105 protein-coding genes (2 of these 105 running past the window's edge) are annotated in these 113,178 nt (G+C 61.9%); 48 read left to right on the top strand and 57 right to left on the bottom strand.

Annotated features, from left to right (window positions below; all coding sequences use genetic code 11):
* Window positions 1-748, top strand: partial view of an ABC transporter ATP-binding protein gene (locus AAGF34_RS23465; RefSeq protein WP_342618120.1) — the 3' portion only. It extends 326 nt beyond the left edge of the window; the window shows 748 of its 1,074 coding nt (coding positions 327-1,074); the start codon falls outside the window, past its left edge; it ends in the stop codon at window positions 746-748.
* Window positions 749-778: 30 nt separating this feature from the next.
* Here AAGF34_RS23465 and AAGF34_RS23460 read toward each other — a convergent pair whose 3' ends face one another.
* The gene (locus AAGF34_RS23460) at window positions 779-2,182 is read right to left on the bottom strand and encodes an N-acetylmuramoyl-L-alanine amidase (RefSeq protein WP_342618119.1); all 1,404 of its coding nucleotides are present in this window, start codon (window positions 2,180-2,182) and stop codon (window positions 779-781) included.
* Window positions 2,179-2,652 carry a tRNA (adenosine(37)-N6)-threonylcarbamoyltransferase complex ATPase subunit type 1 TsaE gene (tsaE, locus tag AAGF34_RS23455; RefSeq protein ID WP_342618118.1) on the bottom strand — a complete coding sequence of 158 codons (474 nt, stop codon included), beginning with the start codon at window positions 2,650-2,652 and terminating at the stop codon, window positions 2,179-2,181. Before tsaE ends, AAGF34_RS23460 begins: the two co-directional genes overlap by 4 nt.
* 69 nt (window positions 2,653-2,721) lie before the next feature.
* Here tsaE and queG point away from each other — a divergent pair, with 69 nt between their 5' ends.
* Both queG and AAGF34_RS23445 read left to right on the top strand, forming a co-directional pair.
* Window positions 2,722-3,825 carry a tRNA epoxyqueuosine(34) reductase QueG gene (gene queG, locus AAGF34_RS23450; RefSeq protein ID WP_342618117.1) on the top strand — a complete coding sequence of 368 codons (1,104 nt, stop codon included), beginning with the start codon at window positions 2,722-2,724 and terminating at the stop codon, window positions 3,823-3,825.
* A 10-nt stretch (window positions 3,826-3,835) separates the two neighbouring features.
* The gene (locus AAGF34_RS23445) at window positions 3,836-4,636 is read left to right on the top strand and encodes a cysteine hydrolase (RefSeq protein ID WP_342618116.1); all 801 of its coding nucleotides are present in this window, start codon (window positions 3,836-3,838) and stop codon (window positions 4,634-4,636) included.
* A 23-nt stretch (window positions 4,637-4,659) separates the two neighbouring features.
* On the opposite strand, the gene AAGF34_RS23440 is transcribed toward AAGF34_RS23445, so the two are convergent.
* A complete protein-coding gene (locus AAGF34_RS23440) occupies window positions 4,660-5,571 on the bottom strand; it encodes an AEC family transporter (RefSeq protein WP_342618115.1) in 912 nt (303 codons plus the stop codon).
* A 41-nt stretch (window positions 5,572-5,612) separates the two neighbouring features.
* On the opposite strand from AAGF34_RS23440, the gene xerD reads away from it, so the two are divergent.
* The gene (gene xerD / locus AAGF34_RS23435) at window positions 5,613-6,527 is read left to right on the top strand and encodes a site-specific tyrosine recombinase XerD (protein WP_342618114.1); all 915 of its coding nucleotides are present in this window, start codon (window positions 5,613-5,615) and stop codon (window positions 6,525-6,527) included.
* Between the two features lie 14 nt (window positions 6,528-6,541).
* Here the strand turns inward: xerD and AAGF34_RS23430 are convergent, their stop codons facing one another.
* On the bottom strand, window positions 6,542-7,798 hold the full coding sequence (locus tag AAGF34_RS23430) for an HDOD domain-containing protein (RefSeq protein ID WP_342618113.1): 1,257 nt from the start codon (window positions 7,796-7,798) through the stop codon (window positions 6,542-6,544).
* Between the two features lie 62 nt (window positions 7,799-7,860).
* Complete coding sequence (locus tag AAGF34_RS23425) at window positions 7,861-8,664, bottom strand: ferritin-like domain-containing protein (protein ID WP_342618112.1); 804 nt, start codon at window positions 8,662-8,664, stop codon at window positions 7,861-7,863.
* A gap of 38 nt (window positions 8,665-8,702) precedes the next feature.
* Here AAGF34_RS23425 and AAGF34_RS23420 point away from each other — a divergent pair, with 38 nt between their 5' ends.
* Both AAGF34_RS23420 and AAGF34_RS23415 read left to right on the top strand, forming a co-directional pair.
* Complete coding sequence (locus AAGF34_RS23420) at window positions 8,703-9,227, top strand: gamma carbonic anhydrase family protein (protein WP_342618111.1); 525 nt, start codon at window positions 8,703-8,705, stop codon at window positions 9,225-9,227.
* Window positions 9,228-9,268: 41 nt separating this feature from the next.
* Complete coding sequence (locus AAGF34_RS23415) at window positions 9,269-10,258, top strand: Hsp33 family molecular chaperone HslO (RefSeq protein WP_342618110.1); 990 nt, start codon at window positions 9,269-9,271, stop codon at window positions 10,256-10,258.
* A 43-nt stretch (window positions 10,259-10,301) separates the two neighbouring features.
* Here AAGF34_RS23415 and AAGF34_RS23410 read toward each other — a convergent pair whose 3' ends face one another.
* Genes AAGF34_RS23410 through AAGF34_RS23390 form a run of 5 tightly spaced genes read right to left on the bottom strand, consistent with a single transcriptional unit; the run spans window position 10,302 to window position 14,918 of the window.
* A complete protein-coding gene (locus AAGF34_RS23410; RefSeq protein WP_342618109.1) occupies window positions 10,302-10,745 on the bottom strand; it encodes a hypothetical protein in 444 nt (147 codons plus the stop codon).
* A 10-nt stretch (window positions 10,746-10,755) separates the two neighbouring features.
* Window positions 10,756-11,031: a septum formation initiator family protein gene (locus tag AAGF34_RS23405; RefSeq protein ID WP_342618108.1), complete on the bottom strand. Its 276-nt coding sequence runs from the start codon at window positions 11,029-11,031 to the stop codon at window positions 10,756-10,758.
* Window positions 11,032-11,057: 26 nt separating this feature from the next.
* Window positions 11,058-12,341, bottom strand: coding sequence for a phosphopyruvate hydratase (eno, locus tag AAGF34_RS23400; protein WP_342618107.1), 1,284 nt, complete (start codon window positions 12,339-12,341; stop codon window positions 11,058-11,060).
* A 58-nt stretch (window positions 12,342-12,399) separates the two neighbouring features.
* Window positions 12,400-13,254, bottom strand: coding sequence for a 3-deoxy-8-phosphooctulonate synthase (gene kdsA, locus AAGF34_RS23395; RefSeq protein WP_342618106.1), 855 nt, complete (start codon window positions 13,252-13,254; stop codon window positions 12,400-12,402).
* On the bottom strand, window positions 13,251-14,918 hold the full coding sequence (locus AAGF34_RS23390; RefSeq protein WP_342618105.1) for a CTP synthase: 1,668 nt from the start codon (window positions 14,916-14,918) through the stop codon (window positions 13,251-13,253). Before AAGF34_RS23390 ends, kdsA begins: the two co-directional genes overlap by 4 nt.
* A 122-nt stretch (window positions 14,919-15,040) precedes the next feature.
* Here AAGF34_RS23390 and coaBC point away from each other — a divergent pair, with 122 nt between their 5' ends.
* Both coaBC and dut read left to right on the top strand, forming a co-directional pair.
* A complete protein-coding gene (gene coaBC, locus AAGF34_RS23385) occupies window positions 15,041-16,261 on the top strand; it encodes a bifunctional phosphopantothenoylcysteine decarboxylase/phosphopantothenate--cysteine ligase CoaBC (RefSeq protein WP_342618104.1) in 1,221 nt (406 codons plus the stop codon).
* Window positions 16,262-16,319: 58 nt separating this feature from the next.
* Window positions 16,320-16,766, top strand: coding sequence for a dUTP diphosphatase (dut, locus tag AAGF34_RS23380; RefSeq protein ID WP_342618103.1), 447 nt, complete (start codon window positions 16,320-16,322; stop codon window positions 16,764-16,766).
* A gap of 98 nt (window positions 16,767-16,864) precedes the next feature.
* On the opposite strand, the gene AAGF34_RS23375 is transcribed toward dut, so the two are convergent.
* Entirely contained in the window at window positions 16,865-17,398 is a 534-nt protein-coding gene (locus AAGF34_RS23375) for an FKBP-type peptidyl-prolyl cis-trans isomerase (protein WP_342618102.1), read from the bottom strand.
* A 13-nt stretch (window positions 17,399-17,411) separates the two neighbouring features.
* On the opposite strand from AAGF34_RS23375, the gene AAGF34_RS23370 reads away from it, so the two are divergent.
* From AAGF34_RS23370 to AAGF34_RS23360, 3 genes are all read left to right on the top strand, one after another.
* Window positions 17,412-18,542 carry a cupin domain-containing protein gene (locus AAGF34_RS23370; protein WP_342618101.1) on the top strand — a complete coding sequence of 377 codons (1,131 nt, stop codon included), beginning with the start codon at window positions 17,412-17,414 and terminating at the stop codon, window positions 18,540-18,542.
* Window positions 18,529-19,047 carry a hypothetical protein gene (locus AAGF34_RS23365; protein WP_342618100.1) on the top strand — a complete coding sequence of 173 codons (519 nt, stop codon included), beginning with the start codon at window positions 18,529-18,531 and terminating at the stop codon, window positions 19,045-19,047. The genes AAGF34_RS23370 and AAGF34_RS23365 overlap by 14 nt, the downstream gene beginning before the upstream one ends.
* 156 nt (window positions 19,048-19,203) lie before the next feature.
* Window positions 19,204-19,380, top strand: coding sequence for a hypothetical protein (locus AAGF34_RS23360; protein WP_342618099.1), 177 nt, complete (start codon window positions 19,204-19,206; stop codon window positions 19,378-19,380).
* A 75-nt stretch (window positions 19,381-19,455) separates the two neighbouring features.
* Here the strand turns inward: AAGF34_RS23360 and bamC are convergent, their stop codons facing one another.
* From bamC to AAGF34_RS23335, 5 genes are read right to left on the bottom strand one after another with little or no spacing between them, the layout of a single operon-like run.
* A complete protein-coding gene (gene bamC, locus AAGF34_RS23355; protein WP_342618098.1) occupies window positions 19,456-20,541 on the bottom strand; it encodes an outer membrane protein assembly factor BamC in 1,086 nt (361 codons plus the stop codon).
* Window positions 20,542-20,563: 22 nt separating this feature from the next.
* Window positions 20,564-21,457, bottom strand: coding sequence for a 4-hydroxy-tetrahydrodipicolinate synthase (dapA, locus tag AAGF34_RS23350; protein WP_342618097.1), 894 nt, complete (start codon window positions 21,455-21,457; stop codon window positions 20,564-20,566).
* A gap of 34 nt (window positions 21,458-21,491) precedes the next feature.
* Window positions 21,492-22,073, bottom strand: coding sequence for a class I SAM-dependent methyltransferase (locus AAGF34_RS23345; protein ID WP_342618096.1), 582 nt, complete (start codon window positions 22,071-22,073; stop codon window positions 21,492-21,494).
* A 13-nt stretch (window positions 22,074-22,086) separates the two neighbouring features.
* A complete protein-coding gene (locus AAGF34_RS23340; RefSeq protein ID WP_342618095.1) occupies window positions 22,087-22,212 on the bottom strand; it encodes a hypothetical protein in 126 nt (41 codons plus the stop codon).
* A gap of 5 nt (window positions 22,213-22,217) precedes the next feature.
* Window positions 22,218-23,438: an MFS transporter gene (locus tag AAGF34_RS23335; protein WP_342618094.1), complete on the bottom strand. Its 1,221-nt coding sequence runs from the start codon at window positions 23,436-23,438 to the stop codon at window positions 22,218-22,220.
* A 142-nt stretch (window positions 23,439-23,580) separates the two neighbouring features.
* On the opposite strand from AAGF34_RS23335, the gene AAGF34_RS23330 reads away from it, so the two are divergent.
* From AAGF34_RS23330 to AAGF34_RS23285, 10 genes are all read left to right on the top strand, one after another.
* Window positions 23,581-25,560 (top strand): DNA topoisomerase IV subunit B, encoded by a 1,980-nt coding sequence (locus AAGF34_RS23330; RefSeq protein ID WP_342618093.1) that lies wholly within the window; start codon window positions 23,581-23,583, stop codon window positions 25,558-25,560.
* A gap of 71 nt (window positions 25,561-25,631) precedes the next feature.
* A complete protein-coding gene (gene parC / locus AAGF34_RS23325; RefSeq protein WP_342618092.1) occupies window positions 25,632-28,004 on the top strand; it encodes a DNA topoisomerase IV subunit A in 2,373 nt (790 codons plus the stop codon).
* Between the two features lie 94 nt (window positions 28,005-28,098).
* Window positions 28,099-29,274 (top strand): FAD-dependent monooxygenase, encoded by a 1,176-nt coding sequence (locus tag AAGF34_RS23320; RefSeq protein WP_342618091.1) that lies wholly within the window; start codon window positions 28,099-28,101, stop codon window positions 29,272-29,274.
* A 45-nt stretch (window positions 29,275-29,319) separates the two neighbouring features.
* A complete protein-coding gene (gene acpA / locus AAGF34_RS23315) occupies window positions 29,320-30,885 on the top strand; it encodes an acid phosphatase (protein ID WP_342618090.1) in 1,566 nt (521 codons plus the stop codon).
* A gap of 112 nt (window positions 30,886-30,997) precedes the next feature.
* Window positions 30,998-31,387, top strand: coding sequence for a PA2779 family protein (locus AAGF34_RS23310; RefSeq protein WP_342618089.1), 390 nt, complete (start codon window positions 30,998-31,000; stop codon window positions 31,385-31,387).
* The gene (locus AAGF34_RS23305; RefSeq protein ID WP_342618088.1) at window positions 31,384-32,337 is read left to right on the top strand and encodes a PA2778 family cysteine peptidase; all 954 of its coding nucleotides are present in this window, start codon (window positions 31,384-31,386) and stop codon (window positions 32,335-32,337) included. The genes AAGF34_RS23310 and AAGF34_RS23305 overlap by 4 nt, the downstream gene beginning before the upstream one ends.
* A 57-nt stretch (window positions 32,338-32,394) precedes the next feature.
* Window positions 32,395-32,757, top strand: a complete 363-nt coding sequence (locus AAGF34_RS23300) for a cupin domain-containing protein (RefSeq protein ID WP_342618087.1) — start codon at window positions 32,395-32,397, stop codon at window positions 32,755-32,757.
* The gene (locus AAGF34_RS23295; protein ID WP_342618086.1) at window positions 32,726-33,220 is read left to right on the top strand and encodes a BON domain-containing protein; all 495 of its coding nucleotides are present in this window, start codon (window positions 32,726-32,728) and stop codon (window positions 33,218-33,220) included. Before AAGF34_RS23300 ends, AAGF34_RS23295 begins: the two co-directional genes overlap by 32 nt.
* A gap of 33 nt (window positions 33,221-33,253) precedes the next feature.
* Window positions 33,254-33,769 carry a DUF1697 domain-containing protein gene (locus tag AAGF34_RS23290; protein ID WP_342618085.1) on the top strand — a complete coding sequence of 172 codons (516 nt, stop codon included), beginning with the start codon at window positions 33,254-33,256 and terminating at the stop codon, window positions 33,767-33,769.
* Between the two features lie 112 nt (window positions 33,770-33,881).
* Window positions 33,882-35,102 (top strand): hypothetical protein, encoded by a 1,221-nt coding sequence (locus tag AAGF34_RS23285; protein WP_342618084.1) that lies wholly within the window; start codon window positions 33,882-33,884, stop codon window positions 35,100-35,102.
* A gap of 52 nt (window positions 35,103-35,154) precedes the next feature.
* On the opposite strand, the gene AAGF34_RS23280 is transcribed toward AAGF34_RS23285, so the two are convergent.
* The 5 genes from AAGF34_RS23280 to hutC are packed head-to-tail and all read right to left on the bottom strand — an operon-like array spanning window position 35,155 to window position 40,003.
* Entirely contained in the window at window positions 35,155-36,543 is a 1,389-nt protein-coding gene (locus tag AAGF34_RS23280; protein ID WP_342618083.1) for a formimidoylglutamate deiminase, read from the bottom strand.
* Between the two features lie 10 nt (window positions 36,544-36,553).
* Window positions 36,554-37,363, bottom strand: coding sequence for an N-formylglutamate deformylase (gene hutG / locus AAGF34_RS23275; RefSeq protein ID WP_342618082.1), 810 nt, complete (start codon window positions 37,361-37,363; stop codon window positions 36,554-36,556).
* On the bottom strand, window positions 37,360-38,580 hold the full coding sequence (gene hutI / locus AAGF34_RS23270) for an imidazolonepropionase (RefSeq protein WP_342618081.1): 1,221 nt from the start codon (window positions 38,578-38,580) through the stop codon (window positions 37,360-37,362). Before hutI ends, hutG begins: the two co-directional genes overlap by 4 nt.
* Window positions 38,577-39,287, bottom strand: a complete 711-nt coding sequence (locus AAGF34_RS23265) for a HutD family protein (protein ID WP_342618080.1) — start codon at window positions 39,285-39,287, stop codon at window positions 38,577-38,579. Before AAGF34_RS23265 ends, hutI begins: the two co-directional genes overlap by 4 nt.
* Window positions 39,284-40,003: a histidine utilization repressor gene (gene hutC, locus AAGF34_RS23260; protein WP_342618079.1), complete on the bottom strand. Its 720-nt coding sequence runs from the start codon at window positions 40,001-40,003 to the stop codon at window positions 39,284-39,286. Before hutC ends, AAGF34_RS23265 begins: the two co-directional genes overlap by 4 nt.
* Window positions 40,004-40,085: 82 nt before the next feature.
* Here hutC and hutU point away from each other — a divergent pair, with 82 nt between their 5' ends.
* The 12 genes from hutU to AAGF34_RS23200 all read left to right on the top strand — a co-directional run bounded on the left by hutU (window position 40,086) and on the right by AAGF34_RS23200 (window position 51,843).
* Complete coding sequence (gene hutU, locus AAGF34_RS23255) at window positions 40,086-41,792, top strand: urocanate hydratase (protein WP_342618078.1); 1,707 nt, start codon at window positions 40,086-40,088, stop codon at window positions 41,790-41,792.
* Between the two features lie 100 nt (window positions 41,793-41,892).
* Window positions 41,893-43,440 (top strand): histidine ammonia-lyase, encoded by a 1,548-nt coding sequence (hutH, locus tag AAGF34_RS23250; protein WP_342618077.1) that lies wholly within the window; start codon window positions 41,893-41,895, stop codon window positions 43,438-43,440.
* 44 nt (window positions 43,441-43,484) lie between these two features.
* Window positions 43,485-44,690, top strand: a complete 1,206-nt coding sequence (locus AAGF34_RS23245; protein ID WP_342618076.1) for a LysR family transcriptional regulator — start codon at window positions 43,485-43,487, stop codon at window positions 44,688-44,690.
* A 111-nt stretch (window positions 44,691-44,801) separates the two neighbouring features.
* Complete coding sequence (locus AAGF34_RS23240; RefSeq protein WP_342618075.1) at window positions 44,802-45,974, top strand: ABC transporter substrate-binding protein; 1,173 nt, start codon at window positions 44,802-44,804, stop codon at window positions 45,972-45,974.
* Between the two features lie 3 nt (window positions 45,975-45,977).
* Entirely contained in the window at window positions 45,978-46,709 is a 732-nt protein-coding gene (locus AAGF34_RS23235; RefSeq protein WP_342618074.1) for an alpha/beta hydrolase, read from the top strand.
* The gene (locus AAGF34_RS23230) at window positions 46,706-47,146 is read left to right on the top strand and encodes a nuclear transport factor 2 family protein (RefSeq protein WP_342618073.1); all 441 of its coding nucleotides are present in this window, start codon (window positions 46,706-46,708) and stop codon (window positions 47,144-47,146) included. Before AAGF34_RS23235 ends, AAGF34_RS23230 begins: the two co-directional genes overlap by 4 nt.
* A 176-nt stretch (window positions 47,147-47,322) precedes the next feature.
* Window positions 47,323-48,129, top strand: coding sequence for a phytanoyl-CoA dioxygenase family protein (locus AAGF34_RS23225; protein ID WP_342618072.1), 807 nt, complete (start codon window positions 47,323-47,325; stop codon window positions 48,127-48,129).
* Window positions 48,130-48,186: 57 nt separating this feature from the next.
* Entirely contained in the window at window positions 48,187-48,963 is a 777-nt protein-coding gene (locus AAGF34_RS23220) for a GntR family transcriptional regulator (protein ID WP_342618071.1), read from the top strand.
* Window positions 48,960-49,760, top strand: a complete 801-nt coding sequence (locus AAGF34_RS23215) for a transporter substrate-binding domain-containing protein (RefSeq protein ID WP_342618070.1) — start codon at window positions 48,960-48,962, stop codon at window positions 49,758-49,760. The genes AAGF34_RS23220 and AAGF34_RS23215 overlap by 4 nt, the downstream gene beginning before the upstream one ends.
* Before the next feature lie 24 nt (window positions 49,761-49,784).
* Window positions 49,785-50,468 carry an amino acid ABC transporter permease gene (locus AAGF34_RS23210; RefSeq protein WP_342618069.1) on the top strand — a complete coding sequence of 228 codons (684 nt, stop codon included), beginning with the start codon at window positions 49,785-49,787 and terminating at the stop codon, window positions 50,466-50,468.
* A gap of 3 nt (window positions 50,469-50,471) precedes the next feature.
* Window positions 50,472-51,122, top strand: coding sequence for an amino acid ABC transporter permease (locus AAGF34_RS23205; RefSeq protein WP_342618068.1), 651 nt, complete (start codon window positions 50,472-50,474; stop codon window positions 51,120-51,122).
* On the top strand, window positions 51,109-51,843 hold the full coding sequence (locus AAGF34_RS23200) for an amino acid ABC transporter ATP-binding protein (RefSeq protein ID WP_342618067.1): 735 nt from the start codon (window positions 51,109-51,111) through the stop codon (window positions 51,841-51,843). Before AAGF34_RS23205 ends, AAGF34_RS23200 begins: the two co-directional genes overlap by 14 nt.
* Window positions 51,844-51,863: 20 nt before the next feature.
* Here AAGF34_RS23200 and kynA read toward each other — a convergent pair whose 3' ends face one another.
* From kynA to AAGF34_RS23170, 6 genes are all read right to left on the bottom strand, one after another.
* Complete coding sequence (gene kynA / locus AAGF34_RS23195) at window positions 51,864-52,730, bottom strand: tryptophan 2,3-dioxygenase (RefSeq protein ID WP_342621168.1); 867 nt, start codon at window positions 52,728-52,730, stop codon at window positions 51,864-51,866.
* 29 nt (window positions 52,731-52,759) lie between these two features.
* On the bottom strand, window positions 52,760-54,049 hold the full coding sequence (kynU, locus tag AAGF34_RS23190) for a kynureninase (RefSeq protein ID WP_342618066.1): 1,290 nt from the start codon (window positions 54,047-54,049) through the stop codon (window positions 52,760-52,762).
* Window positions 54,050-54,151: 102 nt separating this feature from the next.
* Window positions 54,152-54,466: a YkgJ family cysteine cluster protein gene (locus AAGF34_RS23185; protein ID WP_342618065.1), complete on the bottom strand. Its 315-nt coding sequence runs from the start codon at window positions 54,464-54,466 to the stop codon at window positions 54,152-54,154.
* Window positions 54,463-54,879: a VOC family protein gene (locus AAGF34_RS23180; protein WP_342618064.1), complete on the bottom strand. Its 417-nt coding sequence runs from the start codon at window positions 54,877-54,879 to the stop codon at window positions 54,463-54,465. The genes AAGF34_RS23185 and AAGF34_RS23180 overlap by 4 nt, the downstream gene beginning before the upstream one ends.
* A gap of 10 nt (window positions 54,880-54,889) precedes the next feature.
* On the bottom strand, window positions 54,890-55,861 hold the full coding sequence (argF, locus tag AAGF34_RS23175; protein WP_342618063.1) for an ornithine carbamoyltransferase: 972 nt from the start codon (window positions 55,859-55,861) through the stop codon (window positions 54,890-54,892).
* On the bottom strand, window positions 55,858-57,078 hold the full coding sequence (locus AAGF34_RS23170) for an aspartate aminotransferase family protein (protein WP_342618062.1): 1,221 nt from the start codon (window positions 57,076-57,078) through the stop codon (window positions 55,858-55,860). Before AAGF34_RS23170 ends, argF begins: the two co-directional genes overlap by 4 nt.
* 227 nt (window positions 57,079-57,305) lie before the next feature.
* On the opposite strand from AAGF34_RS23170, the gene AAGF34_RS23165 reads away from it, so the two are divergent.
* Window positions 57,306-57,620, top strand: a complete 315-nt coding sequence (locus tag AAGF34_RS23165) for a DUF3579 domain-containing protein (protein WP_342621167.1) — start codon at window positions 57,306-57,308, stop codon at window positions 57,618-57,620.
* Between the two features lie 208 nt (window positions 57,621-57,828).
* On the opposite strand, the gene rpsT is transcribed toward AAGF34_RS23165, so the two are convergent.
* Window positions 57,829-58,128 carry a 30S ribosomal protein S20 gene (gene rpsT / locus AAGF34_RS23160; RefSeq protein ID WP_105261031.1) on the bottom strand — a complete coding sequence of 100 codons (300 nt, stop codon included), beginning with the start codon at window positions 58,126-58,128 and terminating at the stop codon, window positions 57,829-57,831.
* A gap of 89 nt (window positions 58,129-58,217) precedes the next feature.
* Between rpsT and murJ the strand changes: the two genes are divergently transcribed.
* Window positions 58,218-59,804, top strand: coding sequence for a murein biosynthesis integral membrane protein MurJ (gene murJ / locus AAGF34_RS23155; protein WP_342618061.1), 1,587 nt, complete (start codon window positions 58,218-58,220; stop codon window positions 59,802-59,804).
* A gap of 31 nt (window positions 59,805-59,835) precedes the next feature.
* Complete coding sequence (locus tag AAGF34_RS23150; protein WP_342618060.1) at window positions 59,836-60,687, top strand: tetratricopeptide repeat protein; 852 nt, start codon at window positions 59,836-59,838, stop codon at window positions 60,685-60,687.
* On the opposite strand, the gene AAGF34_RS23145 is transcribed toward AAGF34_RS23150, so the two are convergent.
* The 4 genes from AAGF34_RS23145 to AAGF34_RS23130 form a co-directional block, all read right to left on the bottom strand.
* Entirely contained in the window at window positions 60,684-61,658 is a 975-nt protein-coding gene (locus AAGF34_RS23145; RefSeq protein WP_342618059.1) for a helix-turn-helix domain-containing protein, read from the bottom strand. The genes AAGF34_RS23150 and AAGF34_RS23145 overlap by 4 nt on opposite strands.
* Before the next feature lie 2 nt (window positions 61,659-61,660).
* Window positions 61,661-61,921, bottom strand: coding sequence for a DUF1272 domain-containing protein (locus tag AAGF34_RS23140; protein ID WP_342618058.1), 261 nt, complete (start codon window positions 61,919-61,921; stop codon window positions 61,661-61,663).
* A gap of 26 nt (window positions 61,922-61,947) precedes the next feature.
* Window positions 61,948-62,505, bottom strand: coding sequence for an isochorismatase family protein (locus tag AAGF34_RS23135; RefSeq protein WP_342618057.1), 558 nt, complete (start codon window positions 62,503-62,505; stop codon window positions 61,948-61,950).
* A 93-nt stretch (window positions 62,506-62,598) separates the two neighbouring features.
* The gene (locus AAGF34_RS23130; protein WP_342618056.1) at window positions 62,599-63,510 is read right to left on the bottom strand and encodes a LysR family transcriptional regulator; all 912 of its coding nucleotides are present in this window, start codon (window positions 63,508-63,510) and stop codon (window positions 62,599-62,601) included.
* A 138-nt stretch (window positions 63,511-63,648) separates the two neighbouring features.
* Between AAGF34_RS23130 and AAGF34_RS23125 the strand changes: the two genes are divergently transcribed.
* Window positions 63,649-65,094, top strand: a complete 1,446-nt coding sequence (locus AAGF34_RS23125; RefSeq protein ID WP_342618055.1) for an MFS transporter — start codon at window positions 63,649-63,651, stop codon at window positions 65,092-65,094.
* A 16-nt stretch (window positions 65,095-65,110) separates the two neighbouring features.
* On the opposite strand, the gene purM is transcribed toward AAGF34_RS23125, so the two are convergent.
* On the bottom strand, window positions 65,111-66,154 hold the full coding sequence (purM, locus tag AAGF34_RS23120; RefSeq protein WP_342618054.1) for a phosphoribosylformylglycinamidine cyclo-ligase: 1,044 nt from the start codon (window positions 66,152-66,154) through the stop codon (window positions 65,111-65,113).
* A gap of 81 nt (window positions 66,155-66,235) precedes the next feature.
* Between purM and AAGF34_RS23115 the strand changes: the two genes are divergently transcribed.
* The 6 genes from AAGF34_RS23115 to AAGF34_RS23090 are packed head-to-tail and all read left to right on the top strand — an operon-like array spanning window position 66,236 to window position 71,679.
* A complete protein-coding gene (locus AAGF34_RS23115; protein WP_342618053.1) occupies window positions 66,236-67,318 on the top strand; it encodes an AI-2E family transporter in 1,083 nt (360 codons plus the stop codon).
* A gap of 12 nt (window positions 67,319-67,330) precedes the next feature.
* Window positions 67,331-68,017 carry a DnaA regulatory inactivator Hda gene (gene hda, locus AAGF34_RS23110; protein WP_342618052.1) on the top strand — a complete coding sequence of 229 codons (687 nt, stop codon included), beginning with the start codon at window positions 67,331-67,333 and terminating at the stop codon, window positions 68,015-68,017.
* Window positions 68,014-68,691: an HAD family hydrolase gene (locus tag AAGF34_RS23105; RefSeq protein WP_342618051.1), complete on the top strand. Its 678-nt coding sequence runs from the start codon at window positions 68,014-68,016 to the stop codon at window positions 68,689-68,691. The genes hda and AAGF34_RS23105 overlap by 4 nt, the downstream gene beginning before the upstream one ends.
* A 32-nt stretch (window positions 68,692-68,723) precedes the next feature.
* Window positions 68,724-70,322 (top strand): polynucleotide adenylyltransferase PcnB, encoded by a 1,599-nt coding sequence (gene pcnB, locus AAGF34_RS23100; RefSeq protein ID WP_342618050.1) that lies wholly within the window; start codon window positions 68,724-68,726, stop codon window positions 70,320-70,322.
* Between the two features lie 8 nt (window positions 70,323-70,330).
* Window positions 70,331-70,795 (top strand): 2-amino-4-hydroxy-6-hydroxymethyldihydropteridine diphosphokinase, encoded by a 465-nt coding sequence (folK, locus tag AAGF34_RS23095; RefSeq protein ID WP_342618049.1) that lies wholly within the window; start codon window positions 70,331-70,333, stop codon window positions 70,793-70,795.
* Window positions 70,792-71,679, top strand: coding sequence for a LysR substrate-binding domain-containing protein (locus tag AAGF34_RS23090; RefSeq protein ID WP_342618048.1), 888 nt, complete (start codon window positions 70,792-70,794; stop codon window positions 71,677-71,679). Before folK ends, AAGF34_RS23090 begins: the two co-directional genes overlap by 4 nt.
* Here AAGF34_RS23090 and AAGF34_RS23085 read toward each other — a convergent pair.
* The 6 genes from AAGF34_RS23085 to AAGF34_RS23060 form a co-directional block, all read right to left on the bottom strand.
* Complete coding sequence (locus AAGF34_RS23085) at window positions 71,642-72,547, bottom strand: EamA family transporter (RefSeq protein ID WP_342618047.1); 906 nt, start codon at window positions 72,545-72,547, stop codon at window positions 71,642-71,644. The genes AAGF34_RS23090 and AAGF34_RS23085 overlap by 38 nt on opposite strands.
* A 60-nt stretch (window positions 72,548-72,607) precedes the next feature.
* Window positions 72,608-74,227: an ABC transporter ATP-binding protein gene (locus tag AAGF34_RS23080; protein WP_342618046.1), complete on the bottom strand. Its 1,620-nt coding sequence runs from the start codon at window positions 74,225-74,227 to the stop codon at window positions 72,608-72,610.
* A gap of 13 nt (window positions 74,228-74,240) precedes the next feature.
* Complete coding sequence (locus AAGF34_RS23075; RefSeq protein WP_342618045.1) at window positions 74,241-75,074, bottom strand: ABC transporter permease; 834 nt, start codon at window positions 75,072-75,074, stop codon at window positions 74,241-74,243.
* A gap of 17 nt (window positions 75,075-75,091) precedes the next feature.
* Complete coding sequence (locus tag AAGF34_RS23070; protein WP_342618044.1) at window positions 75,092-76,039, bottom strand: ABC transporter permease; 948 nt, start codon at window positions 76,037-76,039, stop codon at window positions 75,092-75,094.
* A gap of 169 nt (window positions 76,040-76,208) precedes the next feature.
* Entirely contained in the window at window positions 76,209-77,783 is a 1,575-nt protein-coding gene (locus AAGF34_RS23065; protein WP_342618043.1) for an ABC transporter substrate-binding protein, read from the bottom strand.
* Between the two features lie 297 nt (window positions 77,784-78,080).
* On the bottom strand, window positions 78,081-80,093 hold the full coding sequence (locus tag AAGF34_RS23060; protein ID WP_342618042.1) for a CocE/NonD family hydrolase: 2,013 nt from the start codon (window positions 80,091-80,093) through the stop codon (window positions 78,081-78,083).
* 121 nt (window positions 80,094-80,214) lie between these two features.
* Between AAGF34_RS23060 and AAGF34_RS23055 the strand changes: the two genes are divergently transcribed.
* A complete protein-coding gene (locus tag AAGF34_RS23055) occupies window positions 80,215-81,183 on the top strand; it encodes an alpha/beta hydrolase (protein WP_342618041.1) in 969 nt (322 codons plus the stop codon).
* 35 nt (window positions 81,184-81,218) lie between these two features.
* Here the strand turns inward: AAGF34_RS23055 and AAGF34_RS23050 are convergent, their stop codons facing one another.
* The 5 genes from AAGF34_RS23050 to AAGF34_RS23030 form a co-directional block, all read right to left on the bottom strand.
* Entirely contained in the window at window positions 81,219-82,787 is a 1,569-nt protein-coding gene (locus AAGF34_RS23050; RefSeq protein WP_342618040.1) for an ABC transporter substrate-binding protein, read from the bottom strand.
* 130 nt (window positions 82,788-82,917) lie between these two features.
* The gene (locus AAGF34_RS23045; protein WP_342618039.1) at window positions 82,918-84,108 is read right to left on the bottom strand and encodes a mandelate racemase/muconate lactonizing enzyme family protein; all 1,191 of its coding nucleotides are present in this window, start codon (window positions 84,106-84,108) and stop codon (window positions 82,918-82,920) included.
* Window positions 84,109-84,218: 110 nt separating this feature from the next.
* Window positions 84,219-85,640, bottom strand: a complete 1,422-nt coding sequence (locus AAGF34_RS23040; RefSeq protein ID WP_342618038.1) for an aldehyde dehydrogenase family protein — start codon at window positions 85,638-85,640, stop codon at window positions 84,219-84,221.
* Between the two features lie 61 nt (window positions 85,641-85,701).
* The gene (locus AAGF34_RS23035) at window positions 85,702-86,625 is read right to left on the bottom strand and encodes an NAD(P)-dependent oxidoreductase (protein WP_342618037.1); all 924 of its coding nucleotides are present in this window, start codon (window positions 86,623-86,625) and stop codon (window positions 85,702-85,704) included.
* A 364-nt stretch (window positions 86,626-86,989) separates the two neighbouring features.
* Complete coding sequence (locus AAGF34_RS23030; RefSeq protein WP_342618036.1) at window positions 86,990-88,612, bottom strand: GMC family oxidoreductase N-terminal domain-containing protein; 1,623 nt, start codon at window positions 88,610-88,612, stop codon at window positions 86,990-86,992.
* A 79-nt stretch (window positions 88,613-88,691) separates the two neighbouring features.
* Between AAGF34_RS23030 and AAGF34_RS23025 the strand changes: the two genes are divergently transcribed.
* Window positions 88,692-90,083: a PLP-dependent aminotransferase family protein gene (locus AAGF34_RS23025; RefSeq protein ID WP_342618035.1), complete on the top strand. Its 1,392-nt coding sequence runs from the start codon at window positions 88,692-88,694 to the stop codon at window positions 90,081-90,083.
* Window positions 90,084-90,595: 512 nt separating this feature from the next.
* Window positions 90,596-91,018: a hypothetical protein gene (locus AAGF34_RS23020; RefSeq protein ID WP_342618034.1), complete on the top strand. Its 423-nt coding sequence runs from the start codon at window positions 90,596-90,598 to the stop codon at window positions 91,016-91,018.
* 112 nt (window positions 91,019-91,130) lie between these two features.
* On the opposite strand, the gene AAGF34_RS23015 is transcribed toward AAGF34_RS23020, so the two are convergent.
* The 7 genes from AAGF34_RS23015 to AAGF34_RS22985 all read right to left on the bottom strand — a co-directional run bounded on the left by AAGF34_RS23015 (window position 91,131) and on the right by AAGF34_RS22985 (window position 101,745).
* Entirely contained in the window at window positions 91,131-91,862 is a 732-nt protein-coding gene (locus tag AAGF34_RS23015) for a transporter substrate-binding domain-containing protein (RefSeq protein ID WP_342618033.1), read from the bottom strand.
* A gap of 102 nt (window positions 91,863-91,964) precedes the next feature.
* Window positions 91,965-92,579, bottom strand: coding sequence for a sarcosine oxidase subunit gamma family protein (locus tag AAGF34_RS23010; RefSeq protein ID WP_342618032.1), 615 nt, complete (start codon window positions 92,577-92,579; stop codon window positions 91,965-91,967).
* Window positions 92,572-95,586 carry a sarcosine oxidase subunit alpha family protein gene (locus tag AAGF34_RS23005; protein ID WP_342618031.1) on the bottom strand — a complete coding sequence of 1,005 codons (3,015 nt, stop codon included), beginning with the start codon at window positions 95,584-95,586 and terminating at the stop codon, window positions 92,572-92,574. Before AAGF34_RS23005 ends, AAGF34_RS23010 begins: the two co-directional genes overlap by 8 nt.
* Window positions 95,583-95,906: a sarcosine oxidase subunit delta gene (locus tag AAGF34_RS23000; RefSeq protein WP_342618030.1), complete on the bottom strand. Its 324-nt coding sequence runs from the start codon at window positions 95,904-95,906 to the stop codon at window positions 95,583-95,585. The genes AAGF34_RS23005 and AAGF34_RS23000 overlap by 4 nt, the downstream gene beginning before the upstream one ends.
* A gap of 544 nt (window positions 95,907-96,450) precedes the next feature.
* On the bottom strand, window positions 96,451-97,728 hold the full coding sequence (locus tag AAGF34_RS22995; protein WP_342618029.1) for a sarcosine oxidase subunit beta family protein: 1,278 nt from the start codon (window positions 97,726-97,728) through the stop codon (window positions 96,451-96,453).
* Window positions 97,729-97,731: 3 nt separating this feature from the next.
* The gene (locus AAGF34_RS22990; protein WP_342618028.1) at window positions 97,732-100,161 is read right to left on the bottom strand and encodes an FAD-dependent oxidoreductase; all 2,430 of its coding nucleotides are present in this window, start codon (window positions 100,159-100,161) and stop codon (window positions 97,732-97,734) included.
* A 24-nt stretch (window positions 100,162-100,185) separates the two neighbouring features.
* On the bottom strand, window positions 100,186-101,745 hold the full coding sequence (locus tag AAGF34_RS22985) for a trimethylamine methyltransferase family protein (protein WP_342618027.1): 1,560 nt from the start codon (window positions 101,743-101,745) through the stop codon (window positions 100,186-100,188).
* A 161-nt stretch (window positions 101,746-101,906) separates the two neighbouring features.
* Here AAGF34_RS22985 and AAGF34_RS22980 point away from each other — a divergent pair, with 161 nt between their 5' ends.
* Window positions 101,907-104,891 carry a CHAT domain-containing protein gene (locus tag AAGF34_RS22980; protein WP_342618026.1) on the top strand — a complete coding sequence of 995 codons (2,985 nt, stop codon included), beginning with the start codon at window positions 101,907-101,909 and terminating at the stop codon, window positions 104,889-104,891.
* A gap of 5 nt (window positions 104,892-104,896) precedes the next feature.
* Here AAGF34_RS22980 and AAGF34_RS22975 read toward each other — a convergent pair whose 3' ends face one another.
* From AAGF34_RS22975 to AAGF34_RS22950, 6 genes are all read right to left on the bottom strand, one after another.
* A complete protein-coding gene (locus AAGF34_RS22975) occupies window positions 104,897-105,382 on the bottom strand; it encodes a cupin domain-containing protein (RefSeq protein ID WP_342618025.1) in 486 nt (161 codons plus the stop codon).
* Window positions 105,383-105,395: 13 nt separating this feature from the next.
* Window positions 105,396-107,603, bottom strand: coding sequence for an EAL domain-containing protein (locus tag AAGF34_RS22970; protein WP_342618024.1), 2,208 nt, complete (start codon window positions 107,601-107,603; stop codon window positions 105,396-105,398).
* A 199-nt stretch (window positions 107,604-107,802) separates the two neighbouring features.
* Window positions 107,803-108,267 carry a RidA family protein gene (locus AAGF34_RS22965; RefSeq protein WP_342618023.1) on the bottom strand — a complete coding sequence of 155 codons (465 nt, stop codon included), beginning with the start codon at window positions 108,265-108,267 and terminating at the stop codon, window positions 107,803-107,805.
* Between the two features lie 9 nt (window positions 108,268-108,276).
* A complete protein-coding gene (locus AAGF34_RS22960) occupies window positions 108,277-109,290 on the bottom strand; it encodes a transglutaminase family protein (protein ID WP_342618022.1) in 1,014 nt (337 codons plus the stop codon).
* Window positions 109,290-111,866 carry a circularly permuted type 2 ATP-grasp protein gene (locus AAGF34_RS22955; RefSeq protein WP_342621166.1) on the bottom strand — a complete coding sequence of 859 codons (2,577 nt, stop codon included), beginning with the start codon at window positions 111,864-111,866 and terminating at the stop codon, window positions 109,290-109,292. The genes AAGF34_RS22960 and AAGF34_RS22955 overlap by 1 nt, the downstream gene beginning before the upstream one ends.
* An 89-nt stretch (window positions 111,867-111,955) precedes the next feature.
* Entirely contained in the window at window positions 111,956-112,663 is a 708-nt protein-coding gene (locus AAGF34_RS22950; RefSeq protein ID WP_342618021.1) for a mobilization protein, read from the bottom strand.
* Between the two features lie 166 nt (window positions 112,664-112,829).
* On the opposite strand from AAGF34_RS22950, the gene AAGF34_RS22945 reads away from it, so the two are divergent.
* Window positions 112,830-113,178, top strand: the beginning of a protein-coding gene (locus AAGF34_RS22945; RefSeq protein WP_342618020.1) for a hypothetical protein. It continues 1,079 nt past the right edge of the window; only the first 349 of its 1,428 coding nucleotides appear in the window; it begins with the start codon at window positions 112,830-112,832; its stop codon lies off the right edge, out of view.

Here is a 113,178-nt window from a genome sequence, read left to right as displayed (position 1 = left end):
AGTGCCCAAGGACGTGCGTACCAAGCGCATTCATGAAGTGGCGGCCATGCTGCAGATCGAGAACCTGCTGGACCGCCGCCCCTCGCAGCTCTCGGGCGGCCAGCGCCAGCGCGTAGCCATGGGGCGGGCTCTGGCGCGCGACCCGCAACTGTTCCTGTTTGATGAACCGCTGTCCAATCTGGATGCCAAGCTGCGCGTGGAAATGCGTGCCGAAATCAAGCGACTGCACCTGGTCAGCGGGATCACCAGTGTCTATGTGACCCATGATCAGATCGAGGCCATGACGCTGGGCAGCCGCATCGCCGTGATGAAGGACGGCGTGCTGCAGCAGATCGGCACACCCGACGAGATCTACCGTACGCCCATCAACATCTACGTGGCGGGATTCATTGGCTCACCGATGATGAACTTCATCGACGGGCGTGCAGAAGGCGAGGGCGCGCAAACCCGTTTCGTCTTTACCGGTGGCTCGCTGGAACTGCCCGCGCCCACGGGGCGCGCCATTACCCTGGGCCAACGCCCTGAGCACATCCACCTGGATGAAAACGCTGCCTGGCGCGGCGAGGTACTGCTGGTGGAGCCCACAGGCGCAGACACCTACGTGGTGGTCAAGACGGCTGCCGGGCTGATCACGGTACGCGCTCCGGCCAATACCAAGCTCAATATCGGTGAGCACGTCGGCATGTCGGTCAGCGGCCGCCACAACAACTGGTTCGACAAGGCCACTGGCATCCGCATTGAGGCATAGACCCGCGCACGCCGCGGGCGTGCCGTCTGCTCAACTGGTCGTGCGCACCCGCGACAGCGGCGGGTTTCTGGCGAAGTAGGCTTCTATTCCGCGCATCAGCGCATCGGCCAATTTGATCTGGAACTCCTCGCTGTTGAGCTTGGCTTCTTCACTGGGGTTGCTGATGAAAGCCGCTTCCACCAGCACGCTGGGAATGTCGGGCGCCTTCAGCACGGCAAAGGCCGCCTGTTCCACCGTGCCCTTATGGAGCTTGCCCACCCGCTTGATTTCACCGAGCAGACCTTTGCCCAGCTTGAGGCTGTCGTTGATCTGGGCGGTGGTGCTCATGTCCAGCAGCGCGCGCTGCACGGTGGCGTCTTTGGCCTTGACGTTGAGGCCACCAATCAAGTCGGCCTTGTTTTCCTTGGCCGCCATCCAACGCGCTGCACTGCTGGAGGCGCCGCCTTCGCTGAGGGCAAACACGCTGGCACCCTGTGGGTCCGGGGTGAAGAATGCATCGGCATGCAGGCTGACGAACAGGTCGGCCTGCACCCTGCGTGCCTTTTGCACGCGCACGCCCAGCGGCACAAAGAAGTCCGCATCGCGCGTCAGGTAGGCACGCATGGCGTTGCCCTTGACAGAGCCCTCATTGATCCGGTCGCGCAGCAAATGGGCAATGCGTAGCACCACGTCCTTTTCGCGTGTGCCGCCCGGTCCGATGGCGCCGGGATCTTCGCCGCCGTGGCCAGGGTCCAGCGCAACGATGATGAGGCGTTCGGTACCGCTGCGCAGGTCTTCGTTGTTGCGCGTGTCGGGTGCGCCAGCCACTGCAGCCGGGGCAGTTGGTTTGGTGGCTGTTGTGGGTGCGCTCGCTTCCGTCTTGGGTTTGACAGGCTTTTGTGTTTGGCGCGCCATCAGATCACCCAGCGGATCGCTGGCCGCGGTTTCGGATGCAGCGTAAGCCGGTGCAGCCGGTGGGGTCGCCGCCGCGGTGTGATCCCCGAACTTTTCGCTGATCAACGCCTCCAGCGGGTCCACCTCCTGCTCGGGGTAGAGGTCAAACACCAGCCGATGCTGGTAGGCGCCTACCGGTGTCAGGCTGAACACCTGCGGGCGTATCGGTTTCTTCAGGTCCACCACCAGCCGCACGACGGTGGGGCTGAACTGGCCCACGCGGATGCCTGCAATATTGGGGTCATCGGACTTGACCTTGGCCACCAGCTCCTTGAGCGTGGGGCTGAGCACGAGCCCTTCAATGTCCACTGCCAACCGCGGCGGGCTGGCGACAAAGGTTTGCCGGGCGGTGAGCGCGGTGTCAGATTCAATGGTCACGCGCGAGTATTCCGGTGCTGGCCACACGCGCACGCTCACGATGGTGGCGCCGCGCACAATGTGAGGCAGGCCCAGCGCCAGCACCACGCTGCCTGCGCGTATCAGGGCGGCGCGACGCTTCATGGCTTGGCACCTTCGCCAGATGGGGTCAACCCCTGCAGCAGTTCCTCACCGACTGGCGTGTGGGCATTGAGTGTGACCCGGCGTACGCCGTCAGCATCGGTTTCCAGATGGATGTCCAGGTCGGCCACGGGCAGCAGTCCGGCGGCCTTTTGTGGCCACTCTGCCAGCTTCAGGCCGGGGCTGGCAAAGATGTCGCGAAAGCCGGCGTCTTCCCATTCCTGTGGGTCGTTGAAGCGGTAGAAGTCAAAGTGGGAGACGGCGCAGCGGTCCGTTTCATAGGTCTCCACAATGGTGTAGGTAGGGCTCTTGATGCGCCCGGTTACCCCCAGGGCCTGCAACAGGTAACGCGTCAGCGTGGTCTTGCCCGCGCCCAAGTCTCCACGCAAGGTAATGAAGGCATTGCCAAGTTGTGGCTGCTGAGCCAGCGCTTGCGCAAAGGTTTGCGTGGCCGATTCATTGGCCCAGTGCAAGGTGAGCGAGGGCGCGCTAGCACGGGTTCCAAGCCCTTGGGACGCTCCGGTTTCTACAATAGGCAGTTGATGATCCACAGCACTCCATTCGATACGGCACTGGTTGCACACATACGCGCAACGGCTCGCCAGCTTGGATTCTCCCAAATTGGCGTGAGCGGTGTGGATTTGCGTTCTGCCGAGCCTGGATTGCTCGCATGGTTGGAGCGTGGATTCCACGGCGACATGCATTACATGACCAGTCACGGCCTCAAGCGTGCGCGACCGGCCGAGCTGGTGCCCGGCACGGTGAGCGTCATCACCGCACGCATGGACTACCTGCCGGCCACAGCGCCTGACGACTGGTCGGCACAGGAACTGGGTAGGCTGCAGCAAAGCGGGGAAGGCATAGTGTCGCTCTACGCCCGGGGGCGGGACTACCACAAGGTTCTGCGCGGCCGCCTGCAGAAGTTGGCCGATGCGATCGTGCTGCAGGCAGGGCCTTTGGGCTACCGCGTGTTCACCGACTCCGCCCCCGTGCTGGAGGCCGAGCTGGCTGTGCGCAGCGGACAGGGCTGGCGTGGCAAGCACACGCTGGTGCTCAACCGGGAGGCCGGCTCCATGTTTTTCCTGGGCGAAATCTATGTAGACCGCGCTTTGCCTGAATCGGTGCCGGTGCAGGACCATTGCGGCAGTTGCAGCGCCTGCATGGACGTCTGCCCGACTCGCGCCATCGTGGCCCCGTATCGGCTGGATGCACGGCGTTGCATCTCTTACCTGACCATTGAGCATGCAGGCTCCATTCCGCTGGAGCTCAGGCCCTTGATGGGCAACCACATCTATGGCTGCGACGACTGCCAGCTGGTCTGCCCTTGGAACAAGTTTGCCAAGCGGGCTACGCTGCCGGACTTTGATGGGCGGGCGCATTTGAGCGGCCAGGGGCTGTGCCATTTGCTGGACTGGACCGAGGCGCAGTTCCTGCAGTACACCGAAGGCGGGCCGATCCGACGCATTGGACACGAGCGCTGGCTGCGCAATGTGGCAGTGGCGCTGGGCAATGCACTGCGCAACGAACCCGACTCCACGTTGCGACAAAGCATGCACGATGCCCTGCAACGCCGCGCTGCCCACGAGAGTGCCCTGGTGCGCGAACACGTGCAATGGGCGCTGGAACAGAACACAACCCTTGGCTGAAAGGACCGCTATGGCTGCCTACGACCTGCTGGTGATTGACCCGCAAAATGATTTTCTGGATATCCCCCAGGCCGCGCTGCCGGTGACGGGCGCCAACGCCGATATGCAGCGCTTGGCAGACTGGCTGCTGCAGCATGCGGACGAGGTCGGCAGCATCACGGTGACGCTGGACTCCCATGCCAGCGTGGGCGTGGAGCGCACCACTTTCTGGGAGGACGCACTGGGCCAGCCGGTGCCACCTTTTACCTTGATCACGGCGGCAGATCTCGCAGCCGGAACCTACCGGCCACGCCACAAGGAATTGCATGAGGAAGTGCTGCAGTATCTCCAGGCCTTGGAGGCGGGGGGGCAGCGCCAGTTGGTGGTCTGGCCGGTGCATTGTGTGCTGGGTACCTGGGGCCACAACATCCACACCGGCCTGTCCGAGGCGATAGCACGCTGGGAGGTGACAAGTGGCAAGACCTGCAACAAGGTGCTCAAGGGCATGCATCCGCTGACGGAACAGTACAGCGCCTTTCGTGCCGAAGTGCCGCGGCCGGACGACGCACGCACCCAGCTCAACCAAAGCCTGCTGAATACGCTGGCCGCAGGCTCACACTCTTTACTGGTGGCGGGTGAGGCATTGAGTCATTGTGTGGCCGCTTCCGTGGACGACATGATGGCCCACCTGAGCGCAGCACGGTTGTGGCAGACCGTGCTGTTGACCGACTGCATGAGTCCGGTGACTGGGTTTGAAGCGGCTGGTCAGGACTTCCTGCAACGGGCCCGTCAAAACGGCTTGCGTACAGCTGAGTTGCAGACCCTGGCGTAGGCCTGTGCCAGTTGCCAGCGTGGCTACAGCTGCCGCAAGACACCCAGCGCAAAAGGCAGGCTGAGCATGCCCAGCACGGTAGACAGGGTGACCAGCCCGGCCACGTAGGCACCGTCATAGCCCATGCGTGCGGCCAGCACGTAGCCGGTGGGGGCCGTGGGCAAGGCGGAAAAAGCCAGCAGGATGGTGGTCTGCAAGGCTGACAGCCCATACCACCGTGCCAGCGCAAAGGCCACCAGTGGCGAGATGAAGTGCCGCACCGTCAATACCGAAATGCCCAGCGCCCGGTCGCGTGTCAGCGCGCTGAACTGCATGCCTGCACCGGCGGCCATCAAGCCCATTGCCAGTGCGGCCGCGCCCACCCGTGTCACCGTGGGCTCCAGCCAAGGCGGAATATGAAAGCCCGCAATGTTTGCCAGCAGGCCCGAGGCGGTTCCAATGATCAGCGGGTTGCGCACCAGCTCGCGCAGGAATCCGCGCTCGGCGTGCCGTGCCATAGGCCACACCGCAGCCGTGTTGAAAACCGGTACGCACACACCAATCAACACGGCAATCAGCAGCAGGCCTTCAGGTCCCGCCAGCCGCTCGGCGATGGCCAGTCCAATGAAGGAGTTGAAGCGAAATCCCACCTGCGCGCAGGCCGCATGCTGGCGCTTGTCGATGTGGCGACCCAGTACTGGCAGGTAGGGCAGCACATAGGCCAGCGTGATGCCAATGGCACCCAGCGTCCAGCCCGCGCCAATCAGTCCGGAGGCGGCGCGCAGATCCAGGGTGCTCTTCACAATGGAGTGGAACAGCAGTACCGGGAACAGAAAGAAATACACCAGGGCATCCACCTGTTGCCAGACGGTGCGGTTCAGGGCCGTGTAGCGGCACACCAGAAAGCCGCACAGGATGAGGGAAAAGTCGGGAAAGAGGAGTTGGGCGTAATTCACTGCAGCGAGAATAGCAGCCTTGCCCTTACACTGCGGCACCTATGAATGCGCAACTGGTCTCCAGCCTCGAAGCAGTCGACGTCTTTATCGACGCACTCTGGCTGGAAGAGGGACTTTCCAAGAACACCCTGGCAGCCTACCGGCGAGACCTCACGCTGTATGCGCGCTGGCTGGCAGAACGTGCACGCGGCCTCAACGACAGCACCGAGACCGATCTGCAAGCCTACTTTGCTGCGCGCCATGCCGATACCAAGGCCACCAGTGCCAACCGACGCCTGACCGTGTTCAAGCGTTACTTCCGTTGGGCCTTGCGCGAGAGCCGCATTACCGTGGACCCCACGCTCAAGCTGCAATCGGCCAAGCAGGCGCTGCGCGTGCCCAAGACTTTGAGCGAGGCCCAGGTGGAAGCCTTGCTGGCGGCGCCGGATACCTCCAATGCGTTGGGCGTGCGCGATCGCACCATGCTGGAACTGATGTATGCCAGTGGCCTGCGCGTGAGCGAACTGGTAGACCTCAAGGTGTTCAACATCAGCCTCAACGACAACGTGCTGCGCGTGCTGGGCAAGGGTTCCAAGGAGCGGCTGGTGCCGTTCGGCGAGGTGGCGGCCATGTGGTTGCGCCAGTACCTGGGAGCGCCGCGTCAGGAGCTGCTGGCAGGCAAGCAGTCGCAGGACCTGTTCATCACAGTGCGTGGAACCACGGCAGGCGAAGCCATGTCGCGTGTGATGTTCTGGTACGTGGTGAAGAAATATGCGCTGGCAGCGGGCATCCGATCACCCTTGTCGCCGCACACCTTACGCCACGCCTTCGCCACACATCTGCTCAACCATGGGGCTGATTTGCGTGCGGTGCAGATGCTGCTGGGCCATGCCGACATATCCACCACCACCATCTACACCCATGTGGCCAGGGAACGATTGGCTCAGTTGCATGCGCAGCACCACCCGCGGGGCTAGGGTCTGTGCAGGCCCTAAATGGACAGCGTTTCGGCCCAGGCCAGGGCTTCCAGATGGGCCAGGTTGACCTCGCTGCTGGTCATACCCAGGGCCTTGGTTGCCGAAGCAAATGCGGTGTCATCCGAAGACTCGCAGGCCAGGGTAAGCGCCAGAAACGGCGCCAAGGGGCCGGTCTGGTGCAGCAGTGCATCAACCACCTGTTGCGGCAATGTCAGGCTGGCCAGTGCCTTGTCCATGGGCATTCCCAGCATGGTGTCCAGCAGGGAGAACACACCGGCCACAAAGGCGTTGTCGCTTTCTTCCGGAGGCAATTTCTGCAGCGCCAGCAATTCCATCAGGCGGCCACGCACCACGGCGGTGGTGCCCACCGCGGGCGGGGTATCGCCGCCTAAGGAGGTGGTCATCAACAATGCCGCCCATTTGAAGAGTCGGTTCAGGCCTAGCAACATCACAGCGTGCTTGAACGACGTGACTTCGGTGCGCATGCCAAAACCGGCTGAGTTGATGAAGCGCAGCAGGTTGAACGACAGCATGGGGTCGTGCTTGAGCACGGTTTCGATTTCGTCGGTGCTGGCTTGCTTGCGCACCAAGTCGATGAGGCGCAGGATGTTGGCCTGCGACGGACGCACACTTTGCCCTTCGACGATCACGGGCTTGGCAAACCAGAAGCCCTGGAACAGCTTGACGTCCAGCCCTTCGACCATGGCGTATTGCTTGTGGGTTTCCACCTTTTCCGCAATGAGGCGCGCCGTGGATTTGGCCTGAGCCAGTTTGACAAACCCGGCTATCGCCTCGGCCTTGAGCACGGACAGATCAAACTTGATGAATGAGGCCAGTGGCAACCATGATTCATAGGACTTGGTCAGCACCGAATAGTCAAAGGCCAGACGAAAGCCACGGCGTTGCATTTGTTGCAGATTGGGCAAGTGGTTTCCGATCTGGTCGATCTGCGACAGCGGCAGGGGCGGGATTTCCAGCACCACATGTTCGGGCTCTACCAGGTCCAGATGTCCGGCAGCCAGACTCTCGTGGGTGCAGTTCACGAAAATGGTCTTGCGGCTGGCCAGCGAGTCGTATTCGGCCAAGGACAAGGCATTGAACAGGAGTTGTGCATCGCTGGCGGCGGTGTGTTCGCTGGATTGCATGGAACGATCGAACAGTTCGTATCCGAATACGGTCCGTTTTTCGTCCAGGATCGCTTGCCGCGCAATCACCCGGTTTCCTCCGTGAGGCTGGGCGTTCAGCGGACTGGGACTCAGGTTATCTGGCATGTGTGACAGGGGTGGGCAGTTATCCGAACCATTCTAGACGTAGTGCGCTCAAATGGCATGGATTACAGAGGTGCTGTTGGCAGGGCATCGAGCTCCTGCTGGCTGAAGCCGGCTCTCTTGCGCGCTTCCAGATTGAAGGGCGGTTTGAGGCTGGGGCCACCATACTGACTGCTGGCCTGGGCATAAAAAAGGTGGCTGTCCAGCCCTTTTCGCTCGCACAACCAGTGGTACCAGTGATTACCAATGGCCACATGGCCTACTTCTTCCCGCAAGATGACATCCAGGATGGCGACCGCTTCCAAGGCCGCAGGGGAGCCGACCTTGCGCAGTTTGGTCTGGATGATCGGTGTTGCGTCCAGCCCACGCGCTTCCAGCGTTCGCGGCACCAATGCCATGCGGGCGGTCACGTCATGGCGCGTGTTCTCGGCCATAGTCCACAGCCCATCATGCGCAGGGAAATCTCCATAGGCATGGCCCAAACCAGCCAGATGGTCGCTCAACAGCTGGAAGTGTTTGGCCTCTTCCTGCGCCACGTGCAACCAGTCCAGGTAATAGGCGTCGGGCATGTCGGCAAAACGCCAGACCGCATCCAGGGCCAGGTTGATGGCATTGAATTCGATGTGCGCAATGGAGTGAATCAGCGCGGCATGGCCATCGGGCGTGTAGGGCGAACGGCGCGGCACATCCCGTGGTGACACCAGTTCGGGTTTGGTCGGGCGACCAGGGGATGTCGCGGAGTCAAAACGTATCTGGGGATCAATGGGCAGGTTCGCCTGCCGCTGCGCCAAGTCTTGCACGGCCAGTACCTTGGCACCGGGGTCGGCGCACAGGAAAGCGGCGCGTGCGCCAAAGCGGATGTCAGTCATCCCTACAATTCTAGGCAAACCAGAAAGCAGGAGAACCGATGGCCATCTACGAATTGAACAGCATTGCACCCCGTGTGGCGGAGGGAGCCTGGGTTGCCGACAGCGCGCAGGTCATGGGCAACGTGGAGCTGGGCCAGGACAGCAGCGTGTGGTTTGGCGCCGTCGTGCGTGGCGATACCGAAGGGATCCGCATAGGCCGTGCTACCAACATCCAGGACGGCAGCGTGCTGCATGCCGATGCAGGCGAGCCGCTGACCATCGGCGATGACGTTACCGTGGGCCACATGGTCATGCTGCATGGCTGTACCGTGGGTGATGGCTCTCTGATCGGCATAGGCGCGATCGTGCTCAATGGTGCGAAAATCGGTAAGGGCTGCATTGTTGGGGCTGGTGCTCTGGTAACCGAGGGCAAGGAGTTCCCGGACGGCAGCATGATCATTGGCAGTCCGGCCAAGGCGGTGCGTGAACTCACGCCTGAGCAGCAACGGGGTTTGCGTGCCACCGCGAAACACTATGTGGACAACGCCGCACAGTTCCGCAGCGGCCTCAAGAGAATCGGATAACCCGGGCAGCTGTCAGGCTGCCCTCACATTGGGAGTGGTGCATGTCTGAACTGCACAAGTTTTTATTTGACGGGCTGCCAGTGCGCGGCATGGTGGTACGCCTGACGGACGCATGGACCGAAATCCTGCGGCGGCGCGCCAGCAACAGCCAGACTGGCGCCTATGCGGAGCCTGTGCGCAATCTGCTGGGTGAGATGACTGCAGCAGCGGCACTGATGCAGGCCAATATCAAGTTCGACGGATCACTGGTTCTGCAGATCTTTGGCGATGGTCCGGTCAAGGTGGCGGTGGTGGAGGTGCAGCCTGATCTGTCGCTGCGGGCGACGGCTACCGTGACGCAAACGGTGGCTGACGACGCAAGCCTGAGCCAGATGGTCAATGCCACCAACAAGGCGCGCTGCGCCATTACCCTGGATCCCAAGACCAAATTCCCCGGTCAGCAGCCCTATCAAGGCGTGGTGCCCCTGTTTGACGACCACGGCAAACCGATTGAAGACCTGAACGCAGTGTTGGAGCACTACATGCTGCAAAGCGAGCAGTTGGACACCACGCTGGTGCTGGCAGCAGATGATAAAGTCGCTGCCGGTTTGCTGATCCAGCGCCTGCCCATGGCCGGAGCGGGCAACCTGGCGGGCAGCATGGTCTCCAAGGAAAACGAAGACCAGATCGGCATGAACGAGCACTACAACCGGATCGCCACACTGGCGTCCAGTCTCAAGCGCGAAGAGCTGTTGACCCTGGACGTGGACACCATTCTGCGTAGGCTGTTCTGGGAAGAGAGCATTACCCGCTTCGAGCCGCTTGTGGGCGAAAGTGCTCCACGTTTTGGCTGCAACTGCAGCCGCGAGCGTGTCGGCAAGATGATTGTGAGTTTGGGGCGCGAAGAGGTCGAGGAAATCCTGGCCGAGCGTGGTGACATCGAGGTGGGTTGCGAGTTCTGCGGATTGCAGTACCGCTTTGATCCGATCGATGCAGCGCAGCTTTTCGTGGATGCCATTCAGCTGGGCAGCGGCAGCGCCGACGCCCATTGACGGGCGTAGGCCGACCCCGGCTTGTCCTGTAGATGCGAGGACTTCAACGGTCTCGCAATAAGTTGCTGAAGAGCTGATGCTCGCAATCCGGATCGGAGCACTTTTCGCATGCCCAGCGCCAGCGGCTGACGGGTTGTTGCAAACCGTTGGTGATGCGCAGGTGAAATCGAATGGACATCAGCGCGTTGTCGCTGCGTGCCTTGCCTTGTCCATAGACCAGAGAGTAGGGTAGACCGTACCGGGACAGCGCGTCCCTGAAGGTCTGATCCAGGGCGCCCAAACGCGCATGGTCTGCGGTGGCTGGCAGCAGATCCAGTCCGGTCAGCAAGGTCAGATCAAAGAGTTGTCGATGCTGGCGGGCTTCATCGTCATCTGAAGGCGCGACCTGCAAGACGGTGGGGGATACAGCGTGCTGCAGCGCTGCAGCCAATGTGGATTTGCCAGTGCCGGGTACTCCCAGAATGGCGAGGCGAGGGGGCTCTGACACGGCCGCTGGCCTAGCGGGCGATCTGCACGAAGATTTCGTTGTTCTTGACCATGCCCAGTTCGCTGCGGGCTTTTTCCTCGACGATCTCCAGACCTTCTTTCAGGTCCCGGATCTCGGCACTCAGGCGGTCATTGGCCAAGGCTGCCTGTGCATTCTTGACCTTCTGGGCTTCCAGCTGGTACTGCAGCTTGCTCACATTGCGCACGCTGCCGCGGCCAAACCACAACTGCCCGTGCAGCACCAGCAGCAGGGCAATCAGAACAACGGGAACCAGGCGGTTACTCATGTCGTGTGGTTTGGCCTTTCCTCAAGTCACTTGAGGTTGTAGAACGCGGAGCGTCCAGGGTACACGGCCACATCGCCCAAGTCTTCCTCGATGCGCAGCAACTGGTTGTACTTGGCCATGCGGTCAGAGCGGCTCAAGCTACCGGTCTTGATCTGGCCGGCATTGGTGCCCACTGCGATGTCGGCAATGGTGGAGTCCTCTGTTTCACCGGAACGGTGGCTGATCACGGCGGTGTAGCCGGCGCGCTTGGCCATTTCGATAGCGGCGAAAGTTTCAGACAGTGTGCCGATTTGGTTGATCTTGATCAGGATGGAGTTGGCAATGCCCTTGTCGATGCCTTCCTTCAGGATCTTGGTGTTGGTCACGAACAGGTCGTCACCCACGATCTGAACCTTCTTGCCCAGACGGTCGGTCAGCAGCTTCCAGCCGTCCCAGTCACCTTCGGCCATGCCGTCTTCGATGCTGATGATGGGGTACTTGTCGACCCAGGTGGCCAGGATGTTGGTCCACTCCTGCGCGTCCAGCACCAGGCCTTCGCCTTCGAGGTGGTACTTGCCGTCCTTGTAGAACTCGGATGCGGCGCAGTCCAGGCCCAGGGCAATCTGTTCACCCGCCACGTAGCCGGCCTTGTCGATGGCTTCCAGAATCATCTGGATGGCTGCTTCGTGGTTGGCCACGTTGGGGGCAAAGCCGCCTTCGTCGCCCACGGCGGTGCTGATGCCCTTGTCGTTCAGGATCTTCTTGAGTGCGTGGAACACTTCTGCACCGTAGCGCAGGGCCTCACGGAAGCTGGGAGCACCCACGGGGATGATCATCAGCTCTTGCAGGTCCAGGTTGTTGTTGGCGTGCTCGCCGCCGTTCATGACGTTCATCATGGGCACAGGCATCTGCACTGCGGCCATGCCGCCAAAGTAGCGGTACAGGGGCAGACCGGCTTCTTCTGCCGCGGCGCGGGCCACGGCCATGGAAACGGCCAGCATGGCATTGGCGCCCAGGCGGGACTTGTTCTCGGTGCCGTCCAGGTCGATCAGGGTCTTGTCCAGAAAGGACTGCTCGGAAGCATCCAGGCCCAGCACCGCTTCGGAGATTTCGGTGTTGATGTGCTCCACCGCCTTGAGCACACCCTTGCCCAGGTAACGCTTCTTGTCGCCGTCACGCAGTTCAATGGCTTCACGTGAGCCGGTGGACGCGCCGCTAGGCACAGCCGCACGGCCCATGGTCCCGGATTCCAGCAAAACATCGCACTCCACCGTGGGGTTGCCACGGGAGTCCAGAATTTCGCGGCCTACGATATCAACAATTGCGCTCATGGATTTTTCTTTCTAGAACAAAACAAACAAACTATTGGCGACTCTGATCTTGCACCCATTACTGGAAATTGTTTTCCAGAAACGGTGTCTTTTTGGTTACGGAATCCAGTGCCACCAGGGTTTCCAGCAATGCCTTCATGTGCTTGAGCGGTACCGCATTGGGGCCGTCGCTCAACGCCTTGCTGGGGTCTGGATGGGTTTCCATGAACAACCCGGCCACACCCACGGCCACAGCCGCACGTGCCAGCACCGGCACCATCTCGCGCTGGCCGCCGCTACTGGTGCCTTGGCCGCCCGGCAGTTGTACCGAGTGGGTGGCGTCGAACACTACGGGTGCGCCGGTTTCCCGCATGATGGCCAGGGAGCGCATATCGCTCACCAAGTTGTTGTAGCCAAAGCTGGCGCCGCGTTCACAGGCCATGAAGTTGTCTTCATTCAGTCCGGCCGCCTTGGCGGCGGCACGGGCTTTGTCGATGACATTCTTCATGTCACCCGGTGCCAGGAATTGGCCCTTCTTGATGTTGACGGGCTTGCCGCTCTGCGCCACCGCATGTATGAAATCGGTCTGTCGGCACAGGAAGGCGGGCGTCTGCAACACGTCCACTACAGACGCGACCTGGGCAATCTGGTCCTCCGAGTGGATGTCCGTCAGTATCGGCACCCCCAGTTCGCGCTTGACCTTGGCCAAAATCTCCAGACCCTTGTCGATGCCGGGGCCGCGAAAGCTGGTGCCGCTGGAGCGGTTGGCCTTGTCAAAGCTGCTCTTGAAGATGAAGGGAATGCCCAGCGCCTGGGTGATTTCCTTGAGCGTACCGGCCGTGTCCATCTGCAATTGCTCGGACTCGATGACGCAGGGGCCCGCGATCAGAAAGATGCGGTGTTGCAGGCCGACGTCGAAACCACACAGTTTCATGCGGCAACTTTCAAGTTCTTGCCTTGGGTCTGGTGGTCCAGAGCGGCTTTCACGAAGGCATTGAACAGCGGATGGCCATTCCAGGGAGTGGACTTGAACTCGGGGTGGAATTGCACGCCGACAAACCAGGGGTGCACGCTTTGCGGCAGTTCGACCATCTCGGTGAGTTGCTCGCGCTGTGTCAGCGCAGAGATCACCAGGCCGGAGGCGCGCAGCTTGTCCAGGTAATTGACGTTGGCTTCGTAGCGGTGGCGATGGCGCTCGGTCACCACGTCGCCGTAGATGTCGTGCGCAATCGTGTGTTGGGCCACATCGGAACTTTGTGCACCCAGGCGCATGGTGCCGCCCAGGTTGGAGTTCTGGTCGCGCGTCTTGATGGTTCCGTCCGCGTCTTTCCACTCGGTGATGAGGGCGATGACGGGGTTGGGGCTTAGCGGATCGAACTCGGTGCTGTTGGCGTCCTTGAGGCCGGCCACATGGCGGGCAAATTCGATGGTAGCAACCTGCATACCCAGGCAAATGCCGAGGTAGGGCACCTTGCCTTCACGTGCAAAGCGGGCCGCTGCAATCTTGCCTTCGATGCCACGCTTGCCAAATCCCCCGGGGACCAGAATGGCGTCAAAGCGCGCCAGCTGGGACACGCTGTCGGGCGTGATGGTTTCGGAGTCTACGTATTCGATCTTGACCTTGACGTGGTTCTTCATGCCAGCGTGGCGCAGCGCTTCGTTGAGCGACTTGTAGCTGTCCGACAGGTCCACGTATTTGCCGACCATGGCGATAGAGACTTCACCTTGCGGATGCTCGGTCTCGTAGACCAGATCGTCCCAGCGCTTGAGGTTGGCCGGTGGTGTGTTCAGGCGCAGCTTGTCGCAGATCAGGCCATCCAGGCCCTGCTCGTGCAACATACGCGGCACCTTGTAGATGGTGTCCACATCCCACATGGAGATGACGCCCCATTCGGGCACGTTGGAGAACAGTGAAATCTTTTCGCGCTCTTCATCGGGCACCTTGCGGTCGGCGCGACAGATCAGGGCGTCGGCCTGGATACCAATCTCGCGCAATTGCTTGGCCGTGTGCTGGGTCGGTTTGGTCTTGAGCTCACCGGCTGCGGCGATCCAGGGCAGGTAGCTCAGGTGCACAAACGCACTGTTGTTGGGACCGAGCTTGAGGCTCATCTGGCGCACGGCTTCGAGGAAGGGCAGGGACTCGATGTCACCCACGGTGCCGCCGATTTCGACGATGGCCACATCGACCGCATCGGGTTCGCCGTAGCGCGCGCCGCGCTTGACGAACTCCTGGATCTCGTTGGTGACATGGGGGATGACCTGCACGGTCTTGCCCAGGTAGTCGCCACGGCGCTCCTTGTCGAGCACGCTCTGGTAGATCTGGCCGGTGGTGAAGTTGTTGGATTTACGCATGCGCGTTTCAATGAAACGCTCGTAATGGCCCAAGTCCAAATCAGTTTCTGCGCCGTCGTCGGTGACGAAGACCTCGCCATGTTGCAGGGGCGACATGGTTCCAGGGTCTACGTTGAGATAGGGGTCGAGCTTGATTAAAGTGACTTTGAGGCCTCGCGATTCCAAGATCGCAGCTAAGGAGGCTGAGGCGATTCCCTTGCCAAGGGAGGACACCACACCGCCGGTGACGAAGACAAATTTGGTCATGTCAGGGGCGAACCGAAAGGTTCGATGAGGTGGTAAAGCGAGATTATACGTGTGCCCGCACGACCCTTTGACGCTCTGCTACATTGCAGCCCATCTGTATACCGCGCCCAGGCGCACACACCATGGACTTGAACGGCAAACATATTGTTCTGGGGCTCACCGGCGGCATCGCGTGCTACAAGGCTGCCGAGTTGTGCCGTGCGCTGATCAAGCAAGGCGCCACGGTGCAGGTGGTCATGACCGAGGCGGCGGCCCAATTCATCACGCCGGTGACCATGCAGGCGCTGAGCAATCGGCCGGTATTCACCTCGCAATGGGATGCGCGTGAGCCCAACAACATGCCGCACATCAACATCAGCCGTGAGGCCGATGCCATTCTGATAGCCCCCTGCAGCGCCGACTTCATGGCCAAGCTCCTGCACGGACGTGCGGACGACCTGCTCAGCCTGATGTGTCTGGCACGTCCCATGGATCGCGTGCCTCTGCTGATTGCTCCGGCCATGAACCGCGAGATGTGGGCGCATCCTGCTACGCAACGCAATATGACGCAGCTCAAGGCCGATGGCGCCACGTTGCTCGGCGTGGGCAATGGCCTGCAGGCCTGCGGCGAGACTGGCGATGGCCGCATGCTGGAGCCGCAGGAATTGTTACAGGATGTGATTGCGTTCTTCCAGCCGAAGGTTTTGGCGGGGCACCACGTGCTGGTGACTGCTGGCCCCACGTTTGAAGCCATTGATCCCGTGCGCGGCATCACCAATCTGTCCAGCGGAAAAATGGGGTTTGCAGTGGCGCGTGCTGCACAGGAAGCCGGTGCCACGGTGACCCTGATCGCTGGGCCGGTTGCACTGGCTACGCCGCGTGGCGTGAGCCGTATCGATGTGGTGTCGGCACAGGAGATGCTGGACGCATGCCTGCGACAAGCACCACTTGCCAGCGTTTTTGTCGCTACTGCGGCCGTGGCCGATTGGCGTCCGGAAAACTCAGCCCAACAGAAGATCAAGAAGGACGGTTCGGGCCAGGTGCCGCAACTTGGATTTGTGGAGAACCCGGACATTCTGGCTACGCTTGCGAAATCTGCGCGCGCGACCAGCGGGGCTTTGTATTGCGTAGGCTTTGCCGCAGAGAGCCATGATCTTCTGGCCCATGCCACGGCGAAGCGCGCGCGCAAGAACGTGCCCCTGCTGGTGGGCAATATTGGTCCTGCCACGTTCGGCCAGGATGACAATGCCTTGCTGCTGGTGGATGTCAACGGTTCGCGCGAAATTCCGCGCAACAACAAACTTGCGTTGGCACGGCAGCTGGTGGCCGACATTGCCGCCCGCCTGGCCAGCGCGACCGCTTGAATATTCAAGGGGCGCAATTCGCCTCTTTTTCCGAATCATTTCACTGAAAAGAACAACCATGCAAATCGACGTCAAAATTCTCGACAGCCGCCTCAACGACAACATGCCGGCCTATGCCACACCCGGAAGTGCGGGGCTGGACTTGCGCGCCTGTCTGGATGAGCCGCTGACGCTGCGCCCCAACGCCTGGCAACTGGTTCCCACCGGAATGGCCATTTATCTGGCAGACCCCGGTTATGCAGCGCTCATCCTGCCGCGCTCCGGTCTGGGCCACAAGCACGGCATCGTGCTGGGCAATCTGGTGGGACTCATTGACAGCGATTACCAGGGCCAACTGATGGTGAGCGCCTGGAATCGCAGCTCCACCGCCTTCACCATCGAGCCCATGGAGCGAATCGCTCAACTGGTCATCGTGCCGGTGGCGCAGGCCCGCTTCAATATCGTTCAGGAGTTTCCTGCTTCCCAGCGCGGGGAGGGCGGGTACGGCTCTACTGGGAAGAATTGATACACCCCTGTTGCGGCTCACTGCGTGTAGCCGCCTCTCCCCTTGCAGGGGACAAACCCAGTGGCCCGGCGGAGCCGGTTCCACGGGTTTTCTGATGGCTAGTGGAGGGTGTCGTCGCCGGGGACTTCGGTGTGCAGGGGCTGGATGCGGAAGAAGCCGGTGCCGGCGGAGCCGCGGCCGATTTCTTCTTCGGTGGCTTCACGCACGGTGTGCACGTTGAGTGTGATGCGAATGGCAATGCCGGCCAGTGGGTGGTTGCCATCCAGCACGACGTGTTCCGGGTAGATATCGGTGATGGTGTAGAGCGCGTCCTTGGGCGCGTCGGGGTTGCATCCCGCAGGCAGAGCGGAGCCTTCCATGGTCAGGCCTTCTTCCAGGTCGGCGGGAAAGAGCGCACGCGGCTCCAAAAAGATGAGCTGGTCATTGAAATCACCAAACGCCTGCTCCGGCTCAATCTGCAGATTGAGTGTGGCACCGGCACTGTGGCCCTGCAGCGCTTCCTCAATCGTGGGGAACAGGTCATGGCCGCCGATCAAAAACTCCACCGGATCGTCCAGCACGTCCAGTTCTTCGCCCAAAGTATCTTTCAGCGTCCAGGTCAGGGCAACCACGCATTGTTGAGAAATTTCCATGCAGAATTGTCCCATGAACATAAAAAACCCTCTACAGCTGCTGGGCGGCTTGTCACCAGATACCTTCATGCGCCGTTATTGGGAGAAAAAGCCCCTGCTGATTCGCGCGGCCATTCCGGGCTTTGCGCCCTTGCTGGACCGCGCCGAGTTGGTCGATCTGGCCGCGCAGGACGATGTGGAGTCGCGCTTGGTGGTGCAGGCGCAGGCCGACAAGCAGGGCAAATGGCGTCTCAAGCACGGCCCTTTCGTACGCAAGTCGCTGCCGCCTTTCAAGCAGGCAGGTTGGACGGTGCTGGTGCAGGGCGTAGACCTGCATGACGAGCGCGTGCATCAGTTGATGCAGCAATTCCGCTTCATCCCCGATGCGCGACTGGATGATCTGATGATCAGCTATGCCACGGACGGCGGTGGCGTGGGGCCGCACTTTGACAGCTACGACGTGTTTCTGTTGCAGGCCCGTGGGCGTCGGAGATGGCGCATCGGACGCCAGAAGGACATGAGCCTGGTGCCGGACATGCCGGTCAAGATACTGGCCAACTTTGTACCGGAGCAGGAGTTCGTGCTCGAGCCGGGCGACATGTTGTACCTGCCGCCGCACTATGCACACGATGGCATTGCGGTGGGCGAGTGCATGACCTATTCGATTGGTTTTCGGTCGCCAGCCAAAGGCGAAATGGCGCGGGAGCTGCTGCAGTGCTTGGCCGAGCAGGCGGCTGATGAGGCGGGTACGGCAATCTATCGCGATCCGCAGCAGCAGGCCGTCAGCACCAGCGCGGAAATTCCGGCAGCCATGGTGCAGTTTGCCCAGGAAGCGCTGCAGGCAGCACTCAAGGACCCGTTGGCATTGCAGCGCTCGTTGGGTGAAATCCTGACCGAGCCCAAAGCCCATGTGTGGTTCCATGCAGGTGAACCCAGCCAGGGCGGTGGCGTGCGTCTGGACCGGCGTACACGCATGCTGTATGACAGCAAACATGTCTTCATCAATGGCGAAAGCTTCCGCGCTGCTGGCAGCGATGCTCGGCTAATGCGTTCGCTTGCGAATGCCCGGGAACTGTCGGCTCGGGATGTGGAAAAACTCAGCGAGCCTGCGCAGGATCTGCTGATGCAATGGTGCGAGGACGGATGGTTGCATGGTCTCGACTGAAGCCACTGGCGATGGCGCCCCGGCACCTTTGCTGCAGGGGCCCTTTGCAGGTCCGTCGGCATTTGCAGATGCTGTTCGCGGTGCCTTGCTGCATGCCGCTATAGCGCAGTGGTCTGAAATGATATGGAGCGACGCCAATTTTGAAGATTGGCCGTTGCACGAGAAAGCCACCATAGACGCCCTGAACGCCTGGTCGCGCAAGGGCCGCAAACTCACGCTGCTGGCCCATCGTTTCGACGCCATGCGCCGCGTCCACCATCGTTTTGTGGAGTGGCGTATCCGCTGGGATCATCTGGTGGAGTGCCGCGTATGCAAGGGTGTGGAGCCATCGGAATTCCCCAGTGCACTGTGGACGCCTACCTGGGCACTTCGGCGCCTTGATTTGGTGCGCAGTACGGGAGCGGGAAGCATGGAACCACGCATGCGGCTGTTATTGCGCGAGGAATTGGAGGAGCGTAAACGCCAAAGTTCACCAGGTTTTCCGGCCAGTACCTTGGGTTTATGAGGTGCCGGAAAGGGTTTTCCCTGTACGCCTGTTACGCTTATGTATAATTCGGGGCTCTGACAAAAAGAGATCGAATGCTTCTTGTCGGGGTCTTGGGGGCTTGCCACCAAGACAATTTCCGGAAATTGTTTCGTTAACTCACTTTAGTCTATAACCATGAACAAATCTCTCGTTTTGGCAGCTGTGATCGCTGCTGCTGCCCTGGCTGCTTGCGGTAAGAAAGAAGAAGCTCCTGCTCCTGCACCCGCACCTGCTGCTGCTCCTGCCGCTCCTGCTGCTGACGCATCTGCTGCTGCTGCCGCTCCTGCTGCTGACGCATCTGCAGCCAAGTAATTTATTTACTGGCAACAAAAAAGCCACCTTCGGGTGGCTTTTTTGTTGCTTGCGACGGGTGTCGCAAGGACTGGCTTACTTGATGTCGTCCACGATGACCTTGGCAATGCGTTGCGCGCTCGCGGAGGTATCGGGAGCGCCCTTGCTATCTAGTACGGACACGGTGGTGACGTCCCCCTGGCTCTTAAGTGCAACCTGGAATTTGGTCGCTTCAGCCTGCTTGGATGAGCCACCAAAAAGCTTCCTGAAAAAGCCAGGTTCCGAAGTATCGACATCTGCGGGGACATAACGCACGAAGTAAATGCCTTGTTTGCGGTCGCGGTCTTCCACAGTGAAGCCTGTGCGGTCCAAGGCCAGACCAACGCGGCGCCAGGCGCGATCAAATCCTTCACTGATCTGCACGACGGGATTTCCGTTCTGCATGGACAAAGACGCCACTGACTTGGCAGGAACAGCATTGGCCAATTGCGCCTTTGCTTGTTCTGCTGAGGAGCCCAATTTCACCATCAAACGACGTAGGAATTCTGTTTCCAATTCTGGGTCGCTTGGCCGAGGTTGCCAAACGGTGCTGTCATTGCGTTCACTCGTATACACCTCCATCATGCCGCGGTGACTGATATATATCTCGGTCTCGCCGGAAACATTGGTTTCCAGACGTGTCCGGAATTTGTCACGCTCTGCAGTGGAGTAAAGTGAGTCGAGCAATTTCCCTATGGCGCCTCGCACGAAGTCCTGCGGAATCTTGGCGCGGTTCTCGGCCCAATCCGTTTCCATGATGCCCAGATTGCTCTGGTCCATGGCCAGTAGAAAGCCGTTTTCCTGCCAGAAATCCTTGACAGGCTCCCACAGCTTGTCGGCAGGGCGCTTGACGACCAGCCAGCGTTGGTTACCCGCCCGCTCCACTCGGACATCACCGAGCTCGGGAACTGCCACGGGTGCCTTGCTGACCGTGGTATCTACGGTTTTCACGCTGGAGGCGGATACGGCACCGTCGACCATGGTGTAGCGGGTGTCTTTGGAGAGTTGTGTCAGATCCGGCGGAACAATGAGCGTTGGCGCTTTGGCTGCGCTGCGGTAGTCCACCTTGTCGGATTCCAGCGCTGAGCAGCCGGCCAATGCCAGGGCTGTGCCCAATGCGGTCACTTGAATAATCGATTTCACAAATTTCCTTGGTGTACGTGGCTTAAATCAAGCCGGTGGAACGCATCACACCTTCCAGCATCTGCTGGCTGGGTTGTGTCAATGTGGTCAGCGGCAGGCGCAGATAGCCCTCGCTGAGGCCCATGCGTGCTACTGCCCACTTCACGGGGATGGGGTTGGATTCAACAAACAGAGCCTTGTGCAGCGGAAGCAATTTGCGCTGGATAGCCATGGCGCCGGCCGCGTCCCCGGCAATGGCCGCCATGCACAACTCGTGCATGAGGCGCGGTGCCACGTTTGCGGTCACGCTCACATTGCCGTGTCCTCCGCAGAGCATGAGCGCCACGGCGGTGGGGTCGTCGCCGGAGTAGATGGAAAAGCCTTTAGGCGCTTCCTTGATCAACCACTGCGCGCGTTCAATGTTGCCGGTGGCTTCCTTAATGCCGACGATGCCGGGCACCTGAGCCAGACGCAGCACCGTGTCGTGCGCCATATCGGCGACCGAGCGGCCGGGCACGTTATAGAGAATGACCGGCAGGTCCACGGCTTCTGCAATGGCCTTGAAATGCTGGTACTGGCCTTCCTGCGTGGGCTTGTTGTAATAGGGGACAACCTGCAACTGGCTGTCTGCGCCAACCTTCTTGGCGAAGCGCGCCAGCTCGATGGCTTCCTTGGTGGAATTGGCGCCGCAACCCGCCATGATGGGTACCCGGCCTGCAGCCTGTTCCACTGACACGCGGATGATTTCGCAATGTTCTTCAACACTGACCGTGGGGGACTCGCCTGTGGTGCCGACGACACCGATGCAGTCAGTTCCTTCGGCAATGTGCCAGTCAATCAGCTTTTGCAGTGCCGCGTAATCCACCGCTCCGTCTTCGAGCATAGGGGTAACCAGGGCAACAATGCTGCCCCGCAAGGGACCGTGTGAAGAGTTCATGGAGTGCCAATAGTTCGGTAAACGCGCATTTTACCTAGAGAGTGTGCCGCGCCATTTCCAAATGTCCGGCATCTGGTAAAGCTGGGGCAAAAGCCACGATACGTTGGACAAACCGGTCAGGAGACGGCAAAAAACCATTCTCATAGGCCACGATCTGCATTCCGGCACATGCCTGCAACAGTTCGCCAGCCTGCAGAAGAAAGTCGGGACGGGACGGGCGGCCTACCGTTTCGTTGCCCGCGGCAAAGGTTTCGTACAGAAAATACCCACCCGGCGCAACGCTGCTTACCAGTGTGGGCAGCAATGGTCGCCAGAGGTAATTGGTGACGACCACGGCACCGAAGGTGCGCAGGCCGTTTGCATCGGCCAATGGCCAGAGCCCAGTTTCAATGTCGACCTGCAGCAGATGGGCTTGCGGCACGTTCTGCTGCGCGGCAGCGATGTCTTTGTCCACACCCCACACGGCGTGACCACGTTCCGCAAACCATTGCAGATGACGGCCGCTGCCACAGGCCACGTCCAGCACGGAGCAGCCTGCAGCGAGCAGATGCGTCCATCGGGTGATCCAGGGGGATGGTGCAGAAAGGTTGTGGGCAGTGGCAGAGGCAGTTGTCATTCGGACTCAGGGGCTAAAAGCAGGACCATAGCTGATTGCTGAGCTGCACCAGAAAGTCCGCCCTGCTATACAGGGCGAACACCGCAGTCAGCAAGGCCACAACCACCAGCATCACAGACCAGCGCGCGTTGCGTCGCATGGGATTCAGGCCGATTGCGGCAGTGCGGCGCGCGCAATGGCGCGCTCCTTGATGGGCAGATTGACCAGGGCGGCTGCCACACCCAGGGCAATGGCAATCAGCCAGACGCTGTCGTAGCTACCGGTCTTGTCATACAGATAGCCACCCAGCCATACGCCCAGAAAGGAACCGATCTGGTGACTGAAAAACACAAAGCCGCTCAGCATGGACAGGTGGGCCACCCCGAAAATTTGCGCCACAGTGGCATTGGTGACTGGTACCGTTGAAAGCCACAACAGCCCCATCACACTGGCAAACAGATAGACCGACGCAGGTGTCAGCGGCACCAGCAAAAACAGGGTGATGGCGACCGAGCGGGCAAGGTAGATGAACGCCAGGATCTTGCGTTTGGCGAGACGTTGGCCCAGCACGCCGGCGGCGTAGGTGCCGAATACGTTGAAGAGCCCCACCAGGGCCAAGGCGTAGCTCGCCACCTGAGGCGAAAGCCCCTTGTCCTTCAGATAGCTGGGCATGTGTACGCCAATGAATACGACCTGGAAGCCGCAGACAAAATAGCCCGCCATCAGCAACTGGAAGCTGGGGTACTTGAAGGCCTCGCGCATGGCTTGCAGGATGGATTGATCCCGGTGCATATGGGCATGGCCGCCAAAATCCGGCTCACGCAGCCCCCAGGCCAGCGGTGCTATCAGCAGGGTCGCAAATCCCAGCAATACCAAAGCCTGCTGCCAGCCGAAATGGCTGATCAGAAACCCCTCGGTGGGCACCATCAGAAATTGCCCGAAAGATCCTGCCGCCGCCGTGACTCCCATGGCCCAGGAACGTTTGTCTGCAGGCACATTGCGACCGATGACCCCATACACCACCGCATACGTAGTGCCCGACTGGGCCACACCGATCAGCACGCCGGCGCTCATTGCAAACAGCAGGCCACTGTCGGCGTAAGCCATGCCCAAAAGGCCCAGGCAGTAGGCGGCCGCACCTACCAGAATCACCCGGAAAGAGCCAAACCGGTCAGCCAGCATGCCGGCAAAGATGCCGGCCACACCCCAGGCCAGATTCTGGATGGCAATGGCAAAAGCAAAGGTTTCGCGACTCCAGCCACGGTCCTGCGTGATGGGCTGCAGCCACAGACCAAAGCCATGGCGAACGCCCATGGCCAGCGTGACGATCATGGCGCCGCAGACGAGCAACTGAAGTATGGATATACGTTTTTGTGTTTCAGGCATGCCACCTAATGTAGCCAATCTGTATAAGGTCAGGAACGTAGTCCCGTATCAGCCCTGTTGCCGACGTGACAATCAGCCGCGTGCCGCGGTTGGCTGTCTTTTTGTACAGTGAAAAATCAATCACCCACTACAATGCGCGCCTATGTCAGCCAAACCCCCCTCATCCAATTCCGACTATTCAGAAGGTTCCATCCGCGTCCTCAAGGGCTTGGAGCCGGTCAAGCAGCGCCCGGGCATGTACACCCGCACCGACAACCCGCTGCACGTCATCCAGGAAGTGCTGGACAACGCCGCCGACGAAGCGCTGGCCGGGCACGGCAAGAAGATCAAGGTCTGTCTGCATGTGGACGGATCCGTATCCATCGAAGACGACGGCCGCGGCATTCCCTTTGGCATGCACCCCGAAGAAAAGGCCCCGGTGATTGAGCTGGTGTTCACCCGCCTGCATGCCGGTGGCAAGTTCGACAAGGGCAAGGGCGGTGCCTACAGCTTCTCCGGCGGCCTGCACGGCGTGGGCGTGAGCGTCACCAACGCCCTGGGCAAGCGCCTGGAGGCCACCAGCTACCGCGAAGGCGCGGTGGCGCGCATCGTGTTTGAAGGTGGCGACGTGACCGAGCCGCTGCAGGTGCGCAAGGCCGGAGAGGGCGACCGCAAGTCCGGCACCACCGTGCGCGTCTGGCCTGATGCCAAGTATTTCGAGTCCGCCGCGCTGCCCATGAACGAGCTGACCCACTTGCTGCGCAGCAAGGCGGTGCTCATGCCCGGTGTCAGCGTTTCCCTGCTGAACGAAAAGACCAAGGAAACCCAGACCTGGCTCTACAAAGGCGGTCTGCGCGACTACCTGATGCAGTCGCTCAACGCCGAGCCGGTGATTCCGCTGTTTGATGGTGAAGGATTTGCCGACAGCCAGAGTGAGCAGTTTGCCGATGGCGAAGGCGCCACCTGGTGCGTGGCCTTCACCGAAGACGGTCAGCCCGTGCGCGAGAGCTATGTCAACCTGATTCCCACCAGCGCAGGCGGTACGCATGAAAGTGGTCTGCGCGACGGCCTGTTCACCGCCGTCAAGAGTTTCATCGACTTCCACAGCCTGTTGCCCAAGGGCGTGAAGCTCATGCCTGAGGATGTGTTTGCGCGCGCAAGCTATGTGCTCTCGGCCAAGGTGCTGGACCCGCAGTTCCAGGGGCAGATCAAGGAACGGCTGAATTCTCGCGATGCGGTGCGGCTGGTTTCCGGCTTTGTGCGTCCAGCCCTGGAGCTGTGGCTGAACCAGCATGTGGAATACGGCAAGAAGCTGGCCGAGTTGGCCATCAAGGCGGCACAAACCCGCCAGCGGGCTGGCCAGAAGGTGGAAAAGCGCAAGAGCTCCGGCGTGGCCGTGTTGCCCGGCAAGCTCACCGACTGCGAGAGCCGCGACATCCTCTACAACGAGGTGTTCCTGGTGGAGGGCGACTCTGCGGGCGGCAGCGCCAAGATGGGACGCGACAAGGAAAACCAGGCCGTGCTGCCCCTGCGCGGCAAGGTGCTCAATACCTGGGAAGTAGACCGCGACCGCCTGTTCGCCAATACCGAAATCCACGACATCTCGGTGGCCATCGGCGTGGACCCGCACGGCCCCAATGACGAGCCCGACATGAGCGGCCTGCGCTACGGAAAGGTCTGCATCTTGTCCGACGCGGACGTGGACGGTTCCCATATCCAGGTCTTGCTGCTTACGCTGTTCTTCCGCCACTTCCCCAAGCTGATCGAGACTGGGCACGTGTTTGTCGCGCGTCCGCCGCTGTTCCGCGTGGATGCACCGGCGCGCGGCAAGAAGCCTGCAAGCAAGGCTTACGCGCTGGATGAAGGCGAGCTCACCGTGATTCTGGACAAGCTGCGCAAGGAAGGCGTGCGCGAAGGCGCCTGGACCATCAGCCGCTTCAAGGGCCTGGGCGAGATGAATGCCGAGCAGTTGTGGGACACCACGCTGAACCCGGACACGCGTCGTCTGTTGCCGGTGGCCCTGGGGGCCATTGATTTTGGCCAGACCGAGGCGTTGATCACCAAGCTGATGGGCAAGGGTGAGGCGGCGGCGCGGCGCGAGTTGATGGAGTTGCACGGGGACTCGGTAGAGGTGGACGTCTGAAGCTCCCACACCCCGGACTTCACCGCTGTGGGTACACCTGCCGCGCAAACATTTAGTTGAACAAGACAAACATGACCGACCAACCAATCATTGATCTCACTTCACCCGACGGCGGCGGTGATGACCAACTCAACCTGGCCACATACGCCCAGCGCGCGTACCTGGAGTACGCGCTCAGCGTGGTCAAAGGCCGGGCCCTGCCCGATGCCTGTGATGGCCAGAAGCCGGTGCAGCGGCGCATTCTGTATTCGATGGACCGCATGGGGCTGGGCTTCAGCGGCAACACCGCGGCCAAGCCAGTCAAGAGCGCCCGCGTGGTGGGCGACGTACTGGGCCGCTTCCATCCGCATGGCGACCAGGCCGCATACGACGCACTGGTGCGCATGGCACAGGACTTTTCACAGCGCTATCCGCTGATTGACGGTCAAGGCAACTTTGGTTCACGCGATGGCGATGGCGCTGCGGCCATGCGGTACACCGAGGCACGGCTTGCCAAGATCACCACGCTGCTGCTGGACGAAATCGACCAAGGCACGGTGGACTTCCAGCCCAATTACGATGGCTCCACCGAAGAGCCCAAGCAACTGCCCGCGCGCCTGCCGTTCTCCCTGCTCAATGGTGCCAGCGGCATTGCGGTGGGACTGGCCACCGAAATCCCCAGCCACAACCTGCGCGAAGTGGCCGATGCCTGCGTGGCCCTTATCAAGTCGCCACAGCTCAGCGACGAAGAGCTTTTCACGCTGATACCTGGCCCGGATTTCCCTGGTGGCGGCCAGATCATCAGCCCGGCTGCCGACATTGCCGACGCCTACCGCACTGGACGCGGCTCGCTCAAGTGCCGTGCGCGCTGGAAGATCGAGGACCTGGCCCGCGGCCAATGGCAACTGGTGGTGACCGAGTTGCCACCGGGCGTAAGTACCCAGCGCGTGCTGGAAGAGATTGAGGAACTGACCAACCCCAAGGTCAAGGCCGGCAAGAAGGCGCTGTCGCAGGAGCAGACCCAGCTCAAGGCCAGCATCCTGGCGGTGCTGGATGCAGTGCGTGACGAGTCCGGCAAGGAAAATGCGGTGCGTCTGGTGTTCGAACCCAAGACCAGCCGCATCGAACAGCAGGAGCTGATCACGGCCCTATTGGCACACACCAGTCTGGAATCCTCCTCTCCGGTGAACCTGACCATGGTGGGGCTGGATGGCAAGCCCACGCTCAAGTCGTTGCGCCAGATGCTGCAGGAATGGATCAGCTTCCGCCAGACCACCATCGAGCGGCGCTCGCGCCACCGCCTGGGCAAGGTGCTGGACCGCATCCACATCTTGGAAGGGCGCCAGACGGTGCTGCTCAATATAGACGAGGTGATTGCCATCATCCGCCAGAGCGACGAGCCCAAGGCGGCGCTGATTGCGCGCTTCTCCTTAAGCGACCGGCAGGCCGAAGACATCCTGGAAATCCGCCTGCGCCAACTGGCGCGCCTGGAAGCCATCAAGATCGAACAGGAGCTGTCCGAACTGCGCACCGAGCAGGGCAAGCTGGAGGAAATCCTCAATAGCCCGGCGGCATTGCGGCGCCTGATGATCAAGGAGATCGAGGCCGACGCCAAGACCTTTGCCGACGCCCGCCGCACCCTGATCCAGACCGAGAAGAAGGCCGTGGCCGAAGTCAAGGTGGTGGACGAACCGGTGACCGTGGTGGTGAGCCAGAAGGGCTGGGTGCGCACACGCTCCGGCCATGGTCACGAGGCCAGCAGCTTTGCCTTCAAGGCCGGAGACGGTCTGTACGACACCTTTGAGTGCCGCAGTGTGGACACCCTGCTGGTGTTCGGCTCCAACGGACGCGTGTACTCGGTTGCGGTTTCGCTGCTGCCCGGCGGGCGCGGTGACGGCCAACCGGTGACGACTTTGCTGGAACTGGAAAGCGGCACCCAGCTGCTGCACTACTTTGCCGGACCGGCAAGCGCCACCCTGTTGCTCAGCAGCAGCGCGGCCTATGGCTTCCTTGCCAACGTGGAAAGCATGGTTTCGCGCCAGAAGGCCGGCAAGGCCTTTGTCACCTGCAACGCGGGCGAGACTTTGTGCAAGCCGTCTCTGGTGAGCGGCGCCCATGGGCGCGTGACCACGGCCGGTACGCCGGCCACCATGGTCCCGGCAGCCACGCATGTGGCCTGTGCCTCCACGGGCGGGCGCATTCTGACCTTTGAAATCGGCGAACTCAAAGCCATGGAGAAGGGCGGGCGCGGCCTGATGCTGATCGACCTGGAGCCCAAGGACACCTTGGCAGGCGCGGCAGCCTATACCCGCAGCATCCGCATCGAAGGCATTGGCCGCGGTGGCAAGGAGCGCGAGGAAACCCTGGAAATCCGCAGCTTGAACAATGCCCGTGCCGCACGTGCACGCAAAGGCAAGGCGGCCGATCTGGGCTTCAAACCCACTGGCATCACGCGGGTCGAGTAAGCCCGTATTCCCGTCGGAGCCGGGCTCGCCCGGTTGTTGATTTGGCGCAAATGCGCTGTCAGCAAACCTCAAGACGGTAATTACACAATGTGTCATGCATAAAAAATTGCTGATAGCGGGTGGGGGAATCGGTGGACTGGCGGCTGCCCTAGCCTGCGCGCGTGCGGGCTGGAGCATGGAGTTGCTGGAACAGTCCCCGGTCTTTGGAGAAGTCGGTGCCGGCATCCAGCTCGGGCCGAACGTGGTCAAGGTGCTGCGAGAGATGGGATTGGAGCCGGGCCTTCAGCGCGTGGCAGCCTACCCCAGTCAGCTGGAAGTGCGCAACGCGGTGTCCACCGAACGCTTGGCGGTGTTCCCCCTGGGCAAGGTGACGGAGCAGCGTTATGGCGCGCCTTACGTGTCGATCGCCCGTGCCGATATGCATACCTTGTTGCTGGATGCGGTGCGCCAACACGACAGCGTGGGGCTGCACCTGGATTCGCGCCTGGCAGGCATTTCCACGACAGACCACAGCGTGCGCGTTGAGACCGTGCAGGACCAGGCATTCGAGGCGCCCTTGCTGGTGGGGGCCGACGGCTTGTGGAGCCAGGTACGCAAGGAGGTCATCGACGATGGCGCTCCGCGCGTGACCGGCCACCTGGCGTTTAGGGCCATGCTGCCGCAAAGCACCTTGCCCGTGCCACTGCGCAGCCAGGTCGTCACCGCTTGGATGGGGCCGGACTTTCATGCGGTGCATTACCCGGTGCGCGCAGGCGAGTGGCTCAATGTCGTGTGCATTGTGCACGGCAAGGTGGTGGGTGATCCGCAGTCCTGGGACCACAGCGCCAATGCCCACGAGCTGCGCAGCCGCATGTCCCAGGCGCGCGGCGCCTTGCGGGATCTGATTTATGCCATTGACCAATGGCGCCTCTGGCCCCTGTGTGACCGCGAACCCATGGGCAGCGCAGCCGAGCACGCCAAGGGTCGTATTGCCCTGCTGGGGGACGCAGCCCACCCCATGCGGCCTTATCTGGCGCAGGGTGCCGGCATGGCGATCGAGGACGCGGCGGCCTTGGCTCGCTGCATCAGTGAAACGCCGCAGGAAATACCGCACGCCTTGCAGCGCTATGCCGAGATGCGCTGGCAGCGCAACGCCAGGGTGCAGGCACGCGCCATCCAGAACGGCAAGATCTACCACCTCAAGGGTCTGGCGCAGGTGGGACGCGACCTGTCGCTCAAGCTGCTGGGCGCAAGGCTGATCGACGTGCCCTGGCTCTACAACGGCCCCTGATACGCACGCAGAGCGGCGTAACATGGCGCCTCCACAGGAGACGCCATGAAGTCCTTTCGTACCTATTCTTTTGAAGCTTGCAACGCACTGGCGCAAAGCGCCCGCGTAGCCGCCGTGCTGACTCTGGCCGGGGCCATGGCGGCATGTGCCAGCAGCAGCACCAAGCCCGACGCGGCAAGTCTGGATCGCATCCAGAACGTGGTGGTGATCTATGCCGAGAACCACAGCTTTGACAACATCTATGGCCTGTTCCCCGGCGCCAACGGCATTGCCAACGCCACCGCAGAGCAGAAGCTGCAACTCGACCACGACGGCACGCCGCTCAAGGAACTGGTGACCTTCGGCGCCGATGGCAAGCCGGATGATCGCTATCCCCGCATGCCCAATGCGCCATTCCGTATCGATGCGTCTCCGGTCAACCGTGCCACCAACCAGATCGTGCCCAGCCCCACACATCTGTTCTACAACAACCAGGAGCAGATCAACGGCGGCAAGAACAACCGCTTTGCCGCCATGTCGGCTGTGGGCGGCTGGGTCATGGGGTACTACGACGGCAGCCAGTTCCGCATGTGGCAATGGGCGCGCGATTACACCCTGGCCGACAATTTCTACATGGGTGCGTTCGGCGGCTCCTTTCTGAACCATCAGTACCTGGTGTGCGCTTGTGCCCCGCGTTTTGAGAATGCACCAAGCTATATGCGGGCCCAACTTGACGCCAGCGGCAAACTGCAGAAGAAGCCCACGTCTCCTTCGGCCAATGCCGGCGCGGTGCAACTGGTCAGCGGCAACGGTGGTCAAGTCACGCCGGACGGATACGCGGTCAACACCACGCAGCCTCCTTACCAGCCCAGCGGCGTGGTACCGGCAGCCAGCGGGCCGCTGGAAATGGCCAATCCAAACGGCGTGGCGCGCAACGGCGGCAATCCGGAGCTGCCACTACCACCACAAGCCACCAAGACAATTGGCGACGCCCTGTCGGCCAAATCGATTGACTGGGCCTGGTATGCAGGCGGCTACCAGCGCGCGTTGGCTGACGGCACACAGGACCCCACCGTGCCGCGCAAGGTGATCTACACCAAGTCGGCAGACTCACCCAACTTCCAGCCGCACCACCAGCCTTTCAACTACTTCGCCAACTACGCGCCCGGCACCGAAGCGCGGGCGCGCCATCTGCGTGATGGCGAGGATTTCCTGAAGGCCATTGATGCCGGGCAATTGCCACCGGTGGCGTTCTACAAACCGGCGGGTGTAAATACCCAGCACCCCAGCTATACCGACATGATCACGGGCGACCGCCATATTGCCGATCTGCTGGACCGGCTCAAATCCAGTCCGCAGTGGAAGAGCATGCTGGTGATCGTCACCTACGACGAGAACGGCGGCTATTGGGACCATGCAGCGCCACCCGCCGCGCCCGGTCTTTCCGATCGTTGGGGTCCGGGTACTCGCATTCCCACCTTGCTGATCGGCCCCATGGTGAAGAAAGGCTATGTGGACTCCACCAGCTATGACACCGGCTCCATTCTCAAGCTGCTCACCCGCAGATTCGGCCTGGAGCCACTTCCGGGCGTGCGTGAAAAGGTGGGAGATCTGACGGGGGCCCTGCAATAGGAAGTTCGTGTTGCGCGTCCGACTGTGGACGTGGATTTTGTGAATGGATGTAAGGCTGTTTGACTTTGCGTGTGCAGGCCCTACGCTGTGCGCATTTACCTCACGCAATCCCATGAATCAGTTCAAACGTTTGACAGCCTCCCTCCTGATTTGTTCCACCACGCTGCTGGGCATGCCACTGGCGGCCCACGCTGGCATTGTGTCCAGTGCCGACGTGCTGGCAAGCCAAGGACAGACAGACGCCCGCGCCAAGGTCAACGCAGTGCTTGCGCGTGAGGACGTGCGTGCCGGCTTGGCTGAGCGGGGACTGAGCACCGAGCAGGCACAGGCGCGCGTGCAGGCCATGTCTGATGAAGAAGTCGCACAGTTGGCGGGCCGTATCGATCAGGCCCCTGCAGGTGGTGATATCTTGGGCGTCGCCTTCACCATCTTCATCATTCTGCTCATCACCGACATCCTGGGTCTGACCAAGGTGTTTCCGTTTACCCGCGCAGTGCGATGAATCCGGCGCGCCTGGCGCGCTGCCTTGCGGAGCTGGCTGGAGCCTTGCTCCTGGTGCTGCTCAGCGCCTGTGCCACGCCGCAGGTTAGCCGTCTGCAATCGGACGCGGGTGATCTGCCTGCTACAGGCAGCGTGTCCGGCGTTCCCTTTTTTGCACAAAAGGAGTACGAATGCGGGCCGGCGGCGCAGGCCATGGTCCTGTCTGCCGCAGGTGTGGCGGTTACCCCGGATGAGCTGGTGCAGCAGGTCTACTTGCCAGCCCGCAAGGGTTCGTTGCAGGTGGAAATGCTGGCCGCGACACGGCAGCGTGGTCTGCTGGCCTACAGGCTGCAACCCAACTTGAAGGACTTGCTAGCGGAGGTGGCAGCTGGACATCCGGTACTGGTCTTTCAGAACGTTTCACTGCCGATCTACCCGGTCTGGCACTACGCCGTGGTGATTGGCTATGACCTGAAGCGCAACACCATCACATTGCACTCGGGCGAAACCGCATCCATGGAGATGTCGCTGTTCGCTTTTGAGCGCACCTGGGAGCGCGGCAATTACTGGTCCATGCTGGCCTTGCCTGCGGGGCTGTTGCCGGCCACGGCCGATCTGCCGTCACTCGCCCGCAGTGCTGCGGATCTGGAGGCGCAACAACCCCAAGTCGCGCTGGCCACCTACAACGCCGCACTTGCGCGTTGGCCAGGTGATGCCAACCTGCTGCTGGGGCAGGGCAACAGCGAATATGCCCTGGGCCAGATTCCGGTGGCGATTCAGGCTTACCGGGCTGCGGTACAAGCGCGCCCCGACTTTGCCGACGCATGGAACAACCTGGCGCAAGCGCAGCTGGATGCGGGCAACCGTGTGGCGGCCGCGCAGGCCATCGCAGAAGCGGTCAAGCTGGGTGGCGCAAGGCTTGCGCAATACCAGGCATTGCAGACACAGATCCAATCCGCCACACCCCAATGAGGTGTGCACTGCGCCTTTACGCTTGTCGTTGGCACACCGGTGCGCTAGGCTTGTGGCATGCAAAAACTCAGTGATATCAACGGACCGGGCGAAGATTACTTTGTCGCGGAAGAAAAGCGCATTGCCGGCAACCCCAGGCAAACCGTGTGGATGCAATACACCGATGCCACCGGCCAATTCATGGTCGGCTTCTGGCGCAGCCAGGTGGGCAAATGGAAGATCGCCTATACCGAAGAGGAGTACTGCAGCATGCTCGCGGGGGTGAGCGTGATCACCCATGTGGACGGCACGGCCATGACGGTGCGTGCGGGTGACAGCTTTGTCATTCCGCGCGGCTTCGTGGGGACCTGGGAGGTGCTGGAAGAAACCACCAAACGCTTCGTGATGTATGACAGGGCTGTATCTGCAGACCACGCGTAGTGCGTGCGGATGGCTTCTGGCCGGGTTGCTGGGTTGCGCAGCGGCGCTGGCGCAAGATGAGGAGCGCGCCAATTTTCTGGAGATCCCATTCCTGCAAGTCACCGACGGCATCAAGACTTGTCCGCGCCAGCAAGAGCCGCGGATGACCCGTGCGCAGGCCGTTGCGCAATCCCATTCACGGGCCGAGCGCGGCACCAGTTGCTTCCAGGCTGGCCGTTGCCGGTTGCCCAATGCCTATCTGTACGACAAGGAAATCATTCCGAGGGTGAAGCAGGCCATACTGGTGGACGGGCGATTCACGCATACCAGCATCTGGGTCGAAGGCCAGCGCCGCTGGGTATGGCTCAAGGGCTGTGCAACGAGCAGGGCAGAGGCGCAGGCCGTGGAAGACTTGGTCCGTAGTATTGATGACGTGGAGGCGGTGGTAAATGAGCTTTCTATTCAGTTGCCTGCGGGCCAGTAAGGTACGGTGGCATGCCTTGCGAGGGGCATGGGCATGACGCGGTATGTGGCCCTGCTGCGAGGCGTCAGCCCGCAAAATGCCAAGAGCGCAGATCTGGTGCGCGCTTTTGAGAGTGCAGGCCTTACCAAGGTCCGTACCGTGCTCTCCAGTGGCAACGTGGTCTTTGACAGCCGCACCTCCAGCGAAGCGCGGCTCACGCGCCAGATTGAGGATGCATTGCAGCAAAGCTTGGGGCGTTCTTTTCGCACCATCTTGCGCACCCGCACTTTCCTGCAGGAACTGCTGGACGCAGACCCGTTTGCAGCACACGCCGTTCCCGAGGGGGCCAAGCGGGTGGTGAGTTTTCTGCCGGACGTGTCCGCGCCCAGGATTGCGTTGCCGCTCAGCGTAGACGGTGCCTTTGTGCTGCAGCAGGTCGGCCGCGAAGTTTTCACGGCCTATGTGCCAAGTGAGAAAGGTCCGGTGTTCATGCAACTGATCGAAAAGGCCTTTGGCTCCGAGGTGACGACACGGACCTGGGACACGGTGCGCAAATGCTCAGTTGCGTGACCGAAAGGGCGGGTGACCAGCCGCCACCGGCAAAGGCATCTTTACACCTGCTTTAAATTGCGCCTGGGGTGTCGAACCATAATGACCTGACACCACAAAAAGTGATCTGACAATGCCTCTGCGCGCCCTCCGTTTCCTGCTCTCCGCCTTGCTTTTTTCAGCCCTTCTCACTGCATGTGGAGGTTCCGGCAGCAGCGCACCGCCGCCTGTTGGTGGCATCACTGTCACACCGGGCAATGGACAGGTAACGATCACCTGGACGCAAGCCGCCGGTGTGGAGTACTGGCTCATGTATGCACCAACGGCAAACCCCATTGACATCAAGAACCCGCCAGGCGGGCATGTGTGGCTGACCGCCATTACTTCGCCGTATGTGCTTACCGGGCTCACCAACGGCGTGACCTATTCGTTTGCAATGAATGCCCGCACCGGAAGCGGACCGGGCGGGGCGCAAACACCTTCGGTGTCGGCCACGCCGCGTGCTGCCGGGACCACCGGACTCTGGACGGCAGGTACGGCACTCGCCGGTGACTTGCGCAGTCTCACCACCGATGGTACCAACCATGTGAGCGTGGGGACGCAAGGCGCGATCTACACATCCACCGACGGCCTCAACTGGAGCACCGTTACCGATGCCACCACCGGAACCAACGACCTGAACTCGGTGCTGTACTTCAATTCAACCGCTGGCTACGTGGTGTCTGATGCCGCCAAGCACATTTACTACGGCACCGATCTGACGGCCCTGACCCTGGCCCAGACCGGCACCAGCAATATCAACGCATTTGCCAGCGACGGCACCAATCTGGTTGCGGTGGGGAACAGCGGCACCATTCTTCGCAGCACCAACGGCTCCACCTGGACTGCGGCCAGCAGCGTACCTGCTGCGGCCAATCTGCATTCCGTGGTGTATTCCAGTGGAATCTGGGTGGCGGTGGGTGATTCGGGCGCCATCTACGTCAGCACCGACAGCGGCGCCAACTGGACCATTCCCGGCGGCAGCTACGCCACGGTGACCAGCAACCTCAGGGGCATTGCCGCCAATGGAACGGCTTTTGTCGCCGTGGGTGACAGCGGTACCGTGGTGACCAGTGCTGACGGATCCAGCTGGACGTCACAGACCCTCTCGGGCAGCGTCAACCTGTACGCGGTGAAAGCCTCGTCGGCACAACATGTGATTGTGGGGGCCGCAGGCAGTGCGTATGTCAGCACAGACGGTTCCACCTGGACGGCCCAGACCACCAACCTCAGTGGTGATCTGTTGGCATTGATTGGTTCACCCACGGAATACTTTGTGGTGGGTACCAGCGGTACCAACGCCATTTCCAAATAGCGCCGTAGAGCGTCAAGCAGCCCTTCGGGGCCCGGGCTGGTCCATGGACCGCTCAGGGATGCAAGCCGTTCATGGCTTCCAGGAAATCCCGAGCCAGCGGCTCGCCACGCAGATGGCGCCCCTGCGCCACCACTTGCTGCCCGGCCACATAGACCGCGTCTATCGCAGGCGTATCGCAGGCAAACACATAGGCATCCAGTGTGTGGCTGCTGGGTATGCCCAAGAGGCCACTGGCGCGCGGGTTGAGAACCAGCATGTCGGCGCGCGCTCCGTTCTGCAGTCCCCAGCGTTTCTGGCCGGCGGCCTGGCCACCGGCGGACAAGGCGGCTTCCAGCAGGCGCCCAGCGGTTGCGCTTTGGCCGGTGGCCGGGCTGGCCGCCACATTGCGCTGTTGCAGCCGCATGCGCTGGCCGTACTCCAGCCAGCGCAGCTCTTCGTTCCATTGACGGCACACATGGCTGTCCGAGCCGATGGCCATGGGCACACCATGTTGCAACCAGTGCGGCAGGTCGGCAAATCCATCACCCAGATTGCCCTCGGTACTGGGGCAGATCACGATGCCCGCACCGCTGGCGGCAACAGTTTCGATTTCAGCGGGTTCGGTATGCGTGGCATGCACCAGCTGCCAGCGTGCATCCAACGGCAGCGCGTCGCACAGCCAGGCGATGGGGTGTTTGCCGGTGTGCGCCAGGCAGTCGCGCACCTCCTGCATCTGCTCGGCAATATGGATGTGAATCGGCATGTCGCTGTCGCCTACTTGTTCCAGCAGTCGGGTGATGGAAGCGGGTGATGCAGCACGCAGCGAGTGGACGGACACGCCGGCATTTACCAATGGCCGGCCGGACTGCGCAACGGTTTTCTGCAGCCCGGCAATGAAGTCGGGGGTGCCGGCGAAGCGGCGCTGGTCATTGCGCAGGTTGGGTTGCGCAAAGCCGGCGCGCTCATAGAGCACCGGCAACAAGGTGAGCCCCATGCCCGCGTCGGCCGCGCCATCGGCGATGGCCCAGGCCATGGTGGCGGGGTCTGCGTACGCCAAGCCTCTGTCGTCATGGTGCAGGTAGTGGAATTCACACACTTGGGTGTAACCGCCCAGCAGCATTTCTGCATAGAGCTGTGCGGCCACGGCACGCATCTGCTGCGGCGTGATGCGCAGGGCCACGCCGTACATGCGGTCACGCCAGGACCAGAAGTCATCCTGCTCGGAGGCACGCCGCTCTGACAGGCCTGCAAATGCACGCTGGAAGGCGTGGCTGTGGGCGTTGACCAGGCCAGGCAAAACCGGGCCCTGCAGCACGGTTGCCTGCTCCGGCGCACTGGCGACGCCGGCAATGACGTCTGACCAATGCCCGTCCGGCCCGACCTGCAGACAGACCTGTTGTTTCCACTGGCCGTCCAGCCAGGCGTAGGGGGCCCAGAACAGGGCGGGTTGTGCAGCAGTCACGTTGCGTACCTCATGCGGGTTTCCAGGACAGCATGGTGTGTACCAACTGCTGCAGCAAAGGGCGCACACGCGCTGCGCGCGACTCATCCAGGCGATACGGCGGCGTCTCTGCCATGTAGCAGCTCCAGCACATCTCCAATTGCACCGCATGCCAACCCTCCTGCGGCCGGCCAAAGTGGCGCGTGATGTGGCCGCCCTTGAATCGGCCGTCCACCACCTGGCTGAATGCGCTCTGTTGTGCCAATACCTGGGCCAATGCCTCGCGCAAATCGGGCGCCACGCTGGCGCCATTGACCGTGCCCAGGTTCAAATCCGGCAGGCGACCGTCGAACAACCAGGGCACTTCGGACTTGATGCTGTGGGCGTCGAACAGCACGGCATGGCCATGGGCTGTGCGCAGGCGCGTGAGCTCAGCTTCCAGCGCATAGCGATAGGGGCACCAGTAGGTTTCTATGCGACGGGCTATTTCGGCATCGTCCGGTGCCATGCCCTCACGGTACAGCGGGTCTCCAGTGAAGAAGCGGGTAGGGCACAGCTCGGTGTTGTTGGCACCCGCGTACATGGGGGTGTTTTCGCTGGGGCGGTTGAGGTCAATCACATAGCGCGAGTAGTGCGGCACGATCATGCTGGCGCCGGTACTGCGCACAAAGTGGTAGAGCTTGTCCAGGTGCCAGTCGGTGTCTTCCACCTGCAGCGCGCGCTCCACAAAGCGAGGCTGCAATTCAGGCGGAATCACGGTGCCCACATGCGGCATGCTGACCAGCAATGGTTTGCTGCCGGGGTACAGTGTGAATACGTCGTTGTGAATGGTCTTTTTCATAGGTCTCGCTCCTGGGCGCCTACGATAACGCGCTTGCACGGGTTGGTGCCAAACCAATAGGCCAGCTCGTTGGGGTGTGCAACATCCCACACGCAGAAGTCGGCGCGCTGGCCTGCAACCAACTGGCCGCGGTCAGACAGACCCAAGGCCTTGGCCGCATGCACGGTGACGCCCCGAACGGCTTCTTCCGGTGTCAGTCGGAACAAGGTGCAAGCCATGTTGATCATCAGCAGCAGGGACAAGCCTGGCGACGTGCCCGGGTTATGGTCGGATGCCACTGCCATCGGCACGCCCGCCGCACGCAGCGCGGCAATGGGGGGCAGCTTGGTGTCGCGCAGAAAATAGTAGGCGCCGGGTAAGAGCACGGCCACCGTGCCGCTCCGGGCCATGGCGGCAATGCCGGCTTCACTCAGGTGTTCCAGGTGGTCGCACGACAGTGCACCGAACTCCGCAGCCAGCGCAGCGCCGCCCTGGTCGCTGAGCTGTTCGGCGTGCAGCTTGACGGGCAACCCCAGGCGGGCAGCGGCTTCAAATACGCGGCGCGTCTGCGCCGGGCTGAAGCCGATGTTTTCGCAGAACGCGTCCACGGCGTCGACCAAGCCTTGCGCATGCAGCGCGGGCATCCAGGCGCAGACGGCGTCCACATAGTCATCGCTGCGGCCTTCGAACTCGGGCGGCAAGGCATGCGCTCCCAGGTACGTGGTGCGAACGGCAACAGGCAAGGTACGCCCCAGTGCGCGGGCCACCGCCAGGCTGCGCGCCTCATGTTCCAGGCTGAGGCCGTAGCCGGACTTGATCTCCACGGTGGTCACGCCTTCGCGCATCAGGACTTGCAGCCGCTTGCCCGCATCCGCCAGCAACTGGGCATCGGACGCGGCGCGGGTGGCGGCCACGGTGGAGCGGATGCCGCCGCCCGCGCGGGCGATGTCCAGGTAGCTGGCTCCCTGCAGCCGCATCTCGAATTCATGCGCGCGGTGGCCACCATAGACCAGGTGCGTGTGGCAGTCGATCAGACCGGGAGTGACCAGTGCGCCGCCCAGATCGTGGGTGACGTTGATCTTCTGTGTGAACTGCGCAGGCAATTCCGACTCGGCACCGACCCAGTGCAGCGTCTCGCCCTGGGTGAGGATTGCGCCGTGTTCGATCAAACCCCAGCCAGCGGAGCCAGCCAGCGTGGCCAGCCGGGCATTGCGCCACAGAGTCAGTGAATAGGTCATGGGGTGGGCCCAGGTGTGTAGCCCAGCCACCAGGCGGCAGCGGACTGGTTGTGGAGGGGTGTGAAGTGCATGGGCGCTGCGTTGGCGGCTTCGGACCACAGCAGCGTGTGTGCTGCGAGTTCCATGGACTGCGTGCCTTGGGTCCAAGTGCCAGCGACTGCGGTGTACAGGCCACCTATGGCGAAGGTGCAGGTCCAGTCGGGGGACTGTTCCACCGCCAGCACGGCGGCATTGCCGCCGCGTGCCATGAGGTTCAGGTCTTGCGTTGGACCGCTTATCAAAGAGCAACCGGGTGCAAGGTCGCCATCAAAGTGCAGTGGGGCATGGCCCGGTAGCAACTGGTGATCCCGCGTATGGCCATCGGCCGTAGGCATGTGCAGCACCACCCCTTTGCCACTCAGCACCACAAACCAACGCTGCACGCCAGGGAACGCAGAGAACGGGCCACTGGCAGCGATGTCGGCACGGCTGATGCGCAATTGCCATTCTGTGTCAGCCTGGGTGGCGGTGGGAGTCTGGGCAGCAATGCGCTCTGCTCCGTGTCCCCCGCCTGCTGCGCAGGCTCCTCCTTTACCTGCGCAGAGCGCATTGCCGCCCAGACTCCCGGGGACAGGCGGCCACACCAAGAGTTCGCGGGTTTGGCCGCCGCCGTTGCGCCAGGGGTGGGGGGGCTGGTCGTCTGCGCGAATGATTTGGATGGTGCTCATGGCTTGAAAGCACCGCTGATCTGGTAGCGCGTACCCGGGTGTACCAACCGCGCCAGCGTGATGGGCACACCGCGGTTGATGGTGCGGCGTACCACGATGAGGCAGGGGTCTTGCACGCCAATGCCCAGCAGTTGCGCCTCTTGCGCGGTGGGGCTGGCGGCTTCGATGGAATACTGCGCCTCCCACAGCGGTGCCACCTGTAGCAGGTACTGCGTGGGCGTGATGGTCTGGAAGTCCACCTCCAGATAGTCGGGGGCGCAAGACGGGTTCACATAGCGGTCTTCGCACTGCAGGGGCACGCCGTTCTCGCTGTGCACGATAAGGCTGTGAAACACCGTGCTGCCGACCTCTACGCCCAATTGCGCCGCCAGGTCGGCCTTGGCCTTTTCCTGCTTGGCAAACACCACGCTGGCCTGGTGGGTATGGCCGCGCGAGACGATCTCGTCGTGCAGATCGCGGATGGTCAGGGTGGACGACACGCGCGACAGGTGTGCCGCAAAGGTGCCCACACCCTGCACGCGGGTGACCAGCCCTTCGGCCTGCAGCTCGCGGATGGCGCGGCCCACGGTCATGCGGCTCACTTCAAAGCGCTGCACCAGCTCGGCTTCGGACGGCATCTGGTCGCCGGGAACCCAGCGGCCGCTGGCCAGTCCTTCCTTCAGGTAGGCCTTGACCTTGGAATAGGGCGCGTGGGTGGATGGCTTGTTGGAAGGCATGTGCAAATTGTAGTTGCATAGACATGTCTAGACAAGTACACTCGTGCCGAAATTCGCCCCCCTTTTGCTTTCAGGAGACACCATGACCAACCTCGCCGACATTCAGCACGCCGCACAACCGCATCCCGTACGCGCCCCGCGCGGCACGGCCATCACCTGCAAGAACTGGCTGATCGAAGCCGCCTACCGCATGATCCAGAACAACCTGGACCCGGAAGTGGCCGAGAACCCCGATGCCCTGGTGGTGTACGGCGGCATCGGCAAGGCGGCGCGCAACTGGGATTGCTATGAGGCCATCCTCGAAGCGCTGAAAAACCTGAACGAGGACGAAACCCTGCTGGTGCAAAGCGGCAAGCCGGTGGGCGTTTTTCGCAGCCACGCCGATGCGCCGCGGGTGCTGATTGCCAACTCCAACCTGGTGCCCAAGTGGGCCACCTGGGAGCACTTCCACGAGCTCGACAAGAAGGGCCTGATGATGTACGGCCAGATGACCGCCGGCAGCTGGATCTACATCGGTAGCCAGGGCATTGTGCAGGGCACCTACGAGACCTTTGTCGAAGCCGGCAAGCAGCACTACAACGGCGATCTGGCCGGCCGCTGGATTCTCACGGCAGGGCTGGGCGGTATGGGTGGCGCGCAGCCTCTGGCCGCCAGTTTTGCAGGTGCGTCCTCCCTCAACATCGAATGCCAGCAAAGCCGCATCGACTTCCGCCTCAAGACGCGTTATGTGGACGAGCAGGCCGCTGATCTGGACGACGCATTGGCCCGTCTGGAAAAGTACAGCAAGGAGAAGAAGGCCGTGTCCATTGCCCTGTTGGGCAACGCGGCAGACATCCTGCCCGAGCTGGTCAAGCGCGCCAAAGCGGGCAGCATCCGCCCCGATATCGTGACCGACCAGACTTCGGCCCACGACCTGGTCAACGGATACCTGCCCAGCGGCTGGACGGTCGAGCAGTGGCGTGCCGCCCAGGCCAACGACACGCAACACGCAGCACTGCGCATCGCCGCTGCCAAGAGCTGCGCCGTGCATGTGCAGGCCATGCTGGACTTCCAATCCATGGGCGTGCCCACGGTGGACTACGGCAACAACATCCGCCAGGTGGCCTTCGACCAGGGTGTGAAAAATGCCTTTGACTTCCCCGGCTTTGTGCCGGCCTACGTGCGCCCCCTGTTCTGCCGTGGCAAGGGCCCGTTCCGCTGGGTGGCGCTCAGTGGCGACCCCGAAGACATCAAGAAGACCGACGCCAAGATGAAGGAGCTGTTCCCCGAAGACGCGCACCTGCACCGCTGGCTGGACATGGCGGGCGAACGTATTGCCTTCCAGGGTCTGCCCGCACGCATCTGCTGGATCGGCCTGGGTGAGCGCCACCGCGCCGGCCTGGCCTTCAACGAGATGGTGAAGAACGGTGAACTCAAGGCACCCATCGTGATCGGCCGCGACCACCTGGACAGCGGCTCGGTGGCCTCGCCCAACCGCGAGACCGAATCCATGCGCGACGGCTCCGACGCGGTCAGTGATTGGCCCTTGCTCAATGCCCTGCTCAATACCGCAGGCGGCGCGACCTGGGTCAGCCTGCACCACGGTGGTGGCGTGGGCATGGGCTACTCGCAGCACAGCGGTGTGGTCATCGTGGCCGATGGCACCGATGCAGCCGCCAAGCGCCTGGAGCGCGTGCTGTGGAATGACCCCGGCACCGGCGTGATGCGCCATGCCGATGCGGGCTATGACATTGCCGTTGCTTGCGCAAAAGAGCAGGGCATGAACTTGCCCATGTTGAAGCACCCCTGAGCGCCTTTGGCGCTTCCCCTCAAGGGGACGATACCGGCGGCCTGGCGGAGCCAGTTCCACGGTATCTCTGCTTGAACTACCCACATTTTTCGAGAATCACATGAGCAAAATAATTCTGAACCCCGGCCACGTCACGTTGGAGCAGTTGCAGGCTATTCACTCGGATGTCTGCCAGCTGGAATTGCCGGAAGCGGCACGCGGCGTGGTGCGCGCTGCGCATGCCTTGGTCAAGGCTGCAGCCGATGGAGACGCGCCGGTCTACGGCGTCAACACCGGCTTCGGCAAGCTGGCCAACAAGCGTATCGACAAGCACCAGCTCGACGCCCTGCAGCGCAACCTGATCCGCTCCCACAGCGTGGGCGTGGGCGAACCGCTGGCTGCGCCCATCATGCGCCTGATGATGGCCACCAAGGCGGCCAGCCTGGCGCGTGGCTACTCCGGTTGCCGCGAGGTGGTGATCGACACCCTGCTGGCGGTGCACAACGCAGGCCTGGTGCCCTATGTGCCTTCGCAGGGCTCGGTGGGTGCGTCGGGTGACCTGGCGCCCTTGTCGCATATGACGCTGGCACTGATGGGCGAGGGCGATATGCTGGTAGACGGCGTGCGCGTGCCGGCTCTGCAAGCCTTGCAGCAGGCGGGCATCACCCCGCTGACGCTGGAAGCCAAGGAAGGGCTGGCGCTCATCAACGGCACCCAGACTTCCACGGCGCTGGCACTGCATGCCTTCCTGAGTTTTGAGCCGGTGCTGGAAGCGGCACTGGTCATCGGCGCACTCACGCTGGATGCGGCGCGTGGCAGCGATGGTCCGTTCGATCCGCGCATCCACGCGGTGCGTGGCCAGCCCGGCCAGATCGATGTGGCGCAGTACTACCGTGCGCTGCTCCAGGGCAGCGCCATTCGCCAGTCGCATGCCGAAGGCGATGACCGCGTGCAGGACCCGTACTGCCTGCGTTGCCAGCCGCAGGTGGTGGGCGCCTGCCTGGACCAGATGCGCCATGCGGCGCGCATCCTGCTGATCGAGGCCAATGCGGTCACCGACAACCCGCTGGTCTTCGCAGACAACGGTGCGATGATCAGCGGCGGTAACTTCCACGCCGAGCCGGTGGCGCTGGCCGCCGATGGCATGGCGCTGGCCATTGCCGAAGTGGGCGCCATCGCCGAGCGGCGCATTGCCATGCTGATCGACAGCGGCGTATCGCGCCTGCCGCCTTTCCTCACACCCGACGCGGGCCTCAACAGCGGCTTCATGATTGCGCACGTGACGGCTGCTTCGCTGGCTTCCGAAAACAAGTCCATGGCCCATCCAGCCAGTGTGGACAGCCTGCCCACCAGCGCCAACCAGGAAGACCATGTGTCCATGGCCACGTTTGCAGCGCGCCGCCTGCAGGGCATGATCAGCAACACCGCCAACATCCTTGGCATCGAGCTGCTGGCGGCTGCACAGGGCATCGAATTCCTGCGCCCGCTGCGCAGTTCGGATGCGCTGGAAGCCGTGCACGCCTTGTTGCGCAAGGATATTCCTGCCCATAACGTGGACCGCTATCTGGCGCCGGACATCGCCCATGCGACGCAGCTGGTGCGCGATGGCTCGGTGGCCCATGTACTGCGGGGCCTGACGGGCTTGCCTACGCTGTGGGTTCCGGTCTGAGTCCCATCTGACCTGCCCAGGGCAGGGGGGCTATAGTGCGCGGCATGGAATTGCTGCCCCACCTCCGCCCCTTGCGCGCCCTGGTTGCCGTGGTGCAGGCTGGCAGCAGCCAGCGGGCTGCCACGCTGTTGCATGTGGCGCAGTCATCGGTGGCGCGCGCCGTGCAGCAACTGGAGTTGGCCATGGGCGGCGCACTGCTGCTGCGCAGCGGACGCGGCATGCAGCCCAATGCGCTGGGCCAGCGGCTGGCGCTGCGGGCGCAGCGTGCCCTGGAATTGTTGGCAGCAGCCGATTGCCACAAGCGTCGCCCTTCCACCATCTCTTGGACGGACAGCCCCCTGGCGCTGGGGCTTTCGCAGCGCCATGTGCAGACCCTGTTGGCGCTGCAGCAGTCTGGCAGCGAGGGCAAGGCGGCTCAGGCGCTGGGCTTGAGCCAGTCGGCGGTGCACCAATCCTTGAGCCAGTTGGAGCATCTGGCTGGCAGCACGCTGTTTGTGCGCACACGCGGCGGTCTGCGGCTGGACGAGGCCGGTGCAAACCTGCTGCGGGCCGTGCAGCTGGCACTGGCCGAATTGCGCCAAGCCGAAGATGAGTGGCCGCAAGTGCACGGGCGGTTGCAGGGCCGCCTGGTCATCGGCACGTTGCCGTTCTCCACCACCATGCTGCTGGCGCCTGCGGTCAGCCGCGTGCTCGATGTGCAGGCGGATGTGCAGGTCGCCATCGTGGACGGCACCTTCGACGCTTTGGTGCAGCAGCTGCGCAGTGCGCAGATCGATTGCATTGTGGGCGCCTTGCGTCCCACGTCCCCCGCCGCCGATGTGCAGCAGGAAGTGCTGTTTGAAGACCGTCTGTCCGTGGTGGCCCGACGGGACCATCCGTTGGCACAGCGTCGCACCTTGCAATGGCGTCATCTTGCCCAGGCGCAATGGGTCATGCCCATGCCCCAGACCCCGGCTGCAGCCGCGTTTGCGCAGATGCTCCAGTCGGCCGGCATGCCAGCACCGCCGGATGCATTGCACGTCAACAGTGCCTTGATGATGTTGGCCTTTCTGGCCGAGGGTGACCGGCTGGCCCTGATGTCGCCCCGCCAGGTTGCGCGCGAGCTGGAGCAAGGGCAGCTGGTGGAGCTGCCGCTGCTGGTGCGGCACACGCCGCGCCGCATCGGGGTGATGCTGCGCGCGGGCTACCTGCCCACACCGGCCGCTGCGCAGTTGCTGGACGCCCTGCGCGCTGCGGCCGCGACGTTGTAGCGTGTTGCTCCATAAGCGATTTGCATAGCAGAGCAGGGCTTTGCATTGGACGCTTCGGGGGCGTGTTCCCACAATCGGCGCATTCCATAACAACCATCTGAAGAGACAACCATGCGCAAACGTCTGCTGCTCCAATCCGTCGCTGCCGCTTCCCTGCTGTGCAGCCTGATCCTGTCCCACGCACAGGAAGCGGTGTTCAAGATCGGCCTGATACTGCCGCTCACCGGCCCCTTTGCTTCCACCGGCAAGCAGCTCGAAGCCGGCGCACGCCTGTACCTCAGCCAGCAGGGCGATACGGTGGCCGGCAAAAAGGTGCAGCTCATCGTCAAGGACGACACCGGGGTGCCGGATGTGACCAAGCGCATGGCGCAGGAGCTCATCGTCAATGACAAGGTGCAGGTGCTGGCAGGCTTTGGCCTCACACCGCTGGCCATGGCGACTGCGCCCATTGCCACCCAGGCCAAGACGCCCATGGTGGTGATGGCGGCAGCCACCTCCAGCGTGACCGAAGCATCACCCTACATCGTGCGCACCAGCTTCACCGTGCCCCAGGTGGTGACCATACTGGCCGACTGGGCCATCAAGAACGACATCAAGAAGGTGGTGAGCCTGGTGAGCGATTACGCGCCCGGCGTGGACTCTGAAACCTTCTTCAACCAGCGCTTCACCGCGCAGGGCGGCACGGTCATCGAGGCCTTGCGCGTGCCCTTGCGCAGCCCGGACTTCGCACCTTTCCTGCAGAAGGTGCGCGACGCCAAGCCCGATGCGCTGTTCACCTTTGTGCCGGCCGGAGTCGGTGCGGCCCTGATGAAGCAGTTTGTCGAGCGCGGCATGGACAAAACCGGCATACGCGTCATCGCCGAAGGCAGCGTCACCGACGACGACATTGTGGACGGCATGGGCGAAGTTGCGCTCGGCGTGGTGACGGCACACCATTACTCGGCCGCGCACAACTCGCCGCTGAACAAGCGCTTTGTGGAAGCCTTTGGCAAGGCCAACAACGGGTTGCGGCCCAATTTCATGGCGGTGGGCGCCTATGACGGCATGCACGTGATTGTGGAAGCCGCCAAGGCCAGCAAGGGCGCAGGCAACGACGCGCTGCTGCAGGCCATGAAGGGCCAGTCCTTCGAAAGCCCGCGCGGCCCGGTCAGCATCGACGCGCAGACCCGCGATGTGGTGCACAACATCTATGTGCGCAAGGTGGAAAGAATCGACGGCAAGCTCTGGAACAGCGAAGTGCAGACCTTCACCGCGGTGAAAGACCCGGGCAAGGCGGCGAAGTAAACCATGGCCAAAATGACTTTGGCCATGCTGCCTGGCCTGATGTGCGATGCAGCCGTGTGGTCGCCGCTCTATCCCCATCTGGGGCGGACCGTTTCCCCCTGGGTGCCCGACTATGGCGATCTGGATGACCTGGGCGCCATGGCAGACCGCGTACTGCAGCAGGTGCCCAGCGAACGCTTTGCGCTGGCGGGCCACTCCATGGGCGGCCGGGTGGCATTGGAAGTGGTGCGCAAGGCGCCGCACCGCGTCACCCACCTGGCGCTGATGGATACCGGCTACCTGGCACGGCCCGCTGGTGCTGCGGGCGAGCAGGAGGCACAAAAACGCCATGCCTTGTTGCAAATTGCCAAAACCGAAGGCGTGCGCGCCATGGCGCAGACCTGGGTGCAGGGCATGGTGCATCCGGCGCGGCTACAGGACTCTGCGCTGCTGGAGAGTGTGCTGGCCATGTTTGCGCGCAAGACGGCGGACATCTTTGCCAGCCAGATTGCGGCCCTGTTGGCGCGCCCCGATGCATCGCCTGTGCTGAGTGCCTGGAACAAGCCGACGTTGCTCCTGTGCGGCGCCCAGGATGAATGGTCACCCCCGACCCAGCATGCCGCCATGCAGGCGCTGCTGCCCGATGCATTGCTGGCGGTGGTGGAACATGCCGGGCATATGGCACCGATGGAGCGGCCCGTGGCGGTTGCACAGCGCTTGTCCGACTATCTGCAACGCGGGGAGGGCGGAGCATGACCTCGCCCGAAGAACTGGCAGCCCAAGCGCAATGCCGCGATGTGGTGCTGCGTGCCGCCGAAGCCGTGGACGACGGTGATGCGCAAGCCTTTGCTGCCCTGTTTGCGCCGGATGGCGTACTGGTGCGACCGGACGGCAGCCATCTGCAGGGCCGTATGGCCATCGCCCAGGTCTATGCGTCGCGCGACCCGGATCGGCTGACCCAGCACCTGATCTGCAACCACCGGGTCACCGTGGACCTGGCTGTAGGAACCGCGGAGTCGCATTGCAAGGTGCTGCTCTGGAGCGGGCGCCGGAGCGCAGAAGCCAGCGCCAAAGGACGTCCGGCAGACGCCATGCAGCAGGTGGGCGAGATGCATGACCAGTTGCAACGCGATACGCAGGGAAGCTGGTTCATACAAAAACGCATTGCACGCTTCGTCTTTTACAGCAGCTGATCTTTGGAGTATTCCGTAAGGACTCAGGACGGCAAGGCAGTCAGCGCCGTTCGTGTCCCCCGCCCTGCGGGCTCCTCCTTTACCTCACCGCGCTGACTGCCTTGCCGTCCTGAGTCAGCCAGCGTTGTTGGCATGCTGTCGGCCCTATCCACCGCGTTTTGCGGTGAAATAGCGGCATGACCCACCTCTACCAGCTTCCAGATTCCACAGTTGAGGATTACCAGCGCAATGGCGCCGTGGTGCTGCGCGGCGTTCTGTCGCCGCAGCAGGTCACGCTGCTGACGCAAGGCATTGAACACAACCTGCAACACCTCAGTCCGTTGGCGCAGGTGGCCAGCAAGGCCGACGACCCAGGCCGCTTCATCGAGGACTTCTGCACCTGGCAAAGCAATGCTGCCTACGAGCAGATCATGCGCCGTTCCGCCTTGCCGGAAGTGGCCAGGGCGCTGACGCAGAGCAGCAGCGTGCGCATCTACCACGACCACCTGCTGGTGAAGGAACCGGGCACACGCCAGCCCACGCCCTGGCACCAGGACCAGCCCTACTACAACGTCAGCGGGCGGCAGAACGTGAGCTTCTGGATTCCGGTGGACCCGGTGCCGCTGGAGAGCACGCTGCGCTTTGTCTCCGGTTCCCATGCTGGTACCTGGTACATGCCGCGCACCTTCCGTGACAACCAGGCCAAGTGGTTCCCGGATGGCACGCTGGCCGAGTTGCCCGCCATTGACGCCGAGCCGGACCGCTACCGCCAGCTTGCCTGGGATCTGGAGCCGGGTGATGCGGTGGCGTTTCACATGCTGACCCTGCATGCCAGCGGCGGTGTCAGCCCGACGCATAGGCGGCGGGTGTTTTCGGCGCGCTATCTGGGTGACGACGCCCGCCATGCGCTGCGGCCCTGGCGCACCTCGCCGCCGTTTCCGGGCCTGGATGAGCGCCTGCCCGATGGCGCGCCCATGGAGGATGCACTGTTTCCGATGCTATGACAGGCTGAATGCACCAACTTGTATACCAGTGGCATGCGAATTGCATGAATTGGTGCCATGACAAGTGCAACCGAAATCAGTGATCGCATCATCGAGGCCGTGATGGCCCAGAAACTCGCACCGGGCGCGCGCCTGGGCGAGCAGCAACTGGCCATGCTGTTTGATTGCAGCCGTACCATCGTGCGCGAGGCGCTGACGCGTCTGGCCGCACGCGGCATCGTCACCGTCAGCAGCCGACGTGGCTGGTACCTGATCGAGCCCTCGCTGGATGAGGCTCGCGAAGCTTTCGAGGCAAGGCGGGTGATCGAGATGGGCCTGATCCGATGCACCACTTCGGTGAGCAAGCCGGCCATCAAGCTGCTCAAGAGCCACCTTGCCAAGGAGAAGGCCGCCATCAAGGGGGATGACGTGGGCTTGCGCAGCTTTCTGCTGGGGGACTTCCATGTGTGCCTGGCCGAATGCCTGGGCAACACCCTGTTGGCGGACACGCTGCGTGACTTCACGGCGCGCACTACCCTGATTGCCATGCTCTACCAGTCTTCCCACGACGCCGCGCACTCCTGCGCCGAGCATGCGGAAATCGTGGCTGCACTGGAACGGGGCGAATGGGCCAAAGCGGAGCAGATCATGCAGCGCCATATTGGCAATGTGCAGGACGCGCTCAAGCTGCAGCCCCCGGGCGGGGATCCGCTGGCCGAGCTGCGCAAGGCGCTCAAGCCTTTGAAGGAGGGCGGTGGCGATGGTTCCATGGAATCTGTGGCACAACCCTTGCATACAAGATCGGCATCCAAACCCTCTGACGATTCTTCTACCTATTTAAGGTCACTCTTATGAAATTGGTTCAAAGCAACAAGCGCCACTTCCTGCTTGCCATGGTCGCGACCGGCCTTTTTGCAGCTTCTGCAGCACAGGCTCAAACCGCACTGGATGACATCCTGAAGTCCAAGGTGCTCAAGGTCGCCGTGCAGACCGACTCCGCGCCCTATGGCTTTGTGGGCACCGACCTCAAGCCCATGGGCTTGGACATCGACATGGCCAACTACATCGGCAAGAAGCTGGGTGTGTCCGTCGAATTGGTGACGGTGGTGAGCGCCAGCCGCATTCCGGCACTGCAGACCAAGAAGGCGGAGCTGGTGATTGCCACCCTGGGCAAGAACCCGGAACGTGAGAAAGTGATCGACTTCACTTCGGCCTACTCGCCGTTTTTTCAGGCCGTGTTCGGTCCCAAGAGCGCGAGCGTCAAGAGCTTTGCCGATCTGGCTGGCAAGACGGTGGGTGCAACCCGCGGCGCCATGGAAGACCAGGAACTCACCAAGCTCGCACCTTCCGGCACAGACATCAAGCGTTTTGAAGACATGAATGCCACCGTGGCTGCGTTTGCATCCGGTCAGGTGCAGTTTGTGGCGTTGGGTGCGTCGGTTGCGGCCAACATGATGACCAAGAACCCGCAACTGGGCGCCGAGTACAAGCTGCTGATCAAGGAGAGCCCCAACTTCATCGGTGTGGCCAAGGGCGAAGACAAGCTCAAGGCCAAGGTCAACGAGATCCTGGCCGAGGCCAAGAAGTCGGGTGAACTGGATGCGCTGTCCAAGAAGTGGCTGGGTCGTCCCGCTGGCGACTTGCCACTCTGATCCCGGCTACGGGACGCGGTGGCGATGAACATACAACTTGACTTCGCGGCAGTACTCTCGGAGTGGCCGCTGCTGCTGACCGGCGTGGCCTGGACGCTGGCGCTCACGATTGCCTCGGTGATCGTGGGCACGCTGCTGGGCATAGGTTGCGCGTGGGTGCGTGCGCGTGGCTTTGGTGCCGCGCTGGCACCGGCCTGGCTCAAGGCGCCGGTGGGGGCCTATGTGGAGTTGATTCGCAACACGCCGTTCATCGTGCAGCTGTTCTTCATCTTCTTCGGTTTGCCGGCTGCGGGATTCAAACTATCGGCCGAGACGGCCTCTTTTATTGCCATGGTAGTGAACCTGGGTGCGTATGCCACCGAGATCATCCGTGCCGGGCTGGAGGCCACACCCAAGGGACAGATCGAGGCTGCACAAAGCCTGGCGCTGTCCGGCAGGCAGACTTTTGTGTGGGTGGTGTTGCCACCTGCGCTCAAGAAGATCTGGCCCAGCCTGGTGAGCCAGATCATCATTGTGATGCTGGGCTCTTCGGTGTGCGGGCAAATCTCCACACAAGAGCTGAGCTACGCGGCCGACCTGATCCAGAGCCGCAACTTCCGCTCCTTTGAGGCCTTCATCGTGGTGGGCACCATCTACCTTGCGTTGTCTGTGTTGATGCGCCATGTGCTCAATTGGGCCGGGGCCAAGTTTCTGTTTGGCAGGAGGTAGGCCATGGTTGAGTTTTCACTGTGGGACATCCTGCGCAACCTGCTGCTGGCCGTGCGCTGGACTGTGGGCCTCTCGTTGATTGCCTTCATCGGCGGTGGCGTGGTGGGCATGTTGCTGGTGTTGTTGCGCCAGAGCCGCTGGTCTGTGGTGAACAACCTCGTGGCCACCTATGTGCAAATCTTTCAGGGTGTGCCCTTGTTGGTGCAATTGTTCCTGGCCTACTACGGTCTGGGTCTGTTTGGCATCAACACCTCACCCTGGGTGGCGGCTGGCATGGGGCTCACGCTCTACACCAGTGCCTTTCTGTGCGAGATATGGCGTGGCTGCATCGCTGCCATCCCCAAGGGGCAGTGGGAGGCGTCGGCCAGCCTGGCACTGAATTTTTACGAGCAGATGCGCTACATCGTCCTGCCGCAGGCGCTCAAGATTGCGGTGCCGCCCACGGTGGGTTTTCTGGTGCAGGTCATCAAGGGCACGGCCCTGGCATCTGTCATCGGTTTCATGGAGCTGACCAAGGTGGGCAAGACCATTGCCAATGCCACGTTCAGTCCGTTTCTTGTTTTTAGCTGTGTGGCGCTGATGTACTTCGTACTGTGCTATCCCGTCAGCCTGTACGCCAAGCACCTGGAGAGGAAGATTCATGTCCATCGTTGAAATTGCCGGCCTGCGCAAGTCCTACGGCGCCAACGAGGTGCTCAAGGGCATAGACCTGCAGGTCACCAAGGGCGAAGTCATTGCCATCATCGGCAAGAGCGGCTCGGGCAAGAGCACGCTGCTGCGCTGTATCAATGGCCTGGAAGATTTCCAGAGCGGCACCCTGAGCGTGGACGGCAAGCCCTTGCTGCACCACAACGCTGCAGCCATGCGCGAGCTGCGCCAGCACGTGGGCATGGTGTTCCAGAGCTTCAATTTGTTCCCGCATCTGACGGTGGGCAAGAACATCATGCTGGCGCCCGGCCTGGTCAAGCACAAGGACGCCGGAGCCAACGAGGCGCAAGCGCGCAAGCTGCTGCAGCGTGTGGGCCTGGCCGAAAAGTTTGACGCCTATGGCGATCAGCTCTCCGGCGGGCAACAGCAGCGTGTGGCCATTGCCCGCGCCCTGGCCATGGAGCCGGCCGTGCTGCTGTGTGACGAAATCACCAGCGCGCTGGACCCTGAGCTGGTGGGCGAGGTGCTGCGCGTGGTGGAGAGCCTGGCCGACGAAGGCATGACGTTGCTGATGGTGACCCATGAGATGAACTTCGCCCGCAAAGTAGCGGACCGCGTCATCTTCATGCACCAGGGGCTGGTGCATGAAATGGGCAAGCCTGAAGAACTGTTTGCCAATCCCCAGACGCCGGAACTCAAGCAGTTTCTGGGCGCCTTGCACGCCTGAAGGGTGCGGCCCCAGACGATCTACAGGGCCGTGCGCAAGGTCCAGATTTCCGGGAACAGCACCACGTCCAGCATCTTGCGCAGGTAGCTTACGCCCCCCGTGCCGCCGGAGCCGCGTTTGAAACCAATGACGCGTTCCACCGTGGTCACATGGCGGAAGCGCCAGAGGCGGAATGCGTCTTCCAAGTCGGTGAGTTCCTCGCCCAGCTGGTACAGATCCCAATACTTCTCGGGTTGGCGATAGACCTGCAGCCAGGCTTGTTCTACCTCGGGGCTGGCGCTGTAGGGCTGCGTCCAATCGCGTTCCAGGTGGCTCTGTGGCACGGCAATGCCACGGCGCGCCAGTAGCTTGAGGGCTTCGTCGTACAGCGATGGTGCTTCAAAGGCCGCCTGCACCGTGGCCAGGCGTTCTGCGCTGTGTGCATGGGGTTTGAGCATGGCGGCATTCTTGTTGCCCATGGCGAACTCGATGCAGCGGTACTGGTAGCTCTGAAAGCCGCTGCTCTGGCCCAGGTAGGGGCGAATGGCGGAATACTCGGGCGGCGTCATGGTGGCCAGCACATCCCAGGCGTGCACCAGTTGCTCCATGATCTTGGAGACGCGCGCCAGCATCTTGAACGCCGGCGCCATCTGGTCGCTGGCAATGTTGCGCACGGCGCCGTGCAGCTCGTGCAGCATGAGCTTCATCCACAGCTCGCTGGTCTGGTGCTGCACGATGAAGAGCATTTCGTCGTGCGCGGGCGAGAGCGGATGTTGCGCATTCAGGATGGTGTCGATGTGCAGGTAATCGCCATAGCTCATGTTGTTGCTGAAGTCGAGCTGGGCTTTTTCCTCGGCAACGATCTGTTCGGTACGGTGCGCGCCATCCTGACCAGACGCACCGTGCATGGGGCAACCGGAAGGTATGTTGGTCATGGTCAGGTCACCGCATGTTTCTGGTTGAACGCAGGCTTTTGCCATTCACCGGTTTCCAGCACTTGGCGCAGGTGTTCGACCGCATTCCATACATCTTCAAAGCCGATGTAGAGCGGGGTGAAGCCAAAGCGCAGGATGTCCTTGTAGGCCGCTCCGTCACCAGCGCGGAAGTCGCCAATCACGCCCCTGGCAATCAGGGCCTGCACGATGGCAAATGCGCCGGAGCCGCCCGGTGCATGCTCACGCGTGAGGCAGACTTGTGAGCCCCGTTGTGCGTGGGCGCGGGGAGTGGCCAACCCCAGGCCGAAACCCTGGCAGCGCTGCTCCACCAGTTCTATGAAGAGGTCGGTCAGTGCCAGTGATTTGGTGCGCAATGCTGCCATGCCGCCCAATGCTTCGGCCGCCTTGAAACTGTCCAGGCCGCATTCCAGCAGTGAGAGGCTGACCATGGGCTGCGTGCCGCACAGGTAGCGGGTGACGCCGGGTGCGGGCTGGTAGTCCGGTGTGAAGGCAAAGGGTGCGGCGTGGCCCCACCAGCCGGACAAGGGTTGCCAGAATCGGTCGGCGTGTTTCGGGTTGACCCAGAGAAAGGCCGGAGCGCCGGGGCCACCATTGAGGTATTTGTAGCCGCAACCCACGGCAAAATCCGCACCCGCACCCAGCAGGTCCACCGGCACTGCGCCTGCGCTGTGGGCCAGGTCCCAGATCACCAGCGCGCCCGCAGCATGGGCTGTGGCAGTGACGGCGGCCATGTCGTGCATGGCGCCGGTGCGGTAGTTCACATGGGTGAGCATGAGCACGGCCAGATCGCTGGTGAGCGATGCGGCAATTTCCTCCGGCTCCACCAGCTTGAGGGTAAAGCCTTGGGCCTTGCAAAGGCCTTCGGCAATGTAGAGGTCGGTGGGGAAGTTGCTGCGCTCGCTCACGATGACGCGGCGTTGCGGTGCATCCTGTTTGGCGATGGATACCGCGGCGGACAGCACCTTGTACAGGTTGATGGAGGTGGTGTCGGTGGCCACCACTTGGTCGGGGCCGGCGCCTATCAGCGGGGCAATCATGTTGCCCAGGCGCTGGGGCAGGGTGAACCAGCCGGCGGTGTTCCAGGAGCGGATCAGGTCGTGTCCCCATTCATGGGTCACCACCTGGGCGGCACGTGCCGCGGCGGTTTTGGGCATGGCTCCCAGCGAATTGCCGTCCAGGTAGATCACGCCGGGTGGGATGGAAAACAGGTCGCGCAGGGAGCGCAGTGGGTCCGCAGCATCGCGCTGCTGGCAGTCTTGCAGAGTCATCATGGTGCTTCTCTTCGGGTGGTTGGTTGACGCGTAGCGAAGGTAACACCAGCGAAATTGGTGTGGTGTCGGTAATTTCCAACACCTTACAAAAATAGTTTAGAACTAAAGTAAATCAGTCAAGGGAGGCAGGCCGCGCATGCGCCGTGCGCGCTGGCAGGCCTCACTGCCTTCCTCGAATTCGCGGCAGGGCGAGGGGCGCCATTCGTAGATGCCGCACAGGGCTTTTTCGCCCACCTTGCCACTGAGTGCGGCGCAGCGCGGGGGAGAATGATCGGTGCCGCGCATGCGCGCCAAGCTGGCGGTGACCTCCACCGCCAGGCCTTCGGGCACGCTGCCGCCCATGTCCTCACGTTCGTACACGGAAAAATCCACCCGGAAACTGGCGCAGCAGGCTCCGCAGGTGGTGCAGGCGCTCATGCAGGTGAGTGGCAGACGGCTTCGATGTTGTTGCCGTCCGGATCGATGACAAAGGCGCCGTAGTAATTGGGGTGATAGTCCAGCCGCAGTCCCGGTGCGCCGTTGTCACGCCCGCCGTTGGCCATGGCTGCCTGGTAGAAGGCATTGACCGCTGCGCGGTTGGGCGCAGACCAGCACAGATGGCAGCCGGTGGTGACGGGGTGACCGCCGTAAGGGGAGGGGCCGTCGGCAAACCAGGTATCGACCCGGTGCCCATGCGGTGTGTTGGCGTCGGGCGTGCCATAGCCCAGCATATTGCTGCCGCCGTAGTTGGCTTCCACCACCAGGGCGTAGCCCAGTGTGGCCAACGCGGGCGTGTAGAAGGCTTTGGTCCTGGCGATATCGCTCACGCGAAAGGTCATGTGGTCAATCATCGCCCGTCTCCTAGAGTTTGCCCAACAGCAGGTATTCCATCAGGGCCTTCTGCACATGCATGCGGTTTTCGGCCTCGTCCCAGACCACGCTTTGCGGGCCATCGATGACTTCGGCTTCCACCTCTTCGCCGCGGTGGGCGGGCAGGCAGTGCATGAAGAGCGCGTCGGGTGCAGCCACCGACATCATCTTGCGATCCACACACCAGGCTGCAAAGGCCTTGCGGCGCACTTCGTTCTCCGCCTCATAGCCCATGCTGGTCCAGACATCGGTGGTGACCAGGTTGGCTCCGGCACAGGCTTCCATCGGGTCGCTGTAGGTCTTGTAGCTGCCCGAGCCCATGGAGGCAGGGGCGGCGGCGGTGATTTCATTGACCTCGTAGCCGCTGGGCGTGCTTACGCGCAAATGGAAGCCCAGCAGGGCAGCGGCTTGGAGCCAGGTGTTGGCCATGTTGTTTCCGTCGCCCACCCAGGCCACCGTCTTGCCGGCAATCGGGCCACGGTGCTCGATGTAAGTGAAGATGTCCGCCAGGATCTGGCAGGGGTGGAACTCGTTGGTGAGACCGTTGATGACCGGCACGCGCGAGTGCGCTGCAAAGCGCTCGAGCTTGCTTTGTTCAAAGGTGCGGATCATCACGATGTCGGTCATGCGGCTGATGACCTTGGCGCTGTCTTCGATGGGCTCGGAGCGGCCCAGTTGGCTGTCGCCGGTGGTCAGGTGCACCACGCTGCCGCCGAGCTGGTACATGCCCGCCTCGAAGCTCACGCGGGTGCGGGTGGAGGCCTTCTCGAAAATCATGGCCAGGGTGCGGTCCACCAGGGGCTGGTGCCGCTGGAAGGTCTTGAACTTGGCCTTGATGAATGCGGCACGCTCCAGCAGGTACAAGGTTTCTTCGGTCGTGAAGTCGGTGAACTGCAGGTAGTGCCGTACGGGTGGTGCACCTTGCGGCAAGGTGCTGGGTACCACGGGCTTGTGTGTGCTCATGCTTCTTCTTTCAGAAAGGCTGCAATCAGCGGGCAAAGGATGGCGGCAATTTCATCCGCCTCGACCGTGCTCAGAATGAGTGAGGGCACCAGTCGCACCACGCTGTCGGCCGTGACGCTGATCAGCAGGCCGGCTTCCAGAGCGCGTTGGGTCAGAGGGCCGCAGGGCTTGGATAGGTCGACGCCCAGCATCAGGCCCTGGCCGCGCACTTCACGTACCGCACCGCTGGCCAGCTCGGCCGCCAGACCTTTTTGCAGCGCCGCCTTGAGGTGCGCGCCCACACGTTCGGCATTGGCCAGCAAACCTTCTTCTTCCATGATGCGAATGGTTTCCACCCCGGCGCGCATGGCCAATGGGTTGCCACCAAAGGTGCTGCCGTGGTTGCCTGGCTGGAAGATGGTGGCGGCCCTGGGGCCCACCACCACGGCGCCCACCGGAACGCCCGAACCCAGGCCCTTGGCCAGCGGCATGACATCGGGCTTGATGCCCGCCCATTGGTGCGCAAACCATTTGCCGGTGCGGCCCATGCCGCACTGCACTTCGTCAATCATCAGCAGCCAGTCGTTGGCGTCGCACAGTGCGCGCACATCACGCAGGTAGTCCATATGCATGGGATTGACGCCGCCTTCACCCTGAATGGCTTCCATGAACACGGCCACGACGTTGGGGTTGCCGGCGGTCGCAGCCTTGAGTGCTTCGATGCTGTTGACCGGCACGCGGATGAAACCTTCGACCAGCGGCCCAAAGCCCGCCTGCACCTTGGGGTTGCCGGTAGCGCTCAATGTGGCAATGGAGCGGCCATGGAAGGCTTTTTCGTAAACCACGATTTCGGGGCGTTCAATGCCTTTGTCGTGGCCGAACTTGCGCGCCAGCTTGAGCGCGGCTTCATTGGCTTCCAGGCCGGTGGAGCAGAAGAACACATTGGTCATGCCGGAGCGCTCTACCAGCAACTCGGCCAACTGCTCTTGCAAGGGGATGTGATAGTAGTTGGAAGTGTGGATCAGCTTGGTCACCTGATCCTGCAACGCAGCCACCAGCTTGGGGTGGTTGTGTCCCACGGTGTTGACCGCAATGCCGCCCAGGCCGTCCAGGTACTCTCGCCCTTGGGTGTCCCAGACGCGGCAGCCCTGGCCATGCGACAGGGCAACAGGCAGGCGGCCATAGGTGTTCATCACGTGCGGTGAACTGGGAACGGACGGGGACTTTTCGCTAGACATGCTTTCACTCCGGACTGGTAGAAAAAACTTCGGCCCAACGCAGGTTGGGCCGTTGAACGCTGATTTTAGGCGCATATGCACGTCACCTTCACGGCAACACAGGGCACCATCACGGTGCCTATTTTTTACCTGGCTGTTGTCAGAGGTGTGACAGATGAAAGGGTAGAATTCTTGTGCGCTGCAACACCTGTGTGCTCACGTACAAGCGCCAGCGCTTCATTACCGATATGGATTCCTCTTCCGCCAAAAAACTCTACATCCTGGGTGTGACCAACCAGGGCAAGACCTTCAGACCCAGCGACTGGGCTGAGCGTCTGGCCGGGGTGATGAGTCAGTTCCGACCCGGTGGAGCGCGGCCCGGTAGCCATATCGCTTATTCCCCCTGGTGCGTTCCCACCTCGATTGGCAACACCAAATGCGTCATCGTGCACAGCGAGCTGCGCGACCACAACGTGATGGCCTGGGACTTTTGCGTGCACTTCGCCCGTGACAATGATCTGCAGGTGAGCGAAACCCGTCCAGAGCCTCCCGAAAGGAAATAGCCCCCACGCTCGCCCACTGCGTGTGGCTTCCTGCCCCCCAAAGGGGGCCGCATTTGCCTTGGGGCGGCCCGGCGGCAAATTTCCGGCGTCAACCGGTCGCCCACAAAAAAGCCGCTCCGAGGAGCGGCTTTTTGCTTTTTTGCTTCGCTGACAGCGCACCCGTTACAAACGGCAGACCCCAGAAGGGTCCGTGCGAATGCCTAAGTGATTAGGCGGCGAGTGCCAAGGCTTTCACCTTGGTAGCCAGACGGCTCTTGTCGCGAGCTGCCTTGTTCTTGTGGAAGATGCCCTTGTCGGCCACGGTGTCCACCACGGCTTGCATCTTGGCAAACAGTTCACCGGCCTTGGTCTTGTCACCAGCCAGAACTGCCTTTTCCACATTCTTTACCGCGGTGCGGTATTTGGAACGCAGGGAGGTGTTCGCTGCGTTGATCTTGACGTCCTGACGGACGCGCTTACGGCCCGACGCCAGGCGCGGGTTCTTTTTCTTGGGTTTTCCAGATGCCATATAAGTAATTCCTTGTGTCTGAGGATGTTGTCAGCAAAGCCCGCGATTGTACCACCCAGTTACAACCCAGGCAAACCGGCTAAAGGGGCATGGGCGCTACACTCGGCCCGGTGAGCCTAATCAAATCTGCATCTACCGTATCCCTGCTGACGCTGGCATCCCGCATAACCGGCCTGGTTCGCGAACTGTTGGTGGCATCCACTTTCGGTGCCAGCGCCATGACCGACGCCTTCAACGTGGCGTTCCGCATCCCCAACCTGTTTCGCCGCCTGTTCGCCGAAGGCGCCTTCAGCCAGGCCTTTGTGCCGGTGCTGGCTGCCAGCAAGGCCCAGCACGGGGATGACGCAACAAGGCTGCTGATCAACCATGTGGCGACCTTGCTGGCCTGGACGCTGCTGCTGACTTGTGTGCTGGGCGTTCTGGCGGCTCCGGTGCTGGTGTGGCTGATGGCCAGCGGCTTGCAGCAAAACGCGCATGGATACGACACGGCGGTATTCATGACCCGCTTCATGTTCCCCTACATCGGGTTCATGTCGCTGGTGGCGCTGTCTTCCGGCGTGCTCAATACCTGGAAGCGCTTTGCCGTCTCAGCGGCAACGCCGGTGTTGCTCAATTTCTCCATGATTTCCGCCGCCTGGTGGCTGGCTCCTTGGTTCAAGACCAAGGGAATCGAACCGATTTACGCCATGGGCGTTGGCGTCATGATCGGGGGCGTGCTGCAATTGGCGGTACAGATCCCGGCGCTGCACAGGCTCAACCTGCTGCCGCGCATTGGCTTGACTTGGCAAAGCGTGAAGGTCTCCATAGCCGATCCCGGTACCCGGCGCATTGGCAAACTGATGATGCCTGCCTTGCTGGGTGTCAGCGTGGCGCAGATTTCCCTGCTCATCAACACCCAGATCGCTTCACACTTGCCTACTGGCAGCGTGAGCTGGCTGACCTATGCGGACCGGTTGATGGAGTTCCCCACGGCCATGTTGGGCGTGGCTCTGGGGGTAGTGCTGATGCCTCAATTGGCTGCAGCCAGGGCATCCGGTGACATGCAGCGCTATTCCGCCTTTCTGGATTGGGGGCTGCGCATCGTGGTGGTGTTGTCGGTTCCCTCGGCCATCGGGTTGCTGATTTTTGCCAAGCCGCTGGTGGCGGTCTTGTACCACTACGGCGCCTTTACCGCGGATGACGTGCAACAGACAACCCTGGCGCTGATGGGTTACGCCGCGGGCCTGCTGGGACTGGTGGCCATCAAGGTGCTGGCGCCAGGCTACTACGCCAGCCAGGACATCAAGACGCCGGTACGTATCGCCGTGGCCATTCTGGTGCTCACCCAGGTCATGAATGTGGTTTTGGTGCCTCTGTACCACGTTGCAGGCTTGTCCCTTTCCATTGGTCTTGCGGCTATGCTCAATGCGGGGCTGCTGTTGACGGGCTTGATCCGCCGCGGTACCTTTAAGCCGGAGCCCGGTTGGGGACGGTTTTTGTTGCAGGTGCTGGCTGGCAGTGCGCTGCTGGTGGTTTACCTGCTGTGGGCAGCCAACAGTGTGGACTGGATCGCGTTGCGAAGTGAAAGTTTCAAACGCATCGTATTGCTGGCAGCGACACTGGTGGGTGCGGTGCTGGTGTACCTGGGTGCGGTGTGGGCTGCAGGCTTGAATCCACGCCAGTTTTTGCGTCGGTAGCCAAGAAGGGGATGCAGAGGCAAACATGGTTATGAACCTTTCATACGATGTGCCATCGCCGTTGGATTACTTTGCCAATCTGGTGCAGAGCGACGCCAACTTTGCCCTTTTTGAGGCAGCTGTCAGTCTGGCGCAGGACGAATACCCGGAGCTGGACGTCCAGACCGTTCTGGGCGAGGTGGATCATCTGCTGGAGCGGCTGCGCAGGCGTTTGCCAGCGGACGCGGGCCAGCTGCACAAGTTGCGCATCCTCAACCATTTCTTCTTCCAGGACTTGCGCTTTGGCGGCAATGTCAACAACTACTACGATCCTGACAACAGCTTTGTCCATACGCTGCTGCGCACGCGCCGTGGCATTCCCATCTCCCTGGGGCTGCTGTGGATGGAGCTGGCGCAAGGGCTGGGCCTGTCCGTGCGGGGCGTGGGCTTTCCCGGCCATTTCATGGTGAAAATCAACCTGCCTTTGGGCCAAGCCGTGATTGACCCCATGACCGGGCAGTCGCTAAGCCGCGAACAGCTGGCTGAGCGGCTGGAACCGTTCCGCCAGCAGGATGAATCACTGGAGGACATGGACGTGCCGCTGGGTCTGTACCTGCAGAGCGCGCCGCCGCGCGACATCATTGCCCGCATGCTGCGTAACCTCAAGGAGATCTACCGCACCCAGGAGGACTGGCCGCGCATGCTGGCCGTGATGGAGCGGCTGATTGTGTTGCTGCCCGAGGCCTGGGCCGAGTACCGTGATCGCGGACTGGCTCACGCCGAAATGGGCAATACCGAGCAGGCGCTGGCTGACCTGGAGTGCTATCTGGTCAACACGGACGATCTGGTGGACGTCAACGCCATTGCCGACCGGGTCGACGAGCTACGGCGCGACGAAGGCTAAGCCTGGTGTTGTGACGGCGTGCCGTGCACGCCAAACTGGCGCCAGGCCCGGCGCAACTGGGTATCCGAGCCAAATCCGGCCATTTCTGCCGCCTGCGTGACATTGCGACCGCTGCGCAACGCACTCTGCGCCACTGCCAGACGTATCTGCCTGAGATAGGCCAGGGGGGCGACCTGCGCATGCTCCACAAACAAGCGGGTCAAATGCCGAGGTGAAGTGTGAGCAACTTGGGCCATGGCCTCCAGATTCCAATCGTTGGCCGGTGCACTGCCAATGGCGTCCTGCACCCGGTGCAGCGCGGGGTGCAGGTGGTTGCGATAGGACAGAAACGGCGACAGCTCAGGGTCTTGCGGCCCGCGCCGCATCGCCACCACCATGGTTTGCGCCACCTGCGCGGCAAGCGCCGGCCCGCACAGGGCGCCGATGCGATGCAGCACCAGGTCGATTCCGGTGGTGACACCTGCACTGCTGAAAACCGGTGCGTCCTCCACAAACACCCGGTTGCTCACCACTTGGCATGTGGGGGCAACGGACTGCAGCTCTTCCAGATGCTGGTGGTGTGTGGTGGCGCGTCGCCGGTTCAGCAGACCGGCATGCGCCGCCAGCACAGTGCCGGCACAGATGGCGAGAAGCTCCAGTGTGCCGTTTTGCAGCCTCAAGCCACTGAGCCATTCCAGAGCGCTGCGCATGGCTGGGCTTTCCACGTCAATGAAGGGGCCTGGCTGCCCCACCACGACCACCCAGGTCGGCAAGGGCAGGGTGGCAGGCAGTGGTTCCAGCCCGGCAATGGCAACGCCCACCGAGCTCATGGTCTGCGGCAACGGGCTGACATAGCGCAAACGAAATGGTTCCGCCTGGCCCTGGGCCAGCAGGATGTCGTTGGCAATGCGAAGCGCCTCTGCCGGACCGGCCCAATCCAGGATCAGGCTCTCGGGCAACAGCAGGAACACTACCTCGCGGGCCTGGGCCATGCTTACCTCGTTGCGCCCGCAAGACGCTCACGCAAGCCGGCCTGAAACACCCGCTGCGTTGACGCCGGGTTGTTGGCCAGTTTTGCCTCCGGTCGGCGTGGCCTTTGCAGCAGTTCGCCGCCGCAGTTGGGGCAGCCGCCATGCAGCAGCGTGTCCGCACATTCGGCGCAGAAAGTGCATTCGAAGGTACAGATGCGCGCCTGCTCGGAGCCTGGGCCCAGATCAGCGTCGCAGCATTCGCAGTTGGGTCGTAGTTCCAGCATGAGGGCTCCTTGGCTGTACGCAGCAATCAGGCCGAAGCTTCCAGCGCCTGCGCCACCGAGCACACGCGGGCGAAGCGGCCATCCAGAACGGTGGCGGTGCGAGCCTTGATGTCGGCGGCGCTCAGGGGCAGGCCATTGGGTTGGGTCATGTCAAAGGTCAGGGTGGCATCGAGCACGTAGTCGATCTCCCAACCCAGGTCGGAGGCATGGCGCGCCGTGGTTTCGCAGCACTGCTCGGTGCGGATTCCGCTGACGATGATTTTGCGGATATGGTTTTCGGTCAACCACACCTGCAGTCCGGTGCCCACCAGTGCGCTATGGCGACCCTTGGTAAATGTGGCGGCGGCAGAAAAGTCGGCCAGCCCCTGCACAGGACGGACAAAACCTGAGACCAGGGAAAACGGATTGGCTGCCTCTTCAGGTGGATCGCTGTGGAAGATGCGGATGACGGGAATGCCCTTTGCCACAGCACCGCTGATCAGCGCATTCTGTTCAGCAAGATAGGCGGCCGCCAGGGCTTCATTCCAGGACGGGCGCTGGCGAAAGGACTCTTGCGCATCGATCACTAAGAGACATGTATTCATGGTGTATTCCTTGGGGGTTGAGGTAGATAAGCCATAATTCTCCTAGGAGACATCAGGTGGCGCCACGCGCAGACCGACACGTATCGTACATTTTCAGACATCCGGTTGGAGAGAATCCCCGGCGCATACTTCACGCACGCAAGCGCGCAGCCACTGATGCGCGGGGTCGGCGTGCATGCGGGGATGCCAGAGCAGGGACACCGTTATTTCCGGAGTGGAAACCGGCAGCGCGAAACTGTGCATGCCGTCACGCAGATTGCCGGTATGCCGTTCGGGTACGCTGGCAATCAGGTCCGATGCGCGCGCCAGCGCCAGGGCGGTTGCAAAGCCGCCCACCACCGTGACGATATCTCTCTTCACCCCTTGGGCATTCAAGGCTTCGTCCAGTGCACCCTTGTCCAACCCCAGGCGCGACACCAGTACATGCTTGCCGGATGCATAGCGTTGGGGAGTCATCTCGCCTTCCCCCAAGGGATGACCACTGCGCACCACACCGACGAAGCGGTCGCGAAACAGTGCCTGGGTACGCAGCTCCGGGCTTGCAGCCTGGCCGACCACACCAGTCTCCAGGTCCACGCTGCCATCGCGCAACAAATGGCTTTCCTTGTTGAACTTGGGCAGAAAGTGCAGCCGCACCTGCGGCGCGTCAGTCGCCACGCGCTCGATGAGGGCGGGACCGAAGTTCTCCACAAAGCCTTCGCTGGTTCGGATGGTGAAGGTTCTGGCCAGCTGCCGGAGTTTGGGTTTCTGAGCCGGGCGCAATGCCGCTTGGGCCTGCTGTACCAGGGGACCGATGCTGTCGCGCAGCTCCAATGCCCGGGGTGTGGGTACCAGCCCGCGCCCGGCGCGAACCAACAAGGGATCGCCGGTGGACTCCCTCAGTCTGGCCAAAGCCCGGCTCATGGCGGACGGGCTCAAATGCAGGCGCTTGGCTGCCTGGGCCACATTGCACTCGGACAGCAAGACGTCCAGGGTCAGGAGTTGGTTGAGATCGGGGCGGACCATGGCCAGACCATAGCATGTTTGCGTACGAGGTGGCGTTTGATGCAGGTATACATTGCAAATGCTGCGTCTTCCGCCATGTCACTCAAAAACATAAGCTTCCTTCAACGCCTCTTCCCGGGGCAAACAAAGGAATCCATCATGTTGAAAATCGACCCGTTGAAGCAAGCCACGCCGTTGCGCGAAACGGCTGCGCTACAGACTTCACCTTGGGGCTGGGCAATCGGCAGCCTGTCACTTTCCATCCTGTTGTCGTCCATGGGGACCAGCATTGCCAATGTGGGGCTGCCGGCACTGGCGCAAGCCTTTGGCGCCCCGTTTCAGGCGGTTCAATGGGTGGTGATCGCCTATTTGCTGGCCATCACCACGTTGATTGTCAGTGTGGGCCGTCTGGGGGACCTTGTGGGTCGCAAGCGTCTGCTGCTGGCAGGCATCGCACTGTTCACGCTGGCGTCGGTGGTGTGCGGTATATCTCCCTGGCTCTGGTTGCTGATAGCCGCAAGGGCGTTGCAGGGTCTAGGTGCGGCGGTCATGATGGCGCTGACCATGGCCTTTGTGGGGCAGACGGTGCCCAAGGCCAAGACCGGCAGCGCCATGGGCTTGCTGGCCACCATGTCCGCCATCGGTACGGCGTTGGGTCCGTCGCTGGGTGGCGCATTGGTGTCCGAATTCGGTTGGCCAGCGCTGTTTCTGATCAATGTTCCAATGGGCATCCTGACCTTTGTGTTGGCCTGGCGCCATCTGCCCATGGACCGGCGCGCATTGGCCCATTTGCCACCGGGATTCGACCACCTGGGTGCGTTTCTACTGGCCCTGACCCTGGCCGCCTATGCGCTGGCCATGACGACCGGGCGCAGCCATTGGGAGGCGCTCAACTATGCCCTGCTGGGAGCCGCCACCCTGGGAGTCGGTGCGTTTGTGTGGGTGCAGGCGACGGCCGGATCTCCTCTGATCCATTTGGCCTTGTTTCGCAACAGGGCGTTGTGCGCCAGCCTGGCCATGAATGCGCTGGTGTCCACGGTGATGATGGCAACGCTGGTTGTCGGGCCGTTCTATCTGGCGCGCGGTCTGGGTCTGGCCACTTCGATGGTGGGTGCCGTCATGTCGGTGGGACCGCTGATTTCCGTATTTGGTGGAGTCGTGTCCGGGCGCATGGTGGACCGCTGGGGCACTTCGCGCATCACCCTGGCCGGTCTGGTGGCAATGACGCTAGGTGCCTTGGCGCTGTGCAACATCCCGGCCGCTCTGGGCATTGCGGGTTACGTCACGGGTATTGCCATCCTGACGCCCGGTTACCAGCTCTTCCAGTCGGCCAACAATACGGCGGTCATGGTGGATGTGCAGGCGGATCAGCGCGGGCTGATTTCGGGCTTGCTGACCCTGTCACGCAATCTGGGTTTGGTTACCGGCGCATCCGTCATGGGGGCGGTGTTTGCGTTTGCGGCACAGACCGCAGATATCTCCACAGCAGCTCCGCAATCCATTGCGCGCGGCATGCACTTCACGTTTGCCATGGCGGCGGTGTTGACAAGCATGGCCCTTGCACTGGCCATGGCGGCATACCGCACCGCCAGGATTGGCCGCTAACGAATCGGAATGTGCTTCAGGCAACCACGACGGCGGCGGTGTCACCGCGCGCAGCGATGCTGCCAATGGTGTAAACGGTCTCACCTGCGGCACGCAGAGTGGCAGCACAGGCCTCGGCCTGGGCGGCATCGATGACCACCACCATGCCGATACCGTTGTTGAAGGTGCGGTTCATCTCGATGTCGTCGATGCCGGCGGTCTTCTGCAGCCAGGCAAACAGCTCGGTCTGGGGCCAGCTGCCTTTTTTCAGATGGGCAGCGGTTCCTTCTGGCAGCACGCGGGGAATGTTTTCCAGCAGACCACCACCCGTGATATGGGCCAGGGCCTTGATCGGGTGGGCGGCCAATGCCGTGAGCACATTCTTCACATACAGGCGGGTAGGCTCCATCAGCGCTTGCTTGAAGGGTTTGCCATCCAGCGTGGCTGGGGCGTTGCTGCCGGCGCGCTCAATGCACTTGCGCACCAGGCTAAAGCCGTTGGAGTGCACGCCGCTGCTGGCCAGGCCCAACACCACGTCACCCGGCTTGACGTCGGCTCCGGTCAGGATCTTGGACTTTTCGACGGCGCCCACAGCAAAACCGGCCAGATCGTATTCACCGGCGGGGTACATGCCCGGCATTTCGGCCGTTTCACCACCAATCAGCGCGCAACCGGAGAGTTCGCAACCCTTGGCAATGCCGCCGACCACGGCAGCCGCCGTGTCCACGTCCAGCTTGCCGCAGGCAAAGTAGTCCAGAAAAAACAGCGGCTCGGCACCTTGCACCAGCACGTCGTTCACGCTCATGGCCACCAGATCGATGCCCACGGTGTCGTGCATATTCCATTCAAACGCCAGCTTGAGCTTGGTGCCCACGCCGTCGGTGCCGCTCACCAGCACGGGTTCCTTGTAGCGCTTGGGCACTTCAAACAGGGCGCCAAAACCTCCAATACCAGCCAGCACGCCCTCGCGCATGGTTTTCTTGGCCAGGGGTTTGATACGCTCAACCAGGGCGTCACCTGCGTCAATGTCGACACCGGCGTCTTTATAGGAGAGGGGAGTGGAGGAGTTGGATTGGGTCATGAAAAGGTACTTGGGGCTTAGGCTTCATCAAGCCCGATAGAATTTGCCTTGATTTTAAGGGTTCCCACCTCCCCCTCCTGTATGCAATTCACCCCCACCCAAAAAAGTATCGCCGCATGGGGCGCAATTGCAGCCGTGTTTGTCCTCGCTTTGTGGCTGCTGGCGCCGGTGCTGGCGCCCTTTGTGGTGGCCGCTGTGCTGGCCTACGCCCTCACGCCTTTGGTGGATGGGGTGGATCGCCTGGGGCGCGGCCGCATTCCGCGTGCGCTGCTGGTCATGCTGGTGGAGTTGCTGTTTGTAGTGGCCTTGACCGCCATCGTCTTACTGATTGTTCCCATCCTGGCCAAGGAATTGCCGCAGATGCGGGACCAATTGCCCTTGCTGCTGCAGAAGGTCAGCGCGCTGCTGCAGCCGCTGCTCACCCAATGGGGCTTTCAGGTCGCCCTGGACATGGAAAGTGTCAAGAGCTTCGTCAAGACCTATCTGGATACCAATTTCCAGGACGCCATGGGCTCGGTGTTGTCTTCGCTGAAGATCGGCGGGAGCGTGGCTTTTTCCCTGGTGGGCAACCTGGTGCTGATTCCGGTGGCCCTGTTTTACCTGTTGATGGAGTGGGAGAAGTTGGTCGGTCTGGTGCGCCAGCTCATTCCTCCCAAGTTGCGCCCGCCCACGGATGCATTTGTACGGGATGCGGATGCGGTACTGGGCCAATACCTGCGTGGGCAGCTGCTGGTCATGCTGCTACTGGCGGTGTATTACAGCCTGGGACTCAAGCTCTTTGGGCTGGATCTGGCGCTGCCCATCGGCGTGTTTACCGGGCTGGCGGTATTTGTGCCTTACCTCGGGTTTGGCCTTGGGCTGTTGCTGGCCAGTTTTGCCGGAGTGTTGCAGTTCTCTGCAGAGGCCGGCCTTATGCACACGGCCATCATGCTGGTTGTGGTGTTTGGCGCCGGGCAGGTGCTGGAAAGCTTTGTGCTCACGCCCCGGCTGGTGGGCCAACGCATTGGTTTGCACCCGCTGGCGGTGATTTTTTCCTTGCTGGCGTTTGGCCAGTTGTTTGGTTTTCTGGGTGTACTGGTTGCCTTGCCGGTCAGCGCCGTGCTGCTGGTTGCCATCCGCCGCATTCAAACCGGTTATCTGGCCAGCCATTTGTATCGGGGCTAGCGCACAGCGTTCATGAAACAGATTGCTCTCGACATCGGCCTGTCCACCGGCCCCACGGTGGCCAATTTTTTCGCCGGCCCCAATGCCGCCGCGCTGCAGCACTTGACGCTGTGGCTGGGAGATAAGGCTAACGCCGCCACGCGCTCGCCTGTTCCAACTTATTTTTGGGGCCCCAGCGGCAGCGGCAAGAGCCATTTGCTCAAGGCCGCACGCGAAGGCTTGCGTGAGCAGGGCGCACGTGTGGGCTGGCTGGATGCCAGCGTTCACGAAGCGCCGGAATACTCCGAAGGCTGGGCAGCCATCCTGATGGATGATGTGCACCTGTACACCGCTGCACAGCAGCAGATGGCCTTCAACTGGTTTGTGCATGCGCAAACCCTGCAGCGCCCGGTCATGGCTGCTGGTGATACCGTGCCGGCGGAACTCCAATTGCGCGACGATTTGCGGACCCGGCTGGGTTGGGGTCACATATTTGGTCTGCAGCTGCTGACCGAACCGGAGCGCCGTGCCGTGCTGCGTCAGGCAGCGGATGCGCGCGGTGTGTTTCTGGGCGACGAGGTGATGGATTTCATGCTCACCCGTTTTTCGCGCGACCTCGGCAGCCTGATGGAGTTGCTGGAGCTGCTGGACGGCTACAGCCTGCAGACCAAGCGTGCCATCACCATCCCCTTGATTAAATCCATGTTGGAGAACCAATGACCTTGAAGAAGCTGGCCCTGTTTGATCTGGACCACACCCTGATTCCCTTTGACTCGGACTACAGCTGGGGCGAATTCACGCTGGGGCTGGGCTGGAATGATGCGCAGGATTTCAAACGCATGAACGACGCGTTCTATGCGCAGTACAAGGCGGGCACTTTGGATATCCATGCCTATTGCCGTTTTGCCACGGCCGCGGTGTGTCGCCAGGGGCCGGAAAGGTCCAAGGCAGCCCATGCCCAGTACATGGAGAAAGTGGTGCTGCCCGGCATCCGCCCCTGCGCGCGCGAACTGGTGCGCCAGCATCAGGACGCCGGTGACACGGTGGTCATCATCACGGCCACCAATGAGTTCGTGACCCGCCCCATCGCACAGGCGTTTGGCGTGAAAGACCTGCTGGCCATCGAACTGGAAGTGGACAGCGCCACTGGCTGGTATACCGGAGAAATCCGGGGCGTACCCTCCTTCCGTGAGGGCAAGGTGACCCGCACCGAAGCCTGGATGAAGGAGCATGGACTGAGCTGGGACACGGTACACGTCACCTTTTACTCCGACTCCATCAACGACGTGCCCCTGCTGGAGAGGGCCAATGTGGCAATTGCCACCAATCCGGACGATCGCCTGCGGGTGCTGGCTACAGAGCGGCAATGGCGCATACTCGACCTGTTTGCCTGAAAGTTGGCAGACTTTAGTTAGGAATAAACGACTTGATCAAGAAATTCATCGACAAACTGCTGGGAAAGGCTGGCGTCACCTCGCGTGCAACCGGCCCCAAGTTTGGCAAGCGGGTGGAAGTGCCGGCAGCGACCCATGGCATCGATCCCACACTGGTAGACGAACGTGCCATCAATGTGGTGCGTACGCTCAAGGGTGCCGGCTTTGAGGCCTATATTGTGGGCGGGGCCGTGCGCGACCTGCTGCTGGGCCTGCGTCCCAAGGATTTTGACGTGGCCACCAATGCCACGCCAGAGCAGGTCAAGGGGCTGTTTCGCCGTGCCTTCATCATCGGGCGGCGCTTTCGCATCGTGCACGTGGTGTACGGTCGTGGCCGCGAGAATGAGGTGATTGAAGTCTCTACCTTCCGTGCCTACCTCGACAACGCCGCTGCCGAGCAGGTGGCCGGCAACGAGAAGACCAGCAAGAGCGAATTGGCCAGCATGAAGCATGCCGTGGACTCCAGCGGCCGGGTGTTGCGCGACAACGTCTGGGGTCCGCAGGAGGAAGACGCGGTGCGCCGTGACTTCACCATCAACGCAATGTATTACGACCCCGAGACGCAAATCGTGGTCGATTACCACCATGGCCTGAAGGACGCCAAGAACCGCACCCTGCGCATGATCGGTGACGCCACGGCCCGCTACCGCGAGGACCCGGTACGTATCATCCGCGCCGTTCGGTTTGCGGCCAAGCTCAATGGCCTGGGCTTCAAGCTGGAGCCCAAGACGGCCGCTCCGCTGATCAAGTCGCAAGCCTTGCTGGCCGACGTGCCGCAAAGCCGCCTGTTTGATGAAATGCTCAAGCTGCTGCAGACCGGCCACGCGCTGGCATCGGTCGAGCAGCTCAAGACACTGGGCATGGCCACGGGCATCTATCCGTTGCTGGACGTGGTGGTCGAGCGCTCGGCTCAACCCTTTGTCAATGCGGCCCTGAAAGATACCGACCGCCGCGTGGGTGAGGGCAAACCGGTGGCACCCAGCTTCTTGCTGGCCTGCGTGCTGTGGGCCGATGTGCGTGACGGCTGGGCCCGTCGTATCGCCGACAAGCAGCACAGCCACCCGGCATTGCAGGATGCCATTGAAGACGTGTTCAATGCCCGTATTGGTGACGTCTCCGGACGCGGCAAGCTGGCAGGTGACATGCGCGAGATCTGGCTGATGCAGCCGCGTTTTGACAAACGCGTGGGCAGTACCCCGTTTGGCATGGTGGAGCAGCCGCGCTTCCGTGCGGCATTTGACTTCATGCGGCTGCGTGCGGATGCGGGCGAGATTGATGAAGTGCTGGCCGACTGGTGGCAGGAATTCAGCATGGCTGACGACAACCTGCGTCAGGACATGATTGACCAAGTACGGGCCGAGCAACAGCAACGCCCCAAGGCACCCCGTGTGCACCGTGCGCCCGCACCGGCGCGCGATAAGCCCAGGCAAGATACCACGGGCCCGGCGGATGCTTCTTCTGCAGAACATTCTGATGCGCCAGGTGATTCCGCTGAAGGCGGCAGTGCGCCACGCAAGCGTCGCCGTCGTCGTCGCCCCAGCGGGGACCGCGGTGCAGGAGGTGCGCCGCAGACGGGCGGAGCCGACGTTTGAGCGTGGAAATGGCTGAGCCGGTTGTTGCCTACATCGGATTGGGCGCCAATCTGGGTGACCCGCGCGGTGCCGTGCTGTCAGCCATGCAAGCCATCGCCGATCTGGACGGTGTAGTCATCACACGCAAGTCTTCTCTGTACGGGAGCGCACCGGTGGATGCCGGTGGTGGTGACTACGTAAACGCCGTGGTGGAAGTGCAGACCTGGCTCACCCCTCATGACCTGCTGGCAAGGCTGCACGATATTGAGCAGGTGGCCGGACGCGCCAGGCCCTACCGCAACGCGCCGCGCACGCTGGATCTGGACATCTTGCTCTTTGGTGAACGAACCCTGGACGATGGGCAACTGACCGTTCCCCACCCCCGCATGTGGCAACGCGCCTTTGTGTTGCGCCCGCTGGCAGAAATTGCTCCTGCGCTGGTGACCCAGGACCAACTGCAGGCCGTGGCGGATCAGCCGATCTGGGCTCTATGAAGCGTCTGCCACCGCTCAACGCGCTCAAGGCCTTTGCGGTGGCCGCCCGCGAGGGAAGCTTCACCCAGGCGGGTGAAGTGCTGCACGTGACCCAGGGAGCGATCAGCCGACAGGTCAAACAACTGGAAACGGCATTGGGTACGCCCTTGTTCGTACGTGTGCATCAGGCCGTGGAACTCACCCCGGCAGGCAAGGAACTGGCGCACACCCTGCAGCGGCTTTTCAGCGAAATGGAAGCGGCTGTGTACAAGGCCTCTGGCAAACACCGGCCACAAATGCTGTCGGTCAATGTGCCCCCCACGTTTGCCACGCGCTGGCTGGCGCCTCGGCTTTCCGATTTCCGGGCGCGTTACCCCCATATTGACCTGTCCATCAAGACCGACCCCATTGCCACGGTGCGTGAGGCACGCTCGCTGGACTGCCTGATCGTCTACGCAGAGCAACCCTGGCCCAGAGTAGTGTGCGAGCCGGTGATGAAGGAGCGGCACATCATGGTCAGTGCACCATCGCTGTGGAACGAGGGGCACCCCCCCGCGATTCCTGGCGCCACGATGTTGCATGTGCTCGATGGCGGTAGCCGTCTGCCTGTGTGGGAGCGCTGGATTGCCGAACACGGGCCACGTGCACTGGATGTGCGCCCTGGCCTGACTTTCAGTACCCTGGACCAGGCCATCAACGCCGCCATTGCCGGTGCCGGTGTGGTCATCGTGGACGAGGCCATGGTGGTGCGGGAGTTGCAGTCCGGTGAGCTGGTGCGTCACAACCCGCTGTACGTGGAAGGTCCGTTCGCCTACTGGTTTGTATTGCCGCAAAACCAGGCGCCAACGCCCGCGCGCGTGAGCGACTTCAGGGATTGGCTGATGGGTCGCGTGGCACAGGATTGACGGCGGCAGCTGTGGCACCGCGTCCACTGCTGAGCACGTTGACCAGCACGGCCAGCACGATTACTGCTCCACCGATCAGGCTTTGCTGCGCGACCTTTTCGCCAAAGAGGGCGTAGACCCAGAGCGGTGCCAGCGGGATTTCTATCATGCAAACCAGTGATGCCAACACGGCCTTGGTACGCCGCACACCCAGCAGGTACAGGCCAAAACCCACGCCCACATTCAGTACGCCGTAGAGCCAGAGCCAAGCCAGATCCTGCGTGCTGGTATTGGCAAAGGTGGAGAAGGGCGCCATGGCTAGCGCCGCCAGAAAAGTGCCCATGTAGGTGACCTTGATCATCTGCGCCTGCGGATGGCGCTTGATGCCCACGGTGATCAGCGCAAACAGCAAGGTTGCCAACAAACTCAGTGCCGATCCCAGCAGGCTGTGCATGGAAGACTGGCCCCACACGATCAATCCCATACCAGCCACCACGGTCAACGTGCACAGCAGGTCCACGGTGCGCACCCGGGTGCGCAGAACGAGGGCGGAAAGCAGCAGTGTGATGACGGGAAAAGCGCTGTAGATGAACACCACGTCGGCAACAGGCGCGAAGAAGAACGCAGCGATGAAACACACCATGGCACCTGAACTCAGCAGCGACATCCACAGCTCTGCCCGGGTCAGTCGCCAGAGGGCGGACAGGCCATCCCTTTTGCCCAACAGCATCTGGATGGCCAGCACCGAACTGCCACCGAGCAGGGAGCGCCAGAACAGGGTGGTGAACACGTCCGTGCTGACCATCCGCGGAAACAGCCCGGCGGTGCTCCACGACAGCGCCGCCAGCGCAATCAGTGCAACCCCCGCCCAGCGGGTGACGAAGGTCATGGTTGGCGAAAGGCAGTGCGCCGCATCTGCGGCACTGGCCGCAGCACTGCGCACGGCATGTCAGGCCGCAGCCTGTGAGCGGTGGGCCAATACCTCGTCCAGCCAATCGACGCGCATCTCTGGCACGGCGGTGATGAGCTTCTGGGTATAGGGGTGCTCGGGGTTGTCGAAGATCTTGTCGGTGGCATCAAAGGCAACAAACTTGCCTTGCAGCATCACGGCCGTACGGTGGGCGATGCGGTGCACCACGTCCAGATCGTGGGTGATGAGGATGTAGGACAGTCCCAGTTCACGCTGCAGCTTGCGCAGCAAGGTGAGAATTTCTTCCGCCACCAGAGGGTCCAGTGCCGAGGTCGGCTCGTCCAGAATGATCATGTCGGGCCGCGCCGCCAAGGCACGTGCAATGCACACGCGCTGCTTCTGGCCACCGGAAAGCTGCCCCGGCCTGCGTGAGAGAAACTCCACCGGCAGCTCGACCAGATTGATCAGTTCCTTGGCGCGCTGTTCCACTTCCTTGCGGCCGGAGCCGAAATAGAACTGCACCGGCCGTCCAATGATTTCCATCAGGCTCTGGCGCGGATTGATGGCCACGTCGGGAATCTGATAGACCAGCTGGATGCGTCGCTTGAGCTCCTTGCTGCGCTCTTTCAGGCTGCGGGGTAGGGTTTTGCCCTGGAAAATGATCTCGCCGCTCTTGGGCGGTAGCAGTCCGGTGACAACGCGGGCCAATGTGGACTTGCCCGAGCCGGATTCGCCAACCACGGCCACCGTTTCACCGCGCTTCACGTCCAGCGTAACGCCTTTGACCACATGGAAGGCACCGTAGTAGGCGTGGCAATCGTTGATGGACAGAACGGTTTCCTCTGCCTTGACCGTGTCTGGGGCAGCGCGTTCGCTGGCCGCGGCACCGCGCACCTTCACCAGGCGTGCCGTGTAGTCCTGCTTGGCATCGTGCAGGATTTGTGCAGTCAGGCCTTCTTCGACTTCCTTGCCATGGCGCAGCACCTTGATGCGGTCCGCCACCTGGGCCACCACGGCCAGATCGTGGGTGATGTAGATCGCCGCCGTCTTGTACTGGTGAATCAGCGACTTGAGCAGAATCAGCACTTCGATCTGGGTGGTTACGTCCAGTGCAGTCGTGGGCTCGTCCAGGATCAGCACGTCGGGTCGGCAAGACATGGCCATTGCCGCCATGGCGCGCTGCAGTTGGCCGCCGGAAGCCTGGTGCGGATAGCGGGCACCGAAATTCTCGGGATCCGGCAGGTCCAGCGCCTTGAAGAGTTGGCGAGCCCAGGCTTCCGCTTCGCTGCGCGACATCAGCTTGTGGATGGTGGGCGCTTCACAGACCTGGTCCATCAGCGTGTGGGCCGGGTTGAAGGCGGCGGTAGCGCTCTGTGCGATGTAGGCAATGCGCTTGCCCCGCACACCACGCCGGCCGTCGGCATTGAGCGCGCGGATATTGGTGCCGCCCAGAATGATTTCGCCGCCAGCAATATGCACACCGGCACGGGCATAGCACATGCTGGACAGGCCAATGGTGGATTTGCCGGCGCCGCTCTCGCCGATCAGGCCCAAGACTTCGCCCTTGTTGACCTTGACGTCCACGTTGTCCACGATGACGCTGCCGGAGATGCTCTCCAGCCGCAGGCCCTTGATTTCAAGAATCAGTTGATCGCTCATGTCCAGGTGTTCCTTAGAGTTCGGCTTGCGCGCCTGAGGGGCGTGCATCGATGGACAGCATCCAGTCCACCACCAGGTTCACCGACACGGTGAGCAGGGCAATGGCCGTGGCGGGGTAGATGGGGGCCATCATTCCGAAGTTGATGGCCGCGGCGTTCTCGCGCACCATGCCGCCCAGGTCGGCGTAGGGCGGTTGAATGCCAAGGCCCAGAAAGGACAGGCCGGCAATGAACAGGAAGTTGAAGCAGAAGCGCAGGCCGAATTCGGAGATCAGCGGCGCCCAGGCGTTGGGCAGGATCTCGCGGCGGATGATCCACCACAGGCCTTCACCACGTAGGCGCGCAGCCTCCACGTACTCCATCACGGTCAGGTTCATGCCCAGCGCACGCGCCAGCCGGAACACCCGGGTGGAGTCCAGCACCGCGATGGTCATGATCAGCACCGGGATGCTGGAGCCGAACACGCCCAGAATGATCAGCGCAAAGATCAGGCCGGGAATGGACAACATCACATCGACCAGACGGCTGAAGAAGATGTCGACCCAGCCGCCCATGACGGCGCTGACAAAGCCCAGCACGATGCCGATCAGGAAGGACAGCAAGGTGATGGCCAGCGCCACACCAATGGTCATGCGGGCGCCGTACATGATGCGGGTGAGCATGTCGCGGCCGATCTGGTCTGCACCCAGCAGCATGGCGCGCGAGGGTTCATCCCAGGTACCGCCGACATTGGCGGACTGACCGTAGGGGGCCAGCCAGGGTGTGAAGATGGATACGAAAATGAAGATGGCCACCACGGTCAAGCCGAACCAGGCAGACAAGGTGGGTTTGTGTCCAAAGACTTTCATGTGTCGCTTCCTTGAATTCAGCGCTTGTGGCGCAAGCGGGGGTTGACCAGAATCACCAGAATGTCGGCCAGCGTATTGAGCGTGACGAACACCATGGCAAACACCAGGCCGCAGGCCTGGATCACCGGCACATCGCGCTTGGAAACCGCATCCACCATCAATTGGCCCAGACCGGGGTAGACAAATACGGCCTCGATCACCACGACGCCCACCACCAGGTAGGCAAGGTTCAGGGCTACCACGGTGATGATGGGGGCTGCCGCATTGGGAAGCGCATGACGCACGATCACGCGTCCGCGCTTGGCACCCTTGAGAAAGGCCATTTCAATGTAAGGTGTGGACATCACCGACAGCACCGAGCTGCGTGTCATGCGCAACATGTGCGCCGCCACCAGCAATGTCAGGGTGATGGCTGGCAGGGTGGTCTGGTACACCCGCTCGGAGAACGGCATGCCCTTGTAGACGGTGGATAGAGAAGGGAACCAGTCGACATCCACTGCCATAAAGATGATCAGCAGGTAGGCGATGAAGAATTCGGGCAACGAGATAGCCGTCAACGTAACGATGTTGGCCAGCTTGTCGGACAGCTTGCCTTCATTGATGGCGGAGAAGATACCAAGCCCCACGGCCACTGGAATCGCGATCAGCGCGGCATAGCCAGCCAGAAACAGGGTATTGCCCAGGCGGGGCAACACTTCATCCACGATTACGCGCTTGTTGGTGAGTGCCACTCCCAGATCGCCGTGCAGGGCACCAGTGAGCCAATGGATGTAGCGCAGATAGGCTGGCACATCCAGGCCCAGCTCCTTGCGGAAGATCACCAGTGCTTCTGGCGTTGCGCCCTGGCCCAAGACCGCCGAGGCCACGTCGCCGGGCAGGATCTGGGTGCACACAAAAATCAGAATGGACACTGCAAACAGCGTCAGAACGCCCAGTAGCAGCCGGTTGAGTATCAGTTTCGCCATGGCATGTTCTTTATTTATTCATATCAAATAAAAATAGCAGGTGGGACTTGTGTCCCGCCCCGCTATTCATGTTTCATATCCGTCGCGATGCACACAACGCAATTTTCGAGCCCGAATGGTGCTCACACCATTCGGTAACCGACATACGTTGTTCTAACTGGGAACCTGATCAGGCAAACCAGCCTTTTTCAGCAATGCGGTCATCAGCCAGATCGTAGCGACCGGAGATGGTCAGACCTTGCAGCTTGGTGGAGCAAGCGTCCAGGTAGTCCTGAACAGCGAAGCACACCATGCCGGAGTTCTGCGCAATCAGCTCTTGGCAGCGCGCATACATGGCGCCACGTTTCTTCTGATCCATTTCAACGCGGGCCGCAACCAGGGTCTTGCTGAACTCTTCGTTCTGGAAGTGGGTGTCGTTCCAGGGATTCTTCAGTCCACCGAAGAAGGTGCTGGTGAGCTGGTTGTCGATGGTGGGACGATTGCCCCAGTACACCGCGCAGAACGGTACCTTGAGCCAGACGTTGTCCCAGTAGCCGTCACCGGAGACGCGCTTAAGGTCGAGGTTGATGCCAGCCTTGGCCAGGGATTCCTGATAGACCTGACCTGCGTCGGTTGCGCCAGAGAAAGCACCCTCAGACACTTGCAGTTCGATGGGAGCCGTCACACCAGACTTCTTGTAATAGAACTTGGCCTTGTCGGGATCGTAGGGAGTCTGCTTCTGCTTGGTGTCGTAGTACTTCATCTTGGTGCCGACGGTGTGGTCGTTACCGATGGAGGCGTAACCGGAGAAGACGTTGTCCACGATCTTCTTGCGATCAATACCGTACTTGAGCGCCATCATCAGGTCCTTGTTGCTGTAAGGATCCTTGTCGGTGTGCGCAACAAACGCAAAGCGGTTGCCCATGCCAGGTGTGCGCGAGATGCGCAGCTTGGGGTTCTTTGCCAGCAGTGCAGCAGTCTTGGGGTCCACGCGGTTGATGACGTCGACCTGACCGGTCATCAGTGCCTGCGAGCGTGCAGCAGCGTCACCGATGTAACGCAGTTCTACGCGGTCAAAGTTGCCACGGTTGGGCTTCCAGTAGTTGCCGGGCTTGCGTTTGGCAACAAAGCGAACACCAGGTTGGAACTCTTCCATGGTGAATGCGCCGGTGCCATCGGGCTTGCTCCAGTCGGTGAAGCCGTTGGGGACCACGATCAGGTGGTAGTCGCTCAGATTGAACGGCAAGTCCAGGTTGCCATTGCTCATGGTGATCTGAACTTGATTCGCGTTAACTTTCTTGATGTCGGTGATGTCGTTGAGCAGCGCCTTGGCGGGAGACTTGGTTTCGCCGCGGTGCATGTTGAGCGAGTAGATGACGTCATCAGCGTCAAGTGTCTTGCCGGAAGTGAAGGTGACACCCTTGCGGATGTTGAACAGCCACTCGGTTGCGCCGGGCTTGACTTCCCAGCTTTCAAACAGTTCTCCGGTAGCGTCGCCGTTGTCGGCCACTTCCACCAGGCAGTTCCACAGCATCAGGCTGATGTTGATTGGAATGGAGTCAGCGTAGGTGCGGGGGTCCAGGCTGTCAGATGGAGATCCACCTTCCACACCCATGCGCAGTACACCACCTTTCTTGGGTGCGCCTGCAGCCATTGCTGGCATGGAGCTGAAAGCTGCCGATAGTCCAACGGCGGATGCTCCGAGGATGAGCTGACGGCGATCCAGGATAAGTCCAGAGTCCGTTTTATTTTCGATCATTGCCATGTTTGAAGATCTCCAATCAATTCAAGTAAGGGATTTCGGCGCACTCTTTTGGGTGATGAGCTTGCCGAAAATTTACGAGCGCAATTTGCATGCCGCCCCGCATCAATAGTATTGCAATTACCCATGCAATATTCATTCGCGTATTCCCTTAGCGCATTATTTTTAATTGGGAAAGAGCCAGTTTTCTAAATGGATTCACACCCACTCAGTCGCAAAAGAGTTGTCGCAAGTCGCGTGCATATAAGGGTTTTGGGCAGGCTCTGATAAGTCTGAAAAATGTTATCCCATCAACAAAATTCAAAGCAGATTTCGCTTTATTTTTTGATCCCAATTTCGGCTCCAAATCAGGGCGTCATTTTCATAGGCTTCAAGTCTTCCTGCCACATGCCAGTGCGTTTTGCTGGCCGTCAAACTCGAATAGGTTTCTGTACGCACTTTCCAGTCGCCACGGCTGCGCTCCTCCGTCCAGTGGCATTCCTGCCGCGCAGATAGGGGGTCGTTTGGCAATATGCGATAGGTCTCGCGACCGCAGGCCCAAATCTCCAGTCCGTGCTCGGCGATGGTGGTGCGGCCAAAGTCATCCACGATGGCCAAGCGGGTTTCACCTGTTGCTTGATCGCGTGTGAGTTCCCGCAGATTGCTGGGCTTGCTGTGCTCTATGAGTTTGACCGGCGTTGCGGCTTCCGGTGCGGCAAATACCGGTACTTTCTTGCTGCCGTTGCGGGAGCGAACAGGCACGTCGATGAAAGTCGCCGCCGTGTGCAACGTCAGGGTGACCGGTTCTGGTGCGGGCCAGATCATGGGCCAGTAGCTGGTCGACACAGAGACCCGCAATTTGTGTCCCTTGGGAACGCAAACGGCCACATCGTCGAGGGCAATGCGTACGGTGTAGGCCTTGCCGGGCTCGAGTGCCTGCGGATTTTCGTGGCCATCGCGGTGGCAAAGATTGAAAACCGCATAAGTCAGGCGCGAAACCGCACCGTCGGGCCAGACGGAGTTGAGTCGAACGGCCACGTTGGCAACGGGCTTGTCCACGCTGAATTTCAGCGTGAGTGCCGGCGCACCCACCACATCGAGGTCCTGCTTCAGCGCTTCACTGTCGAAGGTGAGTGAACCCGAGTCGTCATGGCGCTGGTCGCCGGCAAACTCTGGCCCCAGCCAGATGATGCAGTACTCGCCGCCGTCACCGCCTACGGATTGCGCCGTACTGTGGTTTTGCTTGGTGGCACGTCCCTTGGTCTGTGACAAGCCATCGCTGTTGAGATGCCAGCGTTGTACCTCGCCCTTGTCGAACGGCCACTGGCTATCAGTTACCCAACGTCCCGGAATTTGCGACACGGTTCCGCCCGGGCGGCCCAGGTCCATGATGTAGGTGCGAAACGCCGGGTCTTTTTGCACACCGGTGTCGTCACCCTTGAGCCACTGATCCCACCAGCGCAGTGCTTCCTGCAGAAAGCCGATGCGTGGTTCGGGCACGGCGAAATGCGGGTACTTGTGTGCCCAAGGGCCGATGATGCCCTTCGTTGGAGACGTCAGATTGCTGACTAGACGCGGCACTGCATTGGTATAGGCGTCATTCCATCCACCCACTGCCAGCACGGCAGCCTGAATGGCGCTGTAGTCTTCGTTGACGGAACCATGTTTCCAGTAGGCGTCGCGGTGCGGATGCTGCAGCCAGTCGATGGCCAGCAGCGGTTCGGCCTCCAGCCGTTGCAGCCACATGTCACGCCAGCGTTCGCCCACCAGTGCGGGATCGGGGGAGCGTGAAGAGTACGCAAACATGGTGGCAGACCAGCCCAGGTTTTCGTTGAGCAGACAACCACCTTTGTAGTGGATGTCATCGGTATAGCGGTCATCGGTGGAGCACAAGGTGATGATGGCTTTGAGGCCTTCGGGACGCATGGCTGCAACCTGCAGGCTGTTGAAGCCGCCCCAGGAAATTCCCATCATGCCCACGTTGCCGCTGCACCAGGGTTGCGCGCGCAACCAGGCGATGACTTCGCAGGCATCGTCAAGTTCCAGCTGCGTATATTCGTCGCGCATGACGCCATCGGACTCGCCATTGCCGCGCATGTCCACGCGCACGCAAGCGTAGCCGTGTCCTGCGATGTAGGGGTGAGTGAGCGCATCGCGCACGTGCGTGCCGTCGCGTTTGCGGTAGGGCAGATATTCCAGAATCGCGGGTACCGGTTTCTTGTCAGCATCGGCTGGCAACCAGATGCGCGCGGCGAGTCGCGTGCCATCGGCCAGCGTGATGAAGGTGTTGGATATTTCCTTGACTTTGCGGGGGAATGATTTGACGGTTTTCATGGAGTTGAGACAGCGCGTGTGAGTGAGTGACTTGTGCATTCTGCATGGTTTATGCCAGGTGCGCACACTCTCCGCAACGGTATTTGTCGGCTTGCATATGCTTGTGCAAGAATGCCTCTTCATGACAACCCCAAGCCCCTATCCCATGCCGCAGGACCCGGAGGTTCGCGCCTTCATCGAGCTCAGCAATTCCTTCTATCCGGCCGACGCTTTTCTGGGAACGGTGGAGCAGTCACGCAACTGGTACAACCGCTACGCCGCCGCCATGGCGCAACCCTTTCCTCCCAACGTTGCAGCCGAGGATTTCACCATCGCAGGGCCGCAACCGGGGCAGTCGATTGCCGCGCGCCGCTATCGCAACATCAAAGCGAACGCAGACGTTCCCAACGATGTGACCGTGCTGTACATCCACGGTGGCGGTTTCGTATTGGGCGGGCTCGAAAGCCATGCCGACGTGTGCGCAGGACTGTGCCAACTGAGTGGCCTGGATGTGGTGGCAACAACCTATCGCCTGGCGCCCGAACACCGACACCCAGCACAACTCGATGATGTGCAGGCGGCGTTCCAATATGTGCGCAACCGGGGTGAAAAAATCATTTTGTGCGGAGACAGTGCAGGTGGCAACCTGGCAGCCGCGCTGTCGATTCGGCTGCAAGCGCAAGGGCAGCAACCAGCGTTGGGCCAAGTGCTGATCTATCCCGGTCTGGGTGGTGATGTGACGCAGGGCTCCTATCTCAGCAATGCCCATGCACCCATGCTGACGACGGAGGAGTCTGCCTACTATTTCGCGGTGCGCTCTGAAGGTCTGAGTGCAGAACAAAGCAACCAACCGGAACTGCGTCCTTTGCTGGCCGAAGACTTTTCAGCTACACCGCAGACGCTGGTAGTTACAGCAGATATTGATCCCTTGCGTGATGATGGTGTGCACTACGTCAACCGTTTGCTGGACGCAGGTGTCAACGCCCAATACCGCAATGAGCCGGAACTGGTGCACGGCTATCTGCGCGCGCGTCACACATCACAATGGGTAAGAGAAAGTTTTAGTGCCATTGCTGATGCATTGAAAAAAATGGCCAGCGGAACCTTCTGAGTTCGGCTGGCCACACGGTTACACAGGGTTACGAATCAGGCGAACCAACCTTTTTCCGGAATACGGCAGTCGGCCAGATCGAAGCGACCGGACAGAGTCAGTCCACGCAACTTGGTGTTGCAGGCGTCCAGATAATCCTGAATCGCGAAGCACACCATGCCGGAGTTCTGGCTGATCAGTTCCTGGCAACGCGCATACATCGCCGCTCGTTTTTTCTCGTCCAGTTCCACGCGGGCGCTGACCATCAGTTTCTCGAATTCGGCGTTGTTGAAGTGGGTGTCATTCCAACTGGAGCCCGCCTTGAAGGTGGTGGTCAACTGGTTGTCCACGGTGGGGCGGTTGGCCCAGTACACCGCACAGAACGGTTGCTTGAGCCAGACGTTATCCCAATAGCCATCGCCGGAAACCCGCTTGAGGTCCAGCGTGATGCCAGCCTTGGCCAGTGACTCCTGATATACCTGACCCGAGTCAGTGGCACCGGAGAATGCGCCTTCGGAAACCTGCAGCTCGATGGGGCTGGTGACGCCGGATTTCTTGTAGTGGAACTTGGCCTTGTCGGGGTCATACGACATCAGCTTCTGCTTGGTGTCGTAGAACTTCATCTTGCCGCCCACGGTGTGGTCGTTGCCCGGAGTTGCATAACCAGCAAACACGTTGTCGACAATCTTCTTGCGGTCTATGCCGTACTTCAGCGCCAGCATCAGGTCCTTGTTGGAGAACGGGCTCTTGTCAGTCTGCGCCACAAAGGCGTAGCGGTTACCCATGCCCGGTGTGCGAGAAATACGCACGGCCTTGTTTTTGGCCAGCAGAGCGGCGGTCTTGGGATCGACACGGTTGATCACGTCCACCTGGCCCGTCACCAGCGCTTGGGTACGCGCTGCAGCGTCACCGATGTAGCGGATTTCCACGCGGTCAAAATTGCCGCGACCCGCTTTCCAATACGTGCCGGGTTTGCGCACAAAGGTTGCACGCACACCGGGCTGGAACTCCTCCAGGGCAAATGCGCCGGTGCCATCCGGTTTGCTGAAGTCGGTAGTGCCGTTGGGCACCACCATGATGTGGAAGTCGCTCAGTGTGAACGGCAGATCCACGTTGCCACTACCCAGCGTGATCTGGATCTGGTTGGCGCTGAGCTTCTTGATCTCGGTGATGTCCGCCAGTACCGACTTGGCGGGCGACTTGGTTTCGCCGCGGTGCAGGTTGAGCGAGTAGATGACGTCGTCGGCATCGACCGTCTTGCCGGAGTTGAAAGTCAGCCCCTTGCGCACGGTAAACACCCACTCGGTGGCACCGGGCTTGACCTCCCACTTTTCCAGTACTTCGCCGACCACGTCACCGTTGTCGGCGATCTCGACCAGACCATTCCACAGCATCATGCCCATCACCAGCGGGACCGAGTCGGCAATGAGGCGCGGATCCAGGCTGTCGGACGGAGAACCACCCTCCATGCCGATGCGCAGCGTGCCACCCTTCTTGGGGGTCTCGGCCGCCGCTGCGCCCAGGGGCAGCAGCGCAGCACCCAGACCTAGCGCCGCAGCGCCCGCAACCAGTTGTCGGCGTGCCAACAAGATACCGGAGGACTCGTCTTTTTCAATGTGCAGCATTTCTATCCTTGGTTTGGTTGAAACGGGCATGGCAGGTGCATGCAGCTGGCGCATCGTAGGGGCTACGCAATCGCACGTCTCGTGCGCTTACGACCCTTTGTTGACCTTATGCGCCATTGCACGGACTTCTTCAGACTTTCGGTGTGTCGTGCGTCATGTCCAGATGCAGGGCGTTGCCCACGTACGGATGGGCCAGCGCGACTTCCTCATTCAGTTCAATGCCCAGGCCCGGCTCGGTCGGTGGAATGATGTAGCCGTCCTGCCATTGCATGGGCTTCTTGAGGATGTCGGAGTGGAAACCCTTCCAGTCCAGAATGCTTTCCTGGATCAGGAAGTTGGGGCTGCAGGTAGCCAGTTGCACATTGGCGGCACCCACCACCGGTCCGCAGTACAGATGCGGCGCAATTTGTACATGGTAGGCCTCCGCCATGGAGGCAATCTTCTTGCCTTCCAGAATGCCGCCCACGCGCCCCAGGTTCATTTGCAGGATGGCGGCTGCGCCTTCTTCCATCACGCGCAGGAATTCCCACTTGGTGGTCAGGCGTTCGCCCGCTGCGACCGGGATGGAAGTGCCGTGTGCCACCTTGGCCATTTCCTTCTGGTTGTCCGGTGGAATGGGTTCTTCAAACCACAGCGGGTCATAGGGTTCCAGACGCTTGGCTAGGCGGATGGCGCCTGCCGCCGTCATCTGTCCGTGCGTGCCGAACAGCAGGTCAGCCTTGCTGCCCACCGCTTCGCGCAGCAGTTTGCAGAAACGTTCGCTGCGGTCCAGCTCGGTCAGCGACAGCTGGTGGCCGTCGTACACGGTGTAAGGGCCAGCCGGATCGAACTTGACCGCGGTGAAACCCATCTTCACGTATTCCTGCGCGCGCTCGGCCGCCAACACTGGGTCGGCGTACACATCGGTCTTGTCGCCCGGCTTGGGGTAGATGTAGGTGTAGCTGCGCAGCTTCTCGTGCACCTGGCCGCCCAGCAGCTTGTAGATGGGCTTGTTGACGTCCTTGCCGACGATGTCCCAGCAGGCCATCTCAATGGCACTCAGAATACCCATCATGCTCACGTCGGGCCGGTGGATGAAGCCGCCGCCATACACGCTGCGCCAGATCTTCTCAATGTCAAACGGCTCCTTGCCGACTACATAGCGTTCCACCACATCCTTGGCCATTTGCGCCACGATGTCGGGGTGGTAGGGCAGGTTGTAAATCTCGCCCAGGCCTTCGATGCCGTTGTCGGTGATGAGCTTGATGAAGACGAAGTAGCGGCCGCCAAAACCGGGCGGCGGGTTGCCTACGACAAAGGTCTTGATGTCTTTGATTTTCATAATGAGCTCCTAAGTTGTTGGGTTGTTTTTCCGCCGGGCCGCCCCAAGGAAAAACGCGCCCCCTTTGGGGGGTAGCGCAGTACACGCAGTGACAAGCGTGGGGGCCACATTCAGAGCCCGTTGACGATCTTGTATTCCATGAACTCGTGCAGGCCGAAGCGGCCCCACTCGCGGCCATTGCCCGACTGCTTGTAGCCACCGAAGGGGTTGCAGTATTCGTTGCCCGATGCGTTGACCGACACGTTGCCTGCGCGCAGGCGTTTGGCCACGCGGCGTGCGCGCGCCTTGTCGTTGGTGGACAGGTAAGCGGCCAGCCCGTAGGGCGTGTCGTTGGCGATGCGGATGGCGTCTTCCTCGTCTTCAAACGGGATCATGCACAGCACCGGGCCGAAGATCTCCTGGCGCGCAATCGGCATGTCGTTGGTCACGTCGGCAAAGATGGTGGGCTTGACGAAGTAGCCTTTGTCGAACCCCTCAGGCCGTCCTGGCCCGCCCAGTACCAGGCGAGCGCCGCAATGCATGCCGATGTCGATAAAACGGTTCACCGTCTCGAACTGGCGTTTCATGGCCAGCGGGCCCACGCCGCTGCCTTTTTCTGTGGGCTGTATGACTTGCACTTGCGCACCGGCCTTGACAGCGGCAGCCACGGCCTGCTGGTACACCGATTTCTCCACCAGCATGCGTGTGGGCGCATTGCAGCTCTGGCCGGTGTTGTTGAAGCAGCGCTTCACGCCTCGTGCAACGGATGCATCCACATCGCTGTCGGCAAAAATGATGTTGGGCGACTTGCCGCCCAGCTCCTGCACCACGCGCTTGACGGTGTCGGCTGCAGCCTTGGCCACTGCCACGCCGGCGCCGGTGGAGCCGGTAAAGCTCACCATGTCCACTTCCGGGTGGGCACTGAGCGCAGCGCCTACCACCGGGCCGTCGCCATAGACCATGTTGAACACACCTGCGGGGTAGCCCACCTCATGCACATACTCGGCCACTAGCTTGGCCGAGAGCGGCGCAAATTCGCTGGGCTTGAGCACCACGGTGCAGCCCGCCAGCAGGGCAGGCGCCAACTTGGCCACCACCTGGTTCATGGGCCAGTTCCAGGGCGTGATGAGCACGCACACGCCTATGGGCTCCAGGCTCAGATCGCCCTGGCCGCTCTTCACTTCAAAGGGGAAGTCCTTGGCGGCTTCCAGCGTTGCCTTGATGTGGCCGGGGCCGCATTCAGCCTGCGAGTCATAGGCCAGGCTCCAGGGTGCGCCCATCTCGGTGCTGATGGCCTGTGCCATCTCCGTGTAGCGGCGCTCGAACACGGCTTGCAGCTTTTGCAACATCTCGGTGCGGTACTGCAGCGTGGTCTGGCTGTAGGCATCGAAGGCGCGGCGTGCGGCCATGACGGCGCGGTCTGCATCGGCCTTTCCGCCCATGCTGACAGTGCCTACGGATTCCTCGGTAGCCGGGTTGATGATGGGGTGGGGTGTGCCGGGCTCTTGGGGCTCTACCCATTGGCCGTCAATGTAGAAGTTGCAGTGTGTCAAGGAAGTCTCCGTCAATAGTTGGGGCCGCGCTGCCAGTCGTTGGTGAGCGGCGTAATGCGGTTTACTCGGCCACCAGTTCGGTGGGGTAGCCTGGCGCACGCAGCTCCAGGTCGCAGGCCTTCTCGATCATGCGCACCACCTCGGGCGACTGGGCGTTGCCGCCCATCAGGCCACGGGCGCGGCGAAAGATCTGCTGGGCCATGCTGCCCAGTTCCAGCGGCACGCCCAGCTTTTCGGCAATGCCGTTGACCAGCCCTAAGTCCTTGCAGGCCAGGTCCATGGTGAACTTGACGTTGTAGCTGCCCGAGAGCACCAGCTTGGATTCGGTCTCGTGCACAAAGCTGTTGCCCGAGCTGGCGCGGATGGCGCGGTAAGTGGCATCCGGGTCCACGCCGTACTTGGCCGGCAGCATCATGGCTTCGCCAGCAGCAATCAGGTGGATGAAGGCCAGCATATTGGTCACCACTTTCACCACCGAGGCATTGCCCATCTTGCCCATGTAGATGATCTCGCCGCCCATGGTGCCCAGAATGTCTTCCACGCGCTTGAAAGTGGCTTCCTCGCCGCCGACCAGCACGGTGATTTCGCCCGAGTTGGCCAGGTGCACGCCACCGGTGACGGGGCACTCCAGCACGTTGATGCCTTTGCTCTTGCCCACCTCTGCCAGGCGCAGCAGGTCTTCCATGTCGGTGGTGCTCATCTCGATCCACACGCCGCCGGGTTTGAGGTTCTCGAACACGCCGCCCGGGCCTTCGACGACCTTTCGCGAGACGGCAGGTGAGGGCAGTACGGTGATGACTACGTCGGCGTCTTTGCAGACTTCTGCCGTGGTGCTGGCCCACTGTGCGCCGCCTTCCAGCAGGCGCTTGGCCAGGTCCTTGTTGAGGTCATTGACTTTGACGGGGTAGCCTGCTTTGACCAGGCTGTTGCAGAGGCCTTCGCCCAGGCTGCCTAGGCCGATGAATCCGATTTTTTGTTTGCTCATTTGTTGGGTCCTGCTTTTTGGGTGATTAGTTGTGGGGTTTGGCGGGCGTTGCGAGCCGGGTTTCGGCCCGGCGGCCGAGGTACTTTCTTTTGCTTCGCCAAAAGAAAGTACCCAAAGAAAAGGCGAGCCGTGTAACGTGCCCCTGCGGGGTGCCTTGCGCTGCTCGCGCTGAGCGGGGTCGGTCGCAAACTCGCTACGCTCAAACATGCGCCCGCCCTGATCCGCCCATCGCTGCGCTGCTCAGCACGTTCCAATGGCGCTGGGTGCAAAGAATCCGCGTGCTCGTTCGCTGCGCTCACCTTGCACGCGTGTTGGGTGGTGTCGCGCGTCGCTGCGCTTGCGCTTGGGGCAAGGGGGGAAAGCATTAAGCCCAATCCTGCAACACCATATCCGCCCCTTTTTCCGCCACCATGATCACCGGCGCATTCGTATTGCCCGAGGTGACAGAAGGAAACACCGAAGCATCAATCACCCGCAAACCGGTCATGCCATGCACGCGCAGCCGCGCGTCCACCACCGAGGTAGCCGGGTCCACGCCCATCGCGCAGGTGCACGATGCGTGGTAGACAGAGCCGCCCCGCGTGCGGAAATCCTTGAGGATGTCTTCATCACTCTGCACCGCAATGCCGGGCAGGTGTTCGCTTTGCATCACGTCGACCAGGGGCCGGCTGTTGGCAATGGCGCGCACCATGCGCGATCCTTCCACGATGTCGCGCAGGTCGTGCTCGGTGCTGAGGAAGTTGGTTTCGATCTTGGGCTTGTCCAGCGGGTTGGCGCTCTGGATGGTGACGCTGCCGCGGCTGGTGGGTACGCAGGTGTTGAAGGAAATCAGAAAGGCCGGGAACGGATCGGGGTTGGTGATCTTGAAGCGCCCGGGGACGATGGTGGCTGCGCTGTAGCTGATGGGGTTGAAGTACAGGTGCAGGTTGGGCCGTTCCAGCCCGGGGCGGCTGCGCACGAAGGCGCCGGCCTGGTTCACGCTCATGCCCAGGGGACCCTTGCGGGTGAACAGGTAGCGCACCCCGGCCCACAGCTTGCCGTACCAAGGGCGCAGGCTGTTGTTGAGTGTGGGGACCTTGGACTTGAAGAAGTAGGACACGCACAGGTGGTCCTGCAGGCCTTGGCCCACGCGTGGCAGGTGGTGCACCAGCGGCACGCCAACGCGTTGCAAATGGGCGCTGTCGCCTATGCCCGAGAGTTGCAGCAGTTGCGGCGAGTTGATGGCGCCGCCGCTGAGGATGACTTCCTTGCGCACCATGAAGGTCTTCGTCACACCGTCGATCAGGCACTCCACACCCACGGCCTTCTTGCCTTCGGTCAGCACCCGCGTGACGTGGGCATGGGTCTGCAGTATGAGATTGCTGCGCTTGAGCGCCGGGCGCAGGAAGGCGTTGGAGGTGGACTCGCGTACGCCGTTGCGTATCGTCATCTGCCACAGGCCGAAGCCTTCCTTCAGGCGGCCGTTGAAGTCGTCGGTGCGCTCAAAACCGAGCGCCTTGCCAGCCTGCAGAAAACGTTCGCACAGCGGGTGCACCTGGTCGGCAAAGTCGCTGACCCGCATTTCACCGGTTGCGCCGTGGTGTTCGGACGCGCCCCACACATGGTCTTCGGACTTCTTGAAGTAGGGCAGTACATCCTTCCAGCTCCAGCCGGTATTGCCCGCTGCAGCCCAGTCGTCGTAGTCGGTTTGCTGCCCGCGGATATAGACCATGGCATTGAGCGAACTGCTGCCGCCCAGCACCTTGCCGCGGGGCCAGTAGCAGGCGCGGCCATGGAGTGCGGGGTCGGGTTCGGTGGTGTAGCCCCAGTTGTACTTGGGGTCGGCAAAGGTCAGGCCGTAACCCAGGGGCACCTGGATCAGCGGGCTGCGGTCAGAGCCACCGGCCTCGAGTAACAGGACCTGGTCTTTGCCGCTGGCCGTTAGGCGGTTGGCCAGTACGCAGCCAGCCGAGCCCGCGCCCACGACGATGTAGTCGAATTGGTTCATTGCCGCATACTATGCGCTGGATTGCATGCTATCAATGCAGCCATCTTGAGTAATTGCACATTCCCGAAAAGAGCCACCGTTGTCCATCGAGAACCTGATTTCCAAGGCCTGCCTGCAAGACACCGGCAAGCCGCGCTACCTGGCCCTTGCCGACGAGTTGGCCCAATTCATACAGAACGGCCAATTGCCTACCGGTGAGCGCTTGCCGCCCCAGCGTCGGCTGGCGCAGCGCCTGGGCGTGACGGCGGGCACGGTCAGCCACGCCTACGAAATCCTGGAGCAGCGCGGCATGGCCACGGCCCGGGTGGGCGACGGAACCTATGTTCGCTCCCCGGAGCAGGCCGGTACGCCGCAGAACGCTGCCAATCGCGCCCCCGTGGATCTGGCCCACAACGTGGCCATTCCCACCGATGACGGGCGCGCGCTGGCCGCAACCCTGCAACGCGTTGCAGCCGATCCGCAGGTCCTGCGCCAGGTGTTGAGCTACCAGCCCGAAGCGGGTCATGCGCGCCACCGCCAGTCGGGCGCCGAGTGGTTGCGGCGCTTCGGCCTGGGCGGTGATGCCAGCCGGGTCATGGTCACCCATGGCGCGCAGCACGGGCTGTCCTGCGTGTTGCGTGCGCTGGCCCATCCAGGGGATGTTGTCTTTACCGAGACGCTGAGTTATCCCGGGCTGCAGGCACTGGCGCGGCTGATGCGCCTGCAACTGGTGGGTGTAGAAATGGACGAGGAGGGCATGCTGCCGCAGGCGCTGGAACACGCGGCACGCAACATCACCGGCAAGCTGGTGTATTGCTCACCCAGCCTGCACAACCCTACCAACAGCACCATGTCCTTGCAGCGCCGCCAAGCGATTGCCAAGGTGGTGCAAAAGCACAACCTGTTGCTGATCGAGGACTGTGTGCATGCCGCCTCCCAGGCTGCACCGCTACCGGCGGTCTCCACGCTGTTGCCGGACCAGTCCTTTGTGTTGAGCAGTTTTTCCAAGGTGGCGGGGCCGGGGTTGCGCGTGGGCTATGTCGAGGCGGCGCCCCAGTGGCTGAGCAAGCTGGCCGCCGCCATGCGTGCGGATTGCTGGATGACAGCCCCGCTGCTGCCGGAGATCGCGTCGCAATGGATAGACAGCGGTGTGATGGAGCAGCTCATCGTGGCCCAGCGTGCCAGCATGACTGAGCGCCGGGACGTGGCGATGGCTCTGCTCCAGGGCATGGACTGCCGTGCCGATGCCGAGTCACCCCTGATCTGGATGCCCTTGCCCGAGCCGTGGCGTGTGGGCCAGTTTGCTGCCGCGCTACGCCAGGCTGGGGTGCTGATACGCACAGCAGATCATTTCGCGGTGGGCAGGGCGGTGACCCCCCATGCCGTGCGCATCAGCCTGAATGCGGCTCGCTCGACTGCGGAAATCGAGGCGGGCATGCGCAGGATTTTGTCTATATTGCATAGCACGCCCACTACACAAATGGAGCCCTAGTCGCTGCCGGTGTTGTGTCTCCCGTGAGCTAGTTGCCCACGCGTTCGAGGAGCTCAAGCAATGTGGATCGCTCCTCAGGGCTCAAGCGACCGAATATCTTGTCTTGAACTTCTGCCATCACCGGGGCGAGTCGATTGGCGGTCCTACGCCCAGCCGCTGTCAATGAGACGAGGACTTTTCGGCCGTGGTTGGGATCCTTTTCCCGCGTCACAAGTCCCCGAGCTTCCAGTGCCCGCACGGTATGGGTAACGTCACGGGGATCCAGCACGGCTGCGTTTCCTAGCTCGGCTTGACTCAATTGCGCCGCGGTTGCCAGTGCCGATATGCAGCGATATTCGTAGCCATCGACTCCAGACACCGAGAGTTGCTTGTGCAGGATTTGATGCGATCGCATCGCGGCGGAACTCAGAATCCAGGTTGGGAGCGTAGAGAGATGTAGCGACATTGTTGTTGACCAATCTTGGTAATACCAATAATATATCTTGGTTACACCAAGATCATAGGAGAAAACGATGCCAGTCTCACGCCCCCTGCCCTCCGTAATCGGTCCAGCAGAGAACGCCTTGCGCGCGCTGCTTACCAAAACTCTGTCGACGACCGCGATCAAGACCTATCCGGGGTGGGTCTGCCTAAACGCCTTAAGCAAAGCGAGTGTCACGCCGTCGAACGGAAACTGGCGGCTTGCAGTCGCTGACGCTCTCAAGGTTGAATTGGGCGAAGTTGAGGGGGTACTTGATCAACTTCGCGCTACGGGTTTGGTCGGCAACGACGACATGCCGACGGCTCTTGGCGAAACCGAGCTGGCGAAGGGGCGATCCACTGTGTCGAGAGCAACATCTTGCCTGGTTGAGGGGATCGGTGAGGAAGAGCAGGAGACTGTTCGCCAGGTGCTCGACCAGATTCGTCGCAAGGCAGAAGAGTTGTTGCGCACGTGAGTCTTACGCGCGGATCGGTGATGTCTGTCGCCATTGCTCTCGGCTGCTGGTGCGCCCACGGGCGTGGCAAATCACAAGCTGGAACTTAGCCATTTGGAAACAGGGCACACACTTATTTGCAGCCCATTTTTTCAACAGAAACCGTGCACGGGATGTAGCGCTCAACGGTACTCTTGTAGCTGCCATCCTTGAGCATGGTTCCAAAGGCCTGATCGAAGCGCGCGACAAAGTCGGCATTGGTGGACTGCTTGCTGAAGGCGATATAAGAGGGCTTGTCGGATACGACAACCGCCGACTTGACGATGCGATTTTCCAGTCCTTGGCTGGCGATTTCGATCAGTGCCGTGGACTCATCAGCGATCATGCCGTCTATGCGGTTGCTGTCTATCATTTGCCAGCCCAGAGAGCGTTGGCCCAGTTCAGTGCGCTTGGGAAAGCGCGGATCGGCAATCAGCCGGTCATATTCCTCGCCATAGGACACCTTGATCTGGACGCCGAGCCGGAAATCCGTACCAAGGATGTCCGCCAGCTGTTTCAGACGGAAGGAGCGCGCCGCCGCCACGCCAACGAACAGTACGTTGGGTGATCGGTTCACCGGCCGGGAAAACAAGGCGAAGCGTTCGCGCTCTTCGGTCTTGAAGGCGCCGGGCAGAACGTCCAGCTTGCCGCCCTCCAGTTCAAAAAGCGCTCTGGCCCAGGGCATTTCCACAAAGACGGCCTTGCAGTTCATTCTGCGCAAGGTCTCGCGCATCAGATCCGCATAAATGCCCTGAACTTCGCCGTCCTTGCCCAGGTAGGAATAGGGGCTGTCGGCATTCCAGCGCACGGTTTTCGTGCACGTCAAGGACTCGGAAGCGCTTGCGGGCAGACAGCAAACAACGTGCAACAACAGCCCGCAGACCCAACTGCAGAAGTTCCAACGGACCATGTTCCAGCAATTCCCCTTTTATGAGAACTGCAAGGCTACTCCATATTCCAAGGCAGCGTCCAAAACCGTACCCAACTGGTCGTAGGCATAGGTGCTGAACACATAGATGTCGAAAACGTCAGAGGTCACTCGATGCAAGGTGCAGGGCACGTGGTGGGTGCCAGTCATTGCCACGTCGCCGACCGGGAACGCGGTCTCGCGCAGGTCCAGCGCAAAGAGTTTGTTCAAGGTGGTGCGGCACTGGGCACCTTCGATGCGGATGCGGCAGCGCGCCTGGCTCAGGTCGGTGACCGAGCCCACATCCGCCGCAATGGACGTGCGCAGCAGGGCGGTTCGATCGGTGTAATCGTCACCGATGAGCAGGAATTCTTCCGGGCCGGTGCGCATCAACAAGCCCAGTTCGGTTTGCGCGGTCTTGCCGGTCTGCTCGGGGATATGGCTGCCGAAGACTTGCGTCAATGCCTGCTGCAGGGCGTCCACACCAGTGATCCAGGTGCTGATCAGGGTCACGCTGGGCAAGGTGCTGGCGGTCAGCTGCACACCGGTCTGGCCTAAGGTATTGGGCCGCTTGCCAGCGGCATGGCCGGTAAACGGGCTGCGCAGGGTTGCTGGAGATGGGGATGACTCAACCACGGTAACGGTTCCCTTCGGGGTCAAGGAAGCAGGGTTCCACCACCTTGAGCTTGTATTGTCTGCCATGTACGGGCGATGCCGCCACCACGATCTGTCCGACGTGGCTGGTGCCACCTTGCAGCAGGCCCAGCGCAATGGGCTTGCCCACGTGCTTGCTGTAGGTGGTGCTGGTGATGTGGCCGCGTCCATGGCCCTTGATTTCGTCGTCGGCAAAGAAGAGGATGGCGCCGTTGTTGGGCGGCTCATTGGCGTCCAGGGCCTCCAAGCCGACCAGTGCCGCGCGGTCCTTGCGCGTCAGGTTCTCGCTGCGGCGCAGTGCATCGCCCCAGAAGGGTTTGAGCTGGCTGGCCATCTTGCCGGCGCCCATGTCGTCCAGGGTGGTGCGGCCATCCATCTCGGAGCCGACCACATGGCCTTTCTCGATGCGCAGGGAGCCCAGTGCTTCCAGGCCGTAGCTGCCCAGGTTCCAGGGTTTGCCGGCCTGCATCAGATGGTCCCAGATGGCGCGGCCATGGTGTGTGGGGGTGTAGACCTCGTAGGCCATTTCGCCCGAGAAGGTCAGGCGGATGATGCGCACCTTCACACCTGCCAGGGCGCCTTCGAGCGTGGCGTCCAGCACGCCCATGAAGGGGAATGCTTCGTTGCTGAAGTCCAGGCCGGGGAAAGCCGCGCGCATCACGTCACGCACCTTGGGACCGGCCACACTCATGGCGGCCCATTGGTCGGACACCGAAGCCACGGTGACCCGCAGATCCGGCCACACCACCTGCAGCAGGAATTCCAGATGGCTCATCACCCGAGCGGCCTGGGCGGTGGTGGTGGTCATGAAGAATTCGGTCTCGCTGATGCGGCTGGTGGTGCCGTCATCCATCACGATGCCATCCTCGCGCAGCATGAAGCCGTAGCGCGCCTTGCCCACGCCCAGCTTGGCAAAGCCGTTGACGTAGACGCGGTTGAGGAACTCGGCCGCGTCAGGGCCCTGCACGTCGATCTTGCCCAGGGTGGACACGTCGGCCATGCCGACTTGCTCGCGCACGATGTCCATCTCCGCCTTGTAGGCGGCAGAGAGATTTGCGCCGTGGGTGTTGTACCAGAGCGGGCGCATCCAGTAACCGGCCTCCATCATCTGGCCGCCGTTTTCCAGATGCCAGTCGTGCATGGCGGTGCGGCGCACCGGTGCCAGGTGCGAGCGCACGCCGCGCCCGGCCAGCGCACCGATGGTGGCGGGCGTGTAGGGCGGGCGGAAGGTGGTGGTGCCGACCTGTGCCACTTCCATGCCGCGCTTGGCGGCCATGATGGACAGCGCATTGAGGTTGGAGGTCTTGCCCTGGTCGGTGCCCATACCCTGCGTGGTGTAGCGCTTGAGATGTTCCACCGACTGGTAGCCTTCCTGGTGCGCCAGATCCACGTCACTGGTGGCCACGTCGCTCTGGAAGTCGACAAAGGTCTTGTCCACCGGCTTGGCCACCACGATGGGGCCTATGCCGGTAAAGGCCATGTAGGCGTCACGCGAATCGGGGGCTTGCGGTGCATCACCCAGGATGCTGGCGCCGCACACCTGCACCGCCTCTTTTGCGGCTTCCCAGCCGCTCTGGATGGCGGCGGTCAGGGTCTGGGTTCCCACCATGCTGCCCGCGCCAAACTGGGCACGCTCGAAGCCTCCGGGCAGGAACATGCTGAGCTCGGGCCTGTACACGGGCTTCACACCGCGGTGCGAACTGAGGTGCACGCTGGGTGTCCAGCCTCCAGACATGGCCAGCAGGTCCACGCTGCGTTGTCCCTGGTGTCCGCCTACGGTCCCGGACGCAATGTCGTACGAGGCCAATTCGCACTGGTTCACGCGGGCAGCACCCCTTGCGCCCACCACGGCAGTGCCCAGCAGCACTTCCACACCGGCCGCTTCGGCGGTCTTGAACAGGGCCTGGTTGGCCTGCTTGCGCAGATCGGCCAGGCAGACCTTGGCACCCGCCTTGGCCAGGGCAATGGCATCGGCGTAGGCTGCGTCGTTGTTGGTGCTGAAAAGCGCCTGCTTGCCAGCCAGCACGCCGTAGCGGTTGACGTAGGTACCGACGGCGCTGCTGAGCATCACGCCGGGGCGGTCATTGCCCGCAAACAGCAGGGGACGCTCCAGCGCGCCGCAGGCCATGATCACGCTCTTGCTGCGCAGAATGTGCAGCCGTTGGCGTGGCACACCATGGGCCGCATCGGCAACGCCCGGTGCGCTGCGCTCCAGCACACCTACCGTGTTGCCGTCAAAAACACCAAAGGCGCTGGCGCGGTTGAGCAGCGTCACACGGCCCGAGGATTGCAGCTCGGCCAGTGTCTTTTTCAGCCACTGGGCATCTGCGCTGTCCACGGCGTTGTTGAGCAGGGAGCCGCCAAAGGCAAAGTCCTGCTCCACCAGGGTGACGTCCAGACCTGCACGGGCTGCACCCAATGCAGCAGACAAGCCCGCCGGGCCGGAACCGATCACCAGCACATCGGGGAATCCGTGGTGCCAGTCGTAGCGGTCCGGGTCTGGCAGCTCGGTGGCCTTGCCCAGACCGGCGGCCTTGCGGATGAAGTGTTCGAAGAACATCCAGCCCTTGAGCGAGGGCATGAAGGTCTTGTAATAGAAACCCGCCACGAAGATGCTGGAGAGCGTGTTGTTGATGGCCATCAGGTCGAAGTCGACCGAGGGCCAGGCGTTTTGGGTGCGGGTCACCAGGCCGTTGTGCGACTCGATCACGGTGGCAGCGATGTTGGGCTCGGTCGTCGCACCATTGCCCACAGTCAGCAGGGCATTGGGTTCTTCCACGCCTGCGGCCAGGATGCCGCGCGGGCGATGGTACTTGAAGCTGCGCGCCACCAGGTGTTTGCCATGGGCCAGCAGGGTGGCGGCCACGGTGTCACCGGCCAGGCCGGTGAATGTCTGGCCGTCCAGGCTGAACTGCACCGGCTTGTTGCGGTCCACGCGACCGCCCTGTGCGGTGCGGAATGCGCCAGCGGATGTTGCCGGGTTGCTCATGCCTTGGCTCCTTGCGTTGCTGCCGGGCTGGTGCATGGCGCGGGCTGGGTAGCGCCCAAGGGGCGCTCGCGTGCGGGCATCACGGCGAGGATGTCGTGTGTGATGGTGTTGCGCTTCACCACCAGCCAGCGGCGGCAGGCCAGGGTGTGTTGCCAGAATTCATAGTGTTCGCCTTTGGGGTTGTTGCGGGTGTAGACCGCGTCGACCCAGCCGTCGTGGTTTTCGGCTTCCAGGCCGGGGTAGGTCTTGGTGGCATCGCCAAAGTAGCTGAACTCTTCGTGGTCGCGTACGCCGCAGTAGGGGCAGTGGATTCTTAGCATTGCTTGCTTCTTTCGATGGCTTTGTTGCTGGCGGGGCAGGCCGGGTTTCGGCCCGGCGGCCGACTCACTTTTCTTTGCTTCGCCAAAGAAAAGTAAGCAAAAGAAAGGCGAGCCGTGTAACGTGCCCCTGCGGGGTACCTTGCGCTGCTCGCGCTGGGCGGGGTCGGTCGCAAACTCGCTACGCTCAAACATGCACCCGCCCTGATCCGCCCATCGCTGCGCTGCTCAGCACGTTCCAATGGCGCTGGGTGCGGAACATCCGCGTGCTCGTTCGCTGCGCTCACCTTGCACGCGTGTTGGGTGGTGTCGCGCCTCGCTGCGCTCGCGCTTGGGGCGTTGGAGCGCGAACGGCCTAGCCATTGGCTACGACTGTTACGTTGACCAACGGTGGTGACAACAAACGTACCGCGGCCTCTCTGGCGTAATTCCGCATTCGGCGCGCAGAGGCCAAATCGGTTGTCCAGGCTCCCCTTCACCCCGGCGGGGGTGAAGGGGCGGGGGGGAAGGGGGGACAACAAAAGCATCGAATTCAAAACCAGAGCCATCACTGCAAATGGTTGTAAGGCCCATACCCAGCCTCATCGATATACCGCCCTTTGGCAAACCGATCCATCGTGAACCCCGCGTTGTACTCATGCGGCGAGTCATTGGCAATCGTGTGCGCAAAGCACCACCCAGAAGCAGGTGTAGCCTTGAACCCGCCATAGCACCACCCACCATTGAGGTACAGCCCCGGCACCGGAGTAGTCGTGATGATGGGGCTGCCGTCGGGCGTCATGTCCATGATGCCGCCCCAGCTGCGCAGCAGCCGCAGGCGCGCTGCAAACGGCACCAGACTGGCCAGGCCCTGCATGGTCTCGCCCCAGTTGGCGAGGTTGCCGCGCTGGGCGTAGGAGTTGTAGCGGTCGATGTGGCCGCCAAACACCAGGCCGCCCTTATCCGACTGCGAGACGTAGAAGTAGGTGGCGCTCCACACCACCACGTGGTTGACCACGGGTTTGATGGATTCGCTCACAAAGGCCTGCAGCACATGGCTCTCAATAGGCAGTTGCAATCCAGCCTTTTGCGCCAGCACCGAGGTGTGGCCCGCCACGGCAATGCCGACCTTGCCGGCCTTGATGTCGCCGCGGTTGGTCTTGACGCCTACGATGCGCTCTTTGTCCCAGATGTAGTCCTGCACTTCGCAGTTCTGGATGATGTCCACACCCAGCTGGTCGGCAGCGCGGGCATAGCCCCAGACCACGGCGTCGTGGCGGGCGGTGCCAGCGTCGGGCTGCAGCATGCCGCCGTAGATGGGAAAGCGGGCGTGGTCAGAGTAGTCCAGGTAGCCCGCTTCCTTGATCATCTCTTCACGGGTGAGGATTTCGGCGCGGATGCCGTTCAGGCGCATGGTGTTGGCGCGGCGCACCAGACTGTCCAGCGAGGCCTGGGAGCAGGCGGCAAACAGGTAGCCGCGCGGCGAGAACATCACGTTGTAGTTGAGATCCTCGGACATGCCACGCCACAGGCTCATGCTGTGTTCGTAGAACGGCGTGTTCTCCTGCATCATGTAGTTGGAGCGCACGATGGTTGTGTTGCGCCCCGCATTGCCGCTGCCGATGTAGCCCTTTTCCAGCACGGCGATGTTCTTGATGCCGTGGTTCTTGGCCAAATAGTAGGCGGTGGCCAGGCCGTGGCCGCCGCCGCCCACGATGATGACGTCGTAGCTCTTCTTGGGCTCGGGATCGCGCCAGGCGCGCTCCCAGCTCTTGTGCCCACCCATCGCATGCTTGAGCAGCGACCAGATGGAATACCGTTCGCCGGCGCGCTCTGTCACTGCCATGGCTTACATCCTCATGCGCTTGGCTTCAGGGTCAAAGGGCGGGTCCATTTGCAGGCGGGCCTTACGGCGCTCGCCCAGGATTTCAATTTCCAGTTGCATATCGGGTTTGACCAGTTCGGTAGGAATGTAACCTTGGGCCAGCGACTGGTCGACGTAATGTCCATAGCCGCCGGAGGTCACCCAGCCTACCACCTTGCCGTCGACCCAGATCGGCTCGTCGCCCATCACGTCGCAGTCGTCGGCGTCCACCACCATGTAGATGCGGGTGCGCTTGGGGCCGTCTTCCTTTTCCTTGATGGCTGCGGCCTTGCCAATGAAGTCGGGCTTGTCGAGCTTGATGAAGCGGTCCAGGCCGGCTTCGAAGGGGCCGTAGATGGGGCGGAATTCGCGGAACCAGGTGCCGAAGTTCTTTTCCAGGCGCAGGCACAGCAGGGCGCGCATGCCGAAGTTGCGGATGCCCAGGTCCTTGCCTGCTTCCATGATGCTCTCGTACAGGCGGCGCTGGTATTCCGGTGCCACCCAGATCTCGTAACCCAGGTCGCCGGTGTAGGTCACACGGTTGACCTTGGCCTGCACGGTGGCGACTTCCATCTCGCGGTAGTCCATGAACTTGAAGGCTTCGTTGGACATGTCGTCGTCGGTGAGGCGTTGCAGCAGTTCGCGCGATTTGGGGCCGGCAATGGACAGGCCGATCAGCTTCATGCCGTAGGGTTCGATCTTCACCGAGCCATCCTTGGGCAGGTGCTGCTCGAACCAGCGCATATGGTAGATCTGGGCCTGGCTGGAGCCCCACATCATGTAGCGGTTGTCCTCGGCCTTGGCGATGGTGAAGTCGCCAATGATCTTGCCGTTCTCGTTGAGCATGGGCGTGAGCATGAGGCGGCCGGTCTTGGGCATGGTATTGGTCATGACCTTGAGCAACCAGGCTTCGGCGCCGGGGCCGGTGATCTGGTACTTGGCGAAGTTGGCGATCTCGGTCACGCCCACGGCCTCGCGCACGGCCTTGCATTCGGCCTTGATGTGCGGGAAGTCGTTGGAGCGGTGGAAGCTCACCACGTCGTGGGCTTCAGCCTTGCTGGGTGCAAACCACAGCGGTGTTTCCATGCCCCAGGAGTCGCCCATCACCGCGCCTTGCTCAATGAACTTGTCGTACAGCGGCGTAGTTTGCAGCGGACGTGCTGCGGGCAGCTCCTCATTGGGGAAGCGGATACGGAAGCGGCGCGAGTAGTTCTCACGCACCTTGGCGTTGGTGTACGTGCGGGTGGCCCAGTCGCCGTAGCGCGCGACATCCATGCCCCAGATGTCGAAACCGGGGTCGCCGTCCACCATCCAGTTGGACAGCGCCAGACCGACACCGCCGCCCTGGCTGAAGCCGGCCATCACGCCGCAGGCGCTCCAGAAGTTGGTGCGGCCCTGTACTGGACCCACCAGCGGGTTGCCGTCGGGTGCGAAGGTGAAGGGTCCGTTGATGACGCGCTTGATGCCGGCGTTTTCGAGGGTGGGGAAATGCTTGAAGGCGATTTCCAGCGACGGCGCAATGCGGTCCAGATCGGGTTGCAGCAGCTCCTGGCCGAAGCTCCAGGGCGTGTTCTTGGGGCTCCAGGGCACACCAGCTTGCTCATACACGCCCAGCACCATGCCCTTGCCTTCCTGGCGCAGGTAGCTCTCGGCACCAAAGTCGATGACGTGGCCGATTTCCTTGCCAGCGCTCTTGTTGAAGGCTTCCACTTCCGGGATGTCGTCGGTGACCAGGTACATGTGCTCCATGGCCAGCACGGGCAACTCGATGCCCACCATGCGGCCCACTTCACGGGCCCACAGGCCGCCGCAGTTCACCACGTGTTCGCACTCCACCACACCCTTGTTGGTGATCACGCGCCAGGTGCCATCGGGCTTTTGCTCCAGGCTTTCGACCTTGGTCTGTACTTCGATGGTGGCGCCACCCAGACGGGCCGCCTTGGCATAAGCGTAGGTGGTACCGCTGGGGTCCAGGTGACCTTCGTTGGGATCGAGCAGGGCGCCCAGGAAGTATTTTTCTTCGATGAAAGGGAAGTACTCCTTGGCTTCTTTCACCGAAATGATTTCGGTAGCCATGCCCAGGTAGCGACCACGCGCCACCGTCATCTTCAGGAACTCCATGCGCTCGGGCGTGTCGGCCAGCATGATGCCGGGCGACTTGTGCATGCCGCAGGACTGGCCGGAGATGCGCTCAAGCTCTTCGTACAGGCTCACGGTGTAGCTCTGCAACATGGCCACGTTGGGGTCGCCGTTGAGGGTGTGGAAGCCGCCGGCTGCGTGCCAGGTGGAGCCGCTGGTGAGCTGGTCACGCTCGATCAGCATCACGTCGCTCCAACCCTTTTTGGTCAGGTGGTACAGAACCGAGCAGCCCACTACGCCGCCGCCAATGATGACTACCCTTGCTGTTGTCTTCACATCAAATCCTTGTTCAACTCAAAATTAAAAATCGGTGGGCGCGCCGCCCTCGGCCTTGCGCCTGGACACAAAGGCGTCCAGTTCTTCTTCAATGGCCGGGTCCATGGCCGGACGCTCGTATTCGGCCAGTTCCTTTTGCCAGATGGCATTGGCCTTTTGGTACGCGGTGGGGCTGCCGCCCTCTTGCCAGGTCTCGAAATTGCGCCAGTCGGAAATCAGGGGCGAATAGAACGCGTTCTCGAAGCGCTCCAGCGTGTGTGCGGTGCCGAAGTAGTGGCCACCGGGCTCCACATCGCGGATGGCGTCCAGCGCCAAGGCGGGTTCGCTCACATCCAGCGGGGTGAGGAATTCGGCCACCATCTGCAGCAGGTCGCAGTCGAGGATGAACTTCTCGAACGATGCGGTCAGGCCGCCCTCGAGCCAGCCGGCCGAGTGCATGATGAAGTTGCCGCCACCCTGCGTCAGCGCCCACAGCGAAAACACCGATTCGTACGCGGCCTGTGCGTCCACCGTGTTGGCGGCATTCACATTGGAGGTGCGGTAGGGCACGCCGTACTTGCGGCAGAGCTGGCCTCCGGCCAGCACGGCCTTCATGTACTCGGGCGTACCGAATGCGGGAGCGCCCGTCTTCATGTCCACATTGCTGGTAAAGCCGCCGTACACCACGGGTGCGCCGGGGCGCACCATCTGCGTGAAGGCAATGCCGGCCAGGGCCTCGGCATTCTGCTGCACCAGGGCTCCGGCAATGGTCACCGGTGCCATGGCACCGGCCAGGGTGAAGGGCGTGAGCATCACGATCTGGTTGCGCGAGGACATCTCCATGATGCCTTGCAGCATGGGCGTGTCGAGCTTGCGCGGCGAGTTGCTGTTGATGATGGTGAACAGCGAAGGCTCGGCCTCGAACTGCTCGTGGCTGATGCCGCGCGCAATGCGGGCGATCTCCATGCCATCCTGGTTGCGTTCCTTGCCCAGCGAGTAGACGTGGAAGGCCTTGTCGGTCAGCTTGGCAATGTCGGACAGGCAGTCCAGATGGCGTACCGAAGCGTGGATGTCGGTGGGCTCCACCGGGTAGCCGCCGGTGCAGTGGATGATGTCGTGGCACTGGGCCAGCTTGACCAGGTCGCGGAAGTCCTTCTGGTTGCCGGCGCGGCGGCCGCCTTGCATGTCGGAGCAGTTGGGCGGGCTGGCCACCTGGGCAAAGGCCAGGTTCTTGCCGCCAATGCGGATATTGCGCTCAGGGTTGCGTGCATGCAGCGTGAATTCGCTGGGGCAGGTCTTGATGGTTTCCAGGATCAGGTTGCGATCGAAGCGCACCCGCTCCGAACCTTCCTTGACATCGGCACCGGCCTTCTTGAGGATGGCGCGGGCGTCGGGGTGCATGAAGTCGATGCCCAGTTCCTCCAGCACGGTGAGGGAGGCGTTGTGGATGGATTCCAGTTCGTCTTCAGAGACCACCGGCGTGGGCGGCAAACGGTTTTTGAGGGAGCGGTATTTGACGGTGGACGTGGCCGCACGGACGGTGCCGCTACCACGCCCGGCACGCCGCCTGGGGGACGCGGTGCGAGCTGTTACTTCATCTGACATGACTTGAATCTCCAGTGACGTGCAAAACGGCAAAAAAGATTATCAAGTCAAAAAAACGGAGCATTTACATGATGTTTTTGCAGCGAGCGAATGAGTTTTTGTAATGTGTCATGCGCACCGGTTTGCGTGCTATCGTGAAGCTCCATGATGGAGATACAGCGATGATTCTGCGCAGGCTGATTCGCGCTACCGTGATCGTGCTGGCGCTGGCGGCACTGTCCTTGCACGCCCAGGAGGAAGACTACGCATCGTCCTTCAAGGTGGTGAACGCCCAGGAGCGGGAAGTCCTGCGTGGCGTTCTGGCCGAGCCGGTGCCCGTCGGTGTGCCCGATGAGGTGTTGGCTGAACATTTTCAGAAGAAGCGCAATGCGGCTGACCGTTTGGGCGAATTCGAGGCGCGGGAAAAGGTCTACCAGCAGTGGGCCCAGGCCCTGCCGGACAGTTTTCTGCCCAAGCATCTGTTGGCGGGACTGCTGGAGGCGCGCGGGGACTTCGGTGCAGCGTTGCCCTTGCGGCACGAGGTGCTGAAGCTGACCAAAACGGAGCAGGACAAGGCCTATTACCGGCAGGTGCTGGCAAGCACGCTGTTTGCCGCTTCGCGATTTGACGAGGCGCGCCAGGTCAACGAGCAGGTGCGCGCCAGTCTGCCCGCGCTCAAGGCCAAGTACACCAAGCCACTGTCGCTGCAATACCTGCTGCGCACGGAGAGTGCGGTGCTGGAGCTGGATGCCCAGTTGCAGCGCAAGTACGGTCACTGGCCGGAGGCCGTCGCCAGCGCTACCGAGGCGGTGGATGTTGCGCGTGAGGCGTTGCGCACCTTGCGCTCCGTACCCAGCAGCGGCGATGGCGCCGCGCTGAATCGTGCCCGTATCGTTGTGGCGTCCCTTGGTACCCGCATGGGCACACGCACAGCTACCCTGCTGGAGGCTCGGCGCTTTGGCGAGGCGGAAAATTCCCTGCGTGAATTTGCCCGGCTGTCCCGTGAGGAAGAGCTTCCGCCGATCTACCTGAGCAGCATCAACAGGTTTGCGGGCAGCCTGAGCTTGAACCAGCGGCAGTTCATACGCAGCGAAGAATTCTTCCGCAAGGCCGACAAGGTATTTGAAGACCTGGGCTATCCGCAGTTGCATCGCAACCGCATGTGGGTTGCGCAGTTCGATCTGGCGGCACTGATTGGGCAGCGCCGCTGGGACGCCGCACTCAAGGAGCTGGATCGTCTTGATGCTGCGGCAGGCAATGATCCGGTACAGCAAAGAAGGGTGCGCCTCCAGTTCGAGCGGGGCCTGGTGTACCTGGGTGCGGGCGTGCGTACCGAAGAGGCCGCCACCTTGTTCGCGGAGCTGCTGGGCTCGGTGGGCAGGCGGTTCCCGGAACACCACTTCTACATTGCCCAGGCCCAGGGGTTGCGCGGCGTGGCGCTCTGGCGCACGGGCACTCCGCAGAACAAGACCCAGGCCACGGCCTTGTTGCAGGGCGCGGTACGCGACTACATGCTGCCGGACAACCTGGAATACGAGAGCCTGGGTGTGCGCAAGGACGTGCGCGACCTGGTTTTTTCCACCTACCTGGATGCCATGTTTCAAGGCCCGTCCGCGGGCGCGATGGACGCGATGACCCCGGCGGACTGGGTGCGCGGCGGGCTGGTCCAGGAAGCCATCTCGGACGCCGCCGTGCGCTCGGCGGCCGTGGACCCCAATCTCAATGACCTGGTGCGCCAGGATCAGAACGCCAAGAACGAAATGGAGGCACTGCGCAACTACCTGGCCGGTGAAGACGAAAACAGCAGCTCCGCCTTGCCGGAGACGGCGGCCAGGATGCGCGAACGCATCACGGCACTGGAGTCCGTCAGGCTGGGCCTGCAGAAGGAAATCCGGCGTCGCTTCCCTGATTACGACCGGCTGGTGCACCCCAATCCTGCCACCACCGACGACATCACCAAGGCGCTGGCGCCCGATGAAGCATTGATCATGTTGCAGCCCACGGCTGCCGCAGTTTATGCCTGGGCCGTGGCGGCCGATGGCAGCCATACGGCGGTGCGGGTTCCGTGGGAGGGCGCTGCGCTGGCCGCCAAGGTCAGGTCCCTGCGCAAGACGCTGGATTTTTCCGAGATGGGCAGCCGCATGACGTCCTTTGACGCGAAGTCATCCGCCGAGATCTACCAGCAATTGCTCAAGCCACTGGAGCCCACGTTTGCCGGCAAGAAGCATCTGGTCATTGCGGCCGGCGGCGCCCTGGGGCAAATTCCGTTTGGTCTGTTGCTGACCCAGCCCACGGCTTCAGCCGGAGCTGATGCGCCCTGGCTGATACGGCGCTATGCGGTGACCCATGTGCCCAGCCTTGGCTCTTGGCTGTCGATCCAGAAACTGGCCCGCTCCAAGCCGGCGGCAGAGGCACTAATCGCCTGGGGCGACCCCCAGTTTTCCACCGCCAAAGGCCCAGCCGCCAAGCCCGCCACGACCCGCCATGTGACCTTGACCCGTGCGGCGGTCGCGTCGGATCTGGAACAGGCGCCCGCCGGTGCCCTGCGCTATGGCGACATACCCGAGCTGCCGGAAACCCGCGACGAACTGCTGTCGATTGCGCGCGCCCTGCGGGCGGATTCGCTTTCCGACTTGCACCTGGGCGCGCAGGCAACCAAGACCAGCGTATTGCAGAGCAATGCGTCCGGTGAATTGGTGCGCAAGCGTGTGGTGGCATTTGCCACGCATGGCTTGATGGCCGGAGACTTGCCTCACCTCACCCAACCTGCACTGGCCCTGGCTGCGGCAGGAGCCAGTGACGGCAATCCTTTGTCGGCGCTCCTGGGCCTGGATGAGGTTCTGAACCTCAAGCTCAATGCGGACTGGGTGGTGCTGTCGGCGTGCAACACGGCTGCGGCGGACGGCAAGGGTGATGAGGCGCTCAGTGGGCTTGCGCGCGGATTCTTCTATGCCGGCAGCCGCAGCCTGCTCGTCACGCACTGGGCGGTGGAAAGTGAAAGCGCCAAGGAACTGACCAGCAGGACCATGCAGCATTACGCAGCCAGTGCGCAGGAGCGCAAGGCCGAGAGCCTGCGCCAGGCGATGATCGAGGTCATGGCCATGCCCCAGTTCCAGCATCCGGCCTTCTGGGCACCTTACGCCCTGGTGGGTGACGGTGGACGCTGAGCGACTCAGGCGTAGGGCTTGCCGTCCTTGTGCAGAAACTTCCAGCTGCCGTTTTGCATCACGGCCTGCAGATCGTCGTCTGGATAAAAGCCCTGGTCCCCGGGTGTGCGGTCGCCAACCTCCAGGTACACCACGGGCTCGGACGTCTCGTTGACCAGCTGGTGCCCGTTGCCGGTTCCCGCCTTGAAGCCGGCGCACATGCCCGGCGCCAGCAGTGTGGCGCCCTCATCGGTCAGCAAGGTGGGGTGGCCCTGCAGGATGTAGATGAATTCATCCTGCTTGCTGTGCGCATGGCGCAGGGCCGAGATGGCATTGGGCGCCAAGCGCGTGAGGTTCACACCGAAGTTGGACAGGCCGAACAGGTCGCCCAGCGCGCGCTTTTCGCGACCTGTCATGCGCGATGCAAACGGTTCGGGGTAGTTGCTGGGTTTGCTCCGCGCGGGTGCATCGGTCGCGCGGATGGCAGTGGGGGCGTTCACGGTGTCGGACATGGCAGTTGGGAAGTCAAGTGCGGCTTTGCAGCCAGCTCAGCAGGTCGGCTACAGCCAGGGGGCGGGAAAAAAGATAGCCCTGCGCTTCCGCACATCCCATGGACAGCAATTCGTTTGCCTGCTGCTGTGTCTCCACGCCTTCGGCGATCAGTTCGAGCTTCAGGGAGCGGGCGATGTCGATGATGGACTTGGCGACCCCGGCCGATTCGCACAGGTCGTCGACGAACGATTTGTCGATCTTCAGGCGATCGAGCTGCAACTGGCCCAGAATGCTGAGCGACGAGTAGCCCGTGCCGAAGTCGTCAATGGCAATGGTCACGCCCAGTTGCTTGAGTTCGCTCAATACATTGAGCACAAAGTCCAGCTCTTCGGCCGCCATGGATTCCGTGATTTCCAGCTCCAGGTTGCGCGGCGAGATGCCCGCATCGGCCAGTGCACGGGTGACAGTGGCAACAAAGGCTGGGTCGCGGAACTGGACCTGCGACACGTTGACCGACATGCGGAAGTCGGGGTAGCCCAGGTCGTTGAGCGAACGCAGTTGGTGGCAGGCCGAGCGCAGAACAAATTCGCCAATGGAAATCATCAGCCCGGACTGCTCGGCCACCGGTATGAATTGGTCCGGCGGCACATACTTGCCGTCCTCGGTACGCCAGCGCAGCAGGGCCTCCGCGCCAATGGTGGAGCCATCCCGGAGCAGAACCTGGGGCTGGTACACCACGAAGAGGCGGTCCGACTCGAATGCTTCACGCAGGCGCCGTAGCAGGGTGCTGCGCTCGGTGGCGTCGGTCCCCATGGCTTCGCTGTAGTACATGCTGTCGCCGCGGTGCTGGGTCTTTGCCAGCTTGAGTGCGACATAGGCCTGCTTGAGCAGTTCGGCACCGCTCCTGCTGCCATTTTGGATGCGCACCAGTCCGCAGGTTGCGGAGACAGTCACGGTCTGGTTCAGCACCTGCAGCACAGCGCTGGAGCACAGCGCCAGCACTTCGGGCGTGATCTGCTGTTCGCTTCCGACCAGCGCAAAAGTGTCGGACGACAGGCGCGCCAGACCCACTTGGGGGCCGAAGGTGTCTGCCAGACGCTGGGCAAAGGTCTTGAGCAACGCATCGCCGAATTCGTGTCCGAACATGGCGTTGTCGCCAGCAAAGTCATCCAGATCAATGACTGCCACGGTTCCGTTGCCCACCTGGTCTATTTGGTCTTGCAGCAGCTCCAGAAAACGGTTGCGGTTGGCCACGCCCAGCAGTTGGTCTTGGTAGGCTAGGCTGTACATGCGTTCGTGCAACAGCACGTTTTCCAGGCCCACGGTCATGCTGGAGCAAAAGGCCTGTATCAGTTGCTGGTCGATGGCACCAGCCGGGCAGGCATCCACATGGACCACCACCGCCTGGTCACCCGGCGCCGGCAGATACAGGGTGGTCGTGGCGCCAACCAGGTTGGCCTCCAATTCCAGGCTTTTCTGGATGACCTTGCGCGGCTCGCCCGGGGGCAGCTGGCCGAGCGGAGTGTCCAGCAGTGTTGCGTAGACGCCGGTAGCCGCCACAACGCGGGTTTGTGTGTTTGCCGCATGGCTGAGCCTGGCACAGACCAGTCCATCCGCACGCGTGTTCATCAGGGCACAGAGCTGGGACAACAGACCCTGCGCAAAGCTCCGCAGGTTGCGCGACTTGCTGAGTTCCGCGCTGGAATGGACCACCACTTCCAGTCCGCGGCGCGTCTCTTCCATGGCCCTGAGGTGCTGGTAGGTTCGTATGGCTCCAGTCAGACTGGTGTAGAGGCGTACCAGCGACAGCTCGGTCTTGTTCTGGTAGTCATTGATCTCGTATTTCTGGATCGTCTCGATCTCGGGGGCGAAGCCGGGCTGGCCGGTACGCAGAATGATCTGCACCGACTCCAGCGCGAATTCGTTGCGTATGGCCTTGACCAGACGCAAGCCTGCGTCCTCCGACTCCATCACCACGTCGAGCAGGACGGCGGCAATGTTCGCGTTGTTAGCCAGGTATTCGCGCGCCTGTGCGGACGAAAACGCCTGCAGAAATTGCAGTGACCGCCCCTCGATCTCCATGCCCCGCATGCTCATCAGGGTGGTGTCGTGCACGTCCTGATCGTCGTCCACCATCAGGACCAGCCAGGGGGGGAGTGCGGAAGAGTCGTCGGTATCGGGTGATTCGGCCGCGAATTCGAGCAGGTCGTCGTCGGCGACCTGGGAATCGGAGAGGGGCATCGGGCTGTTCATCGCAACATGGATTTCAGGTTGACTCAAAGGATGTCCAAATTTTTGCGAAACATTGATTGAACCTCCAGCTCATGTCGCCTGCCCTTGCATTTTTGCCCGTGTTGCGCATTGAGGCGCAACAGGGCTCACTCCACTGTAATGCAGAAAGGGGAATCCGTTTGGGATTCCCCTGCCGCTCTGCAACAAATCAGTTGGAGACGTCGACTTCGGCGATGAGTTCGATTTCCACACAGCAGCCCATGGGAATCTGGGCCACGCCAAAGGCGCTGCGTGCGTGCGCGCCCTTGTCGCCAAAGACCTGACCGAACAGTTCGCTGGCACCATTGGTGACCAGGTGCTGCTCGGTGAAATCACTGGTGGAGTTGACCAGTGACATCAGCTTGACGATGCGTTTGACGCGGTTGAGATCACCCACTGCCGCGTGCAGGGTGCCCATCAGGTCGATGGCGATGGCGCGTGCTGCAGCCTTGCCTTCCTCGGTGCTGGTGTTCTTGCCGAGTTGGCCCACCCACGGTTTGCCGTCCTTCTTGGCCACATGGCCGCTCAGGAAGACCAGGTTGCCGGTCTGTACGAAGGGCACGTAGGCCGCAGCGGGAATCGCCACCGGGGGCAGGGTGATCTGCAGTTCGGCCAGTTTGTCGTAAATGCTCATGGTTTTGCCTTAGTTTTGGGACTGAGATTGGGTATATCCACCCGGCAGCGATTGGCTCTGGGACTGCGAAGTACCTCGTTCGAGGGTTTGCGTCTGCGCCTGCATCGCCGGCAGGTCGGGAGTTGCATTTTCACCTACCGGAGCCACCGTCACACCGACGGTGAGCACATGGCGCGCGCCGCCGTGGATGACGCCGCGCAAGGGCGATACGTCGCCAAAGTCGCGGCCGGTGGCAACGGTCACGTAATCCTCACCCGGCGCGTGCCAGGCCCAGCGGTTGTTGGTTGGGTCGAAGTTGCACCAGCGCTCTCCCTCTGGCAGGTCTGGCAGGTAGACGCTAACCCAGGCATGGGATGCATCGCTGCCAATGAGGCGGGGCTGGCCTTCGGGAGGGTTGGTGAGCATGTAGCCGCTGACATAGCGCGCTGGCAGCCCCAGGGTGCGCAGGCAGGCAATCATGATGTGCGAAAAATCCTGGCACACGCCCTTGCGCTGCGCCAGCGCCTGACGGGCTGGGGTGTTGATCTGCGTGCTCTGGCTCTCGTAGGTGAAGTCCTCGTGGATGCGCTGCATGAGTTCCATGCAGGCCGCCAGCAGGGGCGCGCCCGGCGTGAAGCTGGTCCTGGCATAGGCGGCGAACTCCATGTGCCGCGGAACAAAGGGTGAGGGGTAGACAAACTCGGAGGCCGCATCAAAGCGGTTGCCCGCCTGGTAGCGAAACATCTCCCTGACCTTTTCCCACGCCACAGCACTTTGGACCTCGTCGCTGGGGCGCGTGGCAATCAGGCTGTGGGCCACCACGTTGAGTACTTCATGCGGTGTCTGCAGCGAGAAGAAGCAGCGGGAGTTGCCGTAGACGTCATCTGAAAACCGCATTTGCGCGGGCGCCGGATTGACGTGAAGCGCGAAGTCCAGCACTGTTTGCGTGGCATGGGAGCGCGGCTCCATGTAGGCCATGTGCTGGGCCGTCTCCACCGCAGGCTGGTAGCGGTAGCTGGTGTCATGCGAGACTTGCAGCAGCATCAGGTGGCCACGCTCTGGTTGGATTCCGCGGCGTGGGTGAAGTAGGTGGCGCTGATTTCGTCGGAGACGTTGAACGCACTGGCGCGCAGCGTGTTCAGCAGATCCAGCAACGACACCGGCTCCAGCAGTTCGCTGGCGTGGTCGTGGTCGCTGGAAAAGTCCCAGTCCTGCGGTGCGGGCACCTTGAGCGACAGCGGGCTGAGCACCCCGGCCGGACTACCGGCCAGTTTGGCCAGGCGTCCGCGCAGCGTGTGCGCCACCCAGGCCAGGGAGCGCGGATTGTCCAGGTCCAGTACGACCAGGTCGGTCAAGGCGGCGATGTCGCGGCTCTGCTGGTACTGGGCGCGGAAGGTGATGGTGCTGTCAAACAGGTCCAGCATGGCCTCGAAGCCACCGTCGCCTTCCAGCGTGCCCAGCTCCAGTCCGCTCTCGAGCGCGCCAGAAAGGAAGGCTAGACGCTCCACATGGCGCCCGATGCTCAGCAGGCGCCAGCCGTCGTCACGCGTCATGCGGTCGGTCTGCGCACCGGTGATGGCCGCCAGATAGTCGCTGCTGGACTTGAGTACGCGCAGGGCTGCTGCGGCTGAGAAGTCGCCCTTGGCCGCATGGGCGGCGCAGCGGGCGAACAGCTCCTCCTCGCAGCGCACGATCATGCTCCAGTGTTCCTGCGAAAGGCGTTCGCGCACACAGGAGGCGGCCATCTTGAGCGCACGCAGGTTGTAGCCCACGCTGGTGGCACCATCGGTGGAGCCCAGGCTGGATATCAGCGAGCGCTCGAACACGCGCCGCGCCTGCACCGCAGAGGGCACGCGGGGCAACACCAGGGTGTTGCTCACGGCCATCTGCGACAGCCACTGCTGCAGCGGTACCGAAGTCTGGTATTCGCCACCCAGACACTCCAACGTGAGTCGCGCCAGGCGGACTGAGTTCTCGGCACGTTCGGTGTAGCGGCCCAGCCAGTACAGGTTCTCCGCGGCGCGACTGGTCACCAGGCGCTTGCGGCGCATGGGCAGGCTGGCCTGGCTACCGGTGGGCAGCAGGGTGCTGGTGTCCACCTCACCCTGGGTCAGTGCCCAGACATCGGCGCTGCTGCCGCCGCGCTGCATGGACGCGATGTCCATGCTGCTGCCAGCCACACGTGCCATGCCGCCGGGCAATACGCGCCAGCGCGGTGTGCCGTCTTCGGCCAGACCGTTCGAGACTGCAAATACGCGCAGCAAGACCGAGCGGGGGGCCACGCGGCCACTCTTCCCGGCGCCGTTGACCTGCCAGGTGGGCATTTGCGAAAACGGCAGGTAGGCCTGCACGGTATGTTCTTCGCCCTGGCGCAGGATGCGACCGGCAAGTGCATCCAGTTCCATGCGGCTGAGGTGCCGGGCAATGACCGGGTTGAACGACTCGTGGATGTCGGAGCCGGGGTAGGTGGGTTTGACCGTGTGTTCGGCTAGATACGGCAGCACCTCTTCCATGGCGCTGTGCTCGCCGCACCACCAGGTGGACAGGGCCGGAAGGCTCAGCTCTTCACCCAGCACATGCTGGGCCAGGGCTGGCAAGAATCCCAGCAGCGCCGGTGACTCCACAAAAGCCGATCCCGGCGCATTGGCCACCAGCACATTGCCCGCGCGTATGGCCTGCAACAGCCCGGGAACGCCCAGGGTGGAGTCGGCACGCAGTTCCAGCGGGTCCATGTACTGGTCGTCCACCCGTTTGAGCAGGCCGTGGATCGGGACCAGTCCTTGCAAGGTCTTGAGGAACAGGCGCTCATCGCGCACGATCAGGTCACTTCCTTCCACCAGCGTGATGCCCAGGTAGCGTGCCAGATAGGCATGCTCGAAATAGGTTTCGTTGTAAGGGCCAGGGGTCATCAGCGCAATGTGCGAGTCGGCACCGGCCGGGCTGAGTGCCTTGAGGCTCTCCATCAGCGCGCGGTAGGTGGCGGCCAGGCGCTGCACCCGCATGCTCTGGAAGGCCTGGGGAAACTGGCGCGACACGGCCAGGCGGTTTTCCAAAAGATAGCCCAGCCCGGAAGGGGCCTGGGTGCGCTGGCCCACCAGCCACCACATGCCGTCCGGTCCGCGTGCAATGTCAAAGGCGGCCACATGCAGATGCACGCCGCCGGCCGGAACCACGCCGTGCATATTGCGCAGGTAGCCGGGGTGGCCATGCACCAGTGCACCGGGCAACAGGCCCTGCTTGAGAAAGTCCTGGGGGCCATACACATCGCGCAGCACGGCCTCGAGCAGGCGCACGCGCTGCAGCACGCCGCGCTCGATGTGGGCCCAGCTCTGAGGGTCCACGATGAGGGGGAACAGATCCAGTGACCAGGGGCGCTGTGGCCCCTCTTGATCGGCATAGACGTTGTAGGTGACACCGTTGTCACGAATCTGCCGCTGCAGGCTGGTGTAGCGCTGGTCCATTTCAGCAGCCGTGGGCGTATCGGCCTGGGCAAAGAACTCCTGCCAGTTGGCATTCAGCCCCGGGTCGGCGACTGAGCCTTTGTCCGTAGGTGCCACCCGGCCGCGCAGTTCGTCAAAGTGCCCGGCTTCCGGCGTGCAGCCCAGCGCCAGGGCCGGCATGTCGGGGCCCGCCTGGTTTGGGTCAGCGGAAGAGGGGTCAGTGGTGGCGCTCAAGTGTCACAGTATGCCAGTGGCCGTTGCATGGTTGCTTATTGCAAAGGCAGGGTGTCGAATGCGGCGTACACGCCTTTTTGCCAGTTCTTGACGCGCTGGCGCTCCAGCAGACCCAGGGCATCGTCACCCGTTTTTGTGTTGGTGGCGGCCCAGAAGCTGGCGTTCTGGCGGTCGATCTTGCGCATGCTGGCTTCGTGCAATTGGCCCAGCGTGATGACCTTGGCACCCAAATCCAGCGCCTTTTGCATGGCAGAGGATGTGTCAAGCTGGGAGAAGTCGGTACCGCGTCCCTGGTTCTTCACCACGATGTAGTTGGGGCCTTCGCCGTAGGTGCTGAGCAGTCGCCCCAACAGGTCTATCGTGTCCTTGCCTGCGTCGGCCAGATGCCAGAAGTTGACCGTGATGCCCATCTCGGCCATAAGCGAGATCAGGTCGGAGTCGCGAATCCAGCGCGACAGCGGCGCTGCAGTCTGGGCGGCCAGGTCGACGATGACGCTTTTGGTCTGGCCGTCTGCAGTGGGGTTCTCGAATTCGCTGGCAATCTGGTCCAGACCTTCAAAGCTGTCCACCACCACGGGAGAGGCATAGTCCGCATAGAAGCGGGTGAACGAGGTGTGAGAACGGTCGGTGTCGAAGCCGGTGAATGGCAAGCCCTTGTCAATGTAATACTGGGCCAGCAGACGCGCTGCGACGGACTTGCCGACGCCGCCTTTTTCGCCGCCTATGAAATTGAGTGAGGGCATGTAATGTTCCGTATGTTGTGGTTGGATGGGTGCTCCATGCAATTACCGTGCAAGGTCACACGCCTCGGGAGCTGTATTTCATACAGGACAGGCAGGCTATTGTGCACAATCCGTAGCGGCGGCCGTTGACCCAGGATTTCACTTACCCACTGCGAACGATCTGAACATGACGCAAATTGACTACACCACCCGGACTGAATTGGGCGGCACATTGCCCCAGGGCAAAGGCCAGCATCTGCTGAGCCTGTTGCACATGAGCGATGTGCATGTAATGGACACCGTATCTCCGGCGCGCTGCGAGTGGATCGAACTGCTGGCCGAAGATCCCTACTGGAAGCCGCTACTGCATATGCATCGCCCCTATGAGGCGCTGACCCACTGGGCGTTGGCCGCACACGTGGACAGCGTGCATCGCAACCCGGTGGCGCCCTGGAGTCAGACTCCGTACAACCTGGCGCTGAGCACCGGCGACAACATCGACAACGCCCAGGCCAACGAGCTGCAGACCTTTCTCA

The organism is Rhodoferax sp. GW822-FHT02A01, from assembly GCF_038784515.1.
Classification (GTDB): domain Bacteria; phylum Pseudomonadota; class Gammaproteobacteria; order Burkholderiales; family Burkholderiaceae_C; genus Allorhodoferax.
Note: the sequence above shows the minus strand (reverse complement) of the source record. Positions and strands in the feature narration are given on the sequence as shown.

What these genes read in the sequence shown, in the direction of transcription:
- AAGF34_RS23460 (WP_342618119.1), bottom strand. Translation starts at nt 2,182, where the DNA reads ATGAAGCGTCGCGCCGCCCTGATACGCGCAGGCAGCGTGGTGCTGGCG.
- queG (WP_342618117.1), top strand. Translation starts at nt 2,722, where the DNA reads ATGATCCACAGCACTCCATTCGATACGGCACTGGTTGCACACATACGC.
- AAGF34_RS23445 (WP_342618116.1), top strand. Translation starts at nt 3,836, where the DNA reads ATGGCTGCCTACGACCTGCTGGTGATTGACCCGCAAAATGATTTTCTG.
- xerD (WP_342618114.1), top strand. Translation starts at nt 5,613, where the DNA reads ATGAATGCGCAACTGGTCTCCAGCCTCGAAGCAGTCGACGTCTTTATC.
- AAGF34_RS23430 (WP_342618113.1), bottom strand. Translation starts at nt 7,798, where the DNA reads ATGCCAGATAACCTGAGTCCCAGTCCGCTGAACGCCCAGCCTCACGGA.
- AAGF34_RS23425 (WP_342618112.1), bottom strand. Translation starts at nt 8,664, where the DNA reads ATGACTGACATCCGCTTTGGCGCACGCGCCGCTTTCCTGTGCGCCGAC.
- AAGF34_RS23420 (WP_342618111.1), top strand. Translation starts at nt 8,703, where the DNA reads ATGGCCATCTACGAATTGAACAGCATTGCACCCCGTGTGGCGGAGGGA.
- AAGF34_RS23415 (WP_342618110.1), top strand. Translation starts at nt 9,269, where the DNA reads ATGTCTGAACTGCACAAGTTTTTATTTGACGGGCTGCCAGTGCGCGGC.
- AAGF34_RS23405 (WP_342618108.1), bottom strand. Translation starts at nt 11,031, where the DNA reads ATGAGTAACCGCCTGGTTCCCGTTGTTCTGATTGCCCTGCTGCTGGTG.
- eno (WP_342618107.1), bottom strand. Translation starts at nt 12,341, where the DNA reads ATGAGCGCAATTGTTGATATCGTAGGCCGCGAAATTCTGGACTCCCGT.
- kdsA (WP_342618106.1), bottom strand. Translation starts at nt 13,254, where the DNA reads ATGAAACTGTGTGGTTTCGACGTCGGCCTGCAACACCGCATCTTTCTG.
- AAGF34_RS23390 (WP_342618105.1), bottom strand. Translation starts at nt 14,918, where the DNA reads ATGACCAAATTTGTCTTCGTCACCGGCGGTGTGGTGTCCTCCCTTGGC.
- coaBC (WP_342618104.1), top strand. Translation starts at nt 15,041, where the DNA reads ATGGACTTGAACGGCAAACATATTGTTCTGGGGCTCACCGGCGGCATC.
- dut (WP_342618103.1), top strand. Translation starts at nt 16,320, where the DNA reads ATGCAAATCGACGTCAAAATTCTCGACAGCCGCCTCAACGACAACATG.
- AAGF34_RS23375 (WP_342618102.1), bottom strand. Translation starts at nt 17,398, where the DNA reads ATGGAAATTTCTCAACAATGCGTGGTTGCCCTGACCTGGACGCTGAAA.
- AAGF34_RS23370 (WP_342618101.1), top strand. Translation starts at nt 17,412, where the DNA reads ATGAACATAAAAAACCCTCTACAGCTGCTGGGCGGCTTGTCACCAGAT.
- AAGF34_RS23365 (WP_342618100.1), top strand. Translation starts at nt 18,529, where the DNA reads ATGGTCTCGACTGAAGCCACTGGCGATGGCGCCCCGGCACCTTTGCTG.
- AAGF34_RS23360 (WP_342618099.1), top strand. Translation starts at nt 19,204, where the DNA reads ATGAACAAATCTCTCGTTTTGGCAGCTGTGATCGCTGCTGCTGCCCTG.
- dapA (WP_342618097.1), bottom strand. Translation starts at nt 21,457, where the DNA reads ATGAACTCTTCACACGGTCCCTTGCGGGGCAGCATTGTTGCCCTGGTT.
- AAGF34_RS23345 (WP_342618096.1), bottom strand. Translation starts at nt 22,073, where the DNA reads ATGACAACTGCCTCTGCCACTGCCCACAACCTTTCTGCACCATCCCCC.
- AAGF34_RS23340 (WP_342618095.1), bottom strand. Translation starts at nt 22,212, where the DNA reads ATGCGACGCAACGCGCGCTGGTCTGTGATGCTGGTGGTTGTGGCCTTG.
- AAGF34_RS23335 (WP_342618094.1), bottom strand. Translation starts at nt 23,438, where the DNA reads ATGCCTGAAACACAAAAACGTATATCCATACTTCAGTTGCTCGTCTGC.
- AAGF34_RS23330 (WP_342618093.1), top strand. Translation starts at nt 23,581, where the DNA reads ATGTCAGCCAAACCCCCCTCATCCAATTCCGACTATTCAGAAGGTTCC.
- parC (WP_342618092.1), top strand. Translation starts at nt 25,632, where the DNA reads ATGACCGACCAACCAATCATTGATCTCACTTCACCCGACGGCGGCGGT.
- AAGF34_RS23320 (WP_342618091.1), top strand. Translation starts at nt 28,099, where the DNA reads ATGCATAAAAAATTGCTGATAGCGGGTGGGGGAATCGGTGGACTGGCG.
- acpA (WP_342618090.1), top strand. Translation starts at nt 29,320, where the DNA reads ATGAAGTCCTTTCGTACCTATTCTTTTGAAGCTTGCAACGCACTGGCG.
- AAGF34_RS23310 (WP_342618089.1), top strand. Translation starts at nt 30,998, where the DNA reads ATGAATCAGTTCAAACGTTTGACAGCCTCCCTCCTGATTTGTTCCACC.
- AAGF34_RS23305 (WP_342618088.1), top strand. Translation starts at nt 31,384, where the DNA reads ATGAATCCGGCGCGCCTGGCGCGCTGCCTTGCGGAGCTGGCTGGAGCC.
- AAGF34_RS23300 (WP_342618087.1), top strand. Translation starts at nt 32,395, where the DNA reads ATGCAAAAACTCAGTGATATCAACGGACCGGGCGAAGATTACTTTGTC.
- AAGF34_RS23295 (WP_342618086.1), top strand. Translation starts at nt 32,726, where the DNA reads ATGACAGGGCTGTATCTGCAGACCACGCGTAGTGCGTGCGGATGGCTT.
- AAGF34_RS23290 (WP_342618085.1), top strand. Translation starts at nt 33,254, where the DNA reads ATGACGCGGTATGTGGCCCTGCTGCGAGGCGTCAGCCCGCAAAATGCC.
- AAGF34_RS23285 (WP_342618084.1), top strand. Translation starts at nt 33,882, where the DNA reads ATGCCTCTGCGCGCCCTCCGTTTCCTGCTCTCCGCCTTGCTTTTTTCA.
- hutG (WP_342618082.1), bottom strand. Translation starts at nt 37,363, where the DNA reads ATGAAAAAGACCATTCACAACGACGTATTCACACTGTACCCCGGCAGC.
- hutI (WP_342618081.1), bottom strand. Translation starts at nt 38,580, where the DNA reads ATGACCTATTCACTGACTCTGTGGCGCAATGCCCGGCTGGCCACGCTG.
- AAGF34_RS23265 (WP_342618080.1), bottom strand. Translation starts at nt 39,287, where the DNA reads ATGAGCACCATCCAAATCATTCGCGCAGACGACCAGCCCCCCCACCCC.
- hutC (WP_342618079.1), bottom strand. Translation starts at nt 40,003, where the DNA reads ATGCCTTCCAACAAGCCATCCACCCACGCGCCCTATTCCAAGGTCAAG.
- hutU (WP_342618078.1), top strand. Translation starts at nt 40,086, where the DNA reads ATGACCAACCTCGCCGACATTCAGCACGCCGCACAACCGCATCCCGTA.
- hutH (WP_342618077.1), top strand. Translation starts at nt 41,893, where the DNA reads ATGAGCAAAATAATTCTGAACCCCGGCCACGTCACGTTGGAGCAGTTG.
- AAGF34_RS23245 (WP_342618076.1), top strand. Translation starts at nt 43,485, where the DNA reads ATGGAATTGCTGCCCCACCTCCGCCCCTTGCGCGCCCTGGTTGCCGTG.
- AAGF34_RS23240 (WP_342618075.1), top strand. Translation starts at nt 44,802, where the DNA reads ATGCGCAAACGTCTGCTGCTCCAATCCGTCGCTGCCGCTTCCCTGCTG.
- AAGF34_RS23235 (WP_342618074.1), top strand. Translation starts at nt 45,978, where the DNA reads ATGGCCAAAATGACTTTGGCCATGCTGCCTGGCCTGATGTGCGATGCA.
- AAGF34_RS23230 (WP_342618073.1), top strand. Translation starts at nt 46,706, where the DNA reads ATGACCTCGCCCGAAGAACTGGCAGCCCAAGCGCAATGCCGCGATGTG.
- AAGF34_RS23225 (WP_342618072.1), top strand. Translation starts at nt 47,323, where the DNA reads ATGACCCACCTCTACCAGCTTCCAGATTCCACAGTTGAGGATTACCAG.
- AAGF34_RS23220 (WP_342618071.1), top strand. Translation starts at nt 48,187, where the DNA reads ATGACAAGTGCAACCGAAATCAGTGATCGCATCATCGAGGCCGTGATG.
- AAGF34_RS23215 (WP_342618070.1), top strand. Translation starts at nt 48,960, where the DNA reads ATGAAATTGGTTCAAAGCAACAAGCGCCACTTCCTGCTTGCCATGGTC.
- AAGF34_RS23210 (WP_342618069.1), top strand. Translation starts at nt 49,785, where the DNA reads ATGAACATACAACTTGACTTCGCGGCAGTACTCTCGGAGTGGCCGCTG.
- AAGF34_RS23205 (WP_342618068.1), top strand. Translation starts at nt 50,472, where the DNA reads ATGGTTGAGTTTTCACTGTGGGACATCCTGCGCAACCTGCTGCTGGCC.
- AAGF34_RS23200 (WP_342618067.1), top strand. Translation starts at nt 51,109, where the DNA reads ATGTCCATCGTTGAAATTGCCGGCCTGCGCAAGTCCTACGGCGCCAAC.
- kynA (WP_342621168.1), bottom strand. Translation starts at nt 52,730, where the DNA reads ATGCACGGTGCGTCTGGTCAGGATGGCGCGCACCGTACCGAACAGATC.
- kynU (WP_342618066.1), bottom strand. Translation starts at nt 54,049, where the DNA reads ATGATGACTCTGCAAGACTGCCAGCAGCGCGATGCTGCGGACCCACTG.
- AAGF34_RS23185 (WP_342618065.1), bottom strand. Translation starts at nt 54,466, where the DNA reads ATGAGCGCCTGCACCACCTGCGGAGCCTGCTGCGCCAGTTTCCGGGTG.
- AAGF34_RS23180 (WP_342618064.1), bottom strand. Translation starts at nt 54,879, where the DNA reads ATGATTGACCACATGACCTTTCGCGTGAGCGATATCGCCAGGACCAAA.
- argF (WP_342618063.1), bottom strand. Translation starts at nt 55,861, where the DNA reads ATGAGCACACACAAGCCCGTGGTACCCAGCACCTTGCCGCAAGGTGCA.
- AAGF34_RS23170 (WP_342618062.1), bottom strand. Translation starts at nt 57,078, where the DNA reads ATGTCTAGCGAAAAGTCCCCGTCCGTTCCCAGTTCACCGCACGTGATG.
- AAGF34_RS23165 (WP_342621167.1), top strand. Translation starts at nt 57,306, where the DNA reads ATGGATTCCTCTTCCGCCAAAAAACTCTACATCCTGGGTGTGACCAAC.
- rpsT (WP_105261031.1), bottom strand. Translation starts at nt 58,128, where the DNA reads ATGGCATCTGGAAAACCCAAGAAAAAGAACCCGCGCCTGGCGTCGGGC.
- murJ (WP_342618061.1), top strand. Translation starts at nt 58,218, where the DNA reads ATGGGCGCTACACTCGGCCCGGTGAGCCTAATCAAATCTGCATCTACC.
- AAGF34_RS23150 (WP_342618060.1), top strand. Translation starts at nt 59,836, where the DNA reads ATGAACCTTTCATACGATGTGCCATCGCCGTTGGATTACTTTGCCAAT.
- AAGF34_RS23145 (WP_342618059.1), bottom strand. Translation starts at nt 61,658, where the DNA reads ATGGCCCAGGCCCGCGAGGTAGTGTTCCTGCTGTTGCCCGAGAGCCTG.
- AAGF34_RS23140 (WP_342618058.1), bottom strand. Translation starts at nt 61,921, where the DNA reads ATGCTGGAACTACGACCCAACTGCGAATGCTGCGACGCTGATCTGGGC.
- AAGF34_RS23135 (WP_342618057.1), bottom strand. Translation starts at nt 62,505, where the DNA reads ATGAATACATGTCTCTTAGTGATCGATGCGCAAGAGTCCTTTCGCCAG.
- AAGF34_RS23130 (WP_342618056.1), bottom strand. Translation starts at nt 63,510, where the DNA reads ATGGTCCGCCCCGATCTCAACCAACTCCTGACCCTGGACGTCTTGCTG.
- AAGF34_RS23125 (WP_342618055.1), top strand. Translation starts at nt 63,649, where the DNA reads ATGTTGAAAATCGACCCGTTGAAGCAAGCCACGCCGTTGCGCGAAACG.
- purM (WP_342618054.1), bottom strand. Translation starts at nt 66,154, where the DNA reads ATGACCCAATCCAACTCCTCCACTCCCCTCTCCTATAAAGACGCCGGT.
- AAGF34_RS23115 (WP_342618053.1), top strand. Translation starts at nt 66,236, where the DNA reads ATGCAATTCACCCCCACCCAAAAAAGTATCGCCGCATGGGGCGCAATT.
- hda (WP_342618052.1), top strand. Translation starts at nt 67,331, where the DNA reads ATGAAACAGATTGCTCTCGACATCGGCCTGTCCACCGGCCCCACGGTG.
- AAGF34_RS23105 (WP_342618051.1), top strand. Translation starts at nt 68,014, where the DNA reads ATGACCTTGAAGAAGCTGGCCCTGTTTGATCTGGACCACACCCTGATT.
- folK (WP_342618049.1), top strand. Translation starts at nt 70,331, where the DNA reads ATGGCTGAGCCGGTTGTTGCCTACATCGGATTGGGCGCCAATCTGGGT.
- AAGF34_RS23090 (WP_342618048.1), top strand. Translation starts at nt 70,792, where the DNA reads ATGAAGCGTCTGCCACCGCTCAACGCGCTCAAGGCCTTTGCGGTGGCC.
- AAGF34_RS23085 (WP_342618047.1), bottom strand. Translation starts at nt 72,547, where the DNA reads ATGACCTTCGTCACCCGCTGGGCGGGGGTTGCACTGATTGCGCTGGCG.
- AAGF34_RS23080 (WP_342618046.1), bottom strand. Translation starts at nt 74,227, where the DNA reads ATGAGCGATCAACTGATTCTTGAAATCAAGGGCCTGCGGCTGGAGAGC.
- AAGF34_RS23075 (WP_342618045.1), bottom strand. Translation starts at nt 75,074, where the DNA reads ATGAAAGTCTTTGGACACAAACCCACCTTGTCTGCCTGGTTCGGCTTG.
- AAGF34_RS23070 (WP_342618044.1), bottom strand. Translation starts at nt 76,039, where the DNA reads ATGGCGAAACTGATACTCAACCGGCTGCTACTGGGCGTTCTGACGCTG.
- AAGF34_RS23065 (WP_342618043.1), bottom strand. Translation starts at nt 77,783, where the DNA reads ATGGCAATGATCGAAAATAAAACGGACTCTGGACTTATCCTGGATCGC.
- AAGF34_RS23060 (WP_342618042.1), bottom strand. Translation starts at nt 80,093, where the DNA reads ATGAAAACCGTCAAATCATTCCCCCGCAAAGTCAAGGAAATATCCAAC.
- AAGF34_RS23055 (WP_342618041.1), top strand. Translation starts at nt 80,215, where the DNA reads ATGACAACCCCAAGCCCCTATCCCATGCCGCAGGACCCGGAGGTTCGC.
- AAGF34_RS23050 (WP_342618040.1), bottom strand. Translation starts at nt 82,787, where the DNA reads ATGCTGCACATTGAAAAAGACGAGTCCTCCGGTATCTTGTTGGCACGC.
- AAGF34_RS23045 (WP_342618039.1), bottom strand. Translation starts at nt 84,108, where the DNA reads ATGAAAATCAAAGACATCAAGACCTTTGTCGTAGGCAACCCGCCGCCC.
- AAGF34_RS23035 (WP_342618037.1), bottom strand. Translation starts at nt 86,625, where the DNA reads ATGAGCAAACAAAAAATCGGATTCATCGGCCTAGGCAGCCTGGGCGAA.
- AAGF34_RS23030 (WP_342618036.1), bottom strand. Translation starts at nt 88,612, where the DNA reads ATGAACCAATTCGACTACATCGTCGTGGGCGCGGGCTCGGCTGGCTGC.
- AAGF34_RS23020 (WP_342618034.1), top strand. Translation starts at nt 90,596, where the DNA reads ATGCCAGTCTCACGCCCCCTGCCCTCCGTAATCGGTCCAGCAGAGAAC.
- AAGF34_RS23005 (WP_342618031.1), bottom strand. Translation starts at nt 95,586, where the DNA reads ATGAGCAACCCGGCAACATCCGCTGGCGCATTCCGCACCGCACAGGGC.
- AAGF34_RS23000 (WP_342618030.1), bottom strand. Translation starts at nt 95,906, where the DNA reads ATGCTAAGAATCCACTGCCCCTACTGCGGCGTACGCGACCACGAAGAG.
- AAGF34_RS22995 (WP_342618029.1), bottom strand. Translation starts at nt 97,728, where the DNA reads ATGGCAGTGACAGAGCGCGCCGGCGAACGGTATTCCATCTGGTCGCTG.
- AAGF34_RS22985 (WP_342618027.1), bottom strand. Translation starts at nt 101,745, where the DNA reads ATGTCAGATGAAGTAACAGCTCGCACCGCGTCCCCCAGGCGGCGTGCC.
- AAGF34_RS22980 (WP_342618026.1), top strand. Translation starts at nt 101,907, where the DNA reads ATGATTCTGCGCAGGCTGATTCGCGCTACCGTGATCGTGCTGGCGCTG.
- AAGF34_RS22975 (WP_342618025.1), bottom strand. Translation starts at nt 105,382, where the DNA reads ATGTCCGACACCGTGAACGCCCCCACTGCCATCCGCGCGACCGATGCA.
- AAGF34_RS22970 (WP_342618024.1), bottom strand. Translation starts at nt 107,603, where the DNA reads ATGCCCCTCTCCGATTCCCAGGTCGCCGACGACGACCTGCTCGAATTC.
- AAGF34_RS22965 (WP_342618023.1), bottom strand. Translation starts at nt 108,267, where the DNA reads ATGAGCATTTACGACAAACTGGCCGAACTGCAGATCACCCTGCCCCCG.
- AAGF34_RS22960 (WP_342618022.1), bottom strand. Translation starts at nt 109,290, where the DNA reads ATGCTGCTGCAAGTCTCGCATGACACCAGCTACCGCTACCAGCCTGCG.
- AAGF34_RS22955 (WP_342621166.1), bottom strand. Translation starts at nt 111,866, where the DNA reads ATGCCGGCCCTGGCGCTGGGCTGCACGCCGGAAGCCGGGCACTTTGAC.
- AAGF34_RS22950 (WP_342618021.1), bottom strand. Translation starts at nt 112,663, where the DNA reads ATGCCCTCACTCAATTTCATAGGCGGCGAAAAAGGCGGCGTCGGCAAG.